Annotated in this window: 94 protein-coding genes, 1 tRNA gene and 2 pseudogenes (1 of these 97 running past the window's edge); 47 read left to right on the top strand and 50 right to left on the bottom strand. The window is 66.3% G+C overall.

Features of this window, described 5'->3' with window-relative positions:
• The 5 genes from ACLJOU_RS39900 to ACLJOU_RS39880 all read left to right on the top strand — a co-directional run.
• Nucleotides 1-254, top strand: the end of a protein-coding gene (locus ACLJOU_RS39900; RefSeq protein ID WP_410574464.1) for a hypothetical protein. 2236 nt of this gene lie to the left of the window's left edge; the window shows 254 of its 2490 coding nt (coding positions 2237-2490); its start codon lies off the left edge, out of view; the stop codon is at nucleotides 252-254.
• A 191-nt stretch (nucleotides 255-445) separates the two neighbouring features.
• Nucleotides 446-3049: a hypothetical protein gene (locus ACLJOU_RS39895; RefSeq protein ID WP_410574463.1), complete on the top strand. Its 2604-nt coding sequence runs from the start codon at nucleotides 446-448 to the stop codon at nucleotides 3047-3049.
• Nucleotides 3050-3804: 755 nt separating this feature from the next.
• Nucleotides 3805-4083 carry a hypothetical protein gene (locus tag ACLJOU_RS39890; RefSeq protein ID WP_410574462.1) on the top strand — a complete coding sequence of 93 codons (279 nt, stop codon included), beginning with the start codon at nucleotides 3805-3807 and terminating at the stop codon, nucleotides 4081-4083.
• Between the two features lie 128 nt (nucleotides 4084-4211).
• Nucleotides 4212-6929 (top strand): hypothetical protein, encoded by a 2718-nt coding sequence (locus ACLJOU_RS39885; RefSeq protein WP_410574461.1) that lies wholly within the window; start codon nucleotides 4212-4214, stop codon nucleotides 6927-6929.
• A 1331-nt stretch (nucleotides 6930-8260) separates the two neighbouring features.
• Entirely contained in the window at nucleotides 8261-11386 is a 3126-nt protein-coding gene (locus ACLJOU_RS39880) for a hypothetical protein (RefSeq protein ID WP_410574460.1), read from the top strand.
• A gap of 789 nt (nucleotides 11387-12175) precedes the next feature.
• Here the strand turns inward: ACLJOU_RS39880 and otsB are convergent.
• From otsB to ACLJOU_RS39855, 5 genes are all read right to left on the bottom strand, one after another.
• A complete protein-coding gene (gene otsB / locus ACLJOU_RS39875) occupies nucleotides 12176-14707 on the bottom strand; it encodes a trehalose-phosphatase (RefSeq protein ID WP_410574459.1) in 2532 nt (843 codons plus the stop codon).
• Between the two features lie 125 nt (nucleotides 14708-14832).
• Complete coding sequence (locus ACLJOU_RS39870; RefSeq protein WP_410574458.1) at nucleotides 14833-15735, bottom strand: carbohydrate ABC transporter permease; 903 nt, start codon at nucleotides 15733-15735, stop codon at nucleotides 14833-14835.
• Entirely contained in the window at nucleotides 15732-17057 is a 1326-nt protein-coding gene (locus ACLJOU_RS39865) for an ABC transporter permease subunit (protein WP_410574457.1), read from the bottom strand. Before ACLJOU_RS39865 ends, ACLJOU_RS39870 begins: the two co-directional genes overlap by 4 nt.
• Before the next feature lie 76 nt (nucleotides 17058-17133).
• Nucleotides 17134-18459, bottom strand: a complete 1326-nt coding sequence (locus tag ACLJOU_RS39860; RefSeq protein WP_410574456.1) for an ABC transporter substrate-binding protein — start codon at nucleotides 18457-18459, stop codon at nucleotides 17134-17136.
• Nucleotides 18460-18470: 11 nt separating this feature from the next.
• Complete coding sequence (locus ACLJOU_RS39855) at nucleotides 18471-19676, bottom strand: ABC transporter ATP-binding protein (RefSeq protein WP_410574455.1); 1206 nt, start codon at nucleotides 19674-19676, stop codon at nucleotides 18471-18473.
• 194 nt (nucleotides 19677-19870) lie between these two features.
• On the opposite strand from ACLJOU_RS39855, the gene ACLJOU_RS39850 reads away from it, so the two are divergent.
• Together ACLJOU_RS39850 and ACLJOU_RS39845 are read left to right on the top strand one after the other, a co-directional pair.
• Entirely contained in the window at nucleotides 19871-20548 is a 678-nt protein-coding gene (locus ACLJOU_RS39850) for a response regulator transcription factor (protein WP_410574454.1), read from the top strand.
• A gap of 13 nt (nucleotides 20549-20561) precedes the next feature.
• Nucleotides 20562-21917, top strand: a complete 1356-nt coding sequence (locus ACLJOU_RS39845) for a sensor histidine kinase (protein WP_410574453.1) — start codon at nucleotides 20562-20564, stop codon at nucleotides 21915-21917.
• Nucleotides 21918-22100: 183 nt separating this feature from the next.
• On the opposite strand, the gene ACLJOU_RS39840 is transcribed toward ACLJOU_RS39845, so the two are convergent.
• Nucleotides 22101-24896 (bottom strand): helix-turn-helix transcriptional regulator, encoded by a 2796-nt coding sequence (locus ACLJOU_RS39840; RefSeq protein ID WP_410574452.1) that lies wholly within the window; start codon nucleotides 24894-24896, stop codon nucleotides 22101-22103.
• A gap of 1267 nt (nucleotides 24897-26163) precedes the next feature.
• Nucleotides 26164-28053, bottom strand: coding sequence for a hypothetical protein (locus tag ACLJOU_RS39835; protein WP_410574451.1), 1890 nt, complete (start codon nucleotides 28051-28053; stop codon nucleotides 26164-26166).
• Nucleotides 28054-29086: 1033 nt separating this feature from the next.
• On the opposite strand from ACLJOU_RS39835, the gene ACLJOU_RS39830 reads away from it, so the two are divergent.
• Nucleotides 29087-29212, top strand: coding sequence for a hypothetical protein (locus tag ACLJOU_RS39830; protein ID WP_410574450.1), 126 nt, complete (start codon nucleotides 29087-29089; stop codon nucleotides 29210-29212).
• 83 nt (nucleotides 29213-29295) lie between these two features.
• On the opposite strand, the gene ispG is transcribed toward ACLJOU_RS39830, so the two are convergent.
• Both ispG and ACLJOU_RS39820 read right to left on the bottom strand, forming a co-directional pair.
• Nucleotides 29296-30450 carry a flavodoxin-dependent (E)-4-hydroxy-3-methylbut-2-enyl-diphosphate synthase gene (ispG, locus tag ACLJOU_RS39825; protein ID WP_410574449.1) on the bottom strand — a complete coding sequence of 385 codons (1155 nt, stop codon included), beginning with the start codon at nucleotides 30448-30450 and terminating at the stop codon, nucleotides 29296-29298.
• A gap of 98 nt (nucleotides 30451-30548) precedes the next feature.
• On the bottom strand, nucleotides 30549-31760 hold the full coding sequence (locus ACLJOU_RS39820; RefSeq protein ID WP_410574448.1) for a hypothetical protein: 1212 nt from the start codon (nucleotides 31758-31760) through the stop codon (nucleotides 30549-30551).
• A 505-nt stretch (nucleotides 31761-32265) separates the two neighbouring features.
• Here ACLJOU_RS39820 and ACLJOU_RS39815 point away from each other — a divergent pair.
• On the top strand, nucleotides 32266-33210 hold the full coding sequence (locus ACLJOU_RS39815; protein WP_410574447.1) for an NADP-dependent oxidoreductase: 945 nt from the start codon (nucleotides 32266-32268) through the stop codon (nucleotides 33208-33210).
• A 378-nt stretch (nucleotides 33211-33588) separates the two neighbouring features.
• Here ACLJOU_RS39815 and ACLJOU_RS39810 read toward each other — a convergent pair whose 3' ends face one another.
• Nucleotides 33589-33945: a hypothetical protein gene (locus tag ACLJOU_RS39810; protein WP_410574446.1), complete on the bottom strand. Its 357-nt coding sequence runs from the start codon at nucleotides 33943-33945 to the stop codon at nucleotides 33589-33591.
• Between the two features lie 284 nt (nucleotides 33946-34229).
• Between ACLJOU_RS39810 and ACLJOU_RS39805 the strand changes: the two genes are divergently transcribed.
• Nucleotides 34230-34481 carry a hypothetical protein gene (locus tag ACLJOU_RS39805; RefSeq protein WP_410574445.1) on the top strand — a complete coding sequence of 84 codons (252 nt, stop codon included), beginning with the start codon at nucleotides 34230-34232 and terminating at the stop codon, nucleotides 34479-34481.
• 146 nt (nucleotides 34482-34627) lie between these two features.
• Here ACLJOU_RS39805 and ACLJOU_RS39800 read toward each other — a convergent pair whose 3' ends face one another.
• Nucleotides 34628-34810, bottom strand: a complete 183-nt coding sequence (locus tag ACLJOU_RS39800; protein WP_410574444.1) for a hypothetical protein — start codon at nucleotides 34808-34810, stop codon at nucleotides 34628-34630.
• A 279-nt stretch (nucleotides 34811-35089) separates the two neighbouring features.
• Here ACLJOU_RS39800 and ACLJOU_RS39795 point away from each other — a divergent pair, with 279 nt between their 5' ends.
• The 4 genes from ACLJOU_RS39795 to ACLJOU_RS39780 all read left to right on the top strand — a co-directional run bounded on the left by ACLJOU_RS39795 (nucleotide 35090) and on the right by ACLJOU_RS39780 (nucleotide 41008).
• Nucleotides 35090-35836 (top strand): hypothetical protein, encoded by a 747-nt coding sequence (locus tag ACLJOU_RS39795; RefSeq protein WP_410574443.1) that lies wholly within the window; start codon nucleotides 35090-35092, stop codon nucleotides 35834-35836.
• 16 nt (nucleotides 35837-35852) lie between these two features.
• Nucleotides 35853-36986: a hypothetical protein gene (locus ACLJOU_RS39790; RefSeq protein WP_410574442.1), complete on the top strand. Its 1134-nt coding sequence runs from the start codon at nucleotides 35853-35855 to the stop codon at nucleotides 36984-36986.
• 675 nt (nucleotides 36987-37661) lie between these two features.
• Nucleotides 37662-38435 carry a hypothetical protein gene (locus tag ACLJOU_RS39785; RefSeq protein ID WP_410574441.1) on the top strand — a complete coding sequence of 258 codons (774 nt, stop codon included), beginning with the start codon at nucleotides 37662-37664 and terminating at the stop codon, nucleotides 38433-38435.
• Nucleotides 38435-41008, top strand: a complete 2574-nt coding sequence (locus ACLJOU_RS39780) for a hypothetical protein (protein WP_410574440.1) — start codon at nucleotides 38435-38437, stop codon at nucleotides 41006-41008. The genes ACLJOU_RS39785 and ACLJOU_RS39780 overlap by 1 nt, the downstream gene beginning before the upstream one ends.
• Before the next feature lie 13 nt (nucleotides 41009-41021).
• On the opposite strand, the gene ACLJOU_RS39775 is transcribed toward ACLJOU_RS39780, so the two are convergent.
• Complete coding sequence (locus ACLJOU_RS39775; protein ID WP_410574439.1) at nucleotides 41022-41942, bottom strand: C40 family peptidase; 921 nt, start codon at nucleotides 41940-41942, stop codon at nucleotides 41022-41024.
• 181 nt (nucleotides 41943-42123) lie between these two features.
• Between ACLJOU_RS39775 and ACLJOU_RS39770 the strand changes: the two genes are divergently transcribed.
• Nucleotides 42124-43392 carry a lytic murein transglycosylase gene (locus ACLJOU_RS39770; RefSeq protein ID WP_410574438.1) on the top strand — a complete coding sequence of 423 codons (1269 nt, stop codon included), beginning with the start codon at nucleotides 42124-42126 and terminating at the stop codon, nucleotides 43390-43392.
• A 211-nt stretch (nucleotides 43393-43603) separates the two neighbouring features.
• Here ACLJOU_RS39770 and ACLJOU_RS39765 read toward each other — a convergent pair whose 3' ends face one another.
• The 4 genes from ACLJOU_RS39765 to ACLJOU_RS39750 form a co-directional block, all read right to left on the bottom strand.
• Entirely contained in the window at nucleotides 43604-43987 is a 384-nt protein-coding gene (locus ACLJOU_RS39765) for a transposase (RefSeq protein WP_410574437.1), read from the bottom strand.
• A 323-nt stretch (nucleotides 43988-44310) separates the two neighbouring features.
• On the bottom strand, nucleotides 44311-44805 hold the full coding sequence (locus tag ACLJOU_RS39760) for an IS110 family transposase (protein WP_410574436.1): 495 nt from the start codon (nucleotides 44803-44805) through the stop codon (nucleotides 44311-44313).
• 169 nt (nucleotides 44806-44974) lie between these two features.
• On the bottom strand, nucleotides 44975-45976 hold the full coding sequence (locus tag ACLJOU_RS39755) for a lytic transglycosylase domain-containing protein (RefSeq protein WP_410574435.1): 1002 nt from the start codon (nucleotides 45974-45976) through the stop codon (nucleotides 44975-44977).
• A gap of 28 nt (nucleotides 45977-46004) precedes the next feature.
• A complete protein-coding gene (locus ACLJOU_RS39750; RefSeq protein WP_410574434.1) occupies nucleotides 46005-49319 on the bottom strand; it encodes a hypothetical protein in 3315 nt (1104 codons plus the stop codon).
• 366 nt (nucleotides 49320-49685) lie between these two features.
• Here ACLJOU_RS39750 and ACLJOU_RS39745 point away from each other — a divergent pair, with 366 nt between their 5' ends.
• From ACLJOU_RS39745 to ACLJOU_RS39690, 12 genes are all read left to right on the top strand, one after another.
• Nucleotides 49686-51224 carry a phage tail sheath family protein gene (locus ACLJOU_RS39745; RefSeq protein ID WP_410574433.1) on the top strand — a complete coding sequence of 513 codons (1539 nt, stop codon included), beginning with the start codon at nucleotides 49686-49688 and terminating at the stop codon, nucleotides 51222-51224.
• Nucleotides 51225-51258: 34 nt separating this feature from the next.
• Nucleotides 51259-51693 (top strand): phage tail protein, encoded by a 435-nt coding sequence (locus ACLJOU_RS39740; protein WP_410574432.1) that lies wholly within the window; start codon nucleotides 51259-51261, stop codon nucleotides 51691-51693.
• A gap of 22 nt (nucleotides 51694-51715) precedes the next feature.
• Nucleotides 51716-52180 carry a phage tail protein gene (locus ACLJOU_RS39735; protein WP_410574431.1) on the top strand — a complete coding sequence of 155 codons (465 nt, stop codon included), beginning with the start codon at nucleotides 51716-51718 and terminating at the stop codon, nucleotides 52178-52180.
• Nucleotides 52181-52224: 44 nt separating this feature from the next.
• Entirely contained in the window at nucleotides 52225-52644 is a 420-nt protein-coding gene (locus ACLJOU_RS39730) for a phage tail assembly protein (protein ID WP_410574430.1), read from the top strand.
• Between the two features lie 193 nt (nucleotides 52645-52837).
• Nucleotides 52838-55162, top strand: a complete 2325-nt coding sequence (locus ACLJOU_RS39725; protein WP_410574429.1) for a DUF4157 domain-containing protein — start codon at nucleotides 52838-52840, stop codon at nucleotides 55160-55162.
• A gap of 70 nt (nucleotides 55163-55232) precedes the next feature.
• Nucleotides 55233-55652 (top strand): phage tail protein, encoded by a 420-nt coding sequence (locus ACLJOU_RS39720; RefSeq protein ID WP_410574428.1) that lies wholly within the window; start codon nucleotides 55233-55235, stop codon nucleotides 55650-55652.
• Entirely contained in the window at nucleotides 55652-56974 is a 1323-nt protein-coding gene (locus tag ACLJOU_RS39715; protein WP_410574427.1) for a phage tail protein, read from the top strand. Before ACLJOU_RS39720 ends, ACLJOU_RS39715 begins: the two co-directional genes overlap by 1 nt.
• On the top strand, nucleotides 56971-58824 hold the full coding sequence (locus ACLJOU_RS39710; RefSeq protein ID WP_410574426.1) for a phage baseplate assembly protein V: 1854 nt from the start codon (nucleotides 56971-56973) through the stop codon (nucleotides 58822-58824). The genes ACLJOU_RS39715 and ACLJOU_RS39710 overlap by 4 nt, the downstream gene beginning before the upstream one ends.
• Before the next feature lie 9 nt (nucleotides 58825-58833).
• Nucleotides 58834-59232, top strand: a complete 399-nt coding sequence (locus ACLJOU_RS39705) for a GPW/gp25 family protein (RefSeq protein WP_410574425.1) — start codon at nucleotides 58834-58836, stop codon at nucleotides 59230-59232.
• Between the two features lie 3 nt (nucleotides 59233-59235).
• Complete coding sequence (locus ACLJOU_RS39700) at nucleotides 59236-61191, top strand: putative baseplate assembly protein (protein ID WP_410574424.1); 1956 nt, start codon at nucleotides 59236-59238, stop codon at nucleotides 61189-61191.
• Between the two features lie 24 nt (nucleotides 61192-61215).
• On the top strand, nucleotides 61216-63072 hold the full coding sequence (locus ACLJOU_RS39695; protein ID WP_410574423.1) for an NADase-type glycan-binding domain-containing protein: 1857 nt from the start codon (nucleotides 61216-61218) through the stop codon (nucleotides 63070-63072).
• The gene (locus ACLJOU_RS39690; RefSeq protein WP_410574422.1) at nucleotides 63069-63602 is read left to right on the top strand and encodes a phage tail protein; all 534 of its coding nucleotides are present in this window, start codon (nucleotides 63069-63071) and stop codon (nucleotides 63600-63602) included. The genes ACLJOU_RS39695 and ACLJOU_RS39690 overlap by 4 nt, the downstream gene beginning before the upstream one ends.
• A gap of 9 nt (nucleotides 63603-63611) precedes the next feature.
• Here ACLJOU_RS39690 and ACLJOU_RS39685 read toward each other — a convergent pair whose 3' ends face one another.
• Both ACLJOU_RS39685 and ACLJOU_RS39680 read right to left on the bottom strand, forming a co-directional pair.
• A complete protein-coding gene (locus ACLJOU_RS39685; RefSeq protein ID WP_410574421.1) occupies nucleotides 63612-64007 on the bottom strand; it encodes a PAAR domain-containing protein in 396 nt (131 codons plus the stop codon).
• 3 nt (nucleotides 64008-64010) lie between these two features.
• Nucleotides 64011-64637, bottom strand: a complete 627-nt coding sequence (locus tag ACLJOU_RS39680; protein ID WP_410574420.1) for a Pvc16 family protein — start codon at nucleotides 64635-64637, stop codon at nucleotides 64011-64013.
• On the opposite strand from ACLJOU_RS39680, the gene ACLJOU_RS39675 reads away from it, so the two are divergent.
• The gene (locus ACLJOU_RS39675) at nucleotides 64626-66044 is read left to right on the top strand and encodes a hypothetical protein (RefSeq protein ID WP_410574419.1); all 1419 of its coding nucleotides are present in this window, start codon (nucleotides 64626-64628) and stop codon (nucleotides 66042-66044) included. The two genes, ACLJOU_RS39680 and ACLJOU_RS39675, sit on opposite strands and share 12 nt — an antisense overlap.
• A gap of 132 nt (nucleotides 66045-66176) precedes the next feature.
• Nucleotides 66177-66689 (top strand): hypothetical protein, encoded by a 513-nt coding sequence (locus ACLJOU_RS39670; RefSeq protein ID WP_410574418.1) that lies wholly within the window; start codon nucleotides 66177-66179, stop codon nucleotides 66687-66689.
• 770 nt (nucleotides 66690-67459) lie between these two features.
• Here ACLJOU_RS39670 and ACLJOU_RS39665 read toward each other — a convergent pair.
• From ACLJOU_RS39665 to ACLJOU_RS39635, 7 genes and pseudogenes are all read right to left on the bottom strand, one after another.
• On the bottom strand, nucleotides 67460-68680 hold the full coding sequence (locus tag ACLJOU_RS39665; protein ID WP_410574417.1) for a hypothetical protein: 1221 nt from the start codon (nucleotides 68678-68680) through the stop codon (nucleotides 67460-67462).
• Nucleotides 68677-69504: a hypothetical protein gene (locus tag ACLJOU_RS39660; protein ID WP_410574416.1), complete on the bottom strand. Its 828-nt coding sequence runs from the start codon at nucleotides 69502-69504 to the stop codon at nucleotides 68677-68679. The genes ACLJOU_RS39665 and ACLJOU_RS39660 overlap by 4 nt, the downstream gene beginning before the upstream one ends.
• 222 nt (nucleotides 69505-69726) lie before the next feature.
• Nucleotides 69727-70116, bottom strand: a complete 390-nt coding sequence (locus tag ACLJOU_RS39655; RefSeq protein WP_410574415.1) for a hypothetical protein — start codon at nucleotides 70114-70116, stop codon at nucleotides 69727-69729.
• A 413-nt stretch (nucleotides 70117-70529) separates the two neighbouring features.
• Entirely contained in the window at nucleotides 70530-70883 is a 354-nt protein-coding gene (locus tag ACLJOU_RS39650; protein ID WP_410574414.1) for a WD40 repeat domain-containing protein, read from the bottom strand.
• Between the two features lie 36 nt (nucleotides 70884-70919).
• On the bottom strand, nucleotides 70920-71909 hold the full coding sequence (locus ACLJOU_RS39645; protein WP_410574413.1) for a hypothetical protein: 990 nt from the start codon (nucleotides 71907-71909) through the stop codon (nucleotides 70920-70922).
• Between the two features lie 37 nt (nucleotides 71910-71946).
• Nucleotides 71947-72528: pseudogene (locus ACLJOU_RS39640) on the bottom strand (ATP-binding protein); the annotation flags it as partial.
• 602 nt (nucleotides 72529-73130) lie between these two features.
• Nucleotides 73131-73637, bottom strand: a complete 507-nt coding sequence (locus tag ACLJOU_RS39635) for an effector-associated constant component EACC1 (RefSeq protein WP_410574412.1) — start codon at nucleotides 73635-73637, stop codon at nucleotides 73131-73133.
• Between the two features lie 238 nt (nucleotides 73638-73875).
• Between ACLJOU_RS39635 and ACLJOU_RS39630 the strand changes: the two genes are divergently transcribed.
• Nucleotides 73876-74238 carry an AfsR/SARP family transcriptional regulator gene (locus tag ACLJOU_RS39630; RefSeq protein ID WP_410574410.1) on the top strand — a complete coding sequence of 121 codons (363 nt, stop codon included), beginning with the start codon at nucleotides 73876-73878 and terminating at the stop codon, nucleotides 74236-74238.
• A gap of 774 nt (nucleotides 74239-75012) precedes the next feature.
• On the opposite strand, the gene ACLJOU_RS39625 is transcribed toward ACLJOU_RS39630, so the two are convergent.
• Nucleotides 75013-76014 (bottom strand): hypothetical protein, encoded by a 1002-nt coding sequence (locus ACLJOU_RS39625; protein WP_410574409.1) that lies wholly within the window; start codon nucleotides 76012-76014, stop codon nucleotides 75013-75015.
• 93 nt (nucleotides 76015-76107) lie between these two features.
• Between ACLJOU_RS39625 and ACLJOU_RS39620 the strand changes: the two genes are divergently transcribed.
• Nucleotides 76108-76925 (top strand): IS5 family transposase gene (locus ACLJOU_RS39620; RefSeq protein WP_410574408.1). Its coding sequence is split into 2 segments (ribosomal slippage): nucleotides 76108-76450 and nucleotides 76450-76925, totalling 819 coding nucleotides; the frame shifts between segments, so codons are not numbered across the junction.
• A gap of 1000 nt (nucleotides 76926-77925) precedes the next feature.
• Here ACLJOU_RS39620 and ACLJOU_RS39615 read toward each other — a convergent pair.
• From ACLJOU_RS39615 to ACLJOU_RS39605, 3 genes are all read right to left on the bottom strand, one after another.
• Nucleotides 77926-78726: a hypothetical protein gene (locus tag ACLJOU_RS39615; protein ID WP_410574407.1), complete on the bottom strand. Its 801-nt coding sequence runs from the start codon at nucleotides 78724-78726 to the stop codon at nucleotides 77926-77928.
• A gap of 46 nt (nucleotides 78727-78772) precedes the next feature.
• The gene (locus ACLJOU_RS39610) at nucleotides 78773-79606 is read right to left on the bottom strand and encodes a hypothetical protein (protein WP_410574406.1); all 834 of its coding nucleotides are present in this window, start codon (nucleotides 79604-79606) and stop codon (nucleotides 78773-78775) included.
• A gap of 375 nt (nucleotides 79607-79981) precedes the next feature.
• On the bottom strand, nucleotides 79982-80722 hold the full coding sequence (locus ACLJOU_RS39605) for a hypothetical protein (RefSeq protein WP_410574405.1): 741 nt from the start codon (nucleotides 80720-80722) through the stop codon (nucleotides 79982-79984).
• 286 nt (nucleotides 80723-81008) lie between these two features.
• Between ACLJOU_RS39605 and ACLJOU_RS39600 the strand changes: the two genes are divergently transcribed.
• Both ACLJOU_RS39600 and ACLJOU_RS39595 read left to right on the top strand, forming a co-directional pair.
• Entirely contained in the window at nucleotides 81009-81299 is a 291-nt protein-coding gene (locus ACLJOU_RS39600) for a transposase (protein ID WP_410574404.1), read from the top strand.
• Nucleotides 81296-82384: an IS3 family transposase gene (locus ACLJOU_RS39595; RefSeq protein WP_410574403.1), complete on the top strand. Its 1089-nt coding sequence runs from the start codon at nucleotides 81296-81298 to the stop codon at nucleotides 82382-82384. The genes ACLJOU_RS39600 and ACLJOU_RS39595 overlap by 4 nt, the downstream gene beginning before the upstream one ends.
• Here the strand turns inward: ACLJOU_RS39595 and ACLJOU_RS39590 are convergent.
• Together ACLJOU_RS39590 and ACLJOU_RS39585 are read right to left on the bottom strand one after the other, a co-directional pair.
• Nucleotides 82321-83123 (bottom strand): IS5 family transposase gene (locus ACLJOU_RS39590; RefSeq protein ID WP_410574402.1). Its coding sequence is split into 2 segments (ribosomal slippage): nucleotides 82321-82787 and nucleotides 82787-83123, totalling 804 coding nucleotides; the frame shifts between segments, so codons are not numbered across the junction. The genes ACLJOU_RS39595 and ACLJOU_RS39590 overlap by 64 nt on opposite strands.
• Before the next feature lie 400 nt (nucleotides 83124-83523).
• Nucleotides 83524-83652, bottom strand: a complete 129-nt coding sequence (locus ACLJOU_RS39585) for a hypothetical protein (RefSeq protein ID WP_410574401.1) — start codon at nucleotides 83650-83652, stop codon at nucleotides 83524-83526.
• Nucleotides 83653-83969: 317 nt separating this feature from the next.
• Between ACLJOU_RS39585 and ACLJOU_RS39580 the strand changes: the two genes are divergently transcribed.
• Complete coding sequence (locus ACLJOU_RS39580) at nucleotides 83970-84107, top strand: hypothetical protein (RefSeq protein ID WP_410574400.1); 138 nt, start codon at nucleotides 83970-83972, stop codon at nucleotides 84105-84107.
• 132 nt (nucleotides 84108-84239) lie between these two features.
• Here the strand turns inward: ACLJOU_RS39580 and ACLJOU_RS39575 are convergent, their stop codons facing one another.
• The 5 genes from ACLJOU_RS39575 to ACLJOU_RS39555 all read right to left on the bottom strand — a co-directional run bounded on the left by ACLJOU_RS39575 (nucleotide 84240) and on the right by ACLJOU_RS39555 (nucleotide 88943).
• Entirely contained in the window at nucleotides 84240-84662 is a 423-nt protein-coding gene (locus ACLJOU_RS39575) for a DUF6292 family protein (RefSeq protein WP_410574399.1), read from the bottom strand.
• Nucleotides 84663-85357: 695 nt separating this feature from the next.
• Nucleotides 85358-86377 carry a hypothetical protein gene (locus tag ACLJOU_RS39570; RefSeq protein ID WP_410574398.1) on the bottom strand — a complete coding sequence of 340 codons (1020 nt, stop codon included), beginning with the start codon at nucleotides 86375-86377 and terminating at the stop codon, nucleotides 85358-85360.
• Nucleotides 86378-86444: 67 nt separating this feature from the next.
• A complete protein-coding gene (locus ACLJOU_RS39565) occupies nucleotides 86445-87203 on the bottom strand; it encodes an ergot alkaloid biosynthesis protein (RefSeq protein ID WP_410574397.1) in 759 nt (252 codons plus the stop codon).
• A 119-nt stretch (nucleotides 87204-87322) separates the two neighbouring features.
• Entirely contained in the window at nucleotides 87323-87592 is a 270-nt protein-coding gene (locus ACLJOU_RS39560; RefSeq protein ID WP_410574396.1) for a hypothetical protein, read from the bottom strand.
• A gap of 199 nt (nucleotides 87593-87791) precedes the next feature.
• Complete coding sequence (locus tag ACLJOU_RS39555) at nucleotides 87792-88943, bottom strand: adenosylhomocysteinase (RefSeq protein ID WP_410574395.1); 1152 nt, start codon at nucleotides 88941-88943, stop codon at nucleotides 87792-87794.
• Nucleotides 88944-89170: 227 nt separating this feature from the next.
• Between ACLJOU_RS39555 and ACLJOU_RS39550 the strand changes: the two genes are divergently transcribed.
• Nucleotides 89171-89554, top strand: coding sequence for a hypothetical protein (locus ACLJOU_RS39550; RefSeq protein WP_410574394.1), 384 nt, complete (start codon nucleotides 89171-89173; stop codon nucleotides 89552-89554).
• Nucleotides 89555-90200: 646 nt separating this feature from the next.
• On the opposite strand, the gene ACLJOU_RS39545 is transcribed toward ACLJOU_RS39550, so the two are convergent.
• Nucleotides 90201-90392 carry a hypothetical protein gene (locus tag ACLJOU_RS39545; protein WP_410574393.1) on the bottom strand — a complete coding sequence of 64 codons (192 nt, stop codon included), beginning with the start codon at nucleotides 90390-90392 and terminating at the stop codon, nucleotides 90201-90203.
• Between ACLJOU_RS39545 and ACLJOU_RS39540 the strand changes: the two genes are divergently transcribed.
• Complete coding sequence (locus ACLJOU_RS39540; protein WP_410574392.1) at nucleotides 90307-90645, top strand: cellulose binding domain-containing protein; 339 nt, start codon at nucleotides 90307-90309, stop codon at nucleotides 90643-90645. The two genes, ACLJOU_RS39545 and ACLJOU_RS39540, sit on opposite strands and share 86 nt — an antisense overlap.
• Nucleotides 90646-90752: 107 nt before the next feature.
• On the opposite strand, the gene ACLJOU_RS39535 is transcribed toward ACLJOU_RS39540, so the two are convergent.
• Nucleotides 90753-91685 carry an AraC family transcriptional regulator gene (locus ACLJOU_RS39535; protein ID WP_410574391.1) on the bottom strand — a complete coding sequence of 311 codons (933 nt, stop codon included), beginning with the start codon at nucleotides 91683-91685 and terminating at the stop codon, nucleotides 90753-90755.
• A gap of 82 nt (nucleotides 91686-91767) precedes the next feature.
• Here ACLJOU_RS39535 and ACLJOU_RS39530 point away from each other — a divergent pair, with 82 nt between their 5' ends.
• On the top strand, nucleotides 91768-92577 hold the full coding sequence (locus ACLJOU_RS39530) for an NAD(P)H-binding protein (RefSeq protein ID WP_410574390.1): 810 nt from the start codon (nucleotides 91768-91770) through the stop codon (nucleotides 92575-92577).
• Between the two features lie 378 nt (nucleotides 92578-92955).
• Here the strand turns inward: ACLJOU_RS39530 and ACLJOU_RS39525 are convergent, their stop codons facing one another.
• The 3 genes and pseudogenes from ACLJOU_RS39525 to ACLJOU_RS39515 form a co-directional block, all read right to left on the bottom strand.
• Entirely contained in the window at nucleotides 92956-93360 is a 405-nt protein-coding gene (locus ACLJOU_RS39525) for a phosphoribosyltransferase family protein (RefSeq protein WP_410574481.1), read from the bottom strand.
• Between the two features lie 243 nt (nucleotides 93361-93603).
• Nucleotides 93604-93810, bottom strand: a pseudogene (locus tag ACLJOU_RS39520) (TetR family transcriptional regulator); the annotation flags it as partial.
• A 21-nt stretch (nucleotides 93811-93831) separates the two neighbouring features.
• Nucleotides 93832-94230 carry a TetR family transcriptional regulator gene (locus tag ACLJOU_RS39515; RefSeq protein WP_410574389.1) on the bottom strand — a complete coding sequence of 133 codons (399 nt, stop codon included), beginning with the start codon at nucleotides 94228-94230 and terminating at the stop codon, nucleotides 93832-93834.
• Nucleotides 94231-94485: 255 nt separating this feature from the next.
• Between ACLJOU_RS39515 and ACLJOU_RS39510 the strand changes: the two genes are divergently transcribed.
• The 4 genes from ACLJOU_RS39510 to ACLJOU_RS39495 all read left to right on the top strand — a co-directional run bounded on the left by ACLJOU_RS39510 (nucleotide 94486) and on the right by ACLJOU_RS39495 (nucleotide 97484).
• On the top strand, nucleotides 94486-95121 hold the full coding sequence (locus ACLJOU_RS39510; RefSeq protein WP_410574388.1) for a hypothetical protein: 636 nt from the start codon (nucleotides 94486-94488) through the stop codon (nucleotides 95119-95121).
• Nucleotides 95122-95327: 206 nt separating this feature from the next.
• Entirely contained in the window at nucleotides 95328-95864 is a 537-nt protein-coding gene (locus ACLJOU_RS39505; protein ID WP_410574387.1) for a hypothetical protein, read from the top strand.
• A gap of 78 nt (nucleotides 95865-95942) precedes the next feature.
• Entirely contained in the window at nucleotides 95943-97421 is a 1479-nt protein-coding gene (locus tag ACLJOU_RS39500; RefSeq protein ID WP_410574386.1) for an amidase, read from the top strand.
• Nucleotides 97410-97484: transfer RNA gene (locus ACLJOU_RS39495), tRNA-Val, on the top strand. Before ACLJOU_RS39500 ends, ACLJOU_RS39495 begins: the two co-directional genes overlap by 12 nt.
• Here ACLJOU_RS39495 and ACLJOU_RS39490 read toward each other — a convergent pair.
• The 3 genes from ACLJOU_RS39490 to ACLJOU_RS39480 form a co-directional block, all read right to left on the bottom strand.
• Entirely contained in the window at nucleotides 97482-98069 is a 588-nt protein-coding gene (locus tag ACLJOU_RS39490) for a hypothetical protein (protein ID WP_410574385.1), read from the bottom strand. The two genes, ACLJOU_RS39495 and ACLJOU_RS39490, sit on opposite strands and share 3 nt — an antisense overlap.
• A gap of 428 nt (nucleotides 98070-98497) precedes the next feature.
• Nucleotides 98498-99631, bottom strand: a complete 1134-nt coding sequence (locus ACLJOU_RS39485; protein WP_410574480.1) for an IS701 family transposase — start codon at nucleotides 99629-99631, stop codon at nucleotides 98498-98500.
• Between the two features lie 41 nt (nucleotides 99632-99672).
• Entirely contained in the window at nucleotides 99673-100062 is a 390-nt protein-coding gene (locus tag ACLJOU_RS39480; RefSeq protein WP_410574384.1) for a hypothetical protein, read from the bottom strand.
• A gap of 48 nt (nucleotides 100063-100110) precedes the next feature.
• Between ACLJOU_RS39480 and ACLJOU_RS39475 the strand changes: the two genes are divergently transcribed.
• The gene (locus ACLJOU_RS39475) at nucleotides 100111-101043 is read left to right on the top strand and encodes an aminoglycoside phosphotransferase family protein (protein ID WP_410574383.1); all 933 of its coding nucleotides are present in this window, start codon (nucleotides 100111-100113) and stop codon (nucleotides 101041-101043) included.
• Between the two features lies 1 nt (nucleotide 101044).
• Here the strand turns inward: ACLJOU_RS39475 and ACLJOU_RS39470 are convergent, their stop codons facing one another.
• The 3 genes from ACLJOU_RS39470 to ACLJOU_RS39460 form a co-directional block, all read right to left on the bottom strand.
• Nucleotides 101045-101578: an NUDIX hydrolase gene (locus ACLJOU_RS39470; protein ID WP_410574382.1), complete on the bottom strand. Its 534-nt coding sequence runs from the start codon at nucleotides 101576-101578 to the stop codon at nucleotides 101045-101047.
• A 122-nt stretch (nucleotides 101579-101700) separates the two neighbouring features.
• A complete protein-coding gene (locus tag ACLJOU_RS39465; RefSeq protein ID WP_410574381.1) occupies nucleotides 101701-102678 on the bottom strand; it encodes a hypothetical protein in 978 nt (325 codons plus the stop codon).
• A 236-nt stretch (nucleotides 102679-102914) separates the two neighbouring features.
• Nucleotides 102915-103739 (bottom strand): sigma-70 family RNA polymerase sigma factor, encoded by an 825-nt coding sequence (locus ACLJOU_RS39460; protein ID WP_410574380.1) that lies wholly within the window; start codon nucleotides 103737-103739, stop codon nucleotides 102915-102917.
• Between the two features lie 156 nt (nucleotides 103740-103895).
• Between ACLJOU_RS39460 and ACLJOU_RS39455 the strand changes: the two genes are divergently transcribed.
• Together ACLJOU_RS39455 and ACLJOU_RS39450 are read left to right on the top strand one after the other, a co-directional pair.
• Complete coding sequence (locus ACLJOU_RS39455; RefSeq protein ID WP_410574379.1) at nucleotides 103896-104663, top strand: GntR family transcriptional regulator; 768 nt, start codon at nucleotides 103896-103898, stop codon at nucleotides 104661-104663.
• A 605-nt stretch (nucleotides 104664-105268) separates the two neighbouring features.
• Nucleotides 105269-105787 (top strand): hypothetical protein, encoded by a 519-nt coding sequence (locus ACLJOU_RS39450; RefSeq protein ID WP_410574378.1) that lies wholly within the window; start codon nucleotides 105269-105271, stop codon nucleotides 105785-105787.
• Nucleotides 105788-106015: 228 nt separating this feature from the next.
• Here the strand turns inward: ACLJOU_RS39450 and ACLJOU_RS39445 are convergent, their stop codons facing one another.
• From ACLJOU_RS39445 to ACLJOU_RS39435, 3 genes are all read right to left on the bottom strand, one after another.
• Nucleotides 106016-106456 carry a histone-like nucleoid-structuring protein Lsr2 gene (locus tag ACLJOU_RS39445; RefSeq protein ID WP_410574377.1) on the bottom strand — a complete coding sequence of 147 codons (441 nt, stop codon included), beginning with the start codon at nucleotides 106454-106456 and terminating at the stop codon, nucleotides 106016-106018.
• Between the two features lie 662 nt (nucleotides 106457-107118).
• Entirely contained in the window at nucleotides 107119-107628 is a 510-nt protein-coding gene (locus ACLJOU_RS39440) for a GNAT family N-acetyltransferase (protein ID WP_410574376.1), read from the bottom strand.
• Between the two features lie 157 nt (nucleotides 107629-107785).
• Nucleotides 107786-108379 (bottom strand): hypothetical protein, encoded by a 594-nt coding sequence (locus tag ACLJOU_RS39435; RefSeq protein WP_410574479.1) that lies wholly within the window; start codon nucleotides 108377-108379, stop codon nucleotides 107786-107788.
• Nucleotides 108380-108780: 401 nt separating this feature from the next.
• Between ACLJOU_RS39435 and ligD the strand changes: the two genes are divergently transcribed.
• From ligD to ACLJOU_RS39420, 3 genes are all read left to right on the top strand, one after another.
• Nucleotides 108781-110865, top strand: a complete 2085-nt coding sequence (gene ligD, locus ACLJOU_RS39430) for a DNA ligase D (protein ID WP_410574375.1) — start codon at nucleotides 108781-108783, stop codon at nucleotides 110863-110865.
• A 130-nt stretch (nucleotides 110866-110995) separates the two neighbouring features.
• Nucleotides 110996-114211 (top strand): hypothetical protein, encoded by a 3216-nt coding sequence (locus ACLJOU_RS39425; protein ID WP_410574374.1) that lies wholly within the window; start codon nucleotides 110996-110998, stop codon nucleotides 114209-114211.
• A 162-nt stretch (nucleotides 114212-114373) separates the two neighbouring features.
• On the top strand, nucleotides 114374-115120 hold the full coding sequence (locus ACLJOU_RS39420) for a hypothetical protein (RefSeq protein ID WP_410574373.1): 747 nt from the start codon (nucleotides 114374-114376) through the stop codon (nucleotides 115118-115120).
• The last annotated feature ends 223 nt before the right edge of the window (nucleotides 115121-115343 follow it).

Here is a 115343-nt window from a genome sequence, read left to right as displayed (position 1 = left end):
AGAACGACGATTTCGTCGTATCGCTCACCAACGTCAAGCCGCAACTGCTGGACGCCGTTCTCGCCGAGCTCACCTGGCAGTCGGCCGCCAATATCCTGACCCGCCTGGGGCCCGAGCTCCGGCAGGCCGTTCCCCGCGAGGCGATCGTCAACCTCTACTCCGCGCTCCGCGTGACTGAACAACAGCAACTTCTCGCCGCCCTGCAGAGTGGCGGAGCCCAGGACATCGTCGAATACATCACGGCACCGCGGTAGCTCGTTTCGACGGTCTTCGGCCCGAGGCTGCCTGCAGTCTCATTGTGATCGAGCGGCCGTGATCACCTTCTCCACCGCCGTAACCTCCGACACAGTCGGTGCGCCGTTTGCCATGCCCGTGCGGACAAACATAAAGGTAGACGTCAAGCGCAGTCCTCACCTTCGGAAGCTCATCAGGTGCACACTAGGTCATGCCATTTTTCACTTTTGACGATGAGAACCAATCCGACTACTTCAAGCTGGCCAATGCGACTCTGGCGAACAACGAAAACGTCACCACCGTCGAGCTGCAAAAGATCCTGGCGGACCATTACGCAGCGGCCCATAACGGGAGCACGGACGGATTTGCGAGAGATTTGACAGAGAACGTCAACAGGGCACTCCAACCGTACGGTTCACCGACTGTGCCGACGGATAGCCCCACACCTGCCGTCGACTGTCTCATACAGGTCCACCTCGGTATGAGACAGTGGGAAGCCTACGCGAATCGAATGGACCCCGTAACAAGGGACCACTACGCCATGGTGCTCGCCCAAGCACCTGACGGCGCACCTGAAGCGTACGAGGCACTCATCGCGACACTGGTCCACCGGGGAGACGTACAGGACAGGTCGGCGGCCGACGTGCTACTGCACGGCATTGCAAAGCGCCACGGCTATTTCACCCGAACCTCTTTCGTCGATGCGTTCCGCGCCGTAGGTGCCAAGCTGCTCACGCAAGAAAGCCATGGCGGCAGCCCAAGCAGTCCGACCGACGCGGACGCGTCGCGCCAGCACTCTTTGTACAACCTCAACGCAATCTTGGCCGAAGAATGGGCGGACAAAATTGGATATCATCTGGTAGACCGGAAGGTTCTCAGAGCTGACCAGCACCCCGTCACCCTCAGTCTTCTGGCACAACTCGTCTTCCAAGGGGACGAGGCCGCGGCCAGACGATACTTCACTCGTGCATCATTAGCCTGCAATCTCGACGAACAGGATCTGGTAAGGAAAATTCTCGAAAAGGCCGAGAACACTTACGGCGAGGCCATCAGGCGTTCGCACGCGGACGAGTACGTCGAAAGTCCGAGCGGCAGCCCGGACGGCACCGGGGCGATACCCGCCGAAACGGTCGCACCGGCGGCGGAGAAGCGCGACATCAGGTCCGTCTTGACGATGGAATGGGCGCGCCAGGTCGGCCACAGCCTAACCACCAGGCACGTCCCGGCGGACCAGACGTACGCGAACATCATCACGATGCTGGCCGAAGCGGCTTTCGGCGGAAACGAGGACTGGGCGAAATTCTACTTCACCGAAGCAGCTGAATCCTGCGACCTGGACGCTCAGGGCTTGGCCAGGGCAATTCGTGATCACTACTTCGAGCAAGTCCGCGCCCGCACCCAACCATCGGCAGATCCAGAAAACCAACTCAATTTCGATGATTTCCTCGGACTGCCCGGCTCGCTTCGAACCGGGGAACATCTAATTTTGAAGGGAGTAGGCCGAGACAAAGCCGCTGGAGCGGCCATACACTTCACTGCCAACTTCGAGCACAAGCCAATTGACGAAGTCCGCAAAAACCTCACTGCAGTGGCGAAAGCATTCGACATGTCCACAGAAGAACTCGCATGGAAGATGCGAGAGCACGTCGCCGAGCTTGCGGACGGCGACAGCGTGTTGAGTGACGAAGAACCTGAAGAAACGATCTCGACGAACGAAGAAGGAAACGAAACCGATCTCGACGCCGAGAACGATCGCGTCCAGCAAAATATCCGTAACTTCATCCTGAACCAAGCCAGGACAGACGCTCCTTACAAAGAAATCAAGGCTCCGATCAGAGTCCTCCTTCACCGTAACGCGGATATGGACGTGGACGACAATCAGGTCCTTGAGTGGATTTTCCAGATCGCGGACGAACGTGGCGCCACGATCGACGAGGGAATGAATGCCCCGGAGGCGTACGGGGCTCTCCGAAAATGGGCGTCCAGGAAGTCCCGCACAGAGCACGGGCCGAGAGGCAGGAAGCGCCCCGCCGAGGAGGGACAAGAAGAAGGGATGCCCGCCCAGTCAGGAAAGAGGCACCTGACCGCCAACGTTCGCGACGCTGACATAACAAGTGACCCTGCCGTCGACGAGTGGATCCGCACCAAGGAATCCACCATCAATCTGCAGGGAGCCCAGAATATACTCAACGATGTTCACAGTGGAAAGACGCTCCTTTCAGCTTGCGCCGAGGCCGTCCCCTCCCTGCATGAAGCGGCCGAACGGTACAAGGTCACCACGCAATTCTCGAATATTCTCAGGGTCGCCGAACTCGTCGATGCCCTGCAGATGCGGGACTACTCGATCGGGCAACGTTATCTCATCCTCAAGCACGTCGTCGCCGCGCGCAACCAGCTCAAGGGTCCGATTTATGCCGTCGACTTCCCGGACTGGCAGACACGAGCTTACACCAAGATCGACTTCTACCAATTTTATGCCTACATGAACACGCTCTCCCCCCAAGTTCAAAGAGTGACTTGGGCGGTACTCAGCGACATCAGCTTCGGCATGAGCTCACTCTCCGAATGCCCGAACTTCTATCGATCAGAGGCGGTCGTCGTTAACGCAATGAGAAACGTCTCCCGACCACTGTGGATGCATCGCGTCGAGTCCCCGGAAGAGCGGATAAAAATTGTTCACTTCTGCATCGCCCGAAACAGTATTCGCGTCCCGGCAGACGTCCGCAACGGTCAGAACAAACGAATGAATATCCGACAGAAACTGTGGTACGCGAAACAACGCAACCTGCCTGTCAGGAAAGAGAACGAAGACTGATGCCGAAGCTCGGGCCCCCTGAAGTGCGGCACGTGCGTGAAGTGCCGGTCCGGGCCGGCTTCACCGCCGCGAGGCCCATGTTGACACGCCACCTCCGCCGTCGAGCCACCGTTGGGAGGCGAGACGGCGGCTCGGGCTTATCTGGGACAAAGAGGGAACCAGGGCGAAATCGACTTTGACCGAAGCCGTCCACCCTGCCGTGCGGAGAGGACGTTTTGCCCGATATCACACCTCCAGGTCAGTGGACTTCCCCGGCGACTCGGGCCCCGGCAGTCACGGACATGGTTGTCCCAACTCGGGCTTCACCCTCGAGCGGCGGTCATTCACCTGCCGCCGGACCCTGTGGATCCACGCAGAGTGACCAGGAACTGTCGCCGGAGAGCAGGCTGCGCGGGGGCGATGATGCCGAGGCGAACGCACGCGGGCCGGCCCGGACGGCACTCCGGAGCTATTCCCTGAGAACGTATCGGAAATGTGGGTGAGGCCGTAGCCGGTGCAGAAGGCCCGCGCGGTGGACGAACCTCGATCGCGGTGCGGGCTTTCTCGTCAGGGAGGGCTTCGGTCCAGCTCAGCCTCGAGTGGCCGTCGACGGTGGAGTGCAGATAGGTGCAGCAGGCACGCCGTCAGCTCGTACCCCGGAACCTCACGGCGGTCCTGTCGCACCGCTGCCCAGCGGACCGGCCCCGAAGTGCGCCAAGCCACGATGCGATGCCCGGTGCACGACGGTGTTCAGGCAATCGGTTCCACTTCCGGCGGTGATCACGTGGGCATCCGAACGTCACGCGCGTGGCGCTCGCCGCGCCTGTCACCCCGGCGAGTTCGACATCGGCATCGATGTTCCCTTTCTGCTGCCCAAAGGGACCTTTACCGATCAAGTGGCCGACGACGAGAATCGTGTCGAGGCGATCGCGGTCCGTGACCGCAGCCGGGAAGGCGGACATCGGGGGACTCGCCGAAGTCGCGGCCTGCGCCCCTTTCGAACCCTGATGAAGTCACGCTTCACGTTCGAGAAGGGCAGTCGACCGCCGTGCTGACCAACGCAGGTCCGGCTCGCGGAGGCCGGTCGGTGGCCCACCCTCGGCCACCAATCGATTACCCGTTGCCGCCGAGCATCGCATCCCGCCAGAACCTTCGATCATCACTATCCACGTTGAGGTGCACATTGACCCTTCCGAACTGCACGTCTTCAGACGAAGGACCGGCGACTGGTGACGAATCGTCGGCTGAGGAGCAGTACGACAGTCTTACGCAGTTCCTCCGCGCTTATCCGGACAGTGCGACGGACGTCGAATTCGTGGCGGAACTGCTTCGAGGGGCCGATTGGCCGGCGGAAGCGATGTGGCCGGAGTTGTGGAGCCTTCTCAACCGGCGGGTACTGACACCGGACGTGGTGGCGAAGGTGATCATGGCGGTCGGCAACGCCCAGCCGCAGCTGGCGCGGCTCGCGGTCGTCGGTGACCCGGGCGATGTCGGACTGAGGATCGTGTCGGATTCCCCCGCGGTGTGGGCGTCGTTGCCCGACTGGGCGGTCTCCGACCAGGCCAGCACCGAACGAATCGGCAGGCTGCTGGCCGCATTGGCGCAGACCCATACCGTGATCGCGGGTCAGGTGATCGCGGCGATGGCGCCGAACCCGCAAAGGATGGCGCTGCTCCTGGGCGCGGCGGCCCTGCCACGCCACCCCCGCGGCACCGAGGCGCTCGCGGGTGCCATCGCGGGGGCCGGGGCTGACGTCATGGGCTTGGCGCTGGCCACGTGGTGCACCGCCGATTCGGCGGCGACCGAGCCCATCGCCTCGGCACTCGCGTTCGCGTCCAGAACCGACGTACGCAAGGCAGCCGAGGTGCTGCTGTCCTTGGCAGCCGTCGCCCCAGCCGGTGCCGCCGCGGTGTGGTTGGCGTGGTGGGCGCGGTCACAGGGGCGTGCCATGCAGACGTTGCTCGTGGTCGCGCCCGCCCAGGCTGCATGGGCGGGCCGGGTGCTGGCCCAGGCCGTGGCGACGGGCGTGTCGGTCGAGGCACTGGTCTCCTGGATCCTGCATTTCGATCCTCAAGGCCTGCCGCTGGCCGCTCGCGTCGTCCTGCACCTGGCGGCCAAGCCCGCAGAGGTGGTCGGCTTGCTCGACGAGCCGCTGGAGCCCACGTCACCCCTGGTTGTCGCCGTGGTGGCCGCGCTGGCTGCCGCTCCGGCGGTGATGGCACCGGTGGTCACCACCATGCTCGACGCTCGGAGGACGGCGGCAGCGGCCGAACTTCTCACCCGGATCGCCCCGCAGGCGGCTGCCGCGGTGCTGGGTTCGGCACAATGGGACCCGGTGTCGTTCGCACGCCTGCTCAGCAGAATTCAGGCTGACCACCCGGCCGCGTTGAACCGGCTCCTCCCCCACCTCACGCCGGCCACGCTCGGCCCCGCTCTGGCACAGAGCAGGCAGTGGCCGCAATTGGCCGTGCTCATCGACAGACTGGGACCTGACGCCGCCGCACTGCTCCTCGCCGCGATCTCCGTCCACGACCCGGCCGGCGCCAATGAGGTCCTCGACTCGCTGACCGGCGCCATGGGCCCCGACGGCACCCGCGACGTACTCGCAGCCGCTTGTCTTCGCCACACCGGCGAAATGCAGCCCGCGGTGACCGTCATGGCGGGCCGAGGTGCCCGCGCCGCACGCGCCCTGCTCGTCGAAACGCTGGTCCGAATCCCGTCGGCCACCGCCGCCGAGCTGTTCGTGGGCACGGTCGCCACGGAGGCCGTTCAGGCGGCCGACGGGCCCGGGGCCATGGACACCTCCGCCGCGTTGCTGATCGCCGTCCACCACGCCGACCCGGCTCGCGCCGCGCACCTTCTCGCCCACACGCTCGGCACCGCCTCCCACCTCGGCCGTGACCTCTGCGTCTGGATGGTGGAACACGGCGCCGACACCACCGCCGCCCTCAGTCACATCGTCGCGGGCGACCACGAATTCACCGCCGCTGTGATCAGCGTGCTGGTCGTCGAGGATCCCGATGGCCACCTGCTCAAGCGGCTGCTGTCGGTCGGCAGCGCCGTCCTGTCCCCTGCGGTTCTGCAGCTCGTCACGGTCGACCCACCCCGACTGGCCAGACTCGTGGCATCGCTCCATACCGGAGGCGGCACCGACCTTGCCCGGTCCATCCTCGCCGGGCTCCCCGCGCCACTGGCCGCCGACGTGGTGATCCGAGCCGACCTGCTCGCTCGAACCGACCTCCTCGACGCCCTGCTGTCCACCGACGGGACGGCGATCCGGCGGATCGCCGCGGCGATCCTGGCCACGAAACCGGATGCGACCAGCACCCTACTGTGGTGGCTTCTCCTCGGTGAGCGCCCGGACAAGCTCGACGTTCTGATGGACGTGCTGAGTCCGCGGGCCATCGCGGGCTCCCTGCCCCACCTCACGCCCGGCGTCACCGCGCAGGTCTTCGGCCACGTGCGGATCCGCGACGCCGCACGTCTCGGCGAAGCATTGACGCTCGCAGTCGATTCCGGCTCGGCCTACAGCGCCTCGAGTGCGTTGATGTCCTTCGTGCCGGACGATGCCGCAGACCTCCTGGCCAAGGCGCACCCCGAAGCGGCGAAACGCATCCTCGACCACTTGAAAGACTCACGTCTGATCCGTGAAAAAGACTTCCTCCGGACGATCGCCGCTCACCGGCCCGAACTGCTCGGGTATGCACTTTCGCAGCTCCCCGGGCACACGGTTGCGCGAACGGTCCTCAACCTCGATGCCGAACTCCTGCAGGCAGTTCCCGAGGGGAACTTCGAACGGATCTACACCCGGCTGGGGGCAAACCACCGGCGAGACCTGTTGGCCGCGCTCGGGACAAAGCGCATGAGCGGTTTGGCGGAGTACCTGCGTTCACTGGCTTGACGGCCGCTCGGGCACGTTGTGCCGGGTACTCCAACGTGCGAATGCCAGCGTGAGCTTCCCCGCGGTTATTCGGACACGCTGGCGGTCAACCTGGCGTGCGCCGGGCGCCGACCCCGGCAGCCTGCGCGCCTGGATCAACGAACCCCGCAGACCACGAGGAGGCAGGACGCGACACACAGAACAGGCATCCGGAACCGTCTCGACACCATTGTCAGGTTCCGCGCGTGCAGTCGGCTGAGCGTGTGTGAAGCTCACGCCATCGCCGGGGCGCTCCGTTGCCTAGGACGATCGAACACATCTCTCAGCTGGTGAGACCCAGCGGCACGTCCGCCCCAGAGGGGGTGTATCGCCACCACCTCCGGGACCGGCGCTCCCGGTGCTACGCAATGGTCCGGATCTTCCCGCTCACCGCTCTCTCTCCAGCGGAACGGTTCAGCGGCCGTCCACGTCCGGTGGCCGGATATGACCTGCGACGGCTCGTCCTGAACCGGCACCGGCCGGGCGGCCGGTGCCGGCGCCGACACTGCCGACGCCACGAACCGCGCACGCACGACGCGGCAGACAACGTCTCGTGGTTGCCCTTTCGGGCACTGCACGCGATGGACGGCAGAGGCAGCGCCTCGCTCACGAATCGGCGCTGGGATGCACTGAGCGGCAGCGAGTCGAAGTGGTTTTCCTGGAGGGTACCGATGAGGGGCGACCACGGACCGGCGATGAAGTGGCACACGCCGGACGTGCGTCTCGGTCGACACGTAGTTGCCCGAAAACTTGGCCTTGCGCCCGGCGCATCGAGGAGGGACTGCGAGCGACAATGATCCTGGTCGATCCAGCCTGCCCCGGGAGTGGCGATGACGATCCCGCACATCTCGACGCCACTGGACCTTACGCCGTTCCCGCCCCTCGCACGAGTCGAACCGATCGAGGACTGGGCGTGCGAGTACGACGTTGATCTCGGAGGCAGCCCGGAGGTGACCGAACCCGCTGCGCGCAACGACCGACGGGATATCCACCTGCTTCGCACTTCGGTCTCCAGACGTTGCACCATCGCGGCAGCGGTCGCCCTGCTCGCGGTGCGAGACCGGGCAGCGCGGAGGAGCGCCGAGTCGGCCGTGCCGGCGGTCGGGTGGCACCCGCGTCCGTTGCTGAGCGCCGCACGTCGATGCACCCCGACCAAGCGCTTGGCGACTTGGCCCCCGACCGAATCACCGCCGAACATCCCGCCACCGTGTGGCGATCCAAACCGCCGCAGCCGCGCACGGAGACCCGTCGGGGACCGTCGGGCCTGATCTCAATCTCGCGTATAAGCAAGATACCGGAAACCGGAGGTAACCGTGCCGGCAATTTATATTCCGACCGAGCCGCGCGACTGGCTGAACTTCGATGTCGAGTTTCTCCTTTTCGACAAGAACAGGCCCAAGATTCTTCGCGAGATCATCGCCAGCGATCCATGGCGCAGACTATGTCTTGCCTGGCTGTACGGCGGTGGCCAGAAGGATATTGTCCGGAGAATGCGGAGTCTGCGTGCAAGGTCTTTGCAAGTTGGCTGGAGACGTGCAGTAGAGCAACTGTCGGACGCCGACAGGGAAGCATGGCCTTCGATACTGGAGGCTTTTTCCGAATTCTGCTTGATGTTGCGCAGGGAGATGCTCGCAAATGCACAACCGCTTTCACCTGTCAACCCGGAGTGGACTCCTCGCGACATAGACCTCGCCTTCCTGTTCGCCGTTCGTTCGTGGCCGGAGAACATGAAGGATTTACTCGCCAAGCAGGGCGCCGACTGGAAGACACTGTTCCAGCAGTGGTATTCGCGCGCCGGTGGCGATCGCGGTTACTTGCAACGACTGTTCGCGCAATACGAGCTGTACAACTGGACGGGAGACGACCCGAATTTCGGCGTCGAGCGTGCCGTCAAAATCCAGCAGGCGTACTGGGACAGGGCGATCAAGCTGTTCCGGCAGTCATGCAATGCGTTGTTGTCGAGCGGGGTGGCCAAGCCCGGGCGGTTGCTCACCTCGAACACGAACACCTGGTTGCCCAGCGGTATCAACCTCGACTTTTTGCTCAAAGAGCGCCCGCCTTCCAGCATCAACAGTCTGATGAAGAGAAGTAATCAAGAGTGGCGTAGTCTGCTCAAGATGTTTCACGAATTTTCTCAAAACCCCGTCGCCAATTTCGATACCGTCGTTGACGGCTGGGACGGGAATCGGCAGCAGAGCGAGGTCGCTATCGACTCAAACGCGGCTCAGTGGTCAACTTTTATGACGTCGTTCGGCACCGCATGCATCGACTTGGCTGGCCGATTGCGAGAGCACCGCAAGGCGTTGATCAAGGCGAATCCGAAGAAGAGCAGCAAGGAAATCGACCGAGAAGCGCATTTTCAGCGAGAAGCCAGGGCTGCGACCAATCAGGCGGTCCGGCAGCGGAGCACGGGAGATCTCAAAGGTATCGTCGAGTTCGAAGCAACCTTGCTGGCCGCCGGCAGCGAAGTCAAGGTGGGCGTCGCCGAAGCTTACCGCAAGTTCAAGCCTCCGGAGCAGTGGCCGGGCGAAAAGGGCTCGGCGAAAGAGGCGTTCGACCGGGCTCGCGCAGTCTTCGACGGACCGGTGAGCCGGTTGAGCTCAGCGGAGGCAGCGGTTCGCGCGGCGACGACAGCGGTACGCATGAAATCGATTCCGCAACCAGATCAGCAACCGGGGGCGCGGGTCGTCCCGGCTTTGACCGATCTTGAGGAAACGGCACTCCATGACTCCTGGGTCGATTACGGGCACGCACTGGCCGACTTGGTACAAGCACCCGCCAAGGCCGCTGAGGTCGTGGTTCAATGGGCGATCAGTGACACCTCCAGAAAAATGACCGACAACTTCGCGGCAGTATCCCCGATCCTCAACGGCACGTTATTGAGCGTTCAAACCGTGTTGTTGGGTTTTCGGGTTTTGAATATCGGCGCCGGCGCAGCGGGAGCTGTTGCATTCGGCATCGGCCCCGCCGTCGCACTTGCGGTCAACTCCGGGATCAGTTTGGTATCGGATCTTTCGGCGTCCGTGCTCAAGACTCTGGCAGTCGCGGAAGATGCGAAAGATCCCGAGAACATTCGTAGACACCTGGGACGCGAGTACGGCAGGAGGGACTCAGCGGGCAATGAAGAGCAGCCAGGCCTTGCCGCTACTGTGGCACAGTCGACGCCTTCGATTATTGGCACAGCTTCGAATATCGCCTCTCAGGCAGTGAAGAGTACGTCCATCAAGACCATGATCGGTCGCACGACGCCGCTCTTCGGTGAGGTGGTCACCGCCGCCGGTTTGGTTGTCGAGTGGCGGGAGCAGATGGACCCGTCAGAGCTGCTGCCTCCAACGGACAAAGCGGGCCGAAAAAAAGTCCTCGATGCTTTCGACGCGGCTTACAAGATGATCAATCAGAATTCCGGGAACGCCGCGCCGCCAAAGGTGTTTATTGGAAACGAGCGCCCTGATGGCAGTTTCAACGTATGGATCGGCGGGACGTCGGGTGTCTTCGAATTGATTCGCACACGCGACCCGGAGACCGGCGCGGTCATCAAAGTCGAAGAAATCCCGCGGTTCCGGCCACTCAGCCCCATCGGACGACAGACGGCCGTCATCAGTGCATTCCGGAGGCAGATGAACGGGTCAGCAGAGCCATACGTGAAGATCGGGGCAGGCCACAGTCTGGTCGGTCAGGACTTGTACCTCATCACCACAGATACCCAACAGCGATTGGCCTGGAATGATCTTCACAATGTTTTGGCGGAGCAGGACAACGGGACGTTCAGGCTTATGTCTTATGCGAAAACGATGAAACAGGACAACGTCCCCGAAAAACTCTTCCTGTTCACCGGATTCGTCCATGCGGACGGCGCCCTGCAATCGACAACTGTTGAAGAAGTCAACCCCGCGCAGCCACCGCCCCAACCGCCTCAAGACCAGCCACAAGCTCCGGATCAAGCCCAAGGGCCAGGCGGGCAAGACTACGCTGGGCAACCCTTGGTAACGCGTCGTCAAGGCTACCAGTTTGATCTCAGCGATGCGCAACCCCTTCCGCCCGATATGACGGAGTGGGAGCAACGAGTCGAGCCTATACTCGAAGCGCGCGGCTGGCCGACACGGGAACGCTTTGTCGTCACGCGCAACGAAAACGGGAGAACCATAATTCGAGACGAGGATGGCGGAAATGCCGTCGAGTTGGCCATCTTGGAGTTCAAAGAGGAAATAACCGGATGGATCCTGCGCCCGGATGGTGAAATTGCTGAGTCCATGTGGGCTAGAATATTGAAATTAATCACTCCCCTCGCCCCTGAAATCAAGACGAATTTGCCCATTCCCGCGGAAACGGAACTGTACCTCGTACGCGAAGATGACAAATCTTTTTACCACTTCGAGGACAGGAACAAAGACTTCCCCATTGTATTCCGGATGTCGGTGGAGAATGATCTACGCCGCTGACTTGTGCTGTATGCAGTGCAGGTAACCGGGCGACATAGCGCGATGGCCTGCGCGGTGCGGTGAGTTTGTGGTTCCCGGTGCTGCTTGAACAAACCGATGCCGCACACGCACCGCGTGACGCTGCTTGCAGATCTCTCCGTCGAGCGCCGGTGGCCGCCCGCGGAGCCTTCGGCCTTGCGGTGGACGGCGTGGTCGCGGGCCGGTCGACGGGCGCGTTGAATCCTCGGTCGCGTAGACAGGCGCGGTTGGCCTTGTCGGCCAGAACCCGGTCCGGGCCGCTCTGTGGACGACCGCCGCCGGGCCGGCGCACCCGGACGGACTCGATCACCGGTGAACCGTGGGCTGCCACCGCGCTGCCCGGCCTCGACCCGCCGCGTGCGGCACTGCTCGCCGGCGAGGTTCAGCTTGCCGGTCCACCCACCTGGCGACCGGCCCCCGCCGCTATCGTCGGGCTCCGTCCCGCCCGCTTGGGTGTCGGGCGGGTTCGACCTGGAAAGCCTCCTTTTCCATGTGTTCGCCCCGTGCTTTGTGCACCGCACAATCGTGGAACCGACGCTGACGTTCCACCCGATCGGCCCCGTCGGCGTCCGCCCCGAGCCGGCGACGCGCCGGAACGCCGACGCACCCCCCGGCGACCTTGCCGGGCGCCGGCCCATCGCCCGCCCCGGGCAGCCGCTCCACCTGTCCGAACGTCCCCTGCACCGGCTCACCTCCAGAACGCACTGAAGGCCACCATAAGGGCACTGGGTGCCGTCATGGTGGCCTTCAGGGGCTTTCGGACCGAAAGGGCTAACTCCCGGCCAGCAAGTTGGCGCACCGGATGAGCCCGATGTGGGAATAGGCCTGCGGGTGATTGCCCAGCGACCGTTCCGCGATCGGGTCGTACTGCTCCGGCAGCAGGCCGGTCGGGCCGGCCGCCGCGACGATCTGGTCGAACAGCTCCTGCGCCTCGGTGCGCCGCCCGGTGAGCAGGTACGCCTCGATCAGCCACGCCGCGCAGATGTGGAAACCGCCTTCGCCGCCGGGCAGGCCGTCGTCGCGGCGGTAACGGTACACAGTGGACCCACTGCGCAGCTCCGCCTCGATCGCGGTCACCGTCTGCTGGAAGCGCTCGTCGGCCGGGTCGATCAGCCCGGTGAGCCCGACGAACAGCGACGCCGCGTCCAGGTCCGTGCCGTCGTAGGCCGTGGTGAAGGCCTGGACTTCGTCGTTCCAGCCGTGCGTGAGGACGTCGTGCTTGATGTCCTCGCGCAGGCCGTGCCAGTTGCCCGGGATCTCCCGGCCGTACTGTTCGCCCAGCTTGATCGCGCGGTCGATGGTCACCCAGCACATGACCCGCGAGTAGACCCGGTGGCGCGGCACGTGCCGCTCCTCCCAGATCCCGTGGTCCGGCTCGTTCCAGCGCCGCGTGACGGCTTCGGCCATCGCGCGGACCATCTGCCAGTCCTCGTCACGCAGCTCGTGGCGCGCCGCCGCGAGCGTCTGCACGAGCTCGACGACCGGGCCGAAGACGTCCAGCTGCACCTGGTGGTTCGCCAGGTTGCCGACCCGGACCGGACGCGAACCGGCGTACCCGGGCAGCGATTCGATGACCGCTTCGGCACCGATCACGCTGCCGGCCAGGGTGTAGAGCGGGTGCAGGCGCTCCGGGCCGGCCAGCGTGGCGAGCACGCCGTGCAGCCACCGCAGGTAGCCCTCGGCCTCCTCGATCGAGCCCAGGTGCACGAGTTCCCGCACGGTCATCGCGGCGTCGCGGATCCAGCAGTAGCGGTAGTCCCAGTTGCGGACGCCGCCGATCTCCTCCGGCAGCGACGACGTCGCCGCGGCCAGCACGCCGCCGGTGTCGGTGTTGACCAGCCCGCGCAGCGTCAGCGCCGAACGCAGCACCAAATCGGTCTGCACCGCCGGCAGCTGCAGCTTCGAGGTCCACTCGCTCCAGTAACGGCCCGCGCGGTCCCGGCGTTCCACTTCGGACAGTTCGTGCGGGCCGAGGTCCGTGGTGCCGCAGCGCAGCTCCAGCACCACCGGCCGGGTCGGCGTCGGCTGCACCAGCGCGGACGCGGTGTCGTGCAGACCGTCGGAGGTGATGGACCACTCCACGCCCGGCGAGTACAGCACGAACGGCTCCGACGTGCCGAGCACCCGCACACCCCCGTCGGTGACCTCCAGCTTCACCGGCACCCCACCGAACTCGGGCCGCGGCGCGAACTTGACGCTCGCCGCCGCCTCACCCGAGATCACCCGCACGAGATCCGTCCGGTGCGGCGCGCTCTCCGGCTCGAGGTAATCGGTGACGAGCAGACGCGACCAGCGCGTCTCGACCGTCATCGTGTTCGGCAGGTAGCGCTGGCCGAGCGGGAGGCCGTTGCGGTGCGGCTTGATGGAGAAGTGGCCCGCTCCCTCGCCGCCGAGCAGGTCGGCGAACACCGCGGGCGCGTCCGGGCCGGGGTGGCAGAGCCAGGTCAGCTTGGCGTCCGGCGTCAGCAGCGCGACCGACCGCTCGTTGGCCAGCATCGACAGCCGCTCGATCGGCGGGGCCGACTCGCCGTAGAGCCAGTTGCGCCGCTCCTCCAGCAGGAAGCCGAGCACCAGCGCCACGTCGACGGTGTCAGGCACGCGGAACGCGGCGAGGGTCTCGCCGTCGCCGACCTTGATGCCCAGGTCCGGGCCGGACAGGCGGGCGAAGGCCTTCTCGTCGGTGACGTCGTCGCCGAGGAAGATCGCGGCCGTGGCGCCCACCTGGTGGCGCAGGATGTCGAGCGCGCGGCCCTTGTCCGTCTGGACGACCGCGAGCTCGACCACCTCCTTGCCGTCGGTGGTCGACACGCCCTCCCAAGTGGACGGTCCGGAGTGGACGGCCGCGAGCACGCGGCGGCCCGCCTCGTGCTCGGCCCGGCGCACGTGCACCGCGATGCTCGCCGGCTTGACCTCCAGCGACACGCCCGGGACGTCCAGCACGAGTTGTTCGAGCTCGGCCTCCAGCCGCCGGTGCAGCTCCCGCGCCTTCTCGTCGAGGGCGTGGATGAAGCCGATGTCGAACTCCGAGCCGTGGCTGCCGACGAGGTTCACCTCGGCCGGCAGCCGCGAGAGCGTGGCCAGGTCGCGCAGCGCGCGGCCGGAGATGACCGCCGTGGTGGTCTCGTGCAGACCGGCGAGCGATCTGAGGGCCCCGACGGACTCGGGCAACGGGCGTGCCTCGTCCGGGTTGAGCGTGATGGGTGCCAGCGTGCCGTCGTAATCGCAGGCGACCAGCAGACGCGGAGTACGGGCGATCTGGACGATCGCGCGCCGTAGCTCGGCGGGCAGGGCCTCGGCAGTCAACACTCCTCCTGGAGCCCGTGCGTGATCGTTCATTGCCCATCCGCGATGCGGCCGTCCGGGGGCAAAGCCGAGCTTCGCCATTCCTCCCGCACGGGTCGCGGTCGCTTCCCTGATAGCACTTCGAGTCATTTCGTCGAACCCGCCAGCACGCCTTGGACGAAGTAGCGCTGAAAGGCGAAGAACACCACCAAGGGAACTATCATCGAGACAAACGACCCGGTGGCCAGCACATCGATGTTCGTGCCGAACGCGCGCAGCTGTGATTGCAGTGCGACGGTGATCGGCTGCGACGACGAGTCAGCGAAGACCAGGGAAACCAACAGGTCGTTCCACACCCAAAGAAACTGGAAGATCGCCAACGACGCGATCGCCGGCTTGCCGATCGGCAGTACCACCTTCCAGAAGATCCGCCATTCCCGGGCGCCGTCCATCCGGGCCGCCTCGAGAAGGTCCGCGGGAATGCCGGCGAAGAAGTTGCGCAGCAGGAACACCGCGAAGGGCAGGCCGAACGCGACATGGAACAGCACCACACCGGCAATCGTGCCGAAGATGCCGAGCGCGCCGTACAGCGCGGAGATCGGCACCAACGCGACCTGGATCGGCACCACAAGCAGCCCGACCACGGTCACCATCAGCCAGTCCTGGCCGGGGAACCGCAGCCACGCCAGGGCGTAGGCCGCCAATGAGCCGATTCCGATCACCAGCACCGTGGCGGGCACCGAGATGTACACGGTGTTGAGCAGGCTGTGCATCACCGTGGCGTTGCTGACCAGTTCGTGGTAGCTGCTCAGAGTGAGCTGGGCAGGAACCTCGAACACCTGCCACCACCCCGCGGTGGCGTTGTCCGCCTCCCCACGCAGTGACGACACCATCAGACCGAATACCGGAACCAGCCACAGTACCGCGATCAGCACCAGCAGCAACCGGACGGTACCGGAGCCGAGTAGGGCCGCGACCTTGGACAAGGCTCCGCGTTTCGGCGCGCCAGACGCTCCGGGAACCAGAAAGTCCTGGTTGAGTGTGGTCATCGTCGCTCCCGGCGGAATCGTCGGATGTTGAACAACACGGCGGGCAGGACCAGCACGAACAGAAGTACCGCGAGCGCGCTTCCGATACCGAGATCGCCACCGCCCGCGCTGGCGCCGAAGGACACCTGCCACATCTGCAGGGCCAGCACGTTCGCGTTCACCTGGGCCGACCCCGGCGCGATGACATACACCAGGTCGAAGACCTTGAGCACGTTGATGACGAGCGTGACGAACACGACCAGCAGCACCGGTCCCAGAAGCGGCACGGTGACCCGCCGGAACACCTGCCACTCGGTCGCGCCGTCCACCCGCGCGGCTTCGAGGGCGTCCCGTGGGATGGCTGCCAGCCCGGCCGCGACGAACGTCATCGCGAAACCCGTGGTGATCCAGATCCAAGCCGAGATGATCACCGGGGTGATCAGCGCCGGCCCCAGCCAGGTGAGGCCGCGGAATGGCGCCGCAAAGTTGCCGGCGGGCATCCGTACCTGGTAGTTGCCGGGTGCGAGGTCGAGGAACGTGAACGCACCGTCGTCGCCCGTGGTGGCGGTCGCGACGACAGTGCCGTCGCGGATCGCCTGCACCGTGATCCCCGGCATGCCGCGCTTGCCGTGATCGGGCTGTCCGGGCTTGCTGCCGAGCGCGACATCCAGCCAAACCACACCGGCGAGCTGGGTATCGGTGGCGTGCACCGGGGCGGCGGCGACTGCCGCCGGCGGCAGCTTCGATGGTGGGATGCCGACCATGGGCAGCCCGACCACGTCACCAGTGTGATAGTGGCGAGTGGTGGTGAATCCGTCGGCGTCGCTCGGTGCTTCCACGGTCGGCCGGGGCTGCGCGCCAGGGTATGGAGCGGGCGCGCCGAACGTGTCATGCACGCCGACGGCGACCGCGTTGGCCAGTCCTCGATCCGGGTCTTGCTGGTAGACCAGCGAAAAGATGATGCCGGAGGCGAACAACGAGATGGCCATCGGCATGAACAGCACCATCCGGAACGCCACCGCCCACCGGATCCGTTCGGTCAGCACCGCGAAGACCAGCCCGAGGCAGGTGACCAACGCGGGCGCAACAAGAACCCAGATCAGGTTGTTGCGCAACGCGATTCCGGTGTCCGGGTCGGTGAACACAGAGCCGTAGTTGTCAAGCCCGACGAACGAACTACCGTCGCGGCTGAACATGCTGCGAACGACCGAATACGCGACCGGGTATCCGATGTAGACAGCCAGCAACAACACCGCAGGAGCCAGGAAGAGCCCGACCTGCCAAGCTGAACTGTTCGGCCGGTCGCTGATGCGGCGACGAGAGGCGGAGGGCCGGGCGGCCACGGGGGATCCCACAGGGGACGGCACGCCCGGCTCACCTCCTTGTTTGACGGTCAATCGAATCACTGTCGAACCAGCCTTACGAGGCCGGATACGCTTTGGCAGCGTCCGCCTCGAGTTTCTGCTGCGTACCCACGACGTCGCTGGGGTTGGCCAGGAAATCCTCGAGGTCCTTCCACTCACCAGAGCCCTTGGTGGCACCGAAGGCGGGCGGGGCCAGGTCGGACAGGTCGAACACGATGGCGTCACCCGCGCTCAGCAACTGCCGTTCCATGGTGCGGGAGGTATCGTCCGGGAAGTCCGACAGCGGCACGTCCTTGTTCGGAGTGAGGAACCCGCCACTCTTGATCAACGTCGAGGCGGCTTCAGGCGAAGCGAGGAACTTCATGAACTCCCAGGTCGCCTTGTCGTCGGTGAACGCCACGGCCGCGTCACCACCGGTTTCCACCCCCGGTACGGCGTTGGCGATCTTCGGGAACGGGAACAGCTTCGCGTCTGTCCCCAGCTTCGCCGTCGTACTGGACTGGATGGTGGTGGCGACGAAGTTGCCTTCGTACACCATGGCTGCCTTCGGGTGGTCGGAGAACGTGTTGACCACGGAGGTCGGGAAGCCGGTCTGCAAGGCGCCGGATCTGCCGCCCGCGATCAGCCGGTCATCGCCGAAATACTGCTGCAGGGTCTGCAAAGCGAACAGCACCGTCTGGTCGGTCCACTTGATTTCGTGCCGGGCGAGTTTGTTATAGGCGTCCACGCCGGCGGTCTGCAGGTATACCTGCTCGAACCAGTCAGTCAGGACCCAGCCGTCGGCACCGCCGATGGACATCGGTGTGGTGCCGGCGTCGGCCAGTTGCTTGGAGAGGGTGAGGAAGTCAGACCACGTCGCCGGCTCCTGTGCGCCTACCGAGCCGAACGACTTCGCGTCGTACCAGATGATCGACTTGTCGTTGGCGTCGAAGTAGGCACCGTACGGCTTACCGTCCACTGTGGCAAAGTCGGCCCAGGCCTTGGACTGGTGCTTCGCGACCGCCTGCTGGACGTCCGGCGGCAGCGGCTTGAGTGCCCCCTCCTTGGCGAAGCTCGCGATGGAGCCTGGTTGGCCGAGAAAAGCGATGTTCGGTGGATTCTTACCGGTCACCTTGCTCTGCAGCACAGTCGGGAGCTGGTCGCCGTCGGAGGTGTAGTGCACGGTGGCCCCGGTCTGCTGCTCGAACAGGCTGATCACCCGCTCGAAGGCCTTCTGCTCGTCGCCGGACCAGATACCGGCGACCTCCAGGGTCTGGCCCCGGAGGTCAGCGGCGGAGGGCGGAGCCGAGTTCGACGTCGGGGTCTGCCCCGATCCGCATCCGGCCAAAGTCAGGGCGATCACGCCGGTCACCGCGAGTGCGCCGACACTTTTTCGGTTCATCTTCTTGCTCCTCAGTCTTGCCAGATCGAAGACCCGGTTTTCGGGTCGAAGAAGTGCAGTCGGCTGGTGTCCACCCGGATCGACACCGGCTGACCCTCGAACACCCTCGTCCGGGGGCTGAACCGGCCGACCAGCGTGACCAGGCCCCGGTCCGGCCGGCCGCCGCCGGGCAGGCTGCCGTCGTCGGTGAGGTCCTTGATGTCCTCGGAGAGCACCGGCCGGGCCTCGATGGGGAAGTGCACCAGCACGTCGGATCCCATGGCCTCGACCAGGTCGGCGGAGGACTGCAACGCCGTACCGGGCAATACCGGCTCGCCCGCCAGCTCAGCGTCCTCCATGTCCTCGGGGCGAATCCCGACGATGATCTCCTGGCCGACGTAGTCCTTCAGTGCCGGTCGTTCACGGAGGACGGTGTCGGCCAGCCGCAGCCGCTGGGACTCGAAGGCGGTCCAGTAGGTACCGTCGTCCTCGGCCACCAGTGTGCCGGTCAGCAGGTTCATCCCCGGCGAACCTATGAACCCGGCGACGAACAGGTTGACCGGACGGTCGTAGAGCTCCTGCGGCGGGCCGACCTGTTGCAGCACACCGCGTTTCATCACCGCGACCCGGTCACCGAGCGTCATCGCCTCGGTCTGGTCGTGCGTTACGTACACCGTGGTCACGCCGAGGTCACGTTGGATGCGGGCGATTTGCGCGCGCATCTGGACGCGTAACTTCGCGTCCAGATTGGACAACGGTTCGTCCATAAGGAACGCCTGAGGCTCGCGGACGATCGCCCGGCCCATCGCCACCCGCTGCCGCTGGCCACCGGAGAGGTTCTTCGGCTTGCGGTCGAGGTGTTCGGTCAGTTCCAGCACGGCGGCTGCGTCTTGCACTCGGCGCCGGACTTCCGCCTTGGGCAGCTTCCGCAGCTGGAGCCCGAACGCGATGTTGTCGAAGACGTTCAGGTGGGGATACAAGGCGTAGGACTGGAACACCATGGCGACATCCCGGTCCCGGGACGGCACGCGATTGACGATCTTGTCGCCGATCGTCACCGTGCCCGCGGTGACCTCTTCGAGGCCCGCGATGATCCGCAGTGCAGTGGTCTTCCCGCAGCCCGAAGGGCCGACGAGGACCATGAACTCACCGTTCTGGATCTGCAGGTCAAGGTTGTCGACCGCCTTGGTTCCGTCCGCGTAGACCTTGTTCAGTTCTCGTAGTTCGATGGCGGACACGGCCTCTCCTATCTCCAACACACTGCGGTGGGCGCTCGATCAGTGCCGGAAGCGTAGAGGCGGCAATCACAAAAGAACCTTAAAAGGGCGTCGCGGTTCATCTCGCCGAAACAGCGCCGGCTTCGACGGACGGCTACGTTGCGCTCATGTCACGGCTTCTGTTCATCGACGTTCCGTGTTCTACCGTAGGTCTCATGCCCGACATCTTGCTGGTCGAAGACGACCGGGCCGTCCAGGCGGCGCTGACACACACGCTGACAGAACGCGGCTTTAGCGTGCACGCTCTGTGTACGGCCATCGATGCGCTGCGGTACGTCGCCGATCACAAGCCGGATCTCGTGATCCTGGACCTCGGCTTGCCGGACCTCGACGGGAGTGCGGTACTGCGGATGATGCGCGGGGTGAGCAGCGTGCCCGTCATCATCGCCACGGCAAGGGGCGAGGAACGCAGCGTCGTCGAACTGCTGAACGCCGGCGCCGACGACTATGTGGTCAAGCCGTTCTCCGGCGAGCACCTCGTCGCCCGGATCTCCGCGCTGCTGCGCCGTACCCACAAAGCGGACAGCACCGAGGTACTCGACCTGGGTGGGCTCCACATCGACCTGCGGCAGCGCACTGCGACGCTGGATGGCGTCCCCATGGAGCTGAACCGGCGGGAGTTCGACCTGCTGTCCTATCTCGCCGCCCGGCCGGGCCGGGTGGTCAGCCGCAGGGAACTGATTCACGACGTGTGGCAGCGGGACGACAGTGGTGACCAGACCATCGACGTACACGTGTCCTGGCTGCGGCGTAAGCTCGGCGAAAGTGCCGCACGTCCCCGGTACCTGTATACCGTCCGCGGGGTGGGTCTGAAGCTGATGGCGCCGCAGTGATCGTGGCGAGCACATGAGCAGGCTCCTTGTTCGCGTCACGCTGACCGCCGCGGCTGTGGCCGTCGTGATCGTGCTGGCCGTGTTCGCCATGCTCGACTGGTCCCACGCCAAACTGGTCGCCGATGCGTCGGCCGCACAGCAGGCCGCCTCGGTCGCCGACTTCGTCGCCGCCAGCACCGACGCGGATCTGATCCGCGCCGCGGTGCAACGTTCCAGGGCCGGCGCAGACGGTGATGTCGCCGTGTACCTCGGCGGTCAACGTACGGTCGGCGGCGGCCATGCCGATCCGCGAGATGTCGCATCGGCCGCGGGGCGCCGCCAGCTCGTCATCGCCAATGCGGGTGGTGGCGCGGTCCGGCTGCTGCCCGTCGCCATGCCTGATGGCGCGGTCGCCGTGGTGGAGACCTACCAGCCGACCACGGACCTGCTCGGGCCGTTCGGGCTCCGGCTGGCGATCATGGTCGCGGGTGCTTTCGTCGCGGTGGCAGCGGCGGCAGTGGTCGGCTACCGGCGGACCCGTCCCCTCGTGGAATCGATACGAGCGATCGCCGCCGCGGCGCCGGCAATCGGCGAGGGTCGCACCGGGATCGAGATTCCGCCGAGCGACACAGCGGAAGTCACCGAGCTGATCGGCACGCTCAACCAGATTTCCGGCCGGGTCGAGCAGCTGATGGCGGCCGAACGGGAGTTCGTCGCCGACTTGTCGCATCGGTTACGCACTCCGCTGACTGCACTGAGGCTGGACTCGCAGTCCGTCGGTGAGGGTCCCGTCGCCGACCGGATCCGGCAGTCGGTGAGGGTGCTGGAACACGATGTGGACAATCTGATCAGGACAGCGACGCGCGCGACCAGGGTCACCGCGACGACTTGCGACGCGGCCAAGGTGCTGGCCGAGCGGATGACTTTCTGGTCCGAGCTGGCCGGACACCAGGGCCGCCGCTGCGAGTTCGAGCAGGGCACCGGACCGGCGCTGGTGAGCCTGCCGGCCAAGGAGTTCGCCGCTGTCGTCGATTCGTTGCTCGCCAACGTCATTCAGCACACTCCGCCTGGAACCCCGATCGCCGTCACCGTGGTCCGGCACGCGGGATGGGTCACGCTGGCGGTCGAGGACGGCGGGCCGGGTATCGCGGACGTCGAGGCGGCAATGCGGCGGGGTGCCAGTGGCCGCGGCTCGACCGGTCTCGGCCTGGACATCGCCCGGCACGCAGTCGAGGCGACCGGCGGCACCATCCATATCGACCGGGGCAGGCTGGGCGGCGCGCGCATCCGCTTGCGGTTCGCCGAGACCGGCACCCACCACGACGAACCGGCACCGAAGGCCTGGCGTCTGTGGTCGCGCCCCGCGCGCCTGCCCCGGCATTCACCGTGAACCGAGTGCGCGCTTTCCAGCCGGACATGATCCTGTGAGGTGACTGGCTCACTGCTGCGTGCGTTCGTGTTCACGCGGCTACCGAGCGCTTCCGGAAGCTTTCTTTCAAGGTGATTCACCAACCTGCAAGCAACGACGTGAATCTCCGGCCGGCTTCCCTCGCCCGGAAGCCGGCAGCCTGGCTCAGGCAACGGAGTCCGCGCTGATGGCGGAATACCGATCGCGAAGCTCGCGGCGTGAATTGATGCCCAGCTTCGCGTAGGTGTTGGTAACATGAAACTCCACGGTCTTGACACTGACGTAGAGTTCGCGGGCAATCTGGCTGTTGGTCATGCCGCGCGCGATGAGCAGGACGATTTCCCGTTCCCGATCGGTCAGCTCGAGCATCTCCTCGGTCTCGGGCCGGCGCTGAGGCGTCGCCCCGAGGCCCGTCAGCCTGGCCTTGCACCGCTCGGCGAACGGGCGTGCGCCGAGCGTGGTGTAGGTCTGGAGTGCGCTGTTCAGCCAGCTCAGGCCAGAGCGCCGTTGATGCTGCCCCATCAGCAGCAGCCCGTAGGCTTCCTGCAAGCGAGCGCGGTACAGCGGGGTGTCGTCATTAGTCGGTGGCGCGTCCAGCGCAGCCTCGTAGATCGCGCGCGCCCGCGCTGGGTCACCGCTTGCCTCCGTGAGCCAGCCGTGGAACCACGCCCGGCCGAGCGCGAGATACGGCTCGTCCTCGGAGTTCGCCATGAGCAGCTTCAGTGCTTCGTCCGCGTCCGGGAGCCGGCCGGTGCCGATGAGCGCCTCTACGTGCATGGGCAGCCAGAAGGCGTGCCAGAGCAGGGGCCAACCGGTCATTCCGAAGTCACCGACCAGTTGCAGCAACGGCGACAAGGCGGCGAGGATGCCGTCGTGATCACCGCGGGCCTGGGCAATTGCCGCTCGGGCAATCACCGGGTGGACGAGTTGCAGAGTGCCGAAGCGGCACGCGGCAGCTTCCGCGATGTCGGCGTGCTTGGCTGCGGCTGCCCAATTGCCTCGGCCGGCTTGGACGAGCGCGGCGGCGCCGCTGTTGAGGGCCCGGGTCCAGAGTGCGCCATCCTGCTCCGGAAGGGACAGGTCTTGCTCGGTATGGAACGCGGCGCGATCCCAGTGGCCGAGCAGGTAGTACGCCCAGCTGAGCCAGCCAACAACCCGTTCGTCGATGAACACCGCCTTGTCCGTGGCGGAGAGGTTCAGTGCGGTCGTGAGATCGGAAACGGAATTCGTCAGTTCACCCGCGATCAGCCGGAGTCCGCCGCGCCAGCCGAGCAGGTAGGCGTCTCCCGGCAGAACATCCGAGGGCTTGGCGGGCAGATCCGTGATCTCGTCGAAGGCGGTGAGCGCGGCTCGCGGCCCTTCGCGCAACCCGCACCCGAATGCAAGTGTGCCCTTCACGACGGGCAGGCACGGGGCGGTGCAACCGGCCGCGAGCGCTCGGTCGGCCATGGCGACGGCGTTCTCGCCGTTTCCCCGCCATGCCTCGAGCACCGCCAGGAGTGCCACGGCAAGCCCCACATCGGGCGAAGCGCTGTGGGACTGGTTGATCGCCGCGAGCGCGTCCGCGACATGCGGGTCCGCGGCGGGGAAGTCGGCCCGCACGGTCGCAAACGCGGCCAGCAGGCAGCTTCGCTGTGGACCGGGAGCGCATGCCTCGACGGCGGCTTCGTATTCCTGTGCGCGATCGAACCGTCGAGTCCAAATCAGATGGGTGACCGCGGTCAGCAGCCGACGTTCCTGATCGGCCCTGCGTTCGCTCAGATCGGACGCCCACAGCAAATACACAGCGGCCTGCACGGCGTCGCCCTCAGCTACGCTCCGCCTTGCTACCGCCTCGAGTTCACCCGCCAGCGTCTCGTCGGTGTGTTCGGTGGCCGCGACGCGGTGTGCCCAAGCGGCAGAGGGCGCCACCCAGGACGAGGCGATCCGATGGAGTTCACGGCGCCGCCGGGGAGCGATGGCTTCGTAGACGGCGTTCCGCGGCAGGCGGTGCCGGATGGTGACCGGAGTCGAGGGATCCTGCGGAGACCACCAGACGAGTCCGTTTTCCAGCAGGGGCTCCAGCGCCCCAGCGCTGTCCGCGACTCCGGCGACCTCCGCGACGACGGCGAGCGGGAGCCGTGAGTCCAGCACCGCGAGCGCCTCTACCAAGCGCCGACTTGCTGGTTCGAGCGCTTTCATCGACTGCCGTACAGCGGCGGCGAGTGAGGCCGGGACCGGCAGCGGGCGGTCCGGCCGGACCTCCTGGCACCGCGACAACTCCGCCAGAACCATCGTCGTGTACAAAGGATGGCCGGACGTGCTTCTGTCCACCTGTTCGGCGACTGCGTCCGCCATACGTTCGATTCCCATGCACCGCGCCAGCGTGGCGATGTCCGCTCTGCTCAGCCCGCCAAGCCCCAGGTCGAATACATCGAGGTCGCCGCCACTCAAGTGCAGATTGTCGGTCACCGGTGCGCCATCTCGCGAGGTGATCACAATGAGGACTCGATGGACGCCGAGGCGGCGCCCCAGGAAGCCAAGCACCTGCATCGATTCATGGTCGGCCCATTGCGCGTCGTCGATCACGATCGCGATCGGACGGACGGTTTGGAGCTTGCTCACCAGCGCCACCAGTTGGGCACCAACCAGAAAGGGCCGCGTTCCGGTTGGCGGTCCGCTGAGCAACGGGAACTCAGCAAGGATCGCCGGGTCAAGGTGAGAGACGAGCTGCGCGACGACGCCGAGCGAGTTGTCGATCTCGGAAGGGTCACAGATCGCATGCAAAACGGTAAACCCGGAAAGGGCGGACAGAGCGCGTCCGACCAGGGCGGTCTTGCCGATTCCCTGCTCGCCGTGCACGAGAGCCAGATTCGACCGCCCTTGGCAGACGAGCTCCGCACCATGAGCGAGTTGTCGCAGTTCGGGGGCGCGCCCGACGAACGCAGCCCCACCGTTCGGCTCGAGTGATCTGGTGTCCACTTTGTCCTCCTGGCGCCCCGGGCACTACGGTAACCCTGAGAGCGACGGCCGCGCACAGTCACGAGTCACGGTTCCGTAAACCCCCAAATGGAGTAGTCGGAGGCCGACCGTCCGGCGGAGTCGCAGCTGAGAGGGCTGAGCGGCCCCGGTGCGCGAACTTGATCGCCACGCTCCGTGCCGATGTCCCAAACTGGACAAGACCAACTTTCGCCACGTCCGCGTGCGGTACCGACCGGCTGATAATTCCGGGAAGCGATTGACGTTTCCTTGAGAAGGACGATTCGCGGCCCCGGCGGTACGACAGCGCGTCGATCTTCGACGTCAAAGAGAATGCCCGTTTCACCGGCGAGAACGTCTACCCGCCGAAGGGTGATCAGCTCGGCGCGGAGGCGCGGCCAACGCTGGGATTGGCGCGCAGCCGCTCGCCCAGGGCGTCGATGACCGACTGCAGGCTCTGCGTCAGCCTGCGCACGCTCGCTCTGCGCCCTGCCGCGCCGGGCGTAATAGAACCGAGCGGACGCCCCGCTCGTGGCACGCGGACTCGACCGGGACGCCGTTGCGGAGTCCGCCGGCGGCACCACACCGTTTTATCGCCCCATAGCATCGCAGCTCTCACGCGCTCGGGTGGCCGCCGAGTTCGACCAACGAGGCCGGCAGCCCTGGCAGCCGGCTAAGTGGACGCCCTGCCGGATTCGAGCGCGAGTCCCAGTCGGCTGCCTCGCCGACCCGCGCACTCAGCCCTTCGGCCCAGCTGTTCGTCGCCCTCGGCGCGGGTGAGGACGAGCTGACCGGGCATCGCGCAGTGATCGACGACGACCGGCTCGGCATCGCGACTCGTTGCATCCAGGTCGGCCAAGGGGCCGCCCACCGTCGCCATCGACGACACCGACCCGCGACGCGTTCGTCATTTCATTCCGAGTTGTCCGCGAACAAAATCGCGCGTAACTGCCGGATTCAAGCCAAGTGACTCCATCTCGGCGTCCGTCAGAAACAGCAGATGACGAAGACGCTGGTCGACTTTCTTCACCGGCTCCGGAGCCGGAGGAGGCGGAGGCGGGCTGGTGGTCGTCTCCCTTCCGGAGTTGGAGTCCAAACCGCCGAGGCCACCGTATTGCGACCCCGCTCGGTTTCCCCCGGGTTGATCGAGGTTGGTGAGGCCTGTATAGCTAGAGCCCGAGCTGCCGCCCGAGCCAGACTGTTGCGGGCTGCTCATGCAGTCATCTCCGATCCAAGGTAGATTAGGTCATTAAATGCGACGATTGAGCGCCTAGAAAAAACACTCTTCCGGCATAATTTCACGATAGTGATCCGTCAACGGCTTGAAGGCTGCCACCAGGTCAGGGTCCGACTTCAAAGCGTTCAGTAGTTCTTGCTGCACCTTCTCTGAGGTGTCGAACAGGAAGAATTTCTCTTTCGAGTAAATATCCCTGTCGGTGAGGGACCCTGGTTGTTTCTTGAAACCGTCGCGAATAGCTATCAGTGCGCCTCTAGCCTCTATTTCCTTGCTGGATTGACGAAGTGTCGCGTTCACACTGAGGTCTTGCACACCGCTTGCAACGCCGGCCGCGGGGTAGCTCTGCTTACCCAGGGGGACCTTCCCCACCTTGTACCGCAGATTCCGCAATTCCGCCACGTCAGGCAACTTCTCCTCCGGCACAGGGATCTTGAGTTCGTTGCCGACGATCTCGGCCCTGGTCTGGTCGAGCGGCAGACCCATATTCGCCAGAACTTCGATTCCGTTCACCAGATTGAGGAACACCGGAGTGTAGTGCCCACTCATATTGGTCACCTTCAACAGCACGCCCTGGCGTGCGTTCAACGAGCCAGCGCAGATGACCGGTTCTCCTCCGGCCGGACTTGTGTGGTGCAGCACCTGAGCGGTGTAGTCATACCCCGGATGCTTTTTCTGATACGCCTTGATCTCAGCAACAAAGGTATCGTCTTCCGGACCCTTTTCCGTTGTCGCGATGATCTCCGGCCCCTCCGCACCACGCCGGTTGCGTATAAACCACACGGTACCCTCTTTAAACACGATGAGCTTGCCGTCCTGAGAGATCACGTAACCCCACTCCCCGTCAAGCGCCTTACCGGTCGGGAAAACTGCTCCTAGATAGGCGCCGTTCTCCGCATAGAACTTCTCGACAGCTTCAATGGCCTTATCTGCATCGGAATTATTCATCGCGAGATTTTTTTTATGCATTTCAGAAGTGGCGACCTGGAAGCGACGGCTGTTGATATCGGCTATATGCGCATTCTTCTCCTTATTCTGAGGGTCACGGAGAATCTCGCCGAGAGTAATCGTGTTCGCCGTGATCATCGACTCTGGCATATAAAATGTCACCGCAAACTGGTCGCCAGCGCGCCAGTCCTCACTTTGCTCGTTTTCGTATTTGGCACCTTTAGTGGCCAACGCGTTGCGATCACGCCCCTTGTCGCGCACATTATCGGCAAGCGCCTTCTGAACGGCAGCAGCGTTCCCCGAAGAACCGGCCGGCTGTCGCCACGCGGCAGCAATCTCATTGGCGACCTGCAGCACCTGCAGCAATCCGATGAAATTCGCCGCAAAGGAACGCTCCTCGCGATTGTTGATCCTTTCCAAGTGCTGGACCAACCCGTACGCCGTATCTTGAACAGCTGCGGCGGCGCTCGATCTGCTCGAGTCCTGGGAAAACGGACGTATCCACTCCGCAAGTACCGTGGCGGCAGCCCGCAGCATCTCGTCTCGATCCCGCAGGAGCCGCAACTGCTCGTCCATATAATTGTAGTATTGAATAAATTCCTCACCGGTGAGCTTCCGGCGCAACTCATACGCAACGGATTTTCCAGTATCCGCGCGTTCCCCAAGTGAGGCTTCGTCGGGGTACTTGAAAACCGTTTCACGCAGGATCCTACTGCCTGTTTCGACAGCGTACACCTCCAGAGAGAGGAGCAGCTCGGCGGTCCTCAGACACGTGCTGGCGGCTTCGCTGACCCTGACCCTGTCCTGCTCCGCCGAATCGCCGGCTGGCTTGAGAAGATCCGAGAGAGAGGAAGACTGATCATCCGGACTCAGCACCCTTCGACTCTCCCGGACCATATTGTCCATCGCGGTGACATCGGATTGTAGGAGTTCCAGGCACCGTCGCACCGTTTCTTGCACTTCGTTCCAGCCAGCCATCGCGGCGCTCCTGCTCGTTGTGTGGCCGGTTAATCCTTTCGGCCTTCTGATCTGTCCAGCATCGTTCGGCCAACAGCCAGTCGGCAACCCCAACGGGTCAATCCTTGAGGCATGCCCGCGAATACCGGCTCCCTGAAGGGCAACGCCGCGAGAGCACGACACGTTCGCCTCAAACCACGACTCGTGACCGCGCGGTAGCTGGGCCCTGGCGACAGGTCGACGTTCGCGCCCCCGGCCCCGAACCGCAGTGATCCGTGACCCTCGATATCGAACACGGAGTGTGACCACACGGCACTGCCCGCTGTGGCCGTCGAACTTGCCGTCGGGCTTTGTTGCTGGTCACGGCGCAGTCAGGCGCGGCGATGGAACCAGCGGGCGTGGCTTGGTGATCCGGCGCCACCAGGCCCCGAGTATGGGGTGCTCCGCGGGCAGAGCGGGTGGGGCGATCAGGGTGAGTAGACGTTTGATCTCGGCGACGGTCAAGGCGACGAGACCCGTGTCGCGTGGCGGGTTGCTCGTCTGGGAGAACCGGCACGATGGTTGCGGCGACCGATTTCGCCACGCCCTTGGTGACTGCGCTGACCCGAGAGCCGCGATGGCGGGCACGATGTGTCGCAATGGCAGTATAGCGGCGGACCTGGCTGTGGTCGGTCCCGAAGCGATCCTCCCGAGCTCGCATCCTCCTCGAGCGGCCAGCGCAGACACGCCACCCGCACCAGAGTCATCAGCGCGACCGGGCCCCGGCCGGACATAGCAGCAGTGATGGGCCAGTCCACCGGGCGCCAAGTGAGGTTCCCTCGGGTAGTGGACACCGAGTCGGCAGGACCAGCCGTCGTGCCGAAAGGTTACCTCGTGGCTGCGCAAGCGCCGGTCGTACGCGGCCGAGGACAAGGTCGAGGCTGCTCACCGCGTGATCGATTCCGGTCGCACGATGTCCGAGGTCAGGTGGTCGAGCTGGAGAAGTACAGCGCGTTCCTGGTAAAAGCTTCGGCGTACTCTGCCGCAGCCCGAAGAACCGGCCCGGTTCGCCCTGATGGCCAAGTACGCCGGCCCCGGCGAGTTCGCCGACGTCACCTCGCCGCACCGCGCGGTTCTCGTCCGACACGGCGACGCCAGCAACGGACGCGGCCCCGACGACAGTGGTGCGACGCAGTCGTGAGCGGTTCCCGCCAACCGAGGTTCTCGAACCGGGTGGCCCACTACGACGCAGCTCACCCTGCGCAAGCCCGGCGAGAGTCCGACCTACGTCACGGTGACGACCGGGGCGCCCTCGCCCGTCCCGCCTGTCTCCTCGGCGATGCGCATGGCCTCCTCGATCAGGGTCTCCACGATCTGGTGCTCGGGGACCGTCTTGATGACTTTGCCCTTGACGAAGATCTGCCCCTTGCCGTTGCCCGACGCCACCCCCAGGTCGGCCTCACGAGCCTCCCCCGGCCCGTTCACGACACACCCCATCACCGCGACCCGAAGCGGCACCTCCAGGCCCTCCAACCCCGCGGTCACCTGCTCCGCCAACGTGTACACATCCACCTGCGCCCGACCACACGACGGACACGACACGATCTCCAGCTTCCGCGGCCGCAGGCTCAGGGATTGCAAGATCTGGATACCGACCTTCACCTCTTCCACCGGCGGCGCCGACAGCGACACCCGGATCGTGTCCCCGATCCCCTGCCGCAGCAATGCCCCGAACGCCACCGCCGACTTGATCGTTCCCTGGAACGTCAGACCCGCCTCCGTCACCCCCAGGTGCAACGGGTAGTCACACTGCTCCGCCAGCAGCTCGTACGCCCGGATCATCACGACCGGGTCGTGGTGCTTCACGCTGATCTTCAAGTCGTGGAAGTCGTGCTCGGCGAACAGGGACGCCTCCCACAACGCCGACTCCGCCAACGCCTCAGGCGTCGCCTTGCCGTACTTCGCCAACAACCGCGGATCCAAGGAGCCCGCGTTCACGCCGATGCGGATCGGCGTGCCGTGATCCTTCGCCGCTTGCGCGATCTCCCGGACCTTGTCGTCGAACTTCCTGATGTTGCCCGGGTTCACCCGCACCCCCGCACACCCGGCCTCGATCGCCGCGAAGACGTACTTCGGCTGGAAGTGGATGTCCGCGATCACGGGGATCTGCGACTTCCGCGCGATCTCCGCCAACGCGTCCGCGTCGTCCTGCGACGGACACGCCACCCGCACGATGTCGCACCCCGTCGCCGTCAACTCCGCGATCTGCTGCAACGTCGCGTTCACATCGGCCGTCACCGTCGTCGTCATCGACTGCACCGAGATCGGGAATTCGCTGCCCACGCCGACCGACCCCACCATCAACTGGCGGGTCGTGCGCCGTTCCGACAACACGGGTGCCGGCATCGCCGGGAGACCGAGCAGCACGTGATCATTCATGAGCGAACCTTTCGTGTGAACACGAGGTGGCCGAGGGCGCGCCGGCGGCGAGGTGCGCCGTACCTGGCCACGCAAGCCGTATGAAGCACGTAGCCGCCTCAGTCCTCGTCCATCGGTGCGGTGGCGAGCATCTCGCTCAACGTGGCATCCGCCCGGACCCGCGAGGCGGCGTCCGGGTCCGATCGGTCCAGTTCCGCCAATTGGCGGTGCACTTCCTCGTGCTGACCGGTTTCCAGGAACGCGCGGTACTTGTTGATCAGGTTGCCGATCTGGATGGAGCGGTATCGATCCTCGATCTGCGGATTCGGATACGGCTGCCGCATGGGGTCCCAGCCGTCCAGCAGCCGGCAGAGATCCGGATCGGCGCATACCTCCAGGGCCACATCCAACTCGAGGCCGCGAATTCCCGCCTTGACGAGCTCTATTTGATTGGGCGAGTCAGTCAAAATGTCGCTGTAGTATTGAATCAGAATCTTGGGCGACAATGCCGACTCGACTTCGGCTGGACGGTCGCGGCCAAGGCCCAGCTTCACCATGCGATCCGCCATCGCATAATTGGCGAAGAGCAGGTTTTTCTGCGGCACGTTCAGCTGAGGGTAGAGGACTTGCCGGAACGCATTCTCGCCCTCGTAGGCCAGGTAGCGCTCCGCGAAATGGACGATGTTGTCGGGATTATCGCCGAAGTAGTTCCAATCGAAGAGCGTGCCGCCCCGCAAGGCTTCCCTGATCTCGCGCCAGTTCGCCAGCCACTCGCGATCTTCGGCGTCGGCCGGCTCGCGGGCGTCGTCATCGTCGTTGTACGTCGGATTCGTCTTGTGCTCGAGTCCCACGATCCCGGGGCACGCCAGCCAGTACAGGTCGCCCCGAAACTGACCGAGAATCCCGCTACAGTTGTGTAGACGATGCTGCCGCGGGTCGGTAGGACAAGTACTAGGCGATCCGTTACAGACCTGAATGTCACCGTACACGTCCGCAAGATACACATCGTCGTTCGGCATCAACTTCTTCGCCAAGCGCAACATTTTCTGCGCTGCGGTCGAGTCGCCGTCGAATAACGAGGTCAACGTAAAATTGTACGTCGCATGACGGTGATCGAGCGGTTTGAACGGAGGATTCGCCTTGATCTCCCCCCACCGGTACATCCAGTCGACGGCCCAATCCTCGTACGCGTTGTCATAATTGATCTGGGTGATCTCACTGAAAAATTGGAGCTTGATCCCAGGCGGGACCGCGACCGCGCCCATGGCCCTGCCATAGGCTTCCGAGGATGGCATGTGCAATCCACCGTGCCCGACGAACAGCGTGCCCATGGAACCCTCCTGCGCCATTCCGTGCCGACATCCAGCGAAGCCTACGTCCGTATCGACAAGCCGCGCAGGAGGATCGGCCAAGCATCCGGGCAGCCAAGAGGCTGCCCGGCATCGGAAGCGGTTCTCGGCCGCCCCGGCACCGGCGCGCGACCATCCGCTCAGGTGGGGGTACGGTCGGGCACGCCGCCCGTCATCCTCCTCCGTTCCGCACCGAGCGCTCGGTGCGGAACGGAGGTGGCCTCGTTGCCTCCGTACGACGTCGAGGCCACTGTGGTACTTGTGCACCGGGGGCCAACCCTGCGGGCACAGCCGGCGGCATATCCGGCCGATGGCTTGTCGTGGTGCCTGCCTCCGACAACGATCGTGGCATGACAACTGCGCGAGCCATTCGCGGTGGGTGCACTCGAACCGCCGAACGAAACCGAGGGAGCGATGTCCGTCCTGGTCGGCCGGCCAACGGCCCGGATTGGCAGGCTTTCTGCACCGGACGCCGGAGGGATGCCTGATGCCTGACGTCTCCACGATGAAAGCCGCCGTGATCCACAACTACGGAGTGGTCGACGACGTCGTCGAAGTCGTCGATGTCCCCACTCCCGTCCTCGGCCCGCATGACGTCCTCATCGAAGCTCGTGCGGCGGGCGTGAACCCGGTCGACTACTTGATCGTGAACGGCTTTCAGCAGCGTCCTCTGCCCCGTGCGCTCGGCAACGAGGTGGCCGGCGTAGTGCGGGCGGTCGGACCTGCCGTCGCCGGTTTCACGGTGGGCGATGAGGTCTTCGCGCGAGTGGATCCCGAGCTCGGCGGAGCGTTCGCGGAACAGGTCGCGGTCGGCGCATCGCTGGTGGCGGTCAAGCCGCCCGAACTGTCCTTCGAAGAGGCGGCTTCCTTGCCGCTGGTCGCGCTCACCGCCTTGCAGGCGCTGACCGAACAGGCCGAGGTTCGGCCCGGACAGCGGGTACTGATCCACGGTGGTGCCGGCGGCGTCGGATCGGCGGCGACCCAGATCGCCAAGTCGCTGGGTGCGACGGTGGTGACCACGGCTACCGGCGACGGCGTCGAGCTCGCCCGGTCACTGGGCGCTGACCAGGTCATCGACTATCGCGCCGAGGACTTCGTCGCCGTCACGGGGAAGGTCGACGTGGTGCTCGACACCGTGGGTGGCGATGCTCGTGATCGCTCCTTCGCGGTGCTGAAGGCGGGCGGGACGTTGGTGTCGATCGTCGGCGCTCCCGAGGTGCCGGCGGACCAAGCCGGTCGCGGTGTTCAGGCGAGGGGGTTCTTCATGCGTCCGTCCGGCGACCAGCTCACCGTCATCGCCGACCTCGTGACGTCAGGCCGGCTGACGGCCTTGGTGCGGTCGACGTTCCCCCTCGGTCGCGTCGTCGACGCCCTGAACCAGGTGGAACGCGGCGGTGCGCGCGGCAAGACAGTCATCCGGATCGCCGGCTGAAGCCTCTTCGGGGCGTCGGCTGCCGAAGCGCTGACGGACCCTTTGCCCCGGGCGGTGGGCAGCGCCTCCCTCGGTGCCGGCGCCCGCATTACCGGCGGAATTGCCATCGCTGTCCGGGAGCCCGAGAGCACGGACTGTCGCGCGAACTCGGGCGGGCACTGAGCTGCCCCGACCTTGGCCCATGGCTGCTCCGCACATCGTTTCGGCCGCGGAGCATTCCACCCCCGTGACACCCCAAGCCGGCAGGTTCGTCACGTCGCGAGAATACGCCGCGCGGACGGGAGCCGTGTCTCCGGCCACGAGCCGATGGCCCGGCGCACCTCAACGCCCCGGGCACGCCTGCCGCTGCGGCGTGGCCGGGGCGGGAAGGCTTCTCCTTCACCTGCCCGAAGTGTTTCCTTGTTTGAAGAGGATAACGGCATCTCCGACGCGGAGCGTGCCTCGGCCTTCGACGATCGTAAAAGTTATTTCGTTGGTCCCCGCACGCAAGCCGCCGACGACCTCGTGCAGCGTGGCGACGCTGACGGCTGAGTACTTCGCCCACTGTTCCTCGTTACCGTTGACGAAGACCCGGAATTTCAGATTTTCGACATTATCGGCTACGGCTTTGAAGAAGAGCAGCGCGTCGTGGGTGATTGCCGAATCGGGAATTTCGAACGAGAAACTGTGCTCGTTCATCCCGTCGGGCTCGAGGGTCACATAGTCATCGGTGAGCACGACGTAGTCGATGTTCATCTCCGCCCCTCCTGCTTCTGTTGGGGTCGACTGACCGCATGCTTCACTGTCAACAGTGGACGATTCGAGGACAAGGACCGCGCAGGCAGTCTTTCGGGCACTTCGCCCGGGCGACCATTCGGAAGGCCCGGACACGACAGGTGCGCGATCGGCTAGGCATTGGTCCCAGTCCCGCGGCGGAAGGAGGGAACGGACGGGTCGGTGGGTTAACATTGCGCTGTTGTCATTGCGCCTGCTCTCGGGCCGTCGGGCTCCGACTCGAGTGCCGTATCGAGGAGAAGACCATGCTTGGCGCCATTGCCGGACGGACCGAGGCACTGCTGTTGGCAGTGGCGGCCGGCCGCTGCGGGATTTCAGGTGGTAGCGAACCGGATTTGTTCGTGGACAATCTGCCCTTCTGCGATCAGTACACCGCTCATGCGGTGTGCCACGCGGGCCTGGTGCATGCCGTCGAGCGAGTTTCGATCGACCGCCGGACACGCGCGGAACTCACCGCCGAGGGACGGGCGGTACTTGCTTCCCTGCCCGGCGCGTGAAGACGGAGGAGGGCTGACGTCGTGCCTCCGCGCCCTGCCTTGCGCCGGCAGCTCGACGACCGAGAGAGCCGAGACGACCCCGAGGCCGCGACCAGCGCGTCCGGTTCGATTGTGCCGTCGAACGGACGGTCACCGCCGACCGTGCGCTATTTGAGGTCCGTCTTCCCTGGCGCCGGGACGTCCTCCGGCGCTTCGGCAACGCCACCTTCGCCGTACGGCGAGCGTGGCGACCGAAGCATTCTCTGCTCCACCTTCTCCATCAGCAACGCCACCAGCAGCACGGCGACTGGAGTGGACGCGACGACGCTCAGGGTGATCAGTATCGACACGGTTGTGCTCCAACATCGTTGAGCCTTTTCTCATGGTCGCAGGACTTTGTGTTCGGCGCCTTCGGATACGAGAAACTCGAAGGTGTATGCAGCGCGCGACCCGCGCGTCGACCGGCGGACTCGATCACGGCCGCGGACGGGTCCACGTTATCACGCGGCCCGCTGTATCACCACAGGCTGAGCGGGGGATGTGCACCATAGGTTACCCCTTTGTGCACCTGCGACAACACGCGATGAATTACGCTGGACATCTTCATCCACCAACGAAGAGGGGCGATAGTGGACGCGAACGATCTGGTCGCGCAGCTTCAGGACGCCATGGAGGACAGAAGCGAGCTGCGGGTGCTCGCCGAGCGCGAGAACCTACCATATTTTCTCAATTTGATCGGCTATCACGGTGCCACATATTCCCTCATGAACGGCGGCCGCTTCCCCGACATCAGGGAAATCTCCGAAAGCCTCTCGAAGAGCCTGGTCAATACTCCGTTATTCAAGAACCTTGACGCTGACGCACTGAAGAATTGGCTCGATGGGCTCAACGGGACGCAATGGCTCGTCGAGGTTATCGGGGAGACGACGCGCGACTATCGACAGCGCGCCGAGGCAGAACGCGCTTCGGCGAACGCCCAGGCGGTTCAGACGGCCACCTGGGACGAACTCATCGCCGACCTCAGGTCCTTGACGCAAGGACGCTCGAACGATTACACCTGGAATGGGCAGCCGTCGACTTGGTCGACGTTTCTTGCCAACTATGGAAGCCAGCGAACGCAATTCGCCGCACTACTGGACGCGCTCGACAAGCATAGTTTCGAAAAGAGAGTCGAATTCTTCAGAGCCAACTCGCTCCTGGCGGAGCAGCCGACCGACAGAGTCGCGGACGACGTCACCCCGGAATCCTTCACTCTGGACGATTTTCCGGCTCTCAAGGAGAATTTGCCGGCACTCAACAAGATCGGCCTTCTTTTCGATGATGAGACTCGCGACTTGCTGGAAGAAGTCGCACTGATTCTCGCGCCATACCACTGATCAACAAGGAAGCGAAATGCACGCTGACGGCGAATTCGAACTCACAACAGTTGTCAACACCAGCACAGGGCAGAGCTCCTCATCGGACGACGAAGTTGATACGCCAATCGGCCTCAGCACGGTCGGCCAACAGGACGCCGCAAAGGTTCTTGCTGAGCTGATCGCTTCGACCGAGAAGAAGCCCGATGCCAGGAAGAACCGCAAGCTCAACGAATTGGAGAGCAGGCAGCGACTGGCACTATCAGTACCGCACGGAGCATCCCGGGACCCCGGGACTGAGGTCGACCCGGTGAAGGTTCGGAATCTGTCGAGGGTCAGGTTCGAAGAGGCGGTCCGGCAGGAGGTACTCGTCGCCAAGATGTCGTTGAACGAACTCCAGCTCAACAAGTACGTCAGTGAGGCGGTCGACTTCGTCCGGGAGATATACGGGTTGGACGATCGGCAAGCGAAAGACGTCAAACACTACCTGGTGTTGTACGTGGTCGACCTGTCCAAGGAATTACGAAGGATCAGACACGACGTCGAGTTCAACCTCGACAAACGCAAAGATGCCGCCCCGCGAACACTTTTCAACGATACGCAGTGGCAGGCCGGCGTCGCCGCGTTCTACCTCATACTTCTGATGATAGACTCGATCACGTCGGCGTACCAAAAACACGAGGCGAGTGTCGGCCTGGAGGTCAAGGTCGAGTCCACCACGACCATGACCGACGGAACCAGCGCTTTCTTCGCCGGGCAGAAACGCGGCATGGACATGGGATTCATCACCGACATCATCAAGGTAGTCGGGACGTTGATAATCGCCATTGGAACTTTTTCGGCCTGCTGGCGAGGAACCTTCAGCGCGATGCGGGAAAAGCAGGCGGCCGCTCAGCGCCAGGCAGGAGCGACAGGCACGAGCAACCACGTCAATACTCAGCTCAGCGAGGTGAGCAAAGAGCTGAGGGATGCGAAGCGCGACCTGTTCATGTTGCCGGATGAAGAAAGGGATAAGATCGAACGCCTGATCGTCCTGCTGGAAGGCAAGAAGGCCGTCCTGGAGAAATGGGCGAACGACCTCCAGCACGAAGTCCAGCTTATCGCCGAGCGCGAGCAGAGCACACACCACTTCACCGTCGACGCCGAGGGCGAACTGAAGAAGAGGAAATGACCCTCGGGCGCCCCCGGTGCCGGCTGCTCACGCGTCTCGGCCAGCCGCAGGCGCGGCACTTGCGGCGCTGCGCGGCCGCGACACGTGTCGTCCCCTTCCGGCACCGACTCGGCGAGTGCGAGGGTCGGGCTCACGCTGCCGCCGGGAGGTGGTGAGGTCTCGCCGGCGCCCTGGTCGTCGACCAGCGGGCACAAAACCTCACACGGAAGGCAGGAGTACGATCACGCACTGTGGCCGGCTGGGATCAATCAGGCGACGGTCGGCCGCTGGGGCTACGTTCGGACCCGACGCGGTCGATCCCCCCGCCTTCTCACCGCCGATGCGGCGGCTCTCATATCGGCGACCTGGGCATGTCCGGCCAACGGCGCCACCGACGACGTCATGAAGCCGCGCGACGTCAGCCACGGTCCGCATAGCCCGAGTGTGGTCTTCGGAGCACTTCGCGACTGTCATGAGCGATGGCTGGGACAGCGCTGCCCTCAAGGGGCGATGATCCGTTCGTGTCGGGATCATGCGGGCTTCGAATCCCGCGACCGCTGATCGATCGACCGGTCGACCCGATCTTCGCCGATAGCGCGCCGGTTGCCCGAAAACTTGGCCTTATGACGGGAGCCATGCGTCGAGGTGGGGAGCGAGGATGACAACCCCAGACCCAGTCCGCCCAAGGGAGTGGCGATGACGACACCGTACCTGTCCGCGCCGCTCGACCTGGCGCCGTTTCCCTTCCTCGCGAGCCTGGATCCGATCACGGATTCCGCGCGGGGTTACAACTTCTCCCGTCACGACCCTCGGGGCAGCACGGAGCGGGACCTTCGACTGGTCGCGCTGCAGGCGATTCATCTGGACTGCACGATTGTCACCGGGCGCTGCGGAACCGCCACCATGGTCGTGCTGCCGTCACTGCACACGTGGGCACTCCGTGCGTGCCGGGTACTGCAGACGGTGTGGCAAGCGCTTGAGTGGCATCCGCGGATGCACCTGGAAGGCGCGCCGGCGTTGCGGGAGGCCGGCGTCGAACTGCCGCTCATCGTCAGGTGTTTTCTGGCGACGATCCCGCGGATGCCGGCGATTCGCGACCTCGCGCGCCGGCTGTACGAGGCGGAGGCGTCAATGACTGCGCTGGTGACGGTATGGAACCGCTCCGTCGCAGGCCGCCGGATCATGCGCGAGGTGCAGGTCCGGGAAACGAGACGCTGCATCATGTCCCTCGTTTCCAGCGTCGACACGCTGTCCACATCGGCCGAATGCCTCATCAAGGACATCCAGTGGAATCTCTCGCCTTGGGCGAACTCGCTCGTGAGCGTATGGCGGCCGAGCACCTCGCCGCCTGACCCCTCGCGTCTCAGTGCAACGACCGCACAAGCAAGCGGCCGTCTTTCCTCACCCGCACATCCGGGCATGATCCACGCTCGGGGTGCGGGCCGATCCGCCGGTATTCGGAGGTTATGATGCCGCTATCGATCCACCACCCGACGACCCCACGCGCCTGGCTGGACTTCTCCCTGGAATTTCTGCTCGACGAGAACCGGCCGAAGAATTTCCGGGAAATCTTGAGGGATGAAGAGTGGCGGAAGCTTTGCAAGTGCTGGCTGCTCAATGAAGCGAAGCAACCCGAAGCCGTGAAAGAGCTCGAGAAGCTGCACGAGCGGGAGCAGGCTGGCGACTGGCGTGCGGCACTGAAGGGACTGAGCGATAGCAGCAAAAAGGCGTGGCCGCGGCGAATGAAGAGTTTCTCCGACTTTTGCATCAAGTTGCGCGCCGAGTTGATCGCCAATGCCAGAACCCTGTCGGCCACATCTCCCGACTGGAAACCATATGGCCTCGATCTGTCTTTCCTGTTCAAAGAAAATCCGCCGTCGGAACTTACCCAGGTGATAGCCTGGGCAGACAACTGGCAAAAATTGTTTAAGTTGTGGTATGCAAAAGCCGGGGTTGATGCCGCGTATTTCGATCGCATGATTCGGGCACAAAACGCTGATAATGAAGACTTCAAACGAGCGACCAGGATCCAGCAGGCACACTGGGCGAAGGCGCTTGTACTCTTCGCGAATGCGTGCGACAACCTCCGCACGAGTGGTGCCGCCGAACCGACCGCGTTACTCGGGCTCTACAAGGAGTGGCTGCCCGACATGGATTTGGGCTTCCTGCTCAAGGAGAGCCAGCCGACCAGCATCGTGGACCTGCTCAGCCGAAACGAGAAAACGTGGCGTGCACTGTTCGCCGACTGGGGAAGGCGAGCGGGCGATGAGTGGGAAGAGTACTTGACCCTCAAGGCTGATTGGGACAGCGATCAAGCGAAGGCCGAGGATCGCATCCGGACGCAAAGCGAGTACTGGTCCAAACAAATCGAGTATTTCCGCGTCGACTGCGGTAAGCTGAGTAAGCGGTTGTCCACCCACCTCGGCGCTGTCGCAAAGGCCAATCCGAAGATGAGCAGCCGGCAGGTGGAGGCGCAGGCGCAACGCCAGCGTGAAACGAAGGCTCGGACCGATCAGGCGATCAAGAACGTCAGGTCCGGCGACCTCGGCACGATCATCGAACTCGAAGCGACCCTCTTTGCCAACACGAGAGAAGTCACGCGGAAGACAGCGCAGATCCACGCGCAGTTGAAGGTGTCAAGCAACTTGCCGGCCGCAGCGCACGACGCGTTCAACCAGGCGCGCACGGTGATCGAGGGACCGATCTTCCGGCTGCAATCGGCGGAGGCCGCCCTGCGCGAGGCCACGACGACCGTGCGGCCGAAGGTGGGCAAGGAGAATGATGTCACGCCTGATCACGTGGCGGCGCTGCGGAATGCGTGGACTGGTTACGTCCGGGCGTTGACCGAAGTGGTCGCGGCACCCCCCAAGGCAAGCGAGATCGTCGTGAACTGGGTGATCAGCGACACCGTCCGGAAGACGAACCAGAACATCGCCGCGGTGCGCTCGGTACTCGATACCGTCCTGCCGAGCGTGGAGACGGCGATGCGGGGCTTCGGCGCGCTGAATTACCGCGCGAAACTCGCGGGGTTGAGCATCCTCAGCATCGGCACGGAGTACACCGAGATGGTCGACTTGGCGATCGATGCGGGCACTGAGCTGGTCACCAGCACGATTGGAAGATTCAAGGTGGCCGGCGAGTCTCGGGGGCCCGGCCAGGTCAAGGCGCACCCGGGGCGTCGCGACGAGAAGCCGGGGCGTGGGCGGCCGAGCCGGACCGGGAGGTCTTCCCCCGACGATCCGGTTCACCATCGGGTCAATGCCGTCATTCACCAACTGCGCAGGGAAATGAACACCAGGGTGGCCCCTGGGGACGAGACCAATGCCTGGCTCCGCGCCCAAGACGGCGCCAACTACTACCTCATCAAGGAAGACAAATCGCGTTTGTCTTGGGATGAGCTGGCCGCCATGGGCGGACCGACCGAGGAAGGCTGGTTCGTTTTCGAGTCGTACGCCGCGACCAAGGTCCCGGTCGAAGCGACCGATCCGATCTACCGCGTCAAGGCTTACGTGCAACCGGATGGCGGCCTGCGCACGACGATCACGCCGCAAGCAGCACCAGTCGAAACGCCGATGGTCCAGGTCCTGACCACCCCGACGTATTACTACAAGATCGAGATCACGGGCGCGGGCAATCTGGCGGACGGCGACCGCCGGAATGCTTTTGAAAGAAACTTCGACCAACTGTACCATTTCGGGTGGCCACGTGGATCCGAGTTCAGCGCGGGATGGAACAACGGTCGACTGGAGACTCGCGAGCGGGCGACGGGTCTAATTGCGACCGACGTGGCCACCGCCGACTTCAGGTTGTCCACCCGCGATTGGTCCGTGCGACCGGTCGATCGCATAGCCGCGATACTGTGGGAACGCTTGCTCGAAAGCTTCGAAGACACGGGTGTCAGCGAGATAACGAGCACGGCTGTCGAGATACCCCCCAAAACGACACTGGCGCTCCGCCGAGATCCGAACACCGGGTTCTACACGGTGTGGTACGACAACACCCCAATGTGGATCGCCACGGCGGAGGATCTCCAGGCCAAGTGACGTGACGAGGCGGTCAGCCGGCCACTCGCCGGATCACGGTGATCGGCGCGATGGCGTCGATGGGCGAGATCTTGACCGGCTGACCGAAAGTCGCGGCTTGGACCGCGCGCTGGTTGTCGATCGCCATGGCGACGTGGCTCACCGGCCGGTAGAAGAAGATCAGGTCGCCCGCACGGACGTCGCTCCGGGTGACTGCCGCGCCGACGCCGGCCTGCTCAGCCGAGACCCTCGGCAGGTGAACGCCCGCGGTGGCGTAGGCCGTCTGGACGAGCCCGGAGCAGTCGTAGGAATCCGGCCCCACAGCGCCCCACTCGTAGGGCTTTCCACGCTGGGCCAACGCGAAAGTGACCGCGATCCCGGCCGCGCCCGCAGGCAGGCCGGTGACGGCTGAGGTGTCGGGGTCGGACTGCAACAGGGTGCGCTCGTCGGCGGGCAGCCGGTCGATCGCCGCCTTGACTTCCCCGATGCGCCCGGTGAGCGCGCCACGCCGCGAATTGAGGTCCTGCTGCGCCACAGCCAGGACCTGCCTGGCCCTGGCAGCGACCAGACCGGCCGCGTTCAGGCGAGTCCACTGGTCTTCGAGCGCCTTCTGGGCGATCACGTAACTGCGGTCGCCGGCGGCGGTCGCCGTGATCTTGGCGAAGTCGGTGCGCCGGCGTGTCCAGCCGGCCAGCTGCCGGTCGAGCAGGGCGCCTGTCGCCACGGTGGCGGTCTGCGCCTCCGCGCTGCGCTCCTCCGCCGCGAGCAGCTGCTCGTTGATGACCTCCGCGTCCCGGCTGAGGTCGTAGTACTGCAGCAGAAGATCCGCGACCGAGGTCGGCGGGTCCGCTGCGGCGGCTTGTCCGCCGAGGACGATCGTCGCGACGCAGGCAACCGCCATACCACGGGCGGCCGAGGTGGCGCCGCGCCTGCTCATGCCGATATTACGTCGCACGGTGGCTCCTCGCGGACAGATACGGTGGCTCCTCGCGGACAGATATGGTCGGCTCGAGCATGCCCGCCGCCTGTCACCGGATGAAGGCCGCTTCGGGACAACCGTTCGGGCAGCTGGGCTGCACCCTAGGCTGCTCGGAAAGCCACACGCACGAGTTGGAGCGAGGCTTAGCCTCGTAGGCGTGAACCGAGACCCCGGCCCATCCACGCCGCACTTGCCCGCGCTCACGCGAGGCCCGGTTCGCCATGAGCTCAACGGCCCGAGGCATCGTCGCAGCACGCCGCTCAGTGCTCTCGACGCCGGCCGCGCTGACGCTTTCCGCCTGCTGCAATGCACCGCGCTCCTCGGCGCAGGGCTCGCCATGGGCGTGGTGGTCGGCGTGGGCCTCGCGAGTCAAACCCGGTCCATCGCGGCGACGGCGGACACCGGAGAAGCGGGGCCGGCGGTGTCGCCGAGTTCGCCGACCTTCGTCGTTCCGTCGTGGCCCATCACCCAGCCGCCGCTCCTTCCGCCGACAGCTTCCCTGGAACAGACGGACGTACCCGGGATGCCGGCGCCCGTCGCGAGCGCCCTCGCCACGTCAGGGGTGCCTGAGGTGGCATTGCGCGCCTATCGGCAGGCAGCCGGCGCGCTGGCGGTGGCGCAGCCGCGCTGCGCGCTGGACTGGCCGCTCTTGGCGGCGATCGGCCGCGTCGAGACGAACCACGGGAGGTTCGGCGGATCTCAGCTGCGGATGGACGGAACGACGACCGTGCCCATCCGGGGCCCGCAGCTCAACGGTTCTCCGTTCGCGTTGATCACTGACACGGACAGGGGCGTGCTCGACGGCGACCCGGTGTTCGACCGCGCGATCGGGCCGATGCAGTTCATCCCCGCCACCTGGCGTGCGGTCGCCCGGGACGGCAACGGCGACGGCCGCGCCGATCCCGACAACATCTTCGACGCCGCTCTCAGCGCGGGCATCCTGCTGTGCAGCGGAGACGCGTCGCTGGCGGACGAGGCCGGGATGCGTGCGGCGGTGCTCCGCTACAACCACTCGGATACCTATGCCGACCTGGTGCTGTCCCTGGCCCGCTCGTACCGGACCGGCGTGGCCGTCATCCCGGCTGAGGGCCCGCGCAGCGGGGCGGCAGCGGCGCTCACCACGACGCCGGCCACCGCAGCCGCGACGGCCGACGGGATCACGACGACCGCTGCCGGTCCCGTGACCGGCAGAAGCGGCCCGTCGACCAGCCGTTTGCCGACGGTCCCGGACCCGACGACCACCGCCGGAGTCACAGCGGTGGCGCCGTCGGCCGAATCGGCGCCCGCTCAGTCGAGCGCGACGATCCCGGCTGTCACCACTGAACCGCCCGGGACGCAGCCCACGACGATCCCCTCGGACCCACCGGCCTCCGACGACGGCTCCGCGTTGCTTTCGGTGGGCCCCGTGCAGATCACGATCTCGTAAGGCCCCGCGGCGTCAACGCCGTCAGGGCGAACCCGTGCTTCGACTCTCGTCGGTCACCCCCCGTCACCGTTTTCGTGGTTCCTGACCAAGGAGCAGTGGTCACCCGGTCCGGCATGATTTACGCCCCCAGTCGAAGGCATGATCCGGGGGTGGTGTCACCGGGCCTGGTGGCATTGATCGACCGCTGATAGACCTCCGATCTTGCTAAGAGTCAAGCGGCGGCACTGACCGGTGCGGCTTGAGCGAGGTTGAATGCCTTGATCGGGTCGTAGGTTTGCCCGGTTCGGAGGCAGTGGTGGAGCTGCCCGAGCATCCGGTTGAACAGGTGCCGCAGCGCGGCTGCGTGCCGATCGCCTTGTGCTCGACGACGGTGGTAGTGATCGCGCGGTGCACCAGTTCGACCGATGCTGGCGAAGGCCCCGACGAAGCCGGCTGCATCGAGGCGGTCGTTCTTGACCGTCCGGCGCGTCATGGAGATGCTGCGACCTGAAGCCCTGGTAACCGGGGCGGAGCCGGCGTAAGCCTTGAGCGCGCGGGCGTCGGCGAAACGGACGCGGTCGTCACCGATCTCGCCGAGGACACGGGCTCCGGACAAGTCAGCCAGCCCGGGGAAACTGGTGATGATCGCGTAGTCCGGGTGTTGTTGGAACGCCTCGGGTGGTGGACTCGGTGAGCCGGTCAGCGCTGATGCACTCGGCGTTGAGGGTGGCAAGCAGGGCGAGGGCCTGGTGGCCGAACGCGTCCTCGACCAGCGGCGGCTGCCGTAGCTGTGTCGCGCGAAGGTCGCTGAGCAGCTGCGTGGCGAGAGCGTCGATGCCGCGCCGGCGGCCGGCGCGGCGTAGCGCTGCGGCGATCCGCGCCCTGGTGACCTTCGCGGCCGCGGCAGGTGTCGGTGCCAGCGCAAGGACTGCGCGGGCTTCAGGGCTGGCGAGATTGGTGGCGCTGCCCTTGGCGAAAGCAGCCAGAAACCTCGGGTAGTACTCGCGCAGTACGGCCCGAAGTTCCTGGGTGGCCCGGGATCGGCGCCAGATGGCGTCCTGGGTTGCCCGGGGACAGCACTGCGACGGCCTGGGCCAGTTCGCTGTCGGCAGGCAGCGGCCGGTGCGCGTGGGCGTCGGTGCGCACGATGTTCGCCAAGGTCAGGGCGTCAACGTGGTCGGACTTCTTGCGCGAGACGCTGTGTCGTTCGCGGTCGCGGGCCACTGCCATCGGGTTGATCGAGTAGACCCGTCGCCCGGTCCGGCGGAGAGCGGCGACCAGCAGCCCACGTGGGGTTACGATCGCGACCGGAATGGGGTCAGCCGCGGTGTCGCCGACGTCGGTGCGCATGGCCAGCAGCTCGGCGAAGCCGGCAGCCGAGTCGTCGATGCGGCGCTTGGCCACCAGAGCGCCATCGGCGTCGACGCTCGGCATGACACCCTGCCAACTCGTTCGGCACTCATCAGGGACACCCCCCAGCCGCTTCAGCCGCGTGCCTCGAAGCCGCCGTGCCGGCGAGCCGCCAGTGGACGCGCGGCGGGCGGCGCGTCCACTGGCGGCGTGCGGTGGCCCCGCCCGGCCGCGCCGCACGGCGACGAATCGATCAACCGCTTGTGGCGGTCACCGTCGCCACCGGCGACGTGGTGGGCGACGGGTGTCCGGTGGACGTCGGCGCAGGAGCTGTGGTGGGCGTGGTCGACGATGCAGGTACGGTGATCGGCGCCGTCGTGGTGGGTGCGGCGCTCGGCACGCTGCTGCGGACGGGCGGCTCGGGTGCCAGCACCGGGTCCGGCCCACCCGCCCCACCCGGCGCGCCGCCGCGGTATCCGTCGGCGATGGAGAGGACGAGGTTCACGTACTCGTCAGAGTGGTTGTAGCGGAGGACCGCCGCGCGGCGCGCGGCGTCGACGCGCAGGTCCCCTCCACCGCTGCACAGGTACGCGCCGGCTCCGGCGGCGGCATCGAAGATGTTGTCGGGATCGGCGACGCCGTCCCCGTTGCCGTCCGCCCGGATCGCCTGCCAGGTCGCCGGAACGAACTGCATCGGCCCCACCGCACGATCGAACTGCGTGTCACCGTCGAGCCGTCCGCCGTCGGTGTCGCGGATGAGGGCGAACTGCACGCCGTCCAGCCGCGGCCCCCGGATGCGCGGCCTGCTGATTCCGTCGTCGCCGAGTACCGCTCCCCCGAAACGCCCGTGGTTGCTCTCCACCTTTCCGATCGCCGCGACCAGCGACCAGTCCAATCCGCAACCCGGACGGGCCTGGGCGAGCATGGTTTCCGCGTTCCGGTACGCGGAGACCGCCGCCGCCGGGATGTCACCCGCGCCGGCTCCGGACGACCCGGCGGTGGCACCGTCGGCGACCGCGACCAGCCCGAGCGGTGGTCCCACCGAAAGCGGGTTGTCCACGGCTTTCGTGGGCACCACGTCGGCGCGCGGCTGGTACAGCACCTCGCCGGCGGAGGACCGTGGTTCCCCGGACAACGCGGGACCGGCGACGATCGCAGCCACGCAGGCCGCGGTGACGGCGACGGCTCCGATCGCGAAGCCCGCGCGGAGCATCAGGCTCCGCGCGGCCTCACGCGCCGCTTCCTCCGTGCGCACGCGGGCAAGTGTCCTCACGGTGCCCCCGTCAGGATCGCCGGACGCCGCGGCGACGCCTGCGCTTGACCACACGGCCCACAACGAGCAATCCACCGCCAGATGCGATGGCCAGCACGGCAACCAACGCGATGTCGGCGACTTCGACACCGGTGTAGGCGAGCTTGGCATTGTTCGACGCCTTGGTCGCCGTGCCGGCCTTCGCGGCGTCGGCCGCGGCCGTACCGCTCGCCGCCGCGGTTCCCGCGGCCTGGTCACCACCGCCGCCCGTGGCGCTGCCGAGAGGGGTCCGAATCAGGTCTGTCTGCGCGTTGACCGCGTCACCGGCCGGCGGGCTTGCGGTCACGCTCGCTTGGGCTTCCACGCCCCCCGCCGCGGCCATCTGCGCCGTGATCGCCGTCGAACCGCGGCAATCCATCTCCGCCTTGGGAGCCAGGACCGCCGGCGAGCCCGGGTTGCAGGTGAGGGTCAAGTCGGTGCCGGCGACCAGGTCGACCGGCTTGCTGTCGGTCAGTGTCTGGTTGCCACCATTGGTGACGGTGATCGAGTAGACGATGTAGTCACCAGCGTCCTCGACGGCGTTCGTGTTGCGGTCCTCGACGGTCGCCGACTGCGCGATGGCGACCTTCGCGCTCACGAGCAGCTTGGTGGTCACGGCGCTGGGGCCGGAGGTCACCGAGGTGCCGGCGGGCGCCGGGGCCTTGCCTGTGGCGGTCGCCGTGTTGACCACTTCACCCCGGTCCAGGTCCGCCTGCGTGAGCGTGTACGACGCGGTACAAGTGATCTTGGCCGCGGGCGCAAGGTCGGCGGGCAGCGTCCCGTCGCAGTTGAGTTTGAGTTCCGGAGCGCCCGGCACCCCGAGCACGTCGGTCACGTTGACCCCGCTCAGGGTGACACCGCCGACGTTGGTGATCACCACGGTGTAGTCGATGGTCTCGCCGACGTCGTTCAACTGGTTGTGGTCGGTGTCTTCGATCGGAGCGGCTGTGGTGTTGACGGACAACGCCGAGATGGTGGCCAGGACCTCGGTGACGGGATCGGCGGCCGCCCGGACCGTCTTGCCGGTCTGGTCCTGCGCCTGGACCGTGGCGTTGTTCGTCACGGAGCCGTGGTCAACGTCGGCCTGCTTGACCGTGTACTGCCGCGTGCACACGTAACTGGCGCCGGGCGTGAGCTCGTTGTCGGTCGGGCACTGCAGCGTGTCCTTCGAGGACGGCACCGCCGGGTCGTCGAACACGTCGTCGACGGTGACGTTGGTAAGCGTCACGTTGCCGCTGTTCGTCGCGGTGATCGTGTAGTGCAGCACGTCCCCGGGCTCGGGAATGGTGTTGTTGTTGGCGTCGTCGAACTTCGTGAACGCCTTGACCAGCGTCAGGCCCGGCTTGGCGGTGATCGGGGTGGTCGTCGGGTTGGTGTCGGCCTTGACCACTTCGTTCGTGCTGAGCACGTTGGCCTGGACGTGGCCGGTGTTCACGACGCTACCCGCGTTGATGTCGGCCTGGGTGATGTTGTAGTTGCCGCCGATGCAGTCGACCTGTTGCCCTGGAACGAGCGTGGTGGGGCACTTGCCTTGGACAAGCGCCTTGTCGGCGCCGACCACGAGGTTGTTCAGCGTGACGTCACCGGTGTTCTTGATGGTGAACCGGTAGGTGATCGAGTCACCCGGACCGACGACGCCGGCGGGGTTCTGCGCGCTCGGGTTGTTGTCGAACACAGCGCTGGCCGACATGGTGGCGGTCATCGACTTCGTCTGGGTGAGCGTCGTCGTGACCGTGTTGCTGGTCTTCGAAAACGTGGTTCCGCGAGCGCTCGTGGCCGTGACCGTGGCTGTCGCGTCGATCTTGGGCGATTGGCCGTTCACATCGGCGGCCTGAATCGTGTACTTGTAGGTGCAGGTCACGAATAGACTGACGTCGGGCGCGAGCGTCGTGGCGCTGCACCCCATGGGGATCGGCGCGCTTACCGCCGTCAACGTGGTGAGCTTGATCGTGGCCGACATGGATTTGAGGTTCGTGTTGCCGGTGTTGGAAACCGTCAGACGGTAAGTGATCGCATCACCGGCGCCCACCCCGCTGGTCTGGTCCGCCACCAGCTCGGCGCCCATCGAGCGGGATTCCGTGATGTTGTAGTCGGCGTGCGCCGTGGCGGTGACGTTCAGCTTACGGCCCGCAATACCGTCATTCTTCTCGACGGGGAATTGAATCTGGCCGGTGAACGTCGCGTCAGCGCTGATTTTCCCTGAATCGACGTCTACCTGGGATAGAGTGTGACTCGCGGTGCAGGTGGTGGACTCGCCCACCCCGACCGTTTCGACCGGGCAACTGATGGTCTCCGTGGTGTTGGTCGGCGACACGACCATTTCCTGGCCGGCGGTCAGGTCCACCGGGAAGAAGGACTGGTTCGTCACAGTCCAGGTGAACGTGATGACGTCGCCCTTGTTGTCCGTCTTGTCGTCGGGGTCCGCGTTCTTGACGCTGGCTGCCGTCGCGGTGATGGAATGCGGCGTGATGGTGACGATCCCGTCTCCGAGCCGGCCACCAGGCGAGGTGTTCGGATCTCCGATTTTGGAGTTCAGCACCACGGCGGGATCGTCAACGACGCAGGACTGGCCGCCGCCGCCACCGCCACCACCGGCTGAAAGGCTGCCGGAGCCGCCTGCTCCGTTGAAGCAGCCCGCACCACCGCCACCACCGCCACCGCCACCGTTAGTACCGGCGCCACCCTTTGGGTCGAGCACGATGTTGCTCTGACCGCCGCCAAGACCGCCTCCCGCTCCGCCGGTAGGCTGGTGGCCGGTTTCGCCGGGGTCTCCGCCATAGCCGCCGGTACCACCGGCGTCAGTGGAGCAAAAGTAGCCGGTCCCGCCGCCGCCTCCACCACCAGCGGCCACAACAACGTTTTGCAGAAATGCCGCGCCGGTACTCCGGAGAATGTTGCTGGTGCCGCCGCCGGCGCCGCCAGCGCTGCTGCATTCCAGGCCGCCCGCCGCACCGCCGCTGCCACCGGAAAAGCCACCAGCACCAGAACTGCAGCCGACGTAAACGGACAAAGTTTCCCCGGGTGTGACCTTGATGTCTGCTGCGACCGACGATCCAGGGCCTCCGGCGCCGGGATTTTTTCCTCCACCGTTTGATCCCTGGGCGCCCGCGGCGAGGACGCTGATCGCCGTGACATCGGGTGGCACGACATACGTGTCGACTCCGCCACCCTTACACGTGAAAGTGCGAATCTCGGCAGCACTGGCGGTGCCACCCGGGCTCAGGACAGCGAACAGGACGGACCCGGCGATGAGGGCCAGCACGGCTGTCGCCGCCGCCCAGCGGCGCGGTGATCGCAGCCGCCGCACGCGGACGACCTTCCGCTTCCTTGTGGAGTGCAGCTGTGTCCTGGCTGGTCGCATGGCCGTCCCTGTCTGAATTGTGGAAATGCCGATGTGGTGCCGGGGTGTCCCGCGCACGTGAAGTCTCGTCCATAGCGGGTGGAGATCACATGGCGTTCAGGCAAGAAATCGGGCATCCGTCGCCGCGACGACGAGCCGGCCCGCCGCCGCCAGCGCGACTTCGGCCCCTTGGGGCAAGCGGAGAGGCATCGGCGGTGCCCCTATTCCCCGCAGGCATCGTCCGGGATGTGCGCGAAGGCTAGGCCGATCGTTTTTGCGCGGACCACGGTATTCAGCGACAGTGATGACGTCGATGACGATCAGGAGGACAGGATGCCGAACTACCTTTCACCCGGCGTCTACATGGAAGAGGTTTCGTCGGGTTCGAAGCCCATCGAGGGGGTGGGCACGGCGGTGGCCGCCTTCGTGGGGTTCGCCGAGCAGGGGCCGCTGGATCAACCGGTCCTCGTCACGAACTGGACCCAGTTCACCCAGACCTTCGGTGGCTTCATCGACGGCAGCTATCTGGCGCACGCTGTGTACGGGTACTTCCTCAACGGCGGTGGCACCGCCTACGTGGTGCGCGTCGGCGGCGGTTCGAACGGCGACGGGCAGCCGGCGTTGGAGAGCGGCAAGACGGCACTGGCGGAACTGCCGACCGCGAACGGCGGCAAGCCCCTCGTGGTGCGGGCGAAGAACACCGGCGATGAGGGCAACGGGATCGTCGTCACCGTCGAGGACGCCTCGGAGCCCGGCGAGGAGACCTTCAAGCTGGTGGTCCGCAAGGGCGACGAGGAGGAGGTCTACGACAACGTCGGTATCCGTCGTGGACCAGCGAACGTACTGCACGCGGTCCGGCAGTCGAAGCTGATCACCATCGAGGAGGTCAAGACCGGCCAGCACCTGGCGGTACCGGTCAAGAGCGGCCCGGTACAGCTGGCGGGCGGCGGAAGCCCGGCGCCGGCGCGCATGCAGGCCGATGACTACGTCGGCGACGCCGGCGACCGCACCGGCTTCGCCGGCCTCGAGGCCATCGACGACGTCACGATGCTCTGCGTGCCCGACCTGATGGCCGCCTACGAGTCCGGGGCGATCGACGGTGAGGGCGTCAAGGCCGTGCAGCTGGCGATGATCGCGCACTGCGAGCTGATGTCGGACCGGGTCGCGATCCTCGACCCGCTGCCGGACCTGATGCCGCAGCGGTTGAAGGACTGGCGGATGAACGAGGCGGGTTACGACTCGAAGTTCGCCTCGCTGTACTGGCCGTGGCTCACCGTGATGGGGCCGAACGGCAAGTCGATGCACGTCCCGCCCAGCGGCCACGTCGCCGGGGTGTGGGCACGCAACGACGACACGCGAGGGGTCCACAAGGCGCCCGCCAACGAGGTCGTGCGCGGTGTGATCGACCTGCCCAGCGGCCTGACGCGGGGAGAGCACGACCAGCTGAACCCGGTGGGGATCAACTGCATCCGGTCGTTCCCCGGCCAAGGTATCCGAATCTGGGGCGCGCGCACGCTGTCGAGCGATCCGGAATGGCGCTACCTGAACGTGCGCCGGCTGTTCAATTTCGTGGAGAAGTCCATCCTCAACGGCACGAACTGGGTCGTGTTCGAGCCCAACGACCGGTACCTCTGGGGCTCGGTCAGCCGCACGATCAACATGTTCCTTCGACGGGTGTGGCGCAGCGGTGCGCTCTTCGGCGCGAATCAGGAGCAGGCGTTCTACGTCAAGTGCGACGAGGAGAACAACCCGCCGGAGAACCGGGACGCGGGCATCCTGACCATCGACATCGGGATCGCGCCGGTGAAGCCTGCCGAGTTCGTGGTCTTCCGGCTTTCCCAGTTCTCCGAAGGCGCGGCGCTGAACGAGTGAGGGACGTGGATGCCGGAGAGGAGGTCGGTGCGCGATGACGCAGGTGGTCAGCGCGGCTCGGTTCTGGGTCAGCTGCGAAGGCTGGACGCAAGGCCTCGGCTTCTCCGAACTCGCGGGGTTCAGCTCGACGGTCGAGCATCAGGAGTACTCGTACAACCAGCTCCTGGGCAACTTCCACACCAAGCAGTTCGGGCGGGCGAAGCCGCCCTCGCTCACCCTCAAACGAGGGCTCGAGAAGGAGGGCTTCGCACGCCTGTTCGCCTGGCACCAGCTCGCCCGCATGAACAATCCCTTGGCGAAGGTCCCGGCGTATTTCGAGATCCAGGACGCCTCGGGCGACAAGATGGCGCACTGCGTGCTGGAAAACGCGTGGTGCTCGAAGCTCGAGATCGACGGTGTGACCGCGGGGTCGAACAACGTCGTGATGTTGAAAGTGACGATCGAGTGCGACTCGGTCGTGTTGGCGTAAGCCGGAAAGGCAGGAGTCCACGATGGCGGATTCAGGCAAGACGCAGGACCAGGTGGTCAGTGCTGCGAGGTTTTACCTGCAGTTCGCCAACTTGGCTCCGCTGGCGTTCTCGGAGCTCGGTGGCATCACCTCGAAAGTGGGCTCCCAGGAGTACATCTACAACGACTTCCAGGGCAACACCATCCACACGAAGCAGTACGGCAAGACGGACCCGCCCATTGTGACCCTGAAGCGGGCGCTGGACGCGGACGGCAACGCCAAGCTGCTGGGCTGGCATGCGCTGGCGAGGGTCGGCGACCCCAAGGGGCGGGGTGACGGCACGCTGACCGTGCTCGATGCCTCCGGCAGTCAGTCGATCGTCTACACCCTCCACAACGCATGGTGTTCGGAGCTCACCGTCACGTCGATGCGCGCCGGCGACAACCAGGTGGCGATGATCGAGATCCGCATCACCTGCGAGGAAATCAAGGTTCCGCCGCCGGCGTGACCCCTTCGCTGTGACCCTTGACGACGATTGGAGGCGATAGTCCCGTGTCAATCGCAAACGGCATCGTGCCGTCCCCGACGGATGCGGCCGGCGGCCTGCGGACGGAATACCCGTTCGCGCTGCCCCGTGGGTTCGTGGACGAGAACGGTGTGGTGCACCGGGAAGGGGCCATGCGCCTCGCGACGGCCCGCGACGAGATCTCGACCCAGACCGACCCGCGGGTCAGGCAGAACCCGGCCTACCTGACGGTGCTGCTGCTGGAGCGCACCATCGTGCGGCTCGGTTCGCTGCCCACAGTGGACACCCTCGTCGTCGAGGGGTTGTTCGCCTCGGATCTGGCGTTCCTGCAGAACCTGTACCGGAGGATCAATCAGGAGGGGCACACCGAGGCGGATGTGGCCTGCCCGGCCTGTGGTCACGAGTTCGCCGTGGACATCGCCGGTGATGCCACGGGGGAACTCTGAGGTACGCACTCCCCCGTCTGTGGGAGGAGATCGCGTACCTGGGCTACTACCTGCACTGGCCGCTGAGCGAGCTGGTCGATCTGGACCACCTCTCCCGCGCCACCGTCATCGACGAGGTGTCCAAGATCCACAGTCACTTCGCCGGTGACTAGCCGGCCACCTGATTCATTGCCGACAACGACTGGAGACTCCGATGAGGTGGACATTCTGGAAGCGCCGGATGTCCGCCGCCGCCCCGCGGGTGGCGGCGGCCCCGCGAGTCGCCGCTCCGGCGCGGGCTTGGCGCGTCGTCGGGCCGCTGCACCCGGTGGTCAGCCTCACCCCGCCCGCGCTCGTTCCCGTGTTGCGGCTGCCCTCGGTGGCCGGTGTCCGCCGGCTGGTGCGCCCCTTGCCGGTCCTGCGCCACCGCCCGACGCCTGTCCTGCCCGCCGGCAAGGTGTCCGGCGTGGTGACGCCGGCCGCGCGGCCGGTCGCCTGGGATATCGAAGACGGTGATCCGGCCGGGACCACTATCGCGCAGCGGGCCGTGCCGGCTCCGGTGGACATGGAGGCGCCGATGCCCCGGCTCCCGCGCCCGCCACGACCGCTCCCTCCCGCTGAGGAGCCGGACGACGAGCCCGAGCAGCCGCCGCGGCCCGCCGCGGTGGTGCGGATACGTGCTCCCAAGCGATCTCTCGTGGAGGCCACGGAGGAGTTCGTGTCGTCGCCGGTCGAGCCGGCCACGCCGTTCCGCAGTGTCACCGAGTTCGAGCGCCTCACGGCCCAGTACGAGCAGATGGGCATCGAGAACGCCTTGGCCGCGCTGGGCGTCGGCGTCGGTACGTCGTCGTCGGTTCCCATGCCGCCGCCGGCCGACGTGCCCGACGCGCCGAAAGCTCCCGAGCGTACGACGTCCGCTCGCGCTCTGCGCCCGAACCTGGGTCAGAGCCGGCGGATGGGTGTGGGGATCCTCCCCGGTCCCCCGCCGGAAAAGGAGCCGTCGGACGGCGCAGTTGACCCCGGCCGCCGTCCGGCGTCTCCCCCGGCCCCCGCGCGGATTCGACCGGACGGCTCCGCGCCCACGCCCGACGACGCCCTGGCCGAGCAGGGCGAAGACGAAACCGCGGAGCGGGCGGCCGAGCACGGTGACGTCGAGCCACGACCGCCGCAGGTAGTGCCGCCGCGCCCCCCGGTCGTGCGCCAAGCCCCGCTCTTCGCACCGCCGGTCGTCGTGGAGCAACAGGGTGACACCCGGCCGCCGGCGGCCGCGACGCCGCCGGCAGGCCAACGCCGGCTCGTGGGCCCGCAAGCACGATCGCGGGCGCGTCGACCGGTGCCGCGAACGGAGGACGTCGCCGAAACCGACGAGCAGGACGCGGCGGAGGACGACCAGCCGGAGAAGTCGCCGCCGGCCCGGCCGGAGGTCAGTCGCACGAGTATCGCCACGATGCCGAACTCGCCCGGGCAAGCCGACCCTTCCACGACTTCCACTCCCCCGCTGGTGCACCCGCAGACCCGCGGTTCTCTGGGGACAACGTCTGAGCCCGTTTCGTCCCCCGTGGAACCGCGTCCTACCCGGCCGGTGCCGAATGTCATCTCGGCACCGGCCGGGTCCCCGATCGCCACGGTGACAGAGCCGGCGTACCGCGCCGTGCTGACCGGCACGGAGCTTCCCCCGCCACCCTCCGAAGCGGACGAAGCACGGGACGATTGGTCGACCGTGCCGGTGCCGATGACCGTGGTGAACCTGTTCCAACAGGAACTCGGCGTCGACGTCAGCCTCGTGCCGGTCCACCGGGGGCGTGCGGTGTCCCGGGAGGCCGTGGCTCTGGGCGCTCGCGCATACACCCGCAGTGGCCGGGTCTTCGTGCCGGATGAGGCGGGCGACCTGGACCAGCCTCGCGCCAAGGCGTTGCTCGGACACGAGCTGGCGCACGCCGTGCAGCAGAGGGTGCTCGGCCGGTCCGCACCGGCCGAGCAGTCCACCGCGGGACAGGACCTGGAGCAGGTCGCCGAATCGGTCGAGCGGTGGATCGAGGGAGCCGGTCCCCGTCCCTTGAGCCTGCTCCACCGTCCGACACCGGGAACACCGCCCCCGGAGACGCGACCGCTCAGCGAAGCGGACATCGCCGACATCCTCCAGCGCGCGCAGCCCATCACCACGGCCGAGGCACCACCTCCCCCCGCGACGGAGCAACCCCCGCCCGCGTCGTGGACGCTGGACAGCGGATTCTCCGACAATCCGCCGCCCGCGCCCGAGCAGCCGCCGGCCACCCGCGAGACATCGGATATGGCACCCATCGTGCTGACGGCGAGCACCGAGGCCCGGACGGATGGTGTCGCGCGCGCGTTCCAGGAGATCGCCGACCTCCGAGCTGTCGTCGCGGACCTGAGGGCCGGGTCGAGGGAGCGGGACGCCACCACCACGGTCCCCCTGGACGAGCTGGCCGGCCGGCTGTACCACCACATCCGCTCGCGCCTGCGCGCGGAACTGATCGTCGACCGCGAGCGGGCCGGTGTGCTCGCGGACAGCAGGTGAGGAGAACATGATGGCGAGCCTTGGCGGCCTGGGAAGCATGCTCAGGAACTTTTTGCTGGACCAACCGGGGATGTCCCACCGCTTCGTCGTCCACATCGACAAGAGCGCCTTCGACCTCGGCAGCTGGAGTCGCGTCTCCGGGCTCGGCGTGACGTGGGCCAAGACCACCTACCGGCCGGGCGAGAACAACAACGAGTTCATCATCCCGGGGCACCGGACGTACTCCAACATCAAGCTCGAACGGGCGGCATGCGCGGACTCCGACACGGTGAAGGACTGGCTGACGCAGACATCCAAGAAGCGCGAACTGCTGTCCGGCTCGATCCAGATGGTCGACTTCGTCGGGATGAAGGTGGTCGAGTGGGAGCTGAAGCAGTTCTTCCCGGTCGGCTGGACCATCGGGGAGTTCAACTCCGGCGGAGCGAAGCCCGCGTTGGAAACTCTCGATCTCGCCCACTCCGGATTCCTCAACGATGAGGGGAGCGTCTGATGACGACCGCATTGACACAAGTTCTGACCAACACGCCGCTCAACGTCCTCAAGGGCGCACCGAGCCTCGGTGGGGTGGGTCAGGTCGAACGTTTCGGGCTCTCGATGTGGTTCAAGGTCGAGGTCGCTGAGCGCGGCAACGAAAAGAAGAGCCTGGGAGAATGGTCCGGCTGCAGCGGTCTCGGCGTCAACTTCGGCCAGGACAAGGTGTGGTCGGGCGGCGAATACGACGCGCCTTACTACGTGCCGACGTCGATCGAGTATCCCCAGCTCACCCTCGAACGAGCGATGAAGGTCGGCGATTCCGGCAGCGTGCGGGTGTGGCTGGAGGACGTCGCGCGGAGGTGGATCGGCGGAATGGACGGCGGAGCGGCGCTCATCGACCCGAGTGCGAACGCTACGGGATTCCAGGGCAACGCCGTGACCATTACGCTGTATACCTCTCTGGCAGGCGATTCGGACGCCGCAAGGAGCGAGAACGCCGTCGATGTATGGGTGTTGAAGAACGCCGTTCCCGTTTCGTGGAGCGGCCCCACGCTGAGCAGCAAGAGCAGTGACGTCGCGATCGAAAGGCTCGTTCTGGCCCATCGCGGGTTTCTCCAGGCCGGCAGCCCCACCCCGGCGAGCACCGGACCCGCCGCTGCCGCCACCGCGGGCCAGGGGAAGCTGAAGCTCGCCTACCACCCGAAGGCCGGCACGCCCGAGGAACTCGTCTTCCAGTACAGCCCGACGCGGCTGAACCTGGACCGTACGGCGAGCAGGCAGGACGGAAAGCTCCTTGAGGTCAAGAACAGTCAAGACTCGTTTCGTGAGGACGACAAGCTGAACATCTCGTTCAGCGACCTTCAGATCGAGGGCGCGACCGCGATCAAGTCCAAAGTGGATCTTTTGTGGGCGTGGATGGAAGCGGCGGGGAAAACGCAGACGAAAGAGGGCACGGTCTTCGAACCGAAGATCCTGAGCCTCACAATGGGCTCCGGGAATGGCTGGCTCTTGAACAAGAAGGCGCAGTTGAAACAGGTCAGGGTGAGCTACACCAGGTTCGCCTCGACCGGAGTGCCCACGCGCGCACTGGTGACGTTGACCTTTGTCGTGCAACCGGAGAAAACCCCCTGGAAGCCAGCTCAAAACCCCGGGTCACGCGGTGACGCCGGGAACTCGGCGCACGTCCTGACGGGTCAGGAGAACCTGCCACAACTGGCGACATCGACCCAGGGGGACCCGAACGCCTGGCGGGGAATCGCCAAGGACAACAACGTGGACGACCCGCTCCGGCTACGACCCGGCACCCGCGTCGGCCTGTTGCCGGGTGCCCGACGATGACCGCCGCGCCGACCACCTCCGAACCGGTCCTGCTCCGGGTGACGCCCGCTGTGTCGGTGCGCGGCCGGCCGCTGCCGCCCGACGCCGCCGACCGGCTCGAACACGTCGTGGTGGACACCCACGCGCACCGGCCGGACATGTTCGAAATCACGTTCCTCGACAACGACGGCTCGGCGTTGTCCGACGCCGGGCTGGCCATCGGCTCCCTGGTGACGATTTCGTCGGCGTCGGCCGCGTCTGCCGACGCCGTGGAGCTCATCACCGGAGAGGTCACCGCACTGGAGGGTGCGTTCGACGACGTGGCCCGGACGGTCGTGCGCGGTTACACCACAGACCACCGCCTGCAACGCGCGCGCCGCAACCGGACGTTCGTCAACTGCAAGGACTCCGACATCGCACGCCGGATCGCGAGTGAGCACAAGCTCAAGATCGGCCGGATCGACCAGACCCGGGCGACCCATCCGCACGTCGGTCAGGTCAACCAGACGGACTGGGACTTCCTGCGCGACCGTGCCACAGCGCTGGGCTACGACGTCGGCGTACGAGACGGCCAGTTCTTCTTCACCCGCGCGGTGCAGGCGAAGCGGGCTCGCCCGGTCGCGATGAGCTATCCGGGTACTCTGCGCTCGTTCCGCCCGCGGATCACTGCCGGCAACCTCACCCCGAGCACCGAGGTGCGGGTGTGGAACCCGGCCAAGGCGACCACGGAGAGCTCGGTGGTGGCCACGGCCGCGGCATCGGTCTCCGTGCCCGACGCCGATCCCGTCAAGGTCGCGAACACGTTCAAGCCCGCGGCTCCGCCGAAGAAGTCCAAGCCCGCGCCGGCGTTGGCCAAGGCGGGCCCGAGCCCGTTGGCCAACGGATTCGTCGTGGCGACGGTCCCGGCGGGCGACGTCCGCACCGCGCAGGAGTACGCGGCCGGGCTCGCCGAGCACGTGGGCAGCACGGTGGCCGAGGCCGAGGGGGAGACCGTGGGTGATCCGCGGCTGCGCTCGGGCGCCACCCTCGACATCAGTGGTGTCGGGGCGACCTTTTCCGGTCGATGGGTGATCACCCGGTCGACGCACTTGTACCAGACGACCGGCTACGTCACGAGGTTCGAGGTGTCGGGCCGGCACGAGCGGTCTCTGCTGGGCCTCAACAACGGTGGCGGCGTCGATGCCACGCCGCGGATCCCCGGCGTGGCGTGCGGCATCGTCAGCAACATCGGCGATCCGGAGAATCTCGGCCGCGTCCGCGTCGCGCTCCCCTGGCTCGCGCCCGACTTCGAGAGCGATTGGGCCGTGGTCGCGCAGCCGGGTGCCGGGCCGTCGAGCGGGATCCGCCTGGTCCCTCAGGTCGGCGACCAGGTCCTGGTGGGGTTCGAGTTCGGCGATCCACGGCGGCCGTACGTCATCAGCGGTCTCTACACCGACCAGAGCGTCAACGGGCTGGGCGGCGAGCCGGTGAAGAAGTCGGGCCAGGCCGCCTCGGTGGTGTGGCGGGGAATCAGCACGCCCGCCGGAAGCAGGTTGGCGTTCCACGACGAGGTCACGCCGGGCAGGCGGCCCAGGACCATCGCGTGCGATTTCGTGCTGGGCACCAAGAACGCTGACCTGGCGCTCGTGGTGGACAAGGTGAAGGGCACGGTGACCTTGCGCTGCGTCCCCAAACCGGACGGAAAACCGGCTCCGCCGGGCAAGCTGACGATCGAGTGCGGGGACCAGGGGACGATCGACATCCGCACCGGCAAGGGCGGCACGGTCAACATCGACGCGGGCGCGCAGCTCAACGTCAAGGCGAAGGCCGGGATCGAGCTCGAGAGCAGCGGCGTGGTCCAGATCAAGGGCAACCCCATCAAGTTGAACTAGGAGGCTGTGGTGTCGACCGATTTCATCGGCGCCGGCTGGCAATTCCCGCTCGCGTTCACGCCCAGTGGGACGGTCGACCTCGCCTCCGGGATCCAGCGGCTGGAGCAGGCCATGCGGCTGATTCTCACCACCTACCCGGGGGAACGGCCGATGCGACCCGAGTTCGGCTCATACCTGCGGGACTACGTGTTCGAGCCCGCGACGCTGGACAACGCGACGGCCTTGGCCGCCGAGGTGCGGCGGGCGCTCGAGCAGTGGGAGTCCCGCGTCGAGATCGACGACGTGGCCGTCTACCCCGCGGTGGGGAAGCCGAGCCTGCTGTACATCGACATCTCCTACACCGTGCGCAGCACCAGCGACGAGCGCAACCTCGTCTTCCCCTTCTACACCATTCCGGAAGGCGAGTGACCGATGGCACTTCCCGCACCGAACCTGGACGACCGGCGGTTCGAGGACCTTGTCCACGACGCCAAGCGGATCATCCAGCGCAACTGTCCCGAGTGGACCGACCACAACGTGTCGGACCCCGGTGTCACGATGATCGAGACCTTCGCGTTCATGGTGGACCAGCTGCTGTACCGGCTCAACCGGGTGCCGGAGCGGCTGCACATCAAGTTCCTCGACCTGATCGGGGTTCGGTTGTTCCCACCGACCGCGGCGCGCACCGAGGTGACATTCTGGCTGTCGGCTCCAGCGCAGGCGACGTTGACGATCCCCACGGGCACCGAGGCCGGCACGCTCCGCACGGAGACAGTGGACAGCGTGATCTTCACCACGGTGGCGGACCTCGACGCCTTGCCGTGCGAACGGACCGAGGTCCGCACGCGTCCGGCGGCCGCGGAGAGCAGCGAGGACCGCACCGGGCAGCTGGCGGCGGGTGTGGCGTTCGCCGCGTTCTCCGAGGTGCCGGCGGTCGGGGACGTCCTGCTCATCGCGCTGGACCAGCCCGTCCCCCGCTGCGCCGTGCGGCTGGAGATCGACAGCCGGATCGAGGGCATCGGAGTTGATCCCGACAATCCGCCTCTGGTGTGGGAAGCGCACAACGGCGAGGAATGGGTTCCGTGCGGGCTCCTGCGCGACGAGACCGGAGGGCTCAACGCGGCCGGCGGCGTCGTGCTCGACGTGCCTGCCGATCACGCAGTCAGCCTGATCGACGGTGAGCGGGGCGCCTGGCTACGGGTGCGGGTGGTCGAGCCGGACGAGGGGCAGCCGGGGTTCAGCGCGTCGCCGCTGATCGAAGGGCTGGAGGCCTGCACCGTCGGTGTGACCGGTGAGGTGGTCAACGCCGAGGTGCTCTACAACGAGACCGTCGGCACGGCGGAGGGCATCGCCGGCCAGGTCTTCCAGCTGGACTCGTACCCCGTACTCCCCGGTGTGGCGGAGCCCGTCGTGGAAACCAGTTCCGAGGACGGTTGGCAAACCTGGACGCGGGTCGAGCACTTCGCGGGCAGCTCTCCCGAAGACCGGCATTTCGTGCTGGACGGCTACACCGGGGAGATCACCTTCGGGCCGGTAGTTCGCTTGCCGGAGGGAGGCCTGCGCCAGTACGGTGCCGTGCCCGAACACGGCGCGCTGGTGCGGGTGGCGCAGTACGCGGTCGGCGGCGGAGCGGACGGCAACGTCGGCGCGGGAACGATCACGACGCTGAAATCTTCCATCCCGTTCGTGTCCAAGGTCGAGAACGCGCGGTCCGCGCACGGTGGCGTCGACGCCGAGACGCTCGACCAGGCACGTGACCGCGGCGCGCTCACGCTGCGCACGCGAAGTCGTGCGGTCACGGCCGAGGACTACGAGGTGCTCGCCCGCCAGGCGGTGCCGGAAGCGGCCAGGGTCCGGTGCATCACGGCCGACGACGCGGGCGTGCCGACGGGCACGGTGAAGGTGCTCGTAGTACCGACCGTATCCACTTCGGGTGATCAGGTGAGCCTGGGTGACCTCGTACCGTCACCGCAGTTGCTTACGCGCCTGGCCGAGCACCTGGATCGGGTCCGGCTGATCGGCACCCGGGTCTCGGTGGAACCGCCGCGCTACCGAGGCGTCACCGTGGTCGCCCGCGTACTCGCGCTGCCTCGCGCGAAGGCGTCCCGGGTCCGGGCCGACGCCCTGAAGGCGCTGGGCGAGTACTTGAGCCCGTTGCCCGGCGGAGGCCCGGACGGCCGAGGGTGGCCGTTCGGTCGTGCAGTGCGGGCGGGTGAGGTCCACACCGTGCTACAGCGGGTCCCCGGCGTCGACGCGGTCGAGGATGTGCGGTTGTTCACCGCGAACCCGGTGACGGGTCAGCGGGGCACGGAAACGTCGAAGATCGAACTGGAGCCGAACAGCCTCGTGTTCTCGTTCGACCATCAAGTTCGTGTGGAAACCCGCTGAGCGCGGGGACAGGGAGCGAATCCGATGATCGTCTGCCGTGAGTGCGGTGCCCGGAACCGCGAGAAGGACAGTTTCTGCGGTTCCTGCGGAGCGTTTTTGGAGTGGACCGGGGAAAAGGTGCAGCCGGTCGAGACGGGCGAGCCGGAACTCGAGGCCGCAGCGGTCGAGGAGCGCCCTGGCCTCCTGAAGCGGTTCACGGAACGGGTCGTGGAGAACTTGACCACCGTCAACGGCAAGGTCCAGGTGGGCCGCCCCAAGGCAACTCCGGCAGCGGGAGGCGGTGGCTTCGGGGGCGGCTTCGGCGGCGGGCTGGGCGGCGGCTTCGGCGGCGGGCTTCCGCCACTGCCCGGCGGCGGGGGCGGCTTGCCACCGTTGCCGGGAGGGCCCAAGCCACCCGGTCTACCTCCCCTGCCCGGCCTGCCGCCCCTTCCGGGCGGCGGTGGCGGCCTGCCCCCACTTCCCGGCCTCCCTCCGCTGCCTGGCGGCGGAGGCGGCGGCCTGCCCCCGCTGCCCGGCCTGCCCCCGCTGCCCGGTGACGATGACGATGACGATGACGATCTACCGTCGTTCTCCGGTGCCGGCGGTGGCCTGCCGAAGCTTCCTTCGTCGCCGCCAGGTTCGTCGCCGGGGGGCGGGAAGACGCTCGGGTTCGACGAGGACGAGGATCTCATGTTCGGTCCGAAGGCCGGGAACGGGCGGACGGAGGACAGCGAGGACGGCGCCTTTGACGATGACTTCGACGACGAGGGCATCGGCGGAAAACAGAAGGACGACGACTTCGGTGAGCTGGACTTCGGCGACGAGTTCTCCCTCGAAGAGAAGCTTTCTCCGGATGATCCCGAGCTTTCGGGCGACGAGGACGACGACTCCGATGACCGCGGCGCGGCGTTGCTGGAACATGGGAGGTCCTGGAGCGACCCCGCCCCGCGGCCTGTGACCGCGCCGCTCGAGCCGGAGGACGACGACTGGCCGCCCCGTGATCACGGCATCGACCTCCTCGCGCCGATTGAATCGGACCCGGACGAGGTCGAGGAGGTCCTTCCGCAGGAGGCCAAGGCACGGTCGAAGGCCCGGAAGGTACCTTCGACCCGGGAAATCCGCCCAGGTGACCTCGTCTGCGGCGAATGCGGCGAAGGCAACCCCCGCACCCGGAAGTTCTGCAGCCGCTGCGGCACGTCGCTCGCCGACATCACGCCGGTGAAGCCGCACTGGTGGCAGCGGTTGAAGCCGCGCCGCGGACCACGCACCGTGAAGGCGGCCAAGCGCCCCACCGCGACTGCCGCAGGTGGGCGACGGCGGGCGAACCGCAAGGCCTTGGTGATGGTACGCCGCTACTTGTGGGTGGCGGTTTTCCTGTGCGGCGTGCTCGTCGCCGTCTACCCCCCACTGCGCACCTACGTGGTGGCCAAGGTCTCCGGCGGCAAGGAAACGGTGTCACGGTGGATCAGCAACGAGACTCTCAGCCCGGTCCGGCCAGTGTCGATCGGTGACACGGACACCCAGTTGCCGGGCCACCCGGCCAAGGACGCGTTCGACGGTTTCCGGGACAGCAGCTGGGCGGCGCCGTGGGCGAAGAACCAGCGCCAGCCGGCCGTCACAGTGGACTTCGGCAAGACGATCGCCTTGGCCAAGGTGATCATCACCAGCGGTGCGCACGACGACTTCGCCGGGCACGACAGACCGTCCATCGTCCTGTTCGTCTACTCCAACGAGAAGTCGGACACGGTCACGCTGAAGGACACCGCGGAGCCGCAAGAGGTCACGTTGAGCAACGCTTTCGCGGCGCAGACGGTCAAGGTGCAGGTGCTCTCGGCCTATGAGAACAAGGATGCGACCGACGTGGACATCACCGAGATCGAGTTCTTCGGGGTGGGCGGATGAGGGGCGCCGTTGACGGGCTGCGCAGTCCGCACCCGATCGTCGAGTTCCTGCCGGCGGTGTTCCAGGAGGACGAAGGCATCCGGCGATGGGTCGCCGGGCTCGACGACGTGCTCGCCCCGGCTCTGGCGTCACTGGACTGCCTGGTCGCCTACCTCGACCCCATGTCGGCGCCGGCGGACTTCCTGGAGCTGCTCGCCGCGTGGACGGGCGTCGAACTCGACGAGAACTGGCCGCTGGACCGACAGCGGTCGACAGTGGCCCACGCCGCCGAGCTCCACCGTGTCCGTGGGACCGCGTACGGGTTGCAGTGGCAGCTCGACATGCTCACCGACGGGCGGGCGCGCCTGCACGACGCGGGTGGCGTCACGTGGTCCCAGTCACCGACGGACGACACCGATCACCAGCCACCGCGGCGGCTGGTGATCGAGGTGTCCGCCGACCTCTCTCCGGAAGAGGTGTCGGCCGTGCGGGAGCTGGTCGAGTGGGCGAAGCCGGCGCACGTGGCCCACCACGTCGTCGTGCGAGGTTGACGCGCGCGGTCACGGGCCGATGAGGACGGTCCCACCGCCTACGATGACGCCCTTCGGCAAGGGAGCCGGGTCGTTGCAGGTCGTCACCTTGTCACCGACGCGAGCCGCCGGCTTGCCGTTGATCAGCACTGTGGGGCTGCCGCCCAGCACGGTCCCGCGGTTGTCCGGCGGTTTCTGGAAGGTGCCACCGGGCGGCACGTGTGGCGGGACGTTGACGGCGGTCGAGCCCGCCACCGCCGCGCCCTTGCCGGCGATCAGCACGTTCGTGCTGCACTGCCCGGTGATCTTGCCGGCGAAGGGCAGCTGAATCGGAGTCGGCACCGGACCGCCCGGCGAGGGCACCATCACGATGTGGGTGTCCGTCGCGACGACCTGGTCGCCCATCTTGGCCGCGGGTTTGGCCATCGGTCACTCCTTGATCCTGCGGCGGGGCGGCTCGGGGACACCCTGAGCCGGTGGCGGCACGGGAACTCCGCGCGCCGAGGCACCGAGGGCCACCTCCGAAGGGGGCGCCGCCAGGGGGGCGAGCACCTCGCGGGCCAGGGTGGCGGTCACCACGATGTCGAGGTGAGCCCGCGGCGCGATGCCGAGCGCGGTCCACACGTCGAGCGGGACGGAGGGCAGGCCGGGGTTGGCCACGTCCATAGTGATCGGCGACTCGCGGTCGAGGAACTCGTCGACGTCCCCGGCCGGCCGGTCCGGGACGCCGACCCGGGCGATCCCGCGCAGTGCGTGGCCGATCAGTCGGTGTTCCTCGACGGTGTCGTCGGCCCAGACGGTCAGCAGGTAGGCCACGCGGTAACGGCGCGCGGGCAGGACTCGCGCGACGATGCGGCCGCGTTCGTCGATTTCGTCGCTCCAGGCCGCCGCCCGGCCCTCGATGTCCTCCGCGATGCGGTAGGGGAACAGGTCGACGACCGGGAGCGCGAGGTCCTCGGGCCAGTTCTTCGCGGGTGCGTCGAACCGTACGCCGACCTCACGCGGCAGGCAGCCTCTGACGACTGAGCCGAGCAGGGCATCGATGTGGTGCAGCACGAATCGAGCATCCTCGCGCGCCGCCGGGCCGGCCAGGACGGAGGGCCAGTCTTCCGCGCAGCGCGTGGCCGGCCAGAAGTGCGCGAAAGCCTATCCGAAAGCGTCTCCCGGAGCGGCAGCTGCGTGGCGGACGGTATCACCATGAATGTCTCGACTCTGCTGGGTGATCCCACGCTGTCCGTCGCGGCGGGCGAGGAAGTCACCTGCGATATCCAAGTGCGCAATGTCAGCGGCGTCGTCGACCAGCTCTCGATCGACGTGGTCGGCCCCGCTGCGCCTTGGGCCACGGTGGAACCGGCCACGGTGAACCTGCTGCCTGGGAGTGAGGCGACGGTCACCGTGAGCTTCAGCCCGCCGAGAGGCCCGGACGTTCGCGCCGGATCTTACCCGTTCGGGGTCCGGGTGGGCTCGCGCGAGGAGCCGGACAGCGCCTCGGTGGAGGAAGGGCACGTCGAGGTCGAGCCATTCAGCGACCTCGACGCGGAACTGTTACCTGCCAAGCGACGCGGTCGACGCAAGGCGACCTACAAGCTCGCCGTCGAGAACTCCGGCAATGCCCCCGCTCGCGTTGACGTGCTGGCCGTCGATCCGGAGGACGATCAACTCGATATTCGGCTCGACCGGGAATACTTCACGCTTCAGCCGGGAACGGTGGCACTGCTGAAGGTCCGGGTCAAGCCGTTCGATCGGTTCCTGCGAGGTGATCCGCGTACCCATGGCTTCGAATTCCGGGTCAACGAGGAGCCGCAGGACTGGGAACCGGCCCCTGAACTCGTGGTCAAGGGCACCATGGTCCAGGACCGTCTCATGCCGTCCTGGGTCATGCCGGCGTTGATCCTGTTGACGGTGCTGGCGCTGGCGTTGACCGCCTTGTGGTTCGCGGTGGTCGCACCGAACATCCGGACGATCGCGTCGCAACAGGTGGAGGGAAAGGTCGACGAGGCCAGCAAGGCCGCAGCAGCGGCCAGCTCGGCGGCCGCGCAGGCCGGGGGCGCGGCGGACAAGGCCCATGCCGACCTCAGCTCGGCACAGGCGGCAACGGCGACGACATCGGTCCCGCAGCCCACTCCGCTGGACTTCCGCATCGCGACCTTCGCCGATCCGACGACCGACGGGTCGTACCGCCGGTTCACCTACACCGCACCGAACAACAAGAAAATGCAGATCAGCGACATGTTCCTGCAGAACCCGCGGGGCGACAAGGGGTTCATGCGGATCGCGATCGGGGACAAGGTGCTGCTCGAAATCGGGCTCGCCGACCTGACCGACACCCCGTACTCGTTCACCAACACCCTTCAGGTGAACGCCGGCGAGCCGGTTGTCGTCGCGGTGAACTGTGTCACCCCCGGTGGCGGTTCCGCACGCTGCACACCGTCCGCGTCATTCTCAGCGAAGGTCCTGCCATGACATTCCGGACCACGAGCGGCAGGTTCACAACGTCACCGCGAAAGGCGGCCGATGTATTCCACGTGGTCCGGGACATGGATTCCGCCAAGGGGGCGGCCGGCGACGACCCTCGGCGGCGAAGCGGTGGGAACTGTGCTGCCCCTCGATCCGGTTGAGGACAGTCCTGACGGACTGCCCAGTCCCCTGAGCCGGCTCCTCGACACGATCGCGGCGAGCGGTCTGCAGGGGCACGCGCTGCTGCACGCGGTTGTCGACGAAATCAACGCCGAGATCCTCGTGTTCGCCGCGGAAGCCACCGCGACCGGCACAGCCGGGGAATCGGTCGCCCACGACCAGCGGCATCCGGATCCACACAGCGTGATCGACTCGATCGCCGGCCTTTCCCGAACCTTGCTGGATGTGCTGCCCGGTTTCGCGGATCTGCGGGCGAACCCTCGCGAGCGGGAGAGCCTGTGCCAGACGGCCGAGTTGTTCATCGCCGCCGGATCGGCGTGGACGACGCGGTGGATTGCCACCTTGCGCGGGACCGGCAGGGCGATCAGCGGCAATACCGTGGTCCACAGCTGGCTCACCGTACGACGCGAGCTGATGATCGGGATCGACCGCTGTCGCATGGACAATCTCGACGTACCGCGATCGCCATGATCCGCCTCGACCACACGATGACGAGGAGATCGCACCGGGTATCGGCGGCCACTCCCCCGGCGGGCCGCACGCAGCCGGGACCGCCCCGGTTCAGTTGACCCTGGCCTGCGAGGATGCTCGGCAATTCCGGACGGCCATCAGGATATTCGCCGAGCACGACGACATACGCGATGCTCTCCTGCTCGGCCTGCCGGCCGACGACAAGGCGAACCTTTTCCTGATGGGGGTGGCACCACCTCGCTGCGTTCATCGTCGTCCCGCTGGTGCTGGTGGCGGTCCCGAAGCCCGAGCTGTCCCGCTGGACGGCGGAGACGGCCGCGGCCGGATCGCCGGGAAAGACGCGCGGCGCCGGGCATCAGCGCAACCCGCCAGGACGTCGTCGCCGCGCCACCCGATTCGCAGCGGACTACCAGTCCGCACTTGGGCGGCTTCGTCGTCCCGGAGACGCGAACTGGCGGAGGGCGTATCACAGCGCGCACGATGTCTCGGCAATGCTCGACGACGGGTTCGCCTTGCTGCGGCGCCACGTCCGCCCCGGCGACCACATTTTCAGCATGTCGCTGGCCGCCGGCGGCGCTCAGCAAGTCGCCGCGGGTGTGGCCTGCCGGGGCGGGCCAGGGGGAACCCGTGGCGGCGGCAACCACCCGTTCAAGGGACTGCGGCGCGAAGAGGTCGCCATACTGGCCGGTGCGCGCCAGTCAAGGCGGTGTGTCGTCAGCGACCCGGCCGGCGCTGAGGGCGTCGGGTCTCGAAGCGGCCGATCACGCTCATCAGACGCTCGTGACGTCGTCATCGTCGGATTGCTCGAGGAGGCCACCCGCCGCCGCTTTCAGGTCTTTCTTGAGCGCTCGGCCGAGCTTCACCCCTTCAGCCTGAAACTGCTTGAGCCATTCGCTGAGGACCTCGTGCTTCGCCTCGAGCAGCGCGATCCTGCCCTCGAGTTCTTTGACCTTGGCGGGATCAATTGTGCTGCCATACTCGCTTCGCCTTTCCTGGACGATCTTCGCCAGTTCGATCAGTTGGTCGTCGAGCACTTTCACCTTCGCCATCGTGGGCGCCTGCGCCTGGATGTACTCGCCTTGCTTCCGCTCGAGGGCAGGCACGCGTTGGCAATACCGGACCGTTCCTTCGATAGCCATCGCCAGGCCCCCGACAACCGCGACCAGCTGCGCGGCGGCCGCCAAGTAGTTTTGCCCCGCGAGACCCTGGGTCCGGGCGATGGTGCCGTCGTCTGTCGGCTGCGGCGCAATATCGGTGAAGCTGGTGCCGTTGGCCGACCCACCGCCGTAGTACACGTTGTACAAGTCATCCAACCGTTCCGCGTTGGTCGCCCAGCCGATCGCCGCCACGAATTGACCGTAGCTCAAGAAGAAACCCTGCAGCGCAATGAGGACGCCACCCACGATCCGGTATTTGGCGTTGGTTTCAGGTTCACGCTGCCCGACACGCGGTTCTATGTCGGCGTGTTTCGCCAGGTTGACGTCCGCATTCCAGGACTCCCTTCGCAGCTCCTTCGAGTACAAAACCATGTCCATGTAGAGCAGGCACAACGCGATCCGCGTTTCCGTGCTGTCGAGTTTCCAGCGATCCTGCGCGTTTGCGATGGCGTTTCGCGCGACTTCCTGATAATCGAATGTTATGTTTTCATCGGCATTGAGAGTTCTGACCGCATCTTCGGCAAGTGGCTTTAATTTTTCGAGCTTATATTCCTTGATATCCACTTCAAAGAAGTCGAGTGACTCTACGTCGAGTCCGCGATTCTCGACAACGTGGTGTCCGCGATTCTCGGCAGCCCTGGTCTTGCTGAACGCCGGATTCCTTGCCTTGCTGCGCACGTCTTCGATCCTGATCTCAGACGCCGGCTCGATGACGACATTGGTGAGTTCCTTGCCCCCAGGCCTTCGCTGAGACCTTTTCTTGATTGTCGGAGCACTCTCGCCACCCTTCATCTCGAAAATTTTCTTGTCGTTTTCTCCTGCTGGACTACTCATGAGTTGGCCTCCGTTCCACTTGTCAGCTCCACGAGCAGCTCCTGGATTCTGTCCAGCTCCGCTTGGAACTCCGCGTAGTCAACGCCGAGGATCTTTTCAAGGAACTTCTCTCCGGAGCCGATGTCCTTCAACTCGAGATGTTTCTCAAGGTTGTTCTCGGCGCAGGCGGCGTACACCGCGAGAGCTGTGTCGCGCGATTCGTCCACCCCGGCGGGCCGCGCGATGGGCTTTTGGGGGTTCCGCGGCCGTTCTCGCGCCGATTTCGGCGGCTCCTGCTTGAGCAGCCTATAGCGCCCGAAGAGGCCAACGCGATAATCCAGCGTGGCAGCTATGAGTTGCTGCAACAAGGCTGCGAACTCCCCATGCGCCGCGCTGTGCTGCGCCGTGAAGTTCGACCACGAATCCTCCCTGCCGTCCCAGCGTGGCCCGTTGGCCTCGAGGTACGAAGCAAGGTCGTTCCAGCTGGGTTGCGGCCGGTCTGGCGCGGTGCCGCCGGTTCCTGCGCTTGCCTGGTCGGCCCTCATGCGTAGCTCGATGTACTCTTGCAGACTCTCTGTCGCAGCGTCGAGCTCGTCCAGGAACCCGACCAGGCTGCCGCCCAGTTCTATGTACACCTCGGCACGCAGGTAGTCCTCCACCAGCTGGCCGACTTGCCGGAACGTAGGATACGTTCCCTGTTCGAGTAGATACCGGTACCCCACTTGAACGAATATTTCGAGCAACTGTCCAGGATTCTGCGCGAAATCCTTTTCGCGAAGAGCTTTAAATCGTTCTTCGTCTGATATGACTTTGCGGAAGAGTTCAGACCAAGTATCGACGCTCATTGCAGAACTCCCATTCTGGTCGTCACGCCTGGACGTGACGCGCAGGCTTCCCCCGCGATGCTATCCTTCAGTTATGCTGTCCGCAGTTCCTCAATGGGCAAACTGAAGTGCAGGGTTCGATGGGGCACCGACCGTGTTCACTGATGATTTCCGCAGCCCGTTGCCGGGCTCGACGAGGCGGCCGGGTCAGACCACTCGCCCGGCACCGTCGTGGAGCACCCCTCATCGGGTGCCGCGGGCGGAACCGCGAGCGGGCTCCGGCCGTCGGTGGCCGAGGAGACGTAGGTGCCCGAGGTGCGCGGTGAATCGCGGCGACTCACCCCGTCCGGAGACGACCGACGTGGATGCCGTGCTGACGACGTTGGCGAAACGGCGGTCGGCCAAGCGTCCGGGCAGCGGCGCCGGCGCGGGTGTGGTCCACAACCTGACGGCGCCGTCCTCGGCGCCGCTGGCCACCAGTCCGGCAGGGACGATCGCGACGGCGTAGACGGCAGGGGTGTTCGGCAGGACGTCGTGAACCCTGACCGTGCTGTCGGTGATCTCCCACTGGTCGATGGTCCCGGTCGACTTGGCGGCGAGGAAGGTGGTGTGTCCGTCCGGGGCGAAGGCCAATGAGTTGTAGTTGCCCTCGGCGCTGAATGCTTTCGACAGTCCAGGCGGTGGGATTCCGTGCGTTCGTGGTGTCCCACACAGCCACTGAGTTGAGCGCACCGGCAGCGACGAGCAAATTGCCGCGCGGGCTGAACGCCAGGCTCAGCGCCGAGTCTGCCGAGCGGGTGGACAGCAGGGCGGGACGGTGGGGGTCGGCGAGATCCCACACACGAACGGTGGCGGTGCCGTGCCCCGCTCCGGTGGCCGCGCTGCCGGTGACGAGCGTGCGGCCGTCGGAGTGAACGCCAACGCGTTCACCTGGTCGGCGCCCGAATGCAGCGTAGTCGCCGTCGTGGGACATGCCGGGTCGGTGATGTCCCACAGCCGGACCGCGCCCGACGCGCCGCTGGTCGCCACCGTCCGCCCGTTCGGACTCACGACGATCCTGGCGGCAGTGTCGACGGGCTGTCCAGCCGGGCCCGGGTTACGGGATGGCCGGGATCGGTGATGTCCCACAGGTAGAGCGAGTACTGGGTCTGCGCGGCCGGCAGCCGGCCGTCCGAACCGACGGCGACGGCCGCAGTGGCATCGACGGACAGCTCGGCCCGCACGAGGGAGTGGTGGGGATCTCGTACGTCCCACAACCGGATCGCCTTGTCGGTGCCGGAGCTGGCCAGGGTGCGGCCGTCCGGCGTGTAGGCAAGGTTGAGCACCCTCCCTCGGTGAGCGGGCAGGACGGTCGGGAAGCGCGTGGTGTACGAGGCCAGCTGGCTGGTGCGTGCCTCCAACGTGGGCGCGATGCGGTAGGCGGCAAGGCTCAGTTGTTACGCGGTGGCCGGGTCGCCGTCGCGCAGGGCGTCGGCGCGTAGCGCGATCTGCCGGGACGCGATCTGTGCCGCGCTCTCGGACGCGGTGCGGTACTGCCAGATCGCCACCGCGCCGCCGGCCAGGGCCACGACGAGCAGGACGGCGACGCGCCCCCAGAGTCGGTGGCGGTCCGCACGGACGCTGGCGGTGAGGAACTCGCGTTCCCCCGGGGTGAGGGCGGCTTCACGCTCCGGTGTGGAGAACCATTGGCGGGCCACGGTCAGTCGTGGGCCGCGGTGGAGCAAGCTGGTGTGCCGGCCGGTGCGGTGCCATTCGGCGGTGGCCTCGGTGAGCTGCTGGTGCGTCAGCAGGCCGCTGCGGTCCTCGTCGATCCATTGCCGCAACCGGGGCCACTCCCGGATCAGGGCTTCGTGCGCGATCTGGGCGCTGCCGTCCTCCACGGTGATCAAGCGGACCTCGGCGAACGCGGCGAGCGCGAATTGCTCGGCCGGGTTCGCGCTTCCGGACAGCAGGGCGGTCACGTCCGCTCGGCGGCGGGTGTCTTCGGTGCCTTCACCGACGCGCACCATGCGCAACAGCAGCGTGCGCACCGCCTTGTCTCCGCCTGGCCGGCCGCGCATTTCTTCGTACACCTCCTCGGCCACCTTGGTGACGGCTTTCCAGACTCCGCCGTCGACCTGGTACCCGGAGATGGTGAGGGTCTTTTCTTCCCGGTACGCCCAGGTGCGTTCCAGAGCGAAGGACAGCAGCGGCAGGGTGCCGACGGAAAATGTCCCGCGGTCGATCCCGGTCTCCCGGAGCAGCAGCTCGGCCAGGTTGTCCTCGATGACGAGTCCGGCTTCGGCGGCCGGTTTCTCGATCGCGTCGCGGATCTCGTCCGAGCCCATCGTCTCCATCAGCAGCTGGCGCTCCCGGAGCGTGGCCACCAGTTCGCGGTATTCCATGCAGCGGGCGTAGAAGTCCGCGCGCAGGCCGAGGACCACCACGGCGGGCGACGGCGCGCCGTCCGTGGGTGCTCGCGGCGGCCAGCGACCGGACGAACGCGCGCCGCTCGTCTTCGTCGGAACGGGTGGTGAACAGTTCCTCGAACTGGTCCACCACGAGGAGCAGCCGCCGTTCGGAAGGGTCTTCGCCCGCTGCTTGGCGGCGGAGCGCCGTTTCGAGCGATGTGGCCAGCCGAGCCGGATCGGCGAGCAGCTTCGCGGCCAGCACGCCGGTCGTGGTCCCGGCGGCGATCGCCACCCGCTCGGCCAGCCGGCGCAACGGTTCTCGCCCCGGTGTGAGGTACAACGTCCACCAGGCTCGTGGGCCGCGCACGTGTATTTCGCCGCGCCGGACCGCGGCGAGCAGGCCGGCTTGCAGCAGCGACGACTTGCCCGCGCCGGAGGGGCCCACCACGGCGACGGCGCCGCCTTCGCCGGCCTGCGCCGCGACCGCGGCCAGCAGTTCGGCCACCAGGCGTTCGCGGCCGAAGAAGAACCGGGCGTCCCGTTCCGTGAACGGTTCCAGTCCCCGGCACGGGCGCGGCGTGTCGGCCGGGCCGGCCGCGGTGGGCTCGCGCTTGGCGGTTTTCCCGGTTCGCGCGGCGGGGTTGGGGGCCAGCACGAGCCGGCCCGCGTCGCCGCTGAGCCGCCGGCGCGGCGCCGGTGCGCCCTGTCCGGGCAGGGCGCGGCGCAGGTGCTCGTAGACGTGCTCGACGGTGAACGTCGGCGGACCGGCCGGGTCGCCCTCGCGCAACAGCCGCAACAGCTCCCCGGTGAACGTGGTGTGCCGCTGCCCGGCCGGGGGCCAGTGACCGCTCGTCCCGGGATGAGGACAGCAGCAGGTAGGAGCCGCCGAACGAAGCCAGCTCGAACACGTTGGCCAGCGGGTCCGGCGTGCCGTCCGTCCGGCGGGCGAAACAGCAGTCCAGCACCACCACGACCGACTGCGCACGGCAGTCGGTCAGCGCGTCACGCAGCATTCGAAACGACGGGGCCCGAGTACCCAGGCCCCGCACCGGATCCTCGGTTGCGTACGTGGCCAGGTAGAGCTCGTTGCCCGAGCTGACCAACCCGTGGCCCACGTAGTAGACGAGCAGAAGGTCAGAGACCTGCTCCGCGGCGGCGGTGAGGGCATCGCCCAGCTCTGCGGGGTTCGCCGGGTCGATCAAGGGCCCGCCGCCGCAGAAGTTGCCCGGATCGAGCCCGCACCGCTCGACCAGCGCCTCAGCCAGGTCGCGCACCGTGTCGGCGACAGCGGGCACGTCGGACAAGGCCGAGCCCGGTACGTGCGAGGCGTTGCCCACCACCAGCGCGCGGGTTCCCGGCGAGCTCAGCGCGGTGGAGCGGGGTGGGTGGGCTGTCACTGCGTGGCTTCGAGGTCGCGGGCCAGCTGGGCGGTGATCTCCTTGAGATCGTCCGCGGACAGAGGCGCATGGTGTCGGTGCTCAGTTCGTACTTCACGCCGTCCGGTTTGGTGATCTTCACGGTCACGGTGCCGGTGCGTCGTCGAATCCACATGATCAGCACACTGGCCAGTGCCGTGGCGACCCCGCCGGGTCCCAGCGCGATCATGAGCGTTTCCGCGCCTCCGCCGAGCGTGCCCGGATCAGGTGGCGCCGCCATGAACTGGACCCGGCCCCGCAGCTCGTCGTCCTCGACCATCCATTGCCGCAGCGAGCGCACCTCATCCGTGCGCCCGTGCCCGTCCTCGACCTCGATGGCCAGATTCACAACGCCTCGTCCTCCCCTTGCCCGTGCCGGAATCGCCGATTGGACGGGGTGATTCACGGGCTATCGTGCCCTCCGAACTGGGATGCCGATCTGGAATCCACCTTGAGACCCCTGGTGAGCACGGCAAATCGCCGGGGAGCACTGCCGTCGTGAGGCCGCATGCGGTAAATGTGTAACCGGGTCCGGTTTGTCGATTAGCGAACGATTGTTCGCCGATCGCGCGATGAGGGATGAGATGATGACGGCTGAGTTTTGCTTGCTCGGGAACATCGAGGCTCGCATTGACGGCCGCGTGATCGATCTGGGACCGCTGCGGCAACGGTCGGTACTGGCCATCCTCCTGGTCGAGGCCAATCAGATTTACAGCTACCTACACCGGTTACGCAGGGCCCTGGCGTCTGTTGCGGGCGCCGACATCATCCGCGAGTCGGGCGGCTACCTGGTCTCTATCGACGAGGCTGTGGTCGACCTGCATCGGTTTCGCGAGCCGGTCCGGCACGCCGGGCGATGGAACATCGCATGGTTGGCGAACATGGAGATCGCATTCGAGCAGCGTCGCGCCGGCGAGGTCGAGCGCGAAGGCCCCCACGAGGCCGGCTGATCGGCAATGCCTCAGGTGGGAAGTGATCACAAGAATGGGCTACGCGGAGAGTCGGACCCGATTCTCCTCCGGGCGCACGAGGTCTTCTCCCGGATGTTGTTTTCCGAGTTCGCCCCTCTGGCTCTGGAGACGGAAATCTTTGGGCGCCTTGGTCGTACGGCATCCTGAGGTAGGCGCAGAATATGTTGATCACAGTCGGACACGGGTCCAGCTTCGGTCCGAGCAAGACGCTCCAACGCGTACAGCCCGCCGAGCCGCACCGGCGCTGCCTTGCAGCCGAGCTGCTCGACAGCCTTGGCGAACAGCTCAGTGACCTGGCGGGCGACCGCGCCACGTTCGTTCGAATCAGCACCCGCTCCGCGCGGATCCGGCTTCTTCCGGTGGTCACGACGGCGTGCTCGAACACCACCTCCAGCGTGTGGCGTGCACCGCCTCGCGTCGCGACAGTTCGAGTTCTTCGGTGTTGCCGCCGCGCGGTCACGTAGGGCGTGAAGATGCCAAGTTCGCCGAGCGAGATGCCGGTGGACACCTCGGCCGCTTCGAGCAGCACGATCCAGTGCTCGTCCACATCCGTGGAATTCAGTCCTGGCGCGCACCAGCGCAACGCGCTCAGGGCAATCACCGCGACTTCGCCAACCCCGGCAACCTCCCACCGGGGTCAGGTCGCCCGGAGGCTTACGTCGCCGCGCGGTCATCAATGGCAGCCTCAAGGGTACAGGCGCGTCCGTGGACGTCACGACTAGAGTCCGACAGGCTGGGCACCGTCGAACTGCGTCACTTGGACTCGCCTACCAGGTCCGCCCGCAGTTTGCGAAGCAGTAGAGCGACTGTCTTCAAATCCCACTGTGGCTCTTCACCCTGCGCGAGAGTGGCCGCACGCTCCAGCGTCAACTGGACCTGTGCGGCAAACACAGCGGCTACCGTGCGGCCAGGCCGTCCCGGAACCGGCAGTTCTGAACTGTTCCAGTCGACTCCCCACAGATCTATCATGGCCTGTAGCGCCCGAGCTGAATTTTCGCCTATCCAACGACGTGTATTATTGATCTTTCTCATGACGCGGGTATCAGGTGTAGCATTGGGACTATTTACAACATTGAACTGCTCCTCCAATAAATCAAGGATTCGCAGCAGCATTGCCAGTTGTTCTCTTTTCGACGCCGAGTCGGATTCCTCGTTACTGTCGGGGGTAAATGTTTGCCATGTGGGCAAGTGCATGATGCGATTGCCGTCGATCGCCAAGTCGTTCTTATCAAGGCCGTCTCGCAGCCAGATCATCCTGCTGTCGTGCACCAGGATTTGCCGTTGATTTACTAGCTGTGCTTCGGGCAGAGGTTCGTGGCGTCGATCATTTGGATCGGCGTACACTTCGCCCAGTTCTCTGACGGACCGGATATTGCTGTTTCTCAGCGCTTCTGCCAAGCGGGTCCGCTGCGTATCTTCCCATTCGTTCGTCAATGCACCCTGGCCGCAGTTCGGACACTTGACGGAAACAACCTTGCGTAAGTAATGCGTGCCTGGAGTTTGAGTGAGGATTATCTCGCCATTCCGGTCCACGCTGTGGACGTCCCACAATGGGACGGGGACTGAGCCAGGAATCTGCACTAACGCCTGCGCGTCGGAATCGGACATGAACGCAGACAGGAGACATCTGACGTGAAACTGATGACTGCACGGCATCACGAATTCATCCGGCGGGATGTCGAGCCGTATTCCGTCTCCGTTGTCTAGAGTGTTCAGGCTTTGCGCGCAACGGTCGCATGTGGTTTTCATCGGCATGTACGGATAGTACGCTCGCTCAGCCCCCTCGAAGGTGCCCTAAGAGCGTGTCTTACGTGGTGATCGACCGCTGGTGAGCGATGATCTTTGGTTGTGGTTGACCGGTTGTCGTTGCGGTTGGTGCCGGATGAGTTGTGGGAGTTGGCGGAGCCGTTGATCCCGGTGTTCGAGTCGCGTCCGCAGGGTGGTGGCACTGCTCCGCTGGACGCTCGTGCGGTGTTCACCGCGATCGTGTACGTGCTGACCAGCGGGTGTGCGTGGCGGGATCTGCCGCCGACATTCGGGGTTCCGTTCCAGACCGCACACCGCCGCTTCAGTCAATGGACCAAAGCGGGGCTGTGGCGAGGACTGCACCATGCGCTGCTGGACGAGCTCGGCAGCCAAGGTCTCATCGACTGGAGCCGCGCGATCGTGGACGGTGCCTGCGTGCGGGCGAAAAGGGGGGATCTATGACCGGTCCCAGCCCGGTGGACCGGGGCAAGCCCGGCTCGAAGATCCACGCCCTGTCCGACCGGGGCGGGCTGCCGCTCGCGGTCGCGGTCTCCGCCGCGAATACGAACGACTCCTGTGCCCTCAAACCGCTGGTGATGGCGATTCCGGCGATCAAGTCCCGCCGCGGTCCGCGGCGGCGCAAGCCGGCCAAGCTGCATGCGGACAAGGCCTACGACCAGCCCGACCTGCGCCGCTGGGTCCGCGACCGCGGCATCAAGGTCCGCATCGCTCGCAAAGGCATCGAATCCAAGGACAAACTCGGGAAACACCGCTGGGTGATCGAACGGACCATGGCTTGGTTCACCGGATACCGACGTTTGACCCTGCGCTACGAACGCAAAGCAGAGCACTTCCTCGCCTTCGTCATCCTCGGAGCCAGTCTCACCTGCTACAAGAGACTCCGCAAACTCACCACATGAGACACGCTCTAAGGGCGAAGAATCAGGGCAACACCCACATCTCAGCGATGTACACCTTGACCGAGGCGACAGTGCCGCGACGGATCGACTGGCGAGCGACGATCGAAAGCCGGCCCTCGATTTAGCTGATCCATGACAATCCGATGGGGTGAAGCGGAATTGCACAGGAGTCGACGAAAGAGTCCCACGTGTCGAGGCTCGCCGAGGTCGACATTGCCGACGCGGCAAGGGTCGACGGTCGCTCCGTGGCGATAGCCGGTTCGAGCTCGCGTGCACCGTACTCAGGCAGCGGATCGACTTTCGTCGCTCACGCCTTCTCGGCGCCCGCCGAGGTAACTGAGGATCGCAGGTCACTGCGAGGTCGTGCTCCGACGACCGCGCGCCGAAGACGTTGGCCTGTTGTCGTGACCGCACCCTTGGCCCTGTTTCGCGGTCAGTGCCGGGCCAGACGCACTGTTGCTCAACTGTGCAAAGTCGATCATCATGACATCGCAGCCGGTCAAACCGTGGAGCTCTGGTGGCCGGCCCCTTCCGACTCGTCCGGTGTGCCGGATCGGCGAACACCGGTCGGCGTTCCAGGAAGCACGGGTGGTGGTACTGGCGAATGCACGCAACCACAGCCCTCGACGCGGACAAGCCGACGGTCACCGCGGTGCTGGCCGACGCCGGACCCGACGCAACGGCTGCGGCTGCACCACTTCGCCTGCAACGCCGATAATCACCCGCCACAGTCTCGTCACCCATCGGCCAGGTTCAAGGTAGTAGCCAGGTTTGATTTCGAGGTCCGTCATTCAGCAGGCAGCCTGACCCCACACGCCATCCTGCGCGATCTTCAGGCAATGCGCACGATTGGGACCAGTGCCTGCACCACCCGCAACCAAACAGTCCTGCTTGGTCAGCTGCCGGAAACTTCATCCTCACCGATCAGCTTCATCCCACCCCGCCGGACATCATGCCGTCCTTTCGATGCCGCTTCCAGGATCGAAATTCGCACGGACTCCTACAGTCCCGCGCTAGACGGGGCAGGGGGCACGTCCACCGTCTCGATGATGGACTCGCCGCCTCCAGGGGCTGCATTCCACGTTTTCCCTTCATAAGTGAGGCTGACCGCGACCGGCTCAACTTTCACTCGCAGCTTCCGCTGGGACACACCGTTCACTTCTTCGCTGAATGATTCTCGCGTGACCCTGAAGCCCGAATTGGGAACGACGCCCACAACATCACCTTTATGAAACTGCAGGAAGAGCTGGTCCGCCTCGTACTTGCCGTCAGTCTGCACGATGCTTGGAATAACGCCGTGTTCGTCACTGTTTTGGCCGGCCTCACCGGGGAAGCGCGCATTTGTGGAGGTCGTAGGCTCAATATCAGCAAAACATCCCGTTAGCTGGATGGGGTGGACAACTTCGGTCAGCTTCGACTCCGGGCCCATTCCCGTGTTGTCCCATAAAAGGTCGCGTGTCACACCAATTTTACCAGTGAAGGCGGAAATTACTTCAGGGTTGCACATTGTCACCGTCTGAGTGACCACCGCAGGCGCGGAATCATTAGACTTTGCAGTTAATTGAATGCCGGTAATCTTCATGCCGGTAATCTTCATGGCAGCAGCCACGAATCGTTTCTCCAACAGGCTCTGCGGACCATCTTCCTGACTGGAGTCCTCTTCGCTATCGTTCTCACCGCTCGTTTCGTCGTAGGTTTCTTCGTCGAGTTCACTCTCTTCGCCGTCCGTATCCGGGCCGGATTTTTCATTTCGAACTTCATCGGACCGCTCATCCCGAGGGCTCGTTTGTGGAGTGGTCATGGTCTACGCCTTCCAATGCTCGCTCTTTGTCTATTTCTGATTATGATTAATACGCGCCCCGAAGCACATAGCGGACCAACTCGCGGCGGCGCTCGAGGGTAATCTTCGCGAAATCTGCATCTTCGCTTTCGAGCTCGCCGATAAGTGCCTCGACTGCACGCGAGCGCTCATCATGTTTATGACCGAGAGCCGGCACGGAATGGCCGGTCGACACGACGAGCTTCGCGCCATAGCGGTTCAGCGTTTCGATCTTTTCCTGGACCGACATCAGGTTTAACGCTTCAATTAATGCTTTCGCGTACGACAATATTGCTTCGGAGTTTAGGGCAACGACACCAGCGAGGAATGTAGAGCAGAACCTCGGCCAGTCTTCTTCGGCGCCATCCCAATGTGAGTTGTCGATGGTGGCCATGTACTTTTTCCAGGCAGCCGAAGTGTCCTCAGCCGAGGTTCCCAGCTGCTCGCCGGAACCGCGCTGCTGCTGCATTTTCACCGCCCTTGCAGCCGCTCCATCCTGCGCCGATGAGATGCGGTCCCGCTGCTCGGCCTCACGCTTCGCGGCCTGCGCCTGCTGCTCAACCTGCTCCCGTCTCACGTATTCTGTGTATGTAGCAATCGCATCATCGTACAGAAGCTTGAACCACCTGCTCGTGTCTTCGTCTTCTTTCCGCTCGGCATCAGCGACGTTGCGCAATTCCACAACAACATTCGTCAATGGCGACGCTTGAAAGCTCATCTGGAGTCGATCCCAAAACTCGGAATCCCGATAATAGGAGGGATTGGCGTTCCGCTCGTATAGCGCTGCCCCCAGATGGTACAAGAAATACGCATTGGTATCGCCCCAGTCACAGCTTGCATTAGCAAAGATACTCAATACCATGGACCTAAGAGAATCGTTACTGTCAATGTTGTTCGTAGGCATCGTGACGACTACACCTCACAGATCAAGTCTTAACACGCAACTGGCGCACCGTCCGGGCGCACTCCACTCCCGCCAGGATAACCCAGCATAAAGAGCGAGCAAGCCCCTATCAGGCAGTCGATCGTGCAACTGCGGCCGCCAGGACCCGGTACAGGCCCACTTGCCCGAACGATTGACCCCCAAGGCAAGCAGACTTCGATCGCACGCACACACTACCCTCTGCTGGTCTCAGAAACACCCACGAATACTGCGCCCTGCGTCGGCCCGGTGAAACCGTTCCTTCCCTGGTTGTCCCACCACCAAGCCCGAACCGGCTGGAGGTATTGTTTCGCACTACACCAGAAGCTCGAAGAACCGGTGAGGTACTTCGAGTGACACTGCCCCTTCAGGATCGTCGTCCGCCCGACGTGGGAGGGTCCCGTCGAGCCGACGGAGCCGAAAAGCAGACAAGCCGAGGAATTGCTGCTCCAGCACCTCGATGCGTACCTGCCTCGGTGGCTGGCCAAGATCCTTCCGGTCGTCCTCCCCGGGTGCTCCGCTGACGACCTGCAGGCTTCCCTTCAGCCCTATTCCGCAACCCGACACGTGGTCCCGCAGCAACTCGACGAGGTGCTGCGGGTGCTGACCGGGCAGCCCCACCACGTCCACCACGTCCAGCCAAAGCAAGGAACATTCGCCAGTCCGGTGATCGCAGAATCTGCAACGGCGGCGAATTCGACCGGATCGGGCCGTTTTTCCGCCGGGATGTGCCGTCCTGGCGGAAGCGGTTCGCGATTTTGCCGATCGCCTCACGGGAGGCCTGGCGTCGCGTGTGCCGCTGAGCAGCCGGCCGCCGCCGAGCAAGCCGGCGCCGACGGCGACCCCGGCACCGCTGAACAGGGAACGCCCGGCGCGGCTTGCCGGCCCTCTCCCCGTCTTCGCGCTGCGTCGTCCACGCGGAGCGACCCGGTGCAGCCACACGAACAACCCCACCCCGACGACCATGCTGGCCAGCGGCGCCGGCAACGCCACCGCGGTCAGGTCGAGACACCCATGGACGGCGACGGCACCGACAAGCCCGAACGCCGCGATCACCACGCCCCCTGGCCAGCGGGGTCGCAGGTCCTGGGTTGGTTTGCGTCGGCAAGGCTTCCATGAGCGGGTCGCCACCAAAGCCACCCGGGCCCGGCGGGCGTAAGCCGAGGCCGAGCCGGTCAGGCTGATGACCGAGATTCATGCCGAGCTCAAGGATGCCTACGGCGTACCGCGGGTCACCACCGAACTGCACCACCGCGGCCACCTGGGTGAACCACAAGCGTGGGGTTGCCCCTTGGGGCGGACACCTTGATTCCAGACGGTGGTCTGGAGGGAGGATGTCCCGGTGTCTCGCAGGTCGAAGTATCCGGAGCAGTTCCGTCGTGACGCGATCGAGCTGGTCAACTCCAGTGACCGGCCGTTGCGGCAGATCGCCCGCGAACTCGGGGTCAACCACGAGACCCTGCGCTCGTGGGTGAACGTGGCCAAGCAGGCCACCCAGGCCGACCCACCAGCAGAAGACCCGGCGGTGACCGATGAGGTGACACGGTTACGGAAGCAGGTCGCTGAGCTGCAGAAAGAGAAGGAGATCCTGCGCAAAGCGGCCGCCTATTTTGCGCGCGAGATGGATCGATGAGCTACCGCTACCGGTTCATCTCCGAACACCGCACCGAGTTCGGTGTGCAGCGGTTGTGCCAGGTCCTGGGCTTGCGCCGGCAAGGCTTCCACGAATGGGTCGCCGCCGAGCAGGCCCGGGCCGCGCGAGCGGAAGCCGAGGCTGAGCTGGTCAGGCTGATCACCGCGATTCATGCCGAGCACCGCGGTGCCTACGGTGTCCCGCGGATCACCGCCGAACTGCGCCGCCGCGGCCACACCGTGAACCACAAACGGGTGGAGCGGCTGATGCGTGAACATGGCCTGGCCGGGATCACTCGCCGCAAACGCCGGGTTGTGACCCGGCCTGCGGCCGGCCCGGTGGCTCCGGTGGCCGATCTGATCCGCCGCGACTTCACCGCCTCGGCGCCGGGACAGCGGATGGTCGGGGACATCACCTGCCTGCCCACCTTCCAAGGCTGGCTCTACCTGGCCACGGTCATCGACCTGCACACTCGCGAAATCGTCGGGACATGCCATGGGCGGCCACATGCGCACCGACCTCGTCTGCCAGGCCGTCGACCTCACGGCGACCCGCGGCCTCATTCACCCGAAAGCGGCGTATCACTCCGGCCGCGGGGGCCAAACACCTCGGACCAGTTGCGTACCGCGCCGGCCGAACATCGGATTCGCCCCTCGGTCAGGCACGTCGGGTCCTGCTACGACAACGCCGTCGCCGAAGTCTTCGTCGCCACCCTGAAGACCGAGATAGGTGCTACTACCTGGCGAACCCGAGCCCAGGGCCGCCAGGACGTGTTCCGCTACCTGCGCCACTACAACCACAGCGGGTGCACTCCACCATCGGCCGAACGCCCCAGCCGAAACCTGCACCCGCTACTACGCCGCCTAGCAACCCCTCTGCCCGCCCCACCGAGGCAACTCCAGGAACGTCCAGGCGGACAAGCCGGCCCAGCCGGAATGGCGTGCTCGCCCAGACCGGGAGGTCCCTGGGTGAGGGGACGCCGGCGGGTCAGCAGCAGCGCGGCCAGCGCCGCGCTAAGAGGTCAGTTCAGAATAAGTTTACGGAGGCAGATGATCGAGCAAGCCAGGCTGAGGATGGCTTGGTGAACGTCGGCTCGTCGTTCGGTGCGGAGGCGCAGGCTGCGGAAGTTTTTGAGCCAGGCGAAGGTGCGTTCCACGGGCCAGCGGGTGGCGCCGAGGCCGGAGCCGTGTTCGGTGCCGCGGCGGGCGATGACCGGGGTGATGCCGCGGGCGCGGGCCAGACGGCGGTACTTATCGTGGTCGTAGCCGCGGTCGGCGTAGAGCCGCTGGGGCCGGAGCCGTGGCTTGCCGACTACACCTCGGATCGGTGGAATGGCGTCGAGCAGCGGAATCAGCTGGGTGACGTCGTTGCGATGACCGCCGGTTAGCGTGACCGCGAGCGGGATGCCGGTAGCGTCGGTGATCAGGTGGTGCTTCGAGCCAAGCTTGCGCCGGTCGACCGGGCTGGGACCGGTGTGCTCCCCCCTTTGAGAGCCCGCAGGTGGGTCGAGTCGACCAGCGCGGCCAACAGATCCAGCAGCCCGGCGGCACGCAGTTCGGCGAGCAGGCGTTCGTGCAACTGCTGCCAGACACCGGCCTCGTGCCATTCGGTCAACCGCCGCCAGCAGGTAGCCCCGGAAGCGCCGAACAACGCCGTCGGCAGGCGGTTCCAGCCGATACCGGTACGGATCACGTACAGGATGCCCTCCAGCGCAGCCCGGTCGTCGGCACGCTTGCGACCCGGATAGCGGAAACGCCGTGGATGCACCGGAAGCAGCGGCTCCAGCCGCTCCCACAGCTGGTCGGTCAGGACCTCCTCACGCATACCAACATTCTGGAAAGCCCCGCATGTCAGGCAAGGTGACACGCCGACTCATTCTGAACTGACCCCTAAGGGGAAGCAGAGGTGACCGCCACCGGGTGGCGTTACCAGGTCGTGGCCCGGTACCGACGTCCGACGGAGCAGGCCCGTTGGTCGCGCTGCTGGAGGACAACGCGGAGGGCACCGAGCCGGAGCTGCCGCAGTGGATCAACGGCTCGGTCTCCGACATCCTCGCCTTCGCGCGGCGCCAGACACCCGATGTAAATCCCCGCCGTCCCACCCCGGGTGCTGTATCACCATTCCGCGACACAATGGCGCCGGTCCGAGGAAGCAGCCGGTTGAGTGGCCCCGCGGGTGGACAGCATCCTGTGCTGCAGGCGGCCCGGACCGAGGTGAGATGTAATTAGGGTGTACTGGTGGCGAGATCGGCCACGTTCAACGCGTCCGCATTGCGTCGGGTCAGCGCGATCGGGCGGCTGCCGTGGCCGGCGTCGGTGGTGCTGATCCACATCAGTGCCGCGGGAGTGGTCACCGAGGCCTCGACGCCACCGCAGCGACGCCGCCTACGCGATGACGCCACCAAGCGTGGCCTGGTCCCAACAGCCTGGAAAAGCCGGTGGCGGCAGGAGATCCTCCACTCTCCACGAGAAAAGCGCCGAGTTCGGCTTCGGCGGAGCGGATGGAAATAAGCAGCTCACCGACCCGGTCGGACAGCGCCACCACGTCGGCTTCCTGCATCACATTCGGGGCCATGCCTCAGCAATATCGAGGATCGAACTCCTGTTATCACACGGGTGCAACCACAGAAGTCGGGCAGAGGCACCGATACGTGGGGAATCGGCGCTGCCGATGTACGAGCAGCGGCACGCGGTGGAATGCGGCATCAACCGACTCGAACGCCACCGCGCCGTGGCCACCCGCTACGGCAAGCTCGCCGTCCGCTATAAAGCCACCGTCCACATCGCCGCGATCAGCGAATGGCTCTGACCCACTTCGACACAGGCCCCAGCCCGAGTCATGTCCGCCGAGCCGGGCGCACCCCGGCGGACCGCGGCAACGACCGTGCCATCCCATCCCCGACCTCAGGACGGCCGCGGAACCCTTGCGCTACGGCGTCCCTCAGCCAGCGGTACGGTAGGGCGTCACATAGTGGGCCAGCCGGCGGTCGAGGTCGCAGTCACCGATCTCGCGCAGCGGCACCCGGTCCGGGCGGCCGGGCCGACCGCCCAGCAGCAGCGAGGCGACGAAACGGGCCACCACTGCGGGTACGGGTAGTACGTCCCCGGAAAGGTAGCTGACTTCGATCAGTTCGTAGCCGGAGTCGGCCTCGATCGCCGCGGCCCACCCGACCTGTTCGTCCCACACCAGAGCCAGATCCAGCTCCGGGAACCCCGGTAGCCGCCCCACCAATGGAACATACGCGGTCGCGGGGACGTCCAGCATCCACACCACCAGGTCCGGGCCTGCGCCGACGGCGGCCCCGACCAGCTCCAGATAGCAGCGTAATCCTCGCGCCGGGGCCGAGTCCTCATCCAGCTCCATCGGATCGGGTCACCTCTCTCCCCAGCCGGGTTCACCTGGCGGTAGCTGTGCGTGGCGGTCGATGCTACGCCCGCCCAGTCACGGCGCGCGGATGTTGATCGACTCACGTCAAACGACTACTTCCCGCGGCCCGGAAGCTCATTCGGGTGCTTGCGCCGATCCGGGTTGAGCCCGGCTGACCCGACGTCACCGAAAGGGCGCGACACGGAAAGGGACTAGTACGGATATCCACGCGGTGGATGGCCGGCGGGTTGCCGGTCTCAACAGGCGGGGCGCTTCGGCAGTAGAGCTAGCTCAGCGACGCCCTGGCTGACACCTTGATCACCGCGCTCCGCTCAGACCAACCCCTGCCCACCGGCGACGTACGCGTCGCCGGTCTGGCCAACGCGTACGGCTGGCTGCACCAGCGCGAGCGGACGACGCCCTTGACCAGACAGCACGACCGGCACTGCTCGCTGCCGGCCAGCGCGGTCCCCAGTGAGGCACTTGACCATGGGGCCGCCCGCTGAGGACAAAGCGCCGGTCACAGTCGTGGTCGGCACGTGCTGATCCGGGCGCACCTGGCGCTCATGGGCAGAGGTCGGGCTGCCGGGCAGCAAGCGGGTCGTGCAGGATCGCCGTATGGGATCCGAATTGGGCGGCCAAGACGTTGCACACGTGGTGGCGGCCAACCAGGCTCATCTGCGCCTTCGGTTTCAGTCGCCGTCGCTGCCGCTGCCGACGCTGCTGCCGTCGTCCTTGTAGTTGTCGATGACATAGGTCCTGGTGTCAATGCGGCACTCTTCGACCGCTCGGGCACCGTCGAGAACGGGTGTGTTGTCTCCTTGACCAAGACCTTGAGCGCTGACGGTCACGCTACACCCGGCAATATTGTAGGCGATGGACCAATCGCAGTGGTACAAGTACGAGATAGCTCCAGTCGAGGCTTTTCGCAAAATCACCCAAGACGTGAAGACATCGTTTCCGCTGACCGCGTACAGATTTAGATTATCGTCGATACTCAGGTCCCTGGCAACCTCTTTGATGACAAAATCGTAGCCTGGCTGGTCGTCAATCACTACCTTGTAGTCGCCAATAGCCCCTCCACGGAGACGCTGCGGACCCAGCCACTCGTTCGCGGAGTACCAAGGTGGGGTTGCCGACGCATGACGATCATTTGCCGCCCTCCCCGTCATGTTTGTCACGAGTACGCCGAAGGGTGGATTTTCACCGGGCGGCCTCAATTCGCACACGCGAAATACTTTGTGCGCCGTTTGCATCGTACCGACCTCGTATTCATCGACTCCCGCCGCCACGCGAAACCTCAACTCCCAGATGAACCCTACTCGTCCGGGATGGGCGTCAAATTTACCACCATCCACCCGGGCGGAAAACGTCGATGGCATGTTTAAGATTGTCGGCGGCCAATTCATAGCTTGACAATCGATTCCGACAACTCCTGTTTTCACATTCGGAGTGAATTCGGACTCGGCTTGCGGCCGAGCAGGCACGGTTTGCGGCACAGCACCTGAACGCGCTGCTTTTACAACAAGACTGACTACATTCCAGAGCCGGTAGTGCGGCGATTCCCGATGTTTATCTGCGGCGATTTGCCTGATAAGATCCGCGTTAATCTCGTTCCTGCGCAGGCAGCCCTGGACTTTACTGTCATTCAAGACATCCCGGACAAGGTCTTCAAAATCATACTCTTCGTCCTTACCGTTGATGACTGGCATGATAATCCTTACCGTCGATGACTGGCATGATAATTCTTACCGTCAATGACTGGCATGATAATCTCCGTTATATCTCAGAGTCGCGTTGTTTGAGATTAGCACTCGGTTGATCGAAAACAGTACGATCGACAGGAATATGGACAAAATTCTTGGCCAAACGGGCAGAGTACTGCACCCGCTCTCCGGCCGTCACACTGACACGGACCACCCGGACCGGCAAGCCGGTGACAGCGGTGATGATCGCCGCTGCCTCCGGGTAACTCAGCGACCGCGGGCCGGTGAGCAGGTAGTCACGCCGGTCTCCTGGGACAGCGTCGTGATCGGACAGCAGGGCGGCGGCGGTCGCCGCGATGTCGCGCGTGTCGATCCACCCGATCCGGCCGTCACCGGCCGCGGTGCGGATTTCCCCGTCTCGCCGGATCCGCCGGCCCAGCGGGTGCGGGCTCAAGAAGTTCTGCATGAACCCGGACGGGCGCAGCACAACCCCGCCGGGCTGCGCCTGAACCTCCGCCGCCAGTTCCGGCGCGCTCGGGGCCAGCGGGATGGCCGAGCCGAGCAACACCACTTTCCGCACGCCGAAGTGCCGCGCCTCGGCCAAGAACGGCCCGACCGAGGGCATCGGGTCGACGCTTTGGACCGGCGGCACCAGGAAGACGCGGTTTAGACCGGCCAGAGCGGCCTGGTGAGTGGCTGGATCGGCCCAGTCGAACCGGATTGCGTCCGGGTCGCCGTCGGCCGGGTGGCGGCTGGCCACGCGAACCGGAACACCACTGCCACGCAACAGCCGAACCAGTTCGCCACCGGTTTTCCCGGTGCCGCCGGTCACGAGCACTCCTGTCATCGGGTCGCCCCGCGCGCGCTACCCCAGCCCTCGTTGCCATCCGTTGGCGCGACGCACTTCCTCCGGGCTCAAGCGGCTTCGAATAGTCCGCTGTGGAGGCGTCCTCATTGCCTGCCGTCGCCTCCTGGCCGACCCACCACCTGCCCGGGATAGTCCCGGAAGTAGCTGAGAAAATACTCGACGTCCGGCTCGAAGCGGATTCCGTGCCTGTCCGCCAGCAGCTCCCGGCCCTCGGCGGAGATGGCGACGTCACCGCCCTGGTACTCGCCGGGATCGCCGCCGAGCAAACGCGCCAGCTCGTCCTCGCCGAGCCCGGCGAGATCCTGTTCGAACACCAGGCTTTCACCTCGGCCGTAGCCGGTGACCGCCCACATCTTCTCTCCACTCGCTTGGTCGGGTCGCCGTCCTTCGACTGCACTTCGCCGTCTTCCGGGCCATGGATCGGCAGTTTGCGGACCCGCAGATCGATGCGGCCGACCCGCTCACCCCATGGCCGGTCGATCGGATTCACGAACCAGCCAGCGCTTCAACCTACCGTGCGGCAGGCCGGCTCAAGCCTGCCGCACGGTGACCTCAGGAACTCAGCTGCCGCACCAAGTCAGTGGCGATTCGCTGCTCGACCGCGGCCGGAACCGGCTGCACGCCGGCGCTCAGGCTGCCCGTGCAGACCGCGGCGAGGCTGCGTACCTGCAACGTGAGGCCGAGGTCCATGGCCTGGATGGAGTTCCCGTTGGCGGCCGTCAGGTTGAGCATCCGGCCGCCGTCGAGCAGGACGAGCTCGCGCCCGTCCCGCAGCCGGTACCCCGTCCGGCGGGACCGGTCGCCGTACTCGACGACCTCGGTGGTCGCCGCCGTCAGCGCCTCCGCGTCGATCTCCCAGGGGAAATGTCCGACGCCCGCCAGCACGGCCCCGTCGGGGAGTACGGCCATCTCGCGGGCTCCGAGCACCTTGGGGTGGCCGGTCGCCGTGAACACGACCTGGGCGTCGCGCAAGAGCTCGGTGGCTTCTCCCACGCGATGGCCGTGCAGGATCGCTTCCAGCGCACGCATCGGGTCCGGGTCGTACACGGCCACCCGCGCCCCCATCCGGCTCAAGGTGCCGGCGACGCCGCGACCGCAGGGGCCGTAACCCAGGACCACCGCCCGCATCCCGGGCACCATCAGGTTCGTGGCGTTCATGAAGCCCTGCACGACGCTTTGCCCGACGCCGAATTCGTTTTCCACCAGCAGTTTTAGCCGTGAATCGTTGATCACCACCACGGGGTGGGCGACCGGCGTCCGGCGCTCGCGCAGCCGGATGCCCCCGGTCGTCGTTTCCTCGGTGCCCCCGAGGTATCCCGGCGGGATTCCCGCCTCCGCCAACGCGATCGTGAGATCGGCGCCGTTGTCCAAGGTGATGTCGCGCTCGGACGCCAGGACGTCCCCGATGTTGCGGCGGTGGTCGTCCTCGGTGTCGTCGCGACGGCTGTGCACCGCCACCCCGAGCCGGCGCAGGGCATCGGCGACGTCGTCGTGCGTCGTGCCCGGCGATCCGGTCAGGGTCACCTCCACCCCGGCCGCCGCCAGCAGCGTCACCAGCGCGGCGGTCTTGGGCTCGATGTGCAGGCACACGGCGAGCCGGCGGCCGGTCAGTACCGGCGCCAGCTCGTCGACAGCGCGGGTGGTGAGCGGCATGTGCTTGAGGGCCCAGCCGGTCGCGGCATGGGTCGAGCGGACTTCGTGCATGAGTACAGCCTTCTTCCGGGTGGACCGTTGCGGGTGCCCGCGCGAACGAAGCGCGGGGTATCGGAGGAATCCCGGATCGGGTCAGCCGTAGAAGTCGCACCGGTACGAGTGGTCGCCGAAGATCGGCATCAGGGGCACCACCCGGTTCGTCGGCACGAGCCGAGTCTAACCAGCCGAGGCCGAGTTCGGCGACGACCTGTCAAGTCAGCGGTCATTCTTTGACGCTCGTGACGTGGGTCACGGAGGTCGCCTGGCCGGACGCCCCCGCTCGCGAAATCAACAACGGCGACCACGACTTGTTCGCCGACACGGACGGCATTGGCTACGATTCCGCACCTTACCCGGGAAGCAGCGAGGCCTACAGCAACGACGGCGGCGCGAACTTGTCCGCGCCGCGGGTCGCGGGCAGTACGTGCACGATCCACCGGTCCGCTGCGCCGACGCGGGCGCCGACACCGTTGTGGCGTTGTTATCTTTGGCAGATGCGTTTAATTGGCCCAATGTGGACTACGCTGATCGCCGCTCGTGAAATGAGCCGAATTCCGCAATGGACAGTGAGTACGGTGATCACAGCTCGAATCATCCGCCGGCGCAACTCGTCGAGGCTGTAACGGATCGGCGGCTCGACCGATGCCTTGATGCGACGAGTATGCGATCATGGGAGCCGCAAGATTCCCCGTCAGCCCTGCTCCCCCAGACGGAGCAATCCCCAAGGAGTCACTCTCGACCTTCTCCGTGCTCGCCGCGGTGAAGGCGGTCCGTGCTGCGGTCGAATTGTTCGCGCCGGTCCAAAGCGGACAATCGGAAGGGCTGTTCGAACGTTGGAGGTTCGGTAGTGATGCCCCCTGGGCACCGGAAGGACGACCAGTTCTCGGTGGACGAACTTCTTCGTACCGCGGGAGTTCGCGCGCGAAGGCCGGCTGGTGCGACAGAACCTGGCCACGGTGTCACCGGCGCCGCTCCCGAAGGGCGGGAACTCGGCAGCCGCCAAGGGAAACACCTGGCTTACCAGGCTCCCACGAAGCCGCGGAGGAGCGTACAGGCCACGGTGGCTCTCGGCGTCACGGCTGTCGCATGTGGGCTCGCCGCCTTGATCGGCGCCACGGCGGCTCCGTCGAACCCGCCGAACACGGAATTCCGCTTCGTGTCCCTGCCGCCGGCGACCGCGACCCCTGGCACGTCTTCCCCGAGTTCCGCGGATACGGTGCTGTCCGCCGAATCCTCGAGCACGACCGAATCCCCTGTGTCATCACCGTCTCACACAGCCAGGCCGGTCTCGGCAAGCGCCACCCACACCCCGGCGCTACCGCCGTCGAGTCGACCGAGCGCTCCGACCTCCGCCGCCGGCTCGAGCAGCGCGCCGATGACCGCGCCGGCTCGGGCGAGCTGCTCAGTCCACTTCGCGGTCGAACATTCCTGGCCGAACGGTTTCACCGCATCGGCGACCATCACGAATCGAGGGCCCGAAACTCTTCGTTCGTGGTCGCTGGCCATGACGTTCACCGTCGGTCAGCGACTGACCGACGGCTGGAACGGCACCTGGACCCAACGCGGAAGCCGGCTGACCGTCCTGGGTCCGTCCTGGAAAACGGATCTCCAGCCGGGCGAGGCCTTCACGACGGGTTTCAACGGATCTTTTGCCGCCTCGAACCCCGCTCCGACCGGATTCACCGTGAATGGGGGCGCCTGTCCGGCTGGATGAACGGGGTGCGCCCAATCCTGTCACTCTTCGGCCCGCGAATTCCGTTTTACCGTACCTATAGCACCCGGCGGGCAGCCGCTGTGCGACTCGTCGAGCACCCGGGCCGCTCACGAACCGGGGGCCGCCCGTGTGCGGCGCCAGTCCGAAGGGCTGGTGCCGCGGACGCGTTTGAAGGCGACGCTGAACGCGAACGGGTCGTCGTAGCCGACCGTCCGGGCGATGGCCGCGATGGTGTCTTCGGTGTCGCGCAACAGGTCCGCGGCCAGCGTCATCCGCCAGCCGGTCAGGTAGGTCAGCGGCGGCTCGCCGACCAGGCGCGCGAAGCGTGCTGCGAATGCCGCGCGGGACAGGCCGGCCCGGGCGGCCAGCTCGGCGATCGTCCACCGGTGCGCCGGCTCGGTGTGCAGCAAGCGCAGGGCTTCACCGACCCCGGCGTCGCTCAGCGCCCGGTACCAAGCGGGCGGCGGCTCCATCCGGGCGCACCAGCCGCGCAGCGCCAGCACGAGCACCAGGTCCAGCAGCCGGCGGAGCACGGCGTCCTGGCCCGGCTCGTCGCAGGCCACCTCGGCGGCGAGCAGGTCCAGCGCGCCTCGGGTCCGCGGCCCGGCGGGCACCACCGCCAGCGGCGGGAGCATGGCGAGCAGCCGTTCCGCGGCCGCACCGTGCAGCTCGTAAGCGCCGCGGAGCATGGTAGTGGCGCCGGGCTCGCCGTCGCCGTAGGTGCGCGGTGCCGGGTTTCGCACCGGCTGCGCGTCGGTGATCGGATACTTCTTCGTCCCGCGGATCACCAGTTGTGGCGGGGTGCCCGGGTCGTCGGCGATCGTGTACGTCGACGCGCTGATCAGCGCCAGGTCCCCGGCGGCGAGGCGCACCGGCGTGGCGTCGCCGACGCGCACCGACGCAGACCCGCCGAGCGTGGCCACCAGCGTGAGCGGCGGGGCATCGGCGAAGGCCAGCGACCACGGCGGCCGCTGGATCAGCTGCCGGACCAGCGCGTGGCCGGCGTGGGCCCGGTGCAGCAGGTCGCTGAGGACGTCCATTCCCCGCACTGTAGACGCTGACAAAGGTATCGGGGATTTCCACCCATGGATCGTCTCGCCGACCGCGGGTTGGCTTGCGGACATGCAGACCACCTTGATTCTCGGCGGCACCGGCAAGACCGGCCGCCGCGTCGCCCGGCAGCTGGGCGCCGCCGCCCGGGTCGCTTCCCGCACCCGCGGCTTCGACCTCGCCGACCCCGCGACCTGGGCCTCCGCTTTGGACGGTGTCTCGGCCGTCTACCTCGTCGAACCGAACCTGGGCGCCGGGGACCGGCTCGCGCGGTTCGTGGCCGAAGCGGTGTCGGCGGGCGCCCGCCGGCTCGTGCTGCTGTCCGCCCCGCGCGCCGGCGAAACCGGCCATCCGCTGCACGCCGCCGAGGAAGCCGTCCGCGGCTGCGGCGCGGGCTGGACCATCCTGCGCCCGAACTGGTTCGCGCAGAACTTCAGCGAGGGCCCCTGGGCGGCGGGCATCCGCGACGGCGCGCTGGCCCTCCCGGCCGGTGAGGGACGCGCCCCGTTCGTCGACGCCGAGGACATCGCCGAGGTCGCGGCGGCGGCGCTCACCGACGATCGGCACGACGGCCAGGTCTACGAGCTGACCGGCCCCCGGGCGGTCGGCTTCGCGGAGGCGACCGCGCTCATCGCGCGGGCCACCGGACGGAAGATCGACTACCTCGACGTCGCCCCGGAGGCGTTCGTCGAGCGGCAAATCCGTTACGGCGTGCCGGAAAACGTGGCGAGCCTGCTCACCGGGCTGCTGGCCGACCTCCGCGACGGCCGTGGTGGCGACCTGGCCGATGGGGTTCAGCGCGCCTTGGGCCGGCCGCCGCGGTCGTTCGAGGACTTCGTCGCGGCCACCACCTGGCCACGCCAGGACGAGCCTGTCGTATGACGGGGCGAACCCATAGACGACTGAGCGCCGCCGAGCCACTGGCCCGAATGCGCGCACCCCCGACCGGATCGTCGCTGGGTGTTCGGCGGGGTAGAAATCGGCGATCATGCCATCGAGGAAGCCCGCCGTGATGGGTGTCGGAGCCGTCGCCGACGGAGCTGGGGCTCCCGGTGTCCTGGCGGCCGCTGCGCCGGGCAGTCCCGTGGCGCCGACCGAGCGAGAGATCGCCTACTGCTCCGGACGGCTCGTCGCCTGCGTGCTCACCGGAGAAGCCGCGAATGCGACCGAAGGCGCGGTCGGCGTGTTTCCGGGCAACGGCAGTACGTGCGCGGCCCTCGGGCTTCCCGCAGCCCGAACCTGACCGCACACCGGACGAAGTCAAAGATCCCGGACGTGCAGCAATGACCGGACATTCAGGCGCCGCCGGACCTGATTGCTTCGCAGTCCGTCGACCACTGTCGCCGCGCCGATCCAGGTGGCGCCGGCGTCCTCGACCAGGAGGTGGGCTCCGGCGGCCTGGCCGCCCGTCTCCATCCAGTCGTCGACGAACAGCACGCGGTCGCCGCTTTCGATCAGGTTCTTGCGGAAACCCAAGGTGAGGTGACGGTCTCGGTAGTCCGGTGGAGTGATTCGCTGCCGCCAGGCGTCGCTGTCGCTGGATCCCACCCGGTTTTTGCGGACTTCGACGAACCCGACGCCGCAACGCAGGGCGACCAGCGGCCCCAGCAAGCAGCCGCGGGATTCCGGCCCGACGACGACCGTGGGCCGCTCGCCGGCGAACAGGTGCGCCAGCGCGGGGCCGAGGTGCGCGAGCAGGCCGGGGTCACGCCACCAGCCGGTGACGTCGGCGTAGTAATCCGGGTCCGTCCGGTCTCCGTGCCAAGTGAAGGCGGCACGGAGCCCGGGACTTCACCTCCTGCAGCCACCGGTCTCCGGACACCGGCCCATGATCGCGGCGCCGGCTTCGGCAAGCAATCGGGTTTCTCCAGAATGTGTCCGATGTGGACCAGTGACCTCGCCGGCTCGCTACGGCGCAGGCGCGTCGAGGCCGATCGAGGCCATCGCGCGGTCGAGCAGCCGGCCCAGTTGCTGCGTTCCGTTTCCGGCGATCCAAGCCGCGACGGCGGCGTCCAGGCACCCCAGGGCGCCGGCGATGAGGGCGCGTGGCCGCGGATCGGTCGAGTCGGCCGGGTCGGCACCGAGCCGCCGGGCGAGCTCGGGAGCGATCAGGGCCTGGAATTTCGCGTGCTTTTCCTACTGGAGCGTCGCCAGGGCGGGGGTCGCCACCGCGAGCGCGGCCAGCCGGTGCGCGCGGTCGGTCTGGCTCGCGTAGTGCTCGACGAGAGGGCTCATCGCCTGGCGGAGCGCCGCCCACGGGGGCTCGTCGTCCGGTCGCTGACGCAACGCCTGCACTATCTCGTCGACCGCGGACGAGGTCTCGCTCGCGAAGATGTCTTCCTTGGACGGGAAGTAACGGAAGAACGTGCTGCGTGAGATGCCGGCGACCGCGCAGATGTCGTCGATGGTGGTCTGCTCGTAGCCCTTCTCCAGGAACAGCTCGAGCGCCATGTCGGACACCTGCGCCCGCATGGCACGCCGGGCGAGTTCACGTGCACCGGGACGACGCTCGTCCCGCTCCGGCAGCCTGCTCACCAGGTCAACGGTACTACAGCCCAAACCTGGTACTGTAGTGTCACAAACGACACTCAGTATCAGCGCTAGAGCGACCGTGTGCGGTTCCTCCGCCGGCGCCGCCTCGGCACGGGCGATCGACGGCGGCTACCTGCTCAGTGGCCGCTGGGGCTGGGCTTCGGGCATCCACCACGCGTCCTGGGCGATTCTCAGCGTGGTGACCGAGGCGGAGGAGACGCCAGGGAAAGCGGGTTCGCGCTGGTTCCGACGAGCGAATTGTCGGTCGAACACACGTGGAACATGGCCGGGATGCGTGGCACGGGCAGTGACACGATCATCGCGGACGACGTGTTCGTCCCCGAGGAGCACGTCGTCTTCCCGGCCCGGACAGCCCTGGGGCCTTCGACGCCGCGGAGCGTACCGAAACCGCAGGGCCTGATGGGTGCGCTGGCCGCACCGGTGCTGGGGATGGGCATGGGGCCCTACGACCACATCGTGGCGAAACTCAGCGGCGGCCGGCCGCTGGTTTCTGCGATGGGCTCGCATGCACGAGCGATCGACTCCCCCGGAGTGCAGGCGAACGTCGCCGATGCGGCCATGCTCATCGACAGCGCGATCCTGCAGGCTGCGCGCACCGCCCGCACCGTCGACCGGGCCACCCGCACCGGAACGCAAATGTCTCCCCTCGCCATCGCCCGTTCCCGGATGGACTGCGGGTTCGCCGCGCGGCAGATCCGCCAGGCGGCGGACAAACTGCTGGACGTCGGCGGAGCCGGCCGATTCGCGGAATCCGATCCGGCGCAGCGGATCTGGCGCGATCTGGGCACGGCAACCCGCCACCCCGCCTTCGTCACCGAAATCGACCGCGAACAGTACGCGCGGCTGCTGCTTCCGGTTCTTTCGGCACAATAAGGAAAGCACCGGCGGACTCGGGCGGAGATCGCTCAGGACACCGCAACCTGCGCGAGGCCGGCAACGGTATCGACAGCGTCGAGTGGCATTTCTTCCGCAGCCCGACCACCGGCACGATCGGCTGCACGGAGGGCCTGGCGAAGCGCCTGATGCAGGCCGGTATCACAGCGATCACGCACCTGTGACGCGGAAGTTAGGATCAGCACGTGATGGAACTGGGCCGGTGGTTTCCCTACATCCCGGTCCATGCCGGCCCGCTTCGCACGATGGAGCGGGCGAAGGCGCGGGAATGTTACGACGACATGCTGCGGATGAAGGACGACCGGATCAAAGAGCTGACCGCGCTGCTCGAATTCAACGGCATCGAGCCGACGTTCGACGAGGACGGCGTCCGCACCGTCCTGGAGTGGATCAAGGCCGAGGTCGAGCCGGATCTCCAGGATCCGAAGTCGGCGCGGCCCTACTGGATCGGGATCACCTTCGACGTGTTCTGGTTCGCGGGCGAGGTGCTGCGGAAGATCAACCCGGACCTGAAGTGGGGCTTCTACACCGGCCGCAAGACCAGCCTGGTCTACCGAAGTCCCACGTTGATCAACCTGGTCCGCACGGAGCAGGCGGGACCGCTGGCCCTGTTCGTGTTCCTGCAGGGCTTCACGGGCGCGCACGCGCAAGGTATCGGCTACAACGAGGAAAACATCTGGTACGCGTTCCAGCGCGCCCGCGAACTGAAGACGGCGAACTGATCACCGAGCTCGTGCACCAAGGTTGTTGTGCGAAAACGAATTTCGTGCCCTCCACGGCGCCCCGATAGCGTCGGATTCATGGAATGGAGCTTTAAGACAGCCGAAGAACTCCTTGCCGCACTACGCGCCGGTGCCGTGACATCCGTGGAACTCACCGATGAGGCCATTGCCCGGATCGAACGCCACGACGACGTGATCAACGCGATCTGCGTACCGGACTTCGATCGGGCCCGGGCCGCCGCGCTGCGAGCCGATCAAGCTCGCTCGCGTGGGGATGACCGGCCGCTTCTCGGCGTTCCCGTGACCGTCAAGGAGTGCTACGACGTCGCCGGGCTGCCCACCACCTGGGGGATGCCGCCGTACCGGGACTACCTGCCCGCCGAGGATGCCGTTCAGGTGTCGCGGCTCAAGGCCGCCGGTGCCGTGGTTCTCGGCAAGACCAACGTTCCCCTCGGGCTGCAGGACATCCAGAGCTTCAACGAGATCTACGGCACCACCACCAACCCGTGGGATCCCGGACGCACGGCGGGCGGGTCGTCCGGGTCGGCGGCGGCACTGGCCTCCGGGTTCGGCGCGCTGTCCATCGGCTCCGACCTCGCCGGTTCGCTGCGCACCCCCGCGCACTTCTGCGGCGTCTACGCGCACAAGCCGACCCTCGGGCTGGTCGCAAGCCGCGGCATGGTCGCGCCCTCCGAGCCGGCCTTGCCGGTCGATCCCGACCTCGCCGTCGTCGGTCCGATGGCGCGCAGCGCGCGGGACCTCACGCTCCTGCTCGACGTCATGGCCGGACCGGACCCGCTGACGCGCGGCGTCGCCTACCGGCTGGCGCTGCCGCCTGCCCGCCACGAGAGACTCCGCGACTTCCGGGTCCTGGTCCTCGACGAGCACCCGCTCATCGCGACCGCGGCCGCCGTGCGGGCGGGCGTGCACCGGGTGGCCGACGCGCTCGTCGAGAGCGGTGCCCGCGTCGAACGGCACAGCGCGCTGCTGCCCGACCTCACCGAAGCCGCGATCCTTTACATGCAGTTGCTTATTTCGGGCTCCGTCGCCCGCTTTCCCCTCGAAACGGACGAGCAGCTGCGGACCCGCGTCGCCGGGCTGAGCGCGGACGACCGGAGTCTCGACGCCGTGCGGCTGCGCGCCCTGCTGTTCAGCCACCGCGAGTGGCTCGAGGCAAACCACCGCCGGGAGGTGCACCGCCACGGCTGGCGGGAGCTGTTCACCGAGTTCGACGCCGTCGTCTGCCCGATCACGCCGACGCCCGCCTTCCCGCACGACCACCACCCCAACCCGATGGACCGGCGCATCGCCATCGACGGCGTCGACCACCCGTACTTCGACCAGCTCGTCTGGGCCGGCCTGGCCACCATGCCCGGCCTGCCCGCCAGCGCCATCCCGGCGGGCCGGTCCCCCGAGGGCCTGCCGGTCGGCGTGCAGCTCATCGGCCCGATGTCCGAAGACCGCACCCCGCTGCGGCTGGCCGAACTGCTCGAGCCGGAAACCGGCGGTTTCCGGCGGCCGGGTTCCCCCGGTAGGGTCCGTGCCGACGGGTCGTAGCGCAGAGGCAGCCGCGCCTCCTCGACAAGGGGGACACGCTGGTTCGGATCCAGCCGCCCGTCACTCCCGGGTCACCGCGCCGCTGGTGGTCACCAGCTCGGGCACCGTTCCGGCGAATTCGGGCACCAGGTCCGCCAGCGCCGCCCACGCGTCCAGGTTCGCCCCGAGCTCGGCACGCACCAGCGGTGCCAGCAGCGCGGCGGCCTCCCCGGCCCGGTGCGGGAACAGCTTGGTGCCGAAGTACAGCACCGCCAGCACGTCCGCGGGCGGGCGGCCGAGTTCGACGTACTCCCGCGGTTCGACGATGCCCGCCTCGCGGAACCGGTTCGTGAACTCGCGGTGCGAGCCGAACCGCGCCCGCACCTCCGGCGGGCAGTCGATCCGCTCGGCCAGCGCCCAGCGCGCGAAGCCGGGCAGCGGCTCCCTCCGATCCGCCTCGGCGACCGTGGCCCAGTCGCGCTTGCTGACGGCGCGCACCGCCGCCCGGGCCGACCGCAGCGTCCGCGCCTCGCGCAGCCCGCCGACCAGCCCGTGCGGGCCGGCCGGGATGTCCGGTTCCGTGTGTGCACAGTTCCGCCGTTCGCAGCGCACCGACACCGGCAGGGGCGCGGTCGCGGCCGGGGCGCTTCCAGCCGATCGAGCTGCCACGCCGCATGCTTGTCGCTCAAGCGCGCCGGCTTGCCGATCCGGAGGTGCCGGCGCATCCGGGCCGCGTGCCCCGGCTCGATCAGCGAGAGCAGGAAATGCACTGCCGGCACGTCGTCGGGACGGTGCACGAGCGCGAGTATCCCAAGACGCGCCGACGTGACGTGCCGTGCGTAGCCAGGACACCCGGCCCGGCCGGTCGCTGGCGGCTGGCACACTCAGGCCGTGCTCCTCGGATACGTCCTCGCGGTGCTAGTACTGCAACGGCAGTTAGGTGAGTGGGTAGCCGCGGCGTTTGTAGTGGCTGAGCCGTGCTTGGTGTTGTCGTCGGCGGCGCCAGCGCGACCATGCCCAGATGTGGTCGGCGGCGTCGGCGACACGCAACACCAGCTTGGTGAGCAGGCGCCGGATCTCCGGTAGCGTGAATCCGATCATGCCCGACTCGGCGGCATCAGTTCCCCTTTTGTGGCAAGGGATCGTGAGACGGCGAGCCAGGCGTGGGCGAGCATCGACAGGGTGATGTGGGCATACCACGCCCGCCACGACCGGACCTGATACTGATCCAGCCCGGCCTCGTTCTTCGCCTGCTGAAAGCACTCCTCGATCCGCCAGCGACTGCCGGCGATCCAGGCCAGGTCCAGCAGCGTCGAGCGGCGGGGCCCGTAGCAGACGTAGTAGGCGATCTCCGTCGGATCGGTGATCGAGCGGCGGGCGAGCACCCAGTGCCCGCGTCCGGCCTGCCAGCCGATCCGGATCGGCACCCGCGCCCAGTCGTACTCGCGTGGCCCGTGTGCTCCGGCACCGACCGACAGCCGCCGCCACGACCGGGCTGGCAGGTCCGCGATCAGCTCGTCGGCGTGGGCCTCGCGGCCGCCGGTGGTGACCAGGGTGTCGTTGACCTTGGTGGCCAGCACGTGCGCGGCATCGTGGGCCTCCAGCCACAACCGCAAGTACTTGACCTGCCCATACGCTTCATCGGCGGTCACCCACGCGAACGGCACCTTCGCCGCGAACGCCCGGCCCAGCATCGCCATGGCCTGGCGCGGCTTCGTCTCGAACTCGATTTCACCCGGGATCCCCGCCCGTCGGCACCGGTCCGGGTCGGCGATCCACGGCTCGGGCAGATACAGCTCGCGATCGATCAGCGCATGCCCACGAGGTGAGGCATAGGCCAGGAACGTTCCGATCTGGCAGTTCTCGATCCGGCCGGCGGTTCCCGAATACTGCCGCTGCACACCGGCCGAGCGGATGCCCTTCTTCAGGAACCCGGTGTCATCGACGATCAGCACACCACCGGGCTCGCCCAGGTGCTCGACAACGTAGTCGCGCAGGTCGTCGCGGACACCGTCGATGTCCCAGTCCGCCCAGCGCAGCAACCGCTGCATCCCATCCGGCGACACCTCACCGGCCTGCTCGGCCAGCGTCCACCCGTTCTTCCGCTCCAACCCCGCGACCAGCCCGGACACATACTCCCGCGCCCGGGCCCGCGGCTCCGACCGCGCGAACCGGCCCGCGATCCGCTCATGCACCCGATCCAGCTGATCCATCACCACATCGACCACCACCACGATGATCTACCACAACGCTGCTAACTGCCGTTGCAGTACTAGTTCGCCAGCACCGGACCCCTACCAAGGTCGCCCTCGACTGGCTGAATGCCCTCACAGTCCTGGCCGGGCTGCGCCCCACCCGAGCGCTGTGGCTGCGGATACCCCCGGACATCGCCGCCCGTCGCGCCGACGAACGCGGCGGAGACCGCCGTCCCACGTTCACCGGCGAGCAACGCGCTCACCTCACCTGGGTCGACCACGCCTACGGGCTGCTTGTCGAACGAGACCCCCAGCTCAGCGCCCTCGATGTCACCAACCTCGATCCGGTCGACACCCACCTCGCCATTCATGCCGCCCTGGGCCAGCTCAGCCAGACGGGCGACATCGACCTGGGCTCGTGTGCGAGGCACCGCGAAAATACCGGGCCCGTCTTCTACGCTGACCACGCCCGATCCCGTCAATCCGCGCCGAGCCGAAACCGAGAGTCCGAAACGATGACCACATTGGCCAGCCACCGCGACCACACCGCTCCCAGTGACCTGCTCAGCGCGCTGCGCACCGCACGCACGGCCGGACCTGACGCACTGGCCGCCACGCTCGAGGAACGCGGATTGCAGGTACTCGACGGTGGCCGCAACAACGACGTCTTCGCCTGGACCACGGCCACCACGCCGACCTGCATCAAGCTCTACAAGAAGACCGACCGGCAACGCGTCGAGCGCGAGTGGCACGGCCTCACCCACGCCGCCGGCCTGAGCAGCGCACCGCGACCGCTGTGGCTCGACAATGACCTTGAACAGCCAGCCCTCGGCATGACGCTGCTGCCCGGCTCACCGATCCTCGACGTCCTCGACCCGACGTCGGCCATCAAGTCGCTGGCCGACACCACCCGCGCACTGCAGAGCATTCCGCTGAAAGAACCGCTGGCCAGCCTGGAGCGGGTCGACTCCATCGGCCACTACATCGCCCGGCTCACCGATGTTTGGCCCGGCCAGCTCGCCGACGCCACTGACGATCCCCAGACCCCGGACATGCTCGCCCTCCTGCACCGATGGAAGAACAGCGGCGACCCCGAACTGCTCGCGCAGCCCGCTCCCCGGGTCTACTCCCGCGGCGACGCAAATCTGCTCAACTGGCTCCACGACGGCGAGTCCACCTACGTCGCCGACTTCGAGTTCAGCGGCTTCTCCGACGTCGCCGTTGACGCCGCCGACCACATCGAGCACATCAGTGCCCGCGTCATTCCCGACGACGTCTGGGTCGGCTCCGAAGCCGACCTCGGCGTCACACCGGACAACCGGGCTCGGTTCGAGGCCGCGCGGCGCACCATCGCGCTGCGCTGGCTCGCCGTGCTCTGGAAGCAGCGCACCCAGCGGAGCGAGGAGTTCGCCGCTCTGCACGAGCGGGTCCGCGCCCTCCAAGGCTGAATCACGACTGTCCACCGTCGGCCAACGACGTCAGAATAGACACGGCGTCGAAGTCGCCAGCGCCGAGCATCGGCACGACCGCGAACAAACGGGCCGCCAGCAGCCGCGTGTCGGCAAACATCGTGAGACCGTCGAGTTCCTCTCGCACAGCCCAACGGAATGGGAGCTCTGGATCCCTGATCAGCTCATCCGGAGCGTTGGCCAAGGCGACGTACTGGTGATCAACATGCACATGACGATCCCCGCAGTGTCCGTCCGGCGGAACCGGCTGCTCGGTGATCCACCACGGCATCGTCAGCAGGGACCGCGGAAACTCCGGCGGAACTGCAGGGCCAGGAGGCCGCACCAACCGAACCCGGCGGCCAGTCTCCTCTTCGACCTCGCGAAGAGCGGCATCAACCTGCGACTCGCCCGGCTCGACATGACCACCGGCGATCATCCAGCGCCCCAGGCGGGGATGTTCGATGAGCCCCAGCTTCCATACTCCACGGACTAGCCCGAAGACGAACACGCTCGATGTGAAGTGCTTAACCACGCCGCAAGTTTTCCAGAGCCGACCGGCATCGGCTGCTTGGGTCAGCCTCGGCGATTTCTGCCGCAAGTAGGACGACAATCACTTCGGGTATGCGACCTCTAACAGCCACGCAGACGGCAGGCTTAGCCATCTTGCCGCTTTTCTCGGTACAGCGCCGCCCATCGCTCATTCCGCCGAAGCGCTTCGAGCTTCTCTTGGTCACCTTGCAATTCAGCATGAACATGTTCGAAAGATTTCGGATACTGCTGCTTGCGCTCCACCAGCACAACGACATTGCAGCGATTCTTAATAACAAGAGGGGCATTCCACTGCTCTTCCGATCGCTCACCGATCGGCTCCTCGGCCTGAGTAGCGATGGCGACGACCACCTCGGGCTCATCAAAGCTGCCTGGCTGAAATCTGAAGGAGTCTCGCGAAATATTTATGTAAGATTCCGGCTTCTTCTCCGAATAATGATTCAAGATATCCCAAATCGACTCAACGGCACGTATCTCAAACAAGGCTGTCTGTCCTGGATACAGAAGATAGCAACGATCAACTCCAGATTGCTGCGGAATGGGCACATCTTCACCACTGACAGGATGCGTCCCGGCGTACAGCACCGGACCCATAGCCGAGCCACTGACACGGACCCGGGCAACATGTTCTCCCTCGTTGTAAATAGTTCCACGGAGAACGAAGTACAGGTAATCGTGGCGATGTTCCCAGTAATCGAGTGTTACTTCTCCCCTCGGATCGATCTCAGGATGCGGCAGTGGCATCTCGTCGATCCATCCAGATGTAGTCAGAGGGTGTTCGCTCAACAGATCGAGAGTCACGACAACCCGGGGTGCGGCCTGGTCGAGCCTGGTCTTTGCAGCTTCCAGCGCCTGCACCTCGGAGGCGTCCCGCGCAACACTGGAAGCCACTTGCGCCTCACGAGCTTGGTCAAGTGCCGCCCTGGCGGACTTCTCAGCCGATTTGGCTTGCGACACTGTCCCAACTGCGCTGCGGCGACTGATAACTGCGGCATATACGGAGACCACGAACGCGGCGGCGGCGAGGATCGGCGTCCAGTGTGCCTGCGCGAACGCCCACACAACATCCCAGATCTGCTTCATGCCTTCTGCCTACACGGTCAAGTCGACACAGAGCGAGTCGGCATCCAGTTCGGCCGCCTCCCTCGGTCTCACTGTTAACAGAGGCGTGCTTCCGCCGCCAACCGCTGGACGAACGGACGTGGTCACGGTCTTTGCGGAGGACACCGTCGAACGACGGGGCGAGGTCGCCCCACCTTGACAACCGTCCGACCTCCCGTCAGGCGGCGCGTCGCGGCAGATACCCACACGCATTCAGTTCAGCTGCAAAGTTCGTGGCGGAGTTCGGCGGCGACCGCACGGCAGCGTCGGCAGTCTTCGAGGTGGTCGTCAACTTCTGCGGTCTCGCGTTTGTTGAGCCCTCCACGGGTCCACCTGCCGAGCTTCTCAGCCGACAGCCGGCATGCGTGCGGACGCTGGGCGTCGTCGGCGACGAACGCCTGGAGGTAGGCCTGCCGCAGCCCTTCACGGGCCCGGTACGCCAGAGCGGAGACCCCGTTGGGCGACAGGTTCATAGCAGGGGCGATCGACGCCGCAGTCAATTCGCGGATTTCGGTACGCCACAGCACTTCCTGCCACCGAAGAGGCAGGCGGGCGAAAGCAAGCGAGACCAGGGTCCGCTCCAGCCTGGCTACGGCGGTGTCCTGAAACGGCTGGACAATCGCCTGCGGGACGTCCGCATCGATCGCGGTCGCCTCGACGCTGTCGGTGAGCACGAGCCTGCGAGCGCGATGGGTCTCGGTGTAGGCGATGCGCCGCAGGGCCGTCAGCAAATAGGCGCGAAATGACAGCTTGGGTCCGCTGCCGCGGCGAATGGTGTCGAAGGTCTTGGCGAATGCCTCGGCGACCAGGTCGTCGGCTTCCAAGCCTGATGCAGCCAGCTGGCGGGCTTGGGTGCGGGCTGCGGCGTGGTGACGTTCGAACAGCACGCCGTAGGCCTCGATGGCGCCGGCCCGGACACGGTCCAACAGCTCAGCGTCATCGATCTTCGCGACGGGGCGCTCGGAGCTGGCCCGAGACGCCAAGCGGACCGGCTGGATGGGCACGTTCGATACGAGATCGACGGGCAATACGGCGCTGGACACGGCTGACTCCCCTGCGGCGTGGTAGAAGAAATGACTGCGCGGATCCGTCCGGGCATTGACCTAGCGTTAGTACTAGTACTATTCGAGGATGACACGCCGCTCACTAACGCGCAATAGTCCTAGTACAATCGACCTCGAAGGAAGGAGCGTTGCGGGGTGGCCGACACGCCGGCGTACACGACGATCGCGCAGGAACTGCGCAACGGCATCGTTGACGGCACGTACCCGCCCGGGAGCACGCTGCCGACCTTGGCCGAACTCACCCAGCGCTACGGCGTGTCCAAGCAGACGGTGCAGAACGCCATCCGGGTACTCGCCGAGGAGGGCTTAGCTGAGCCGGTGCGCCGCCGCGGCACGGTCGTGCGGGCTGCGCCAGCGCGCGAGCTGATCGTGCGCGAGCGCCGGGTCTTCCGCGACGAGCGCGGCTACTTCTTTGACAAGACGGCGCAAGGCTGGGTCGCGGTCGAGAAGCCGACGGTGCGGTCCGCGCTCCCGCCGTCTGACCTCGCCAGCCTGCTCGAGACCGAGCCGGGACAACCCGTGGTCATCCGGGACAGGGTGATGGGCGACGCCGAGACCGGTGAGGTCCGCCACGTGTCCCTCAGCTACCTGCCGCCGTGGCTTGTCGAGCAGCTGCCAGTCCTCGGCTCAGCCGACACTGGTCCCGGCGGAATCTACGACCGAATGGAAGACCACGGTCTCGGCCCACTGGCGTGGGAAGAGCGTCTTGGCGCACGCCCGCCCTCGGCGCGAGAGCGAGGCCTCTGGGCACTGGCGCCCGGCACACCGGTATTGCGACTGTTACGCATCACGCGCAGCGACACACGCCGGGTATGCGAGATCAACGAAACGGTGCTGCGAGCCGATCGCTACGAGATCGGGTACCCGCTGCAGCGCACGACGACCGAGCGCCCCAGCCGCTGATCCGCATGGAACCCCCTTCCTGCGACTGGGCCGAGCTGACTCACCTGGACGAGGTCACCGAATCCCGGGTTCGCCGGAGCAGGCTTTACCGCCGCGACGTTGGTGGGCGCCGCCACCACCTACGACGACGAGCTGCGCAAGTCGCTGCCGTTTTCGGGAGGTCTACAGTGACCCACCCGTCCCTTTCGCTGTACACGACATCGATGGGCGTCAAGAGGTTCGGATCACCGTGCCCCGCCATCGCCATCACCACCGCCAGTGTCTCCTCCACGACGTCGCTCTGGCGCCGGCCATCGAGCGCTCGACAGCACGCCGGATCTCAGACGGATCGGCGATTTCGTCCTCGAAACCTTCGACATTTCGGAGATCGATCGATTCCCATTCCATGCTTTTACCTCAACCTCGACGTGCCAGCCCATGTTCGGGCCGACGTCAACGGTCGCTCCATGGATACAGAGCACTGAACTGGTCAAACGCCTCGTTCAAGTCGTCGTCGTGCGCTACGTCGTCTACGAAGATCGACGACCTGGCAACTAAGCCGGCAGCATCGAGAACTCCAGCAACTGCGTGCACAATGACCGCGTACTGGGTCGGCGGCACGTCGGATGGAAGCTGTACCCGAAACTCACGCGATTCCACAAGCTCGACACTGCCCGTCTCAAACAGGCGACACCAAGCCCCCGATCGAGTGGCTGCAATCGATTGCTTGCCACGCCAGCATCCACGCCCGTCACGACTACCACAGCGCCCCGGCCGCTAAGAGTTTGACGCGAATCCGCGACCTTCCGGGCCAGATCACCACCGTCGAGAACCGCCCTAACGCGTGTCACCAGATCGCGGCGGACTGTTTTACTCGACACCGCGGCTCGCGCATCCTCGACATCGTGACGTTGGACTTCCGCGACCTCAAAGGCGCGCTCGCTGACCTCGACCGGACGCTGCTGACCGAACTTCGCCAGGGTGGCTACGACCAGGACACCTCTGAGCAGCTAACCGCGCTTGACCATGCCGATCGCCTCATCTCGCAGATCAAGCAGCTTCTCGACGACCACCGCGAGGATCTGACGACACCCGACCCACCCAGCCCGAGCGTCGCCGTCTCCCGTCACTACGGCGGCGGCTAATCAGCAACTCGCCGATCACACGGGCACGCGGAATAGAGCCACGTACGAGGGACATCTGCGCCCGGCAACTCGTCTCGACGGTCCAATACCGATACAAGTGTCCCGGTCGGTGCCCGGCTGCCCGGCAGGTTCGGGGGGCCGATGCCCTGCCGGGCACCGGGCACCGGCGCGCCACCTGACTCTGGTGCCCCGCCAGCACGAGACGTCATTGCGGTCCGGCGTGCCGCCTCAGACCGCTGCCTTCTTCCGCGGTGCCCGCTTCCGCGCTGGCTTCTCAGCCGGTTCCGCCTCGACCTCGGCAGGCGCCGTGCGAGCGGTCTCGTAGGCCTCGATCAGCTCGCTCGACAACCGACCACGCTCAGCAACTTCGTACCCGTTCGCCGCGGCCCACTCGCGCACCTGCTGGTTGTACTCGCGAGAGTTAACTTTCCCGGTTCCCGATGACCTGGTGGCCTCGCTGGTGGACTGGCCGAGTGCGACCTTCACACGGCGGCCGCCAACTCGCCGCGCTGCCTGGACGAAGCGCTCGAACTCACCACGCAGCGCCTCGGCATTCTCCGCCGACAAGTCGATCTCGTACGACACCCCATCCAGACCGAACGCGACAGTCTCCGCCGCCTCGCCGCCGTCCAGATCGTCGAGCACCTCGACACGCACCTTCTGCGCCATCATCGAACCCCTTCACCGATTTCCACGATCAACCCGCGCCCCGTTGACCAGGGCTGGGCCTGGGCAGACGTTACGCTCGGGCCGACCAAGTGGTCTGTCCGGCACGCCCACACCATCACCGCAAGACGAGCTGCGCCCGAAGACCGTCGCAGTGCTTCGATGGTGGATACCCCGCCGAACCTCGCTCGTGCCGACGGTGCGGCCGCGCGGACATATCCGGCTTCCGAAGACTCAAGTCCGCCGACGCGTCTCGACCGATGGCGACACGAAGTGCCGGGTGACGCCGGATGCCGGGGAGGTTCCTCGCCAGCACGCCTCCGAGACCCGGACACCAGCGCGTCACCCGTCTCGGTGATCTCCAGCGCCGGACGTCATTGTGGCCGCCGAACGCCCTCTTGTTGGTTGCTGAGGTGATCGGTCCGGCACGCCCCCCGACCGTCCCGATCATCGCCAGTCCTGGCTCGGCGGCACAACGCCCCCCGATGTGCCGCCGAGCCCTACCCCCTCGTCTACGGCAAAGTCACGCGAATCGCGGCGTAATTGAGCGCCCCTGGTGGTCGGCCACCGCGGTCGCGATGTCTCACGACGAGCTCCTGTGCGCCGAGCGGCCGGCCTCTAGTGCAAGGCGCTACTCGACGATCGATTCCCGCTCCCCTTGGGCCTCATCGCCTGAACTCCGCGCTTCCGACGTGGGCACAGGGCGGACCAGTGCGGCGCATGGCGATTCGGGCCCGGAAGGACTGCGCCACCGGGCCGTCTGGCAGGGGAGCCGTCCACCGGTACGGCGGCGCCCGAGCCACCGCGGCCGCCACCAGCGTGCGACCGAAACCCAGCCGCCGGTACTCGGCGGCGACGTGGACGCAGTCGAGGGTGGACGTCCGGCACCTCCCGCACGGGCTCGCCGTCACCGAGCCGACCTCGGCGCCGTCGAGGTGGAGTGCGATTCGACCGGCCAGCGTTCCCGCGGCTGGCGGATGGGCGACCAAGACGAGCCCGCCGCCCGGCGCCGCGTCGGGCGCGTGCTGGACGGTGACGTCGAGCAGCGCCCACTCGGCGAGGCGCCGAGCCCCCGGCTCGCACGCTTCCTGACCGCGGCAGACCTCGCACAGCCAGCCGTGCAGCCGGTAGCGCTGGCTGAACGGCGCGAGCTTGTCGTAGAGGTCCAGGGTCAACCAGTGACCACGCAAGCACCTCTCGACCTCCGTGACCGCCGGCCGAACTGGGACCAGCGCACCGAACTCCCCGCGCGCACCCGAGCGGACGGCCTCGCCGATCACCTGACACCTCGCGACGGTCCCGACCCGCTCGAACGCCGCTGCGACGTGCGGATCATCCGGCGACCTCACGCACGCCGCGGCCAGCAGATTCCTCGCCAGAGGCGACAGCACCGCCGGGGCCCGGCAGCTGCAGCGCAACGGTGCGCGGGCGCGCAGCGGCGCCGCGGCCACGGCGGGTCGCAACGACGTCACGGAACTCCAGGTGGCCGAAGCCGTCGTCGGTGAGACCACGCCACCGCCGGTTCGACACGCTCAGCTCGAGATCCGCGCCCGGCCACGGACCGGCGGCGAGCAGCACCGCACCTCGGTTGCGGACGCGTCCGGCCAGCCGGCGCGCCAGCGGCGCCTGCATGCCACGGGCGATCGGGGGACCGAGAACGACCAGGTCGAACCCGTCGATCAGCGCCGACAGCACCGCGGCGACCTCAGCCCCGGCGTCGAGAATGAGCGCGAGCCGCTCCAGCTCGACGCCCAGCTCAGCGGCAGCTGCTACGCCCACATAGGGCATACCGGTGATCGCAGCCCACGATCCGGCTTGGGTAGCCTCGGCGAGCAGCGCCAGGACCAGTGCGGTCGAGCCGGAGACCGACACCGCTGTACCGCGCCGCAGGCCGTCGGGCACCAGCTTGGCCAGCGCCGACGTCACCGGCAGCGACCCTGCGAACGCTGAGGGATCGGCGCTTGGCTCGCCGAGCTGCGCGGCGGTGCGGACGCCGGGGATCGCCGCGAGCCCGGCTACCGCGTCCGGTACCGCCACCATGCACACCTCCAGCACCACGAACACCGCACCGGAGACGCCCACGAGGGGAAGCCGCGAGCGAACCCGAACTCATCGAACACTTGTTCGGATCCTGCGAGACGGCGCGGCCGCTGTCAAGTCGAGCCAGGCAACCTCACCCCGCCGCGACACCGCTGCAGCGTAGGGCACTCAGTTCCGCACCCACTGTCACCGATCAGGGTGTTGACCAGCGCAAACACAGCGAAGTTGGGTCGGCCGAGTTACCGTCGAACCCCAGGCGATGATCCCTCGACCTCGGGAGGCCGGCCATGGCTGTGCGTGCCTCCTCTGACGTGCCCGACTGGATCACGCCGATGCTGGCCAAGCCCGATGGCGGCCGGCTGCGCGCCGGTGCCGAGTGGGCGTACGAGTACAAGCTGGACGGCTACCGGGCCTGCATGCAGATCGCCCCGGATGGCACCACGGTGCTCACCAGCCGCAACGGGATCGACTTCACCCACGAGTTCGCCGACCTCACCGGCGTCCTCGCCCCCGCCCTCGATGGTCGGGCCGCGGTGCTCGACGGCGAGATCGTCGTCTACAACGACGCCGGCCAGATCGACTTCGGTCTCCTGCAGGAACGCCGCGGCCGCTACCAGACCCACCGCAGCTCTCCCCGCCGCGACGAGCACTTCGACGACGTTCCGGTCCGGTTCCTCGCCTTCGACCTACTCCAGCTCGGAACCACATCGCTGCTGCGCCAGCCGTACGAGGAGCGCCGTGGCCTGCTGGCCGGGCTGGAGATGCCGGACCCGTACCGGATCTCGGTTGTCCGGCAGTTCACCTTCACCGAGCTGGCTGCCGACCGCCGCACCCCGCAAGACCTGCTTGACCACGTCGCTGCCACCGGACACGAAGGACTCGTCGCCAAGCGCTTGAGCGCACCGTACGTGCCCGGTAAGCGGCCCGACTACTGGTGCAAGCATGCCTTGATCCAGACCACCGAGGTGATTATCTGTGGGTGGCGACCGGGGCAGAACCGGCTGTCGGGCAGCCTGGGCGGTCTGCTGCTCGGTGGCCACGATCCCGACAGCGGCGACCTGGTCTACATCGGCGATGTCGGCACCGGCTTCAGCGAAGCCGAACGCGCCAGGCTACTGGCTCAGCTTGAGGAGCTTGAGCAGCGCAGGCACCCCTTCGCGACTACCCCACCCCGGGAGGACACCGTCCGCGCGCACTGGGTCATGCCCGAGCTGGTCGGCGAGGTCGTCTACCGCCAGTTCACCCGCGGCGCCGGCCGGCTGCGCCACACCGCCTGGCGCGGCCTGCGCGACGACCGTGCACCTGGCGAGGTGCGCGCCCCGCGTGCCCGCGAACGCGTCGCCGCCGAGACTGCACCGGCACCCACCCGCCGGACGGCCGCCGCGCGGAAGCGCTCGTCCGCGAGCACGCCGGCCGCTGCGACGGCGGCCGCTGCGACGGCGGCCGCTGCGACGGCGGCGATCGGGAAGAAGATTCCCGTGCAGGCAGGGAATCGGCGTCTGACCTTGTCCAATCTGGACAAGCCCCTGTACCCCGACGGGTTCACCAAGGGCGAGGTGATCAACTACTACTCGCGCATCGCTGACGTCTTGCTGCCGCATCTGGCGGGGCGGCCGGTGACGTTCATCCGGTTCCCCGACGGTGTCGGCGGGCAGCAGTTCTTCGAGAAGAACGTTCCCAACGGCGCCCCCGACTGGCTGCCCACGGTCCGACTGCCCAGCACCGGCAGCCGCTCCGGCCGCGGCGACGGCGAGATCGAGTACGCCCTACTCGAAGAACTCGCCGCCCTGGTGTGGGCGGCGAACATGGCCGCCCTCGAACTGCACGTCCCGCAATGGCGCGTCAACGCCGATGGCGGGCGGCTGCCGCCGGATCTGCTGGTGTTCGACCTCGATCCCGGCCCCGGCACCTCGATCGTGCACTGCGCCCGCGTCGCCGAGCGACTGCGCGACGTCCTGTGCGACGACGGCCTAACCCCCTACGCGAAAACCTCCGGCTCGAAAGGCATGCAGCTCTACGCCGCGATCGACACCGACGACCCCGCCGCGCCGTCCGCCTACGCCAAGAAGCTCGCCCAACGCCTCGCCCAGGAAACGCCCGACTCAGTCACCGCTGTCATGGCGAAGAACCAGCGCACCAACCGCGTGTTCATCGACTGGTCGCAGAACAACCCCGCCAAAACCACCGTCGCGCCGTACTCGCTGCGAGGCCGCGACCACCCCACCGTGTCCACCCCGCTCACCTGGAACGAGGTGGAGACGTGCCGGCACGCCAGCCAGCTGGTATTCACCGCCGACGAGGTCCTCGACCGCGTCGACGACCACGGCGACTTGCTGCTGAACCTGTTCGAGAAACGCGTCCCCCTTCCGTGACCTGAACAGATATGTTTCACTCTGCCGACGTCGGGTACGTCGACATCGTGGCCTGGGGCTACGCTCGGACGTCCGGATAACTGTGTCAGGCAGCAGAAACGATGAGGTCCTTCCGAGCGACTATCTGATCATGACTTCCGCCGAAAAGGGCTCGCTGCCGCTGGAGCTGCCCGCCGACGTAGCCGAACGCATGGTGGAGGAGCTGCCGCTCAGTGCGAAGATCATCGATTGTGTGCGCACGGCGTCGGCTCTCATCCAGCAGGCCATCGTCGACGATCAGGGACTACGGCTGGCCGAGAGCGCTGGATACAATCTTCGAGAGGCGTTCGCAGCAGTCGTCGCGGAGCAGACTCCAGCTGACGGCCGCGGTCTCCATACCGTGCTGGAGGCGTGGCGGCGATACCGGGACGCACCAGAGTCCGAGCGGACAACCGGACTCGACGCCTTGGAACAAGAGCTACGAGCGGTCGCGGAGCAGAGACGACAAGACTCATATCACACAGCACGACTTGTGACCTTCTTGCGCAAGAGGACCGGGCTCGACCCGCTGCCCGATCTCGACCCCACTGATGACTACAAGAAGCTGCGAAGGCAAGCCGACGAGGGTGTGCACAACGACATGAGCCTCGCCGAGGTCCTTGTGCTGTACGACCTCACCATCGCCTGGTTCATTCGCATGTTCACGCCCCCGGACCAGATCGTGCGTGCGCTCCGTGCGCTGGCCGCCGAGCCGTGGCAGGGCTTGTCGCAGCTTGTGCGTCTGCGGGGGTTGGCCAACGACGCACACCACCTGCGGCTATTCATCTCGACGCTGACTGACGGTGCTTGGCTGATGCCTCTCTATGACGCGGGCCTGATTCAGTTGCCGGAGCCAAACACGCCCTGGCCAGTCTTTGGGCTGCTAGACGGGCTCGGTAAGACCGAGCCAGACGCGGTCGCCAACGTACTGCAGGCGCTGCTCAAAGACGTGAAGAGATCAGATCAGTCACGGCGCTGGGGGCAGCGGTTCGAACTCCTGCGCGTCGCCGCCCAGATCGGCGAGGCCGGACATGACGTCGTTGCAGCGATCATGGACTGCCACCCCGACGATCGCGGGGCGATTCGCGCGCTCGCGGTTGGCATCGTCAAGGCGGCCGATCCCGCCGCGCGTGTCGTCGACCGGGTTGCCGATCGGGTTCTGTCCGGCAGCCCGATCGACCGGAACCGCTACTACTACACCACCGTCCTCGAACAGCTCGTTGCGGGAATGACCGCAGTCAACGCCGCTGAGCGCATCCGCTTGCTGGCCATCAAAGTTCGCAAACTGGCACAGCATTCCGAGACGAAGTTCATTGCCCTGGACAGCGCACGGCTCACCAGCAGCCTGGGCGATAGCCACGACTTCCTCTCCATCATCACCCACTACTTCGCAGCGGCACTGACCCGCTCTCGCGAGCTGGGCGTCACTACTTTCGATCTTCGCCAGTGGACTGACACGATCCCGGGCGAGATCGGAGAACGCGCCACATCGCGAATCCTCGCCAACGCTGACGACGTCCCAGTGCAAGAGCAGATCGACCACATCACGGCACGCCTGGCCTCGAACATTACTGGCGACGACAAAGATCTCATCGACGCCATACTCACTCGCGCCCCAGATCCGGCCCTTCTTGACGCATGGCGCGACGCTCTTGGCGTCCCGCCGGCGGCCCCAGAGCAGATAGGCGGCCAGTTCCCGCGAGCGTGGGTAAGTTCCTGGGGATGGTCGGTAGCCCTACCCGACAGTGTTCTCACCGATTGGCAGGCCGCGATCGAGCAGGTCTCCGAGAAGTACGGCCGTCCTAATGCGGCCGAGTTCGACACCCGGGTCAGCGCCTCCGGCTTCCTCGTCGAGCGTTCCGCTTACAGCACAGAGAAGCTCGCCGCATTACCTGTACTCGAGGCGGCGCAGCTGGTTGCGCAGTGGCGGCCAGACAACGCGAGTGACGGCCAGATGCTCGGGGCACGTGAACTCGCCCGTGCTCTTGAGGTCGTCGTGACCGACAACGTAGCCGCATGGATCCAGGACCCGGCCATCGTCGTCGCCACGCTACGGGAACCGCTCTACGTCCTGCACTACTTCTACGCCCTGATTGCAAAGGCCAGGGAAGCGGCAGCCGAGACACCATCTCTTCTCGACACCGTGCGCCGGGTACGAACGGCGCACCAAGACCCCACCGTCCTTGGCTACGACGCTTTCGACTACGAACTCAACTGGCGCAACGTTGACAGTGCGGGTATCGAACTCGCCCGAGCACTAGCCAACGCCGACGGCGACCTCTCCGTGCACCTCGACACCGTCTGGGACTGGGCGCGCGAATCTATCGACCTCACGCCCGATCCCACGGAGGTCGAGTCACTGACCGCGGACATGGACACGTTGCGGCGCGCTATGAGCTCAGATTCCGGGCGAGCACTCCTCGCGACCATCGCGTTCGCTGCGTGGGAGTACCGCCGAACAGAGGCGGTGCGAGCGGACTTTTCATCGCTGCTTGATCGAGTCCTATCGGTCGACGGCACGAGAGGAGCCAATTATCGGGCGCTGTTGGCCGTTCGAAGGCCGCTATTGGAGACTCTCGTCCCGGACTGGCTAACGACCAACAGGTCGCTCCTGTTCGGCGACAATGAGGTGGGTGCTGCGACATTCGACATCACGCTCCAGCACGCACACCCGACCGCCTGGCTGCGCGACACGTTGCGCGAACGCCTGCTCTCCGCGGCGAACAGTGGCAGCAAGCCTGCAATCACCTCCCTACTGCTAGCCGTGTTGGACCGCAGCCCGGAGTACACAAGCGACACTATCCTCACAGCTTTACGCGGCAACACAGCGAGTCTGTCGACCGCGAACGAGACCATGGCGTTTCTCGTGCAAGAATGCGACGCGGACGACCCACGGATTCCCATCGCATCCGGCTTCTGGCGTGCCTTGATCGACGCGGACCGAGGCGACGTTCCTGCCGCGGTGTTGTCGTCGTCGGGCAGGTGGGCATTCGTGACCGGCCTCGACGACGACACATGGTCGACGCTGACCCTCCGAGCGCTCGACACCACTGCAGGCCAGATCGACCTAGTCACCGAGGTCGCCGACCGCTGTGAGACTGCAGCCGCAACGGAGTGGGCCAGCCGGATTCTGCTTTTGCTTCTCGGTCAGGGGGAGCCGTGGGAACAGCACTACGTGGCGCAAGCGGCGATCAAGGTTCTACCGGCTCTCCTCGGGCTCGGCGACCAGAACGCTCGCCGGCTGCGGACTCGTCTTATCGATCTCGGCTATCACGCCGCGGAGAACATCCCGCTGCCACCAGCCAACGGCGATGAGCCCATCGAGTAGCTCTCCTGGAAATCGGAACCGTGCAAACGAGGTATGCCTTTGGCAGGGTGCTGACGGGAGCAGATTCCCCGCGTCCACTACGCGAACGAAACCGACGAAGCCGAGCGCCTGCGAGCAGCCGGCCACCTACCGATTTCCGCTCTGAACCCTTAGGACAGCGCCGTGAACCCTGAGCTCGCCCCAGTCGTCGACGTCGATGACTCCAGCACGTGGCCAGACCAGCTCGCACATCGAGTGCACGAGCTGGCCGAGCAACGGCAGGGCCTGATCGATGACCCCGCCGAGTTCGGCTGTTCCGACCTCGACCTCTGGGAACGCGACGCGGAAGTCCGCCAGCTACTCGACGGCTACCTCTTGCGCGGCTACCACGCGACCCGTTTGCTGGCACACGAAACCGACAACATCCGCGCTCACGGACTGCGCCTGTTTGACGCCAAACTTGGTACTGCCCGGCTAGACACCGCTGTAGAACACGGTTACCTCACAACGGATGAACACGCGACCCTGATCCAAGGGATGGCCCTCACCAGTAACCGTGTCGGACAGATCTGCCTGTTTCTGTCCAAGACCACCCTCACCGAGGACGCAGAAGGTTTGAACCTCCTTCTCGCCGCCTGGGGCGGTGAAGCCATCTACATGCCTCACGTCCACACCGACAACCCGATAAACACGAAACTGCGATCGATCGGCATCCCCAGCATCGTGGTGGCCCTACTCGATCTCCGCGCCTCACCGACGACGACCGCGTTTCCCGGCGTGGCGAACGTGTTCATTGGCGCATCCCTCGGCCTGTCCAGCCTCACAGTCGATGTCTTCTACCGGGCACCGATTGCACCCGCACACATCGAACGGATCATTCATCCCGGCGACGTCGAATACCCCCAACATCAAGGTCTTCCTCAGACGTAGAGATCTACCCGCTCCGCTCCCACGTCGTACGACGGCGCAGACCCGCGGTGCCGGGCATCGTGTAGCGGCGGTCTATTGCCTTCGCAGCCCCTACCGAGTGCCTCGGCAAGGAACGTTGACGTGGTAACCGTGTCGCGTGGACATCCGAGCTGGTGATCGCGAGGCTGGCCGGTGGAGGTGAGCCATGGCGCGCCAGCCGGAGGTGTTCGCGCGGTCGTTGGAG

It is taken from the genome of Amycolatopsis sp. cmx-4-61 (genome assembly GCF_046548775.1).
Lineage (GTDB): Bacteria > Actinomycetota > Actinomycetes > Mycobacteriales > Pseudonocardiaceae > Amycolatopsis.
The sequence above is the reverse complement of the archived record's forward strand: the minus strand, read 5'-3'. Positions and strand labels throughout refer to the sequence as shown.

Bases quoted from the DNA above. Each gene is read 5' to 3' on its own strand.
- ACLJOU_RS39580 (WP_410574400.1), top strand. From the start codon at position 83,970: ATGTACGAGCAGCGGCACGCGGTGGAATGCGGCATCAACCGACTCGAA.
- ACLJOU_RS39720 (WP_410574428.1), top strand. From the start codon at position 55,233: ATGTCCCACCGCTTCGTCGTCCACATCGACAAGAGCGCCTTCGACCTC.
- ACLJOU_RS39695 (WP_410574423.1), top strand. From the start codon at position 61,216: ATGATCGTCTGCCGTGAGTGCGGTGCCCGGAACCGCGAGAAGGACAGT.
- ispG (WP_410574449.1), bottom strand. From the start codon at position 30,450: ATGAATGATCACGTGCTGCTCGGTCTCCCGGCGATGCCGGCACCCGTG.
- ACLJOU_RS39465 (WP_410574381.1), bottom strand. From the start codon at position 102,678: ATGAAGCAGATCTGGGATGTTGTGTGGGCGTTCGCGCAGGCACACTGG.
- ACLJOU_RS39570 (WP_410574398.1), bottom strand. From the start codon at position 86,377: ATGCCAGTCATCAACGGTAAGGACGAAGAGTATGATTTTGAAGACCTT.
- ACLJOU_RS39595 (WP_410574403.1), top strand. From the start codon at position 81,296: ATGAGCTACCGCTACCGGTTCATCTCCGAACACCGCACCGAGTTCGGT.
- ACLJOU_RS39715 (WP_410574427.1), top strand. From the start codon at position 55,652: ATGACGACCGCATTGACACAAGTTCTGACCAACACGCCGCTCAACGTC.
- ACLJOU_RS39805 (WP_410574445.1), top strand. From the start codon at position 34,230: ATGCTTGGCGCCATTGCCGGACGGACCGAGGCACTGCTGTTGGCAGTG.
- ACLJOU_RS39660 (WP_410574416.1), bottom strand. From the start codon at position 69,504: ATGAGCGTCGATACTTGGTCTGAACTCTTCCGCAAAGTCATATCAGAC.
- ACLJOU_RS39700 (WP_410574424.1), top strand. From the start codon at position 59,236: ATGGCACTTCCCGCACCGAACCTGGACGACCGGCGGTTCGAGGACCTT.
- ACLJOU_RS39860 (WP_410574456.1), bottom strand. From the start codon at position 18,459: ATGAACCGAAAAAGTGTCGGCGCACTCGCGGTGACCGGCGTGATCGCC.
- ACLJOU_RS39740 (WP_410574432.1), top strand. From the start codon at position 51,259: ATGACGCAGGTGGTCAGCGCGGCTCGGTTCTGGGTCAGCTGCGAAGGC.
- ACLJOU_RS39610 (WP_410574406.1), bottom strand. From the start codon at position 79,606: ATGGTATTGAGTATCTTTGCTAATGCAAGCTGTGACTGGGGCGATACC.
- ACLJOU_RS39575 (WP_410574399.1), bottom strand. From the start codon at position 84,662: ATGGAGCTGGATGAGGACTCGGCCCCGGCGCGAGGATTACGCTGCTAT.
- ACLJOU_RS39710 (WP_410574426.1), top strand. From the start codon at position 56,971: ATGACCGCCGCGCCGACCACCTCCGAACCGGTCCTGCTCCGGGTGACG.
- ACLJOU_RS39685 (WP_410574421.1), bottom strand. From the start codon at position 64,007: ATGGCCAAACCCGCGGCCAAGATGGGCGACCAGGTCGTCGCGACGGAC.
- ACLJOU_RS39500 (WP_410574386.1), top strand. From the start codon at position 95,943: ATGGAATGGAGCTTTAAGACAGCCGAAGAACTCCTTGCCGCACTACGC.
- ACLJOU_RS39560 (WP_410574396.1), bottom strand. From the start codon at position 87,592: ATGTGGGCGGTCACCGGCTACGGCCGAGGTGAAAGCCTGGTGTTCGAA.
- ACLJOU_RS39830 (WP_410574450.1), top strand. From the start codon at position 29,087: ATGGCCAAGTACGCCGGCCCCGGCGAGTTCGCCGACGTCACCTCGCCG.
- ACLJOU_RS39665 (WP_410574417.1), bottom strand. From the start codon at position 68,680: ATGAGTAGTCCAGCAGGAGAAAACGACAAGAAAATTTTCGAGATGAAG.
- ACLJOU_RS39760 (WP_410574436.1), bottom strand. From the start codon at position 44,805: ATGCCGAGCGTCGACGCCGATGGCGCTCTGGTGGCCAAGCGCCGCATC.
- ACLJOU_RS39445 (WP_410574377.1), bottom strand. From the start codon at position 106,456: ATGGCGCAGAAGGTGCGTGTCGAGGTGCTCGACGATCTGGACGGCGGC.
- ACLJOU_RS39780 (WP_410574440.1), top strand. From the start codon at position 38,435: ATGCCGCTATCGATCCACCACCCGACGACCCCACGCGCCTGGCTGGAC.
- ACLJOU_RS39870 (WP_410574458.1), bottom strand. From the start codon at position 15,735: ATGACCACACTCAACCAGGACTTTCTGGTTCCCGGAGCGTCTGGCGCG.
- ACLJOU_RS39475 (WP_410574383.1), top strand. From the start codon at position 100,111: ATGACCACATTGGCCAGCCACCGCGACCACACCGCTCCCAGTGACCTG.
- ACLJOU_RS39815 (WP_410574447.1), top strand. From the start codon at position 32,266: ATGCCTGACGTCTCCACGATGAAAGCCGCCGTGATCCACAACTACGGA.
- ACLJOU_RS39790 (WP_410574442.1), top strand. From the start codon at position 35,853: ATGCACGCTGACGGCGAATTCGAACTCACAACAGTTGTCAACACCAGC.
- ACLJOU_RS39535 (WP_410574391.1), bottom strand. From the start codon at position 91,685: ATGGACGTCCTCAGCGACCTGCTGCACCGGGCCCACGCCGGCCACGCG.
- ACLJOU_RS39690 (WP_410574422.1), top strand. From the start codon at position 63,069: ATGAGGGGCGCCGTTGACGGGCTGCGCAGTCCGCACCCGATCGTCGAG.
- ACLJOU_RS39545 (WP_410574393.1), bottom strand. From the start codon at position 90,392: ATGGTCGCCGATGCGGTGAAACCGTTCGGCCAGGAATGTTCGACCGCG.
- ACLJOU_RS39450 (WP_410574378.1), top strand. From the start codon at position 105,269: ATGGAAGCTGTACCCGAAACTCACGCGATTCCACAAGCTCGACACTGC.
- ACLJOU_RS39745 (WP_410574433.1), top strand. From the start codon at position 49,686: ATGCCGAACTACCTTTCACCCGGCGTCTACATGGAAGAGGTTTCGTCG.
- ACLJOU_RS39785 (WP_410574441.1), top strand. From the start codon at position 37,662: ATGACGACACCGTACCTGTCCGCGCCGCTCGACCTGGCGCCGTTTCCC.
- ACLJOU_RS39735 (WP_410574431.1), top strand. From the start codon at position 51,716: ATGGCGGATTCAGGCAAGACGCAGGACCAGGTGGTCAGTGCTGCGAGG.
- ligD (WP_410574375.1), top strand. From the start codon at position 108,781: ATGGCTGTGCGTGCCTCCTCTGACGTGCCCGACTGGATCACGCCGATG.
- ACLJOU_RS39810 (WP_410574446.1), bottom strand. From the start codon at position 33,945: ATGAACATCGACTACGTCGTGCTCACCGATGACTATGTGACCCTCGAG.
- ACLJOU_RS39835 (WP_410574451.1), bottom strand. From the start codon at position 28,053: ATGGCTGGCTGGAACGAAGTGCAAGAAACGGTGCGACGGTGCCTGGAA.
- ACLJOU_RS39630 (WP_410574410.1), top strand. From the start codon at position 73,876: ATGACGGCTGAGTTTTGCTTGCTCGGGAACATCGAGGCTCGCATTGAC.
- ACLJOU_RS39530 (WP_410574390.1), top strand. From the start codon at position 91,768: ATGCAGACCACCTTGATTCTCGGCGGCACCGGCAAGACCGGCCGCCGC.
- ACLJOU_RS39820 (WP_410574448.1), bottom strand. From the start codon at position 31,760: ATGGGCACGCTGTTCGTCGGGCACGGTGGATTGCACATGCCATCCTCG.
- ACLJOU_RS39625 (WP_410574409.1), bottom strand. From the start codon at position 76,014: ATGCCGATGAAAACCACATGCGACCGTTGCGCGCAAAGCCTGAACACT.
- ACLJOU_RS39725 (WP_410574429.1), top strand. From the start codon at position 52,838: ATGAGGTGGACATTCTGGAAGCGCCGGATGTCCGCCGCCGCCCCGCGG.
- ACLJOU_RS39850 (WP_410574454.1), top strand. From the start codon at position 19,871: ATGCCCGACATCTTGCTGGTCGAAGACGACCGGGCCGTCCAGGCGGCG.
- ACLJOU_RS39615 (WP_410574407.1), bottom strand. From the start codon at position 78,726: ATGACCACTCCACAAACGAGCCCTCGGGATGAGCGGTCCGATGAAGTT.
- ACLJOU_RS39895 (WP_410574463.1), top strand. From the start codon at position 446: ATGCCATTTTTCACTTTTGACGATGAGAACCAATCCGACTACTTCAAG.
- ACLJOU_RS39540 (WP_410574392.1), top strand. From the start codon at position 90,307: ATGACCGCGCCGGCTCGGGCGAGCTGCTCAGTCCACTTCGCGGTCGAA.
- ACLJOU_RS39845 (WP_410574453.1), top strand. From the start codon at position 20,562: ATGAGCAGGCTCCTTGTTCGCGTCACGCTGACCGCCGCGGCTGTGGCC.
- ACLJOU_RS39425 (WP_410574374.1), top strand. From the start codon at position 110,996: ATGACTTCCGCCGAAAAGGGCTCGCTGCCGCTGGAGCTGCCCGCCGAC.
- ACLJOU_RS39555 (WP_410574395.1), bottom strand. From the start codon at position 88,943: ATGCACGAAGTCCGCTCGACCCATGCCGCGACCGGCTGGGCCCTCAAG.